Raw genomic sequence first — 88,126 nt, 5'->3', positions numbered from 1 at the left:
CGAATCGTGTTTCTAGTCCGCCGGCTTGAGCTTTCGGTGGGCGAATTGGTGCAGATACTCGACCAAAGCCAGCCCCGCGTTTCCCGACATATCCGCATTCTAGATGAAGCTGGGCTTTTGGAGCGTCGCAAGGAAGGAAGCTGGGTATTTTTAAGGCCTAGCGGGATGCTAACCGACGGCTCGCTCTCATCATTATTGGCAGAGGCAGATATGTCGCAGGCAAAGGCGTTCCAGCGCGATCTGCTTAGGCTTGATGAAGTGCGCAATGCGCGTACTGACATGGCGGCACAGTATTTTGCGGCCCATGCCGATGCCTGGGATTCGCTCAGATCATTGCATATTGCCGATTCGGAAGTGGAGGCCCGCTTGGCGCAGGTCCTGCACAGCGCACCATTAGGCCAAGTCCTTGATGTCGGAACGGGCACAGGACGCATGGTCGAGTTGTTTGCGTCCGATTCCAGCCGATTTGTGGCGATAGATAATAGTCCCGAAATGCTGCGGCTTGCACGTGCGAAAATTGCCAATTTAAGTCCCGAAATCGCGCGTAAAATCGACATAAAGCTCGGTGACTTCAACAGGCTGCCCTTGGGCGAGGGTGAATTCGACACCGTCATATTTCACCAAGTCTTGCATTATGCCCAGCACCCTGAAGCTGTCATTGCCGAAGCGATCCGTGCGCTTGCGCAGGGTGGCCGGCTCGTCATCGTTGATTTTGCCTCACATGATCTGGAAGAATTGCGCACGGTACATGCCCACGCCCGATTGGGCTTTTCCGATGATTTCATGAACAAGGCATTTAATAGTCACGGCCTGCAGATGGTGCACCAAACTGCGCTTGAGGCCGGCGCATTGGTGATCAAGGTCTGGATGGGCGAAAAGCTCTCCGCCCAACAACCGCGTCCCACACATAATCCCAGCCCAAAAAATAATTTAAGGATTGTCGCATGATTCTCCCACTGACACAGATGCAGGAGGCAAGCCGCGCTGTTGCCTCTCCCCTTTTTGCGGGGCTCCCCGGTGATTGCGAGATCAGTTTCGAATTCTTCCCGCCCAAAACGGAAAAGATGGAGGAGCAATTATGGGATTCGGTCGTGGCCCTCTCGCCGCTTGGTCCGCGCTTTGTCTCGGTCACTTATGGAGCGGGTGGCACCACCCGCGAACGCACACACAACACCGTGGCGCGCATTGCCCGCGAGACCGAAATTCCGGCGGCCGCACATTTAACCTGCGTCGAGGCATCCAAGGGCGAGATTGCCGATGTCGCCAACGCCTATTGGGAGGCAGGGGTTCGCCATATCGTCGCGCTGCGCGGGGACGCGCCTAATTCTGACGGCAAATTTGTGCCGCATCCCGACGGCTATGCCAGTGCTGCAGAATTAGTTGAAGGTTTACGCAAGCTGCACCCGTTTGAAATATCGGTCAGCGCTTATCCCGAAACCCATCCAGAGGCCTTGTCGGCCGCGTCAGACATTGATTTTCTGAAGCGCAAGCTGGACTCCGGTGCGAGCCGCGCGATCACGCAATTCTTTTTTGAACCCGAAACCTTCTTCCGTTTCCGCGATGCGGTTGCCGCAGCTGGCATTGATGCGGAGATTGTCCCAGGCATCATGCCAGTGTCGAACTTTGCCGCGATTACCCGCATGTCGCAAATGACCGGCACAGCTATTCCCAGCTGGATGGCGGACCTGTTCAATGGATTGGATGATCATCCATCCGCACGGCAATTGGTGGCCGCTACTGTCTCTGCAGAAATGTGCCGGAAATTATATGCAGGCGGTGTCCGAGAATTTCACTTTTACACCCTCAACCGCGCCGAATTATCCTACGCAATATGCCATTTGCTGGGCAAGCGGCCAGCCGCTGTAGCGCAAAAGGCCGCAGCATGAGCGCGCGCGAAGATTTTGCCGCCCGTGCAGCGCAACAGATATTGGTGTTCGACGGGGGCTATGGCACCGCGATCCAAGGCTATAAATTGTCTGAGGCTGATTATCGCGGCGAACTTGAACTGACGCACGATCAAAAGGGCAATAACGACCTATTGTCCATTACCCGTCCTGATGTCGTTGGCGCGATCCATAGCGCCTATCTCGAGGCGGGCGCCGACATGATCGAGACCAACACCTTCAGCGCGACCAAAATCAGCATGGCCGATTATGGCTGCGAACATTTGGTTCGGGAATTGAACTTGGAATCGGCCAAGCTGGCGCGGGGCTGTTGCGAGGCCGCCGAGGCCAAGGACGGCATAAAGCGGTTCGTTGCTGGGTCGATTGGTCCGACCAACAAAACCTTGTCCTTGTCGCCCGACGTCAACGACCCAGGCTATCGTGAGATAGACTTTGACTATCTGAAAGATGTGTATCGCGAACAATGCGACGCACTGATTGAAGGTGGTGTTGATTTCCTCTTAATCGAAACCATTTTCGACACGCTCAACGCCAAATGCGCTGCGATGGCTGCGCAAGAGGCGGCGGCGGCATGTGGGCGCGATGTGCCGTTGATGATATCAATGACCATCACCGACATGGCTGGCCGCAATCTCTCTGGTCACACGGTGGAAGCATTTTGGGCCGCGATCCGGCATGTTAAACCGCTGACCATCGGGTTGAATTGCTCCTTTGGCGCAGATCTTTTGCGACCGCATCTGGCGGCATTGTCCAAGCAAGCCGACACGCTGGTGATGGCGTACCCTAATGCAGGCTTGCCCAATGACTTGGCCGAATATGATGAACTACCCGAAACAACGGCGCAATTGATTGGCCAATGGCTTGACGATGGTCTGGTGAATATCGTTGGCGGCTGTTGCGGCACCACGCCTGCGCATATCGCCGCAATAGCTAAAGCGGTTGCGGACCGTGCGCCACGTGCCATTCCCAAGGCGGATATAGTGACACGGCTAGCGGGGCTCGAACCCTTCATCATGGCCGCCTGAATTTTATAAAGCAGAACAAAAATGTCCTCCATTATTTCCTCTTCCCGCTTCGTCAATATCGGCGAGCGCACCAATGTCACTGGCAGTGCCAAGTTCAAAAAGCTGATCCTCGCAGGCGATTATGAAGCTGCCGTTGAGGTTGCGCGCGACCAAGTCGAAAATGGCGCGCAGATTATCGACATCAACATGGATGAAGGCCTGCTGGACGCGCATGAAGCGATGACCACTTTCATCAAGCGCATCGCAGCAGAACCCGACATCGCCCGCGTGCCATTAATGATCGACAGTTCCAAATGGAGCGTAATTGAGGCCGGGCTGAAATGCGTTTCGGGTAAGCCAATCGTGAATTCGATTTCGATGAAAGAAGGCGAAGAGGCGTTTTTGCACTACGCGCGCTTGTGCATGGCTTATGGTGCGGCTGTCGTAGTTATGGCGTTCGATGAAACTGGCCAGGCTGACACGCAAGCCCGCAAGGTCGAGATTTGCAAACGGGCATATGACTTGCTGATCGGCATCGGTTTCCCGCCCGAGGACATCATTTTCGATCCCAACATCTTTGCGGTGGCAACGGGGATTGAGGAGCATAATAATTACGGCGTCGACTTTATCGAGGCCATCAAGGAACTGCGCGTCTTGTGTCCGCATGCGCATTATTCGGGCGGGCTTTCCAACCTTTCGTTCAGTTTCCGTGGCAATGAACCGGTGCGCCGCGCGATGCACTCGATCTTTCTCTATCACGCCATCCCTGCAGGGCTTGATATGGCCATCGTCAATGCAGGGCAGCTTGATATCTATGATGATATTGACGCCGAACTGCGTGTCGCCTGCGAAGATGTGATCCTCAACCGCGACCCCGATGCGACTGAGCGCCTGATTGTGCTTGCCGAAAAATATCGCGGGACTGATGTGGCACAGGAAAAGGCCGAGGCCGAATGGCGTGGCTGGCCGGTGACCAAAAGGTTGGAGCATGCCTTAGTCAAAGGCATTGATGCGCATATCGTCGATGACACCGAAGAAGCGCGGCTTGCAATCAAGGAAGCAGGCGGTCGCCCGATCGAAGTAATCGAAGGACCGTTGATGGACGGTATGAACGTCGTGGGCGACCTGTTCGGGTCGGGCCGCATGTTCCTGCCGCAAGTGGTGAAGTCTGCGCGCGTCATGAAAAAAGCAGTCGCGCATCTCTTCCCATATATTGAGGCGGAAAAAGAGGCGGGCGCCAAAGGCAAGGGCAAGATCATCATGGCGACCGTGAAGGGCGACGTGCATGATATTGGCAAGAACATTGTCGGCGTTGTCCTGCAATGTAATGGCTTTGAGATTGTTGATCTGGGCGTCATGGTCCCGTGGCCGACAATTTTGCAAGCGGCGGTCGAACATGATGCCAATATGATCGGGCTGTCGGGCCTTATCACCCCTTCGCTTGACGAAATGGTGACCGTTGCCGAGGAAATGGAAAAAGCAGGCATGTCGATGCCGTTGATGATTGGCGGCGCAACGACGTCAAAAACGCACACGGCCTTGCGTATTGAGCCTGTCTATTCCGGTCCCGTCATCCATGTGCTCGACGCGTCGCGCGCTGTCGGTGTTGCGGGCACATTGGTTAGCGATACGATGGCGGACAAGTTTGTTGCCGACACCCGCGCCGAATACAGCGATATTCGTGACGCCCGCGCTGGCAAGACGGCAAAGCCGCTCGCCACGCTGGAAGAAGCACGCGCCAATGCCTTTGAAATCGACGAAAGCATGAAGCCAGCCGCGCCGCAAAAGCCTGGTGTCCATGTCTATGATGACTGGGACTTGGCCGACCTGCGCAACTATATCGACTGGACCCCATTTTTCCGTGCGTGGGAATTGCATGGCAATTTTCCGGCGATTTTGACCGATGAAATTGTGGGCGAAAGCGCCACCAGCCTGTTTGCCGATGCCAATGCGATGCTCGACAAGATCATCAACGAAAAATGGCTGCGCGCAAAGGGCGTTGCGGGCCTTTGGCCCTGTCGGCGCGATGGCGATGATGTGCTTGTCTATTGCGAACAGACTGAGGCGCATGTGCGCCTGCCATTCTTGCGCCAACAAATCGCCAAGCGCGCAGGCAAAGCGAACATGTGCCTTGCCGATTTCATCAGCCGCGATGGCGACTGGATTGGTGGCTTTGCAGTCACGACTGGTCATGGAATCGAGACGCATTTGGCCCAGTTCAAAGCCAATATCGACGATTATTCGGACATCATGCTCAAGGCGTTAGCCGACCGGTTGGCGGAGGCCTTTGCCGAGCGGATGCACGAACATGTTCGCAAGGATCTGTGGGGCTATGCCCCTGAAGAGCAATTCACGCCCGAGGCTCTGAACCGCGAGGAATATCGCGGCATTCGGCCAGCCCCTGGCTATCCCGCCTGTCCAGACCACAGCCTGAAGCCGACATTGTTTGACCTGCTGGATGCGACGCATGCAACTGGCATCACGTTGACTGAAAGCTTTGCCATGTTACCGACCGCCGCGGTGAGCGGGCTGTATTTTGGCCACCCGCAATCTGAATATTTTGGCGTCGCGCGCATTGGTGATGATCAGGTGTCGGACTATGCGGCGCGCCGTGGGTTGGATATGGATCGTGCACGGCAATATCTAAGGCCCAACCTTAACGAATAAGGATAGTCTTGGTTTTAGAAACCCCGCTTTACACTGGTCGCTTTCCGCCAATGCGCCGTGCAGACATCGGGTATTATTGCCTTTCGCGCTGCCATTTCTGGGCAGGGCGCGCGAATCCAACTGGAGGCCTCTCGACAATCTCGACACTGCAAAAGCGGGGCGGGCCTTACCGACCTTGCGCGCGCCACCTTTTGACCACGCGTTGCAGCATCTCAGCTTCTCCGCCTGCTTCCTGCCACAACTGGCTAAACAGGGGATCGTCGGAAGCAGGGCGCTTTTCTTCTTCGAGAGTATCGAGCGCAACGCGGATGGGAATGCTGACACCTTCGCCGCAGATAATGCATTCGCGGTTACGCAGCGCGGGGATAGAGTCCAGGAAGCCGCGCGCGCCTTCGGGCATTGCGGCACGCACAAAGGCTTGGTCGCGCTCGTTATTCAAACGCATCGAAATGATTGTCCCGCATTGCGACAGCACGCCTTCGGCCAAATCTGAGGGCCGCTGCGTAATCAGGCCCAGAGATACCCCATATTTACGGCCTTCCTTGGCAATTCTCTCAAGGATGGAGCGCACGGCGCTGTCTTTCGACAGATGTTCCGACGGGATATATCTGTGCGCCTCTTCACACACGAGCAATATGGGCCGCTGGGGTTCGTTGCGTGACCAGAGGGCATAGTCAAATACGAGGCGCGAGAGCACGGCAACCACTGTCGAGGTGATGTCCGACGGCACGCCAGAAACGTCGATGATGGAAATGGGTTTGCCATATGAAGGCAGCCGGAAAATCTTGCCCACAAACTCGGCCATCGTATCGCCAACAAGCATGCCTGAGAACATGAAATTGTACCGTGGGTCCGCCTTTAATTCGTCAATTTTGCTCTTCAACCGCATGAAGGGAGCAGACGATGTCGCCTTGTCGAGCCGCCCCATTTCATTTTGAATGATGTTCGTCAAATCGGACAGGAGATAGGGAATGGGGGCGTCAACCGTCAGCTTGCCAATCGTTTCGGCAATCCGGTTTTTTGACCGCGCTTGGAGAAGGCATTTGGCGAGAATATCGGAATCTGTTTGTCTGTCGTCGCCATTGGAAGTGACGAAAATTTCGCAATGTTCGGCGAAATTCATCATCCAATAGGGCATGGCTAGGTTGTTGACGTCGAACAGCGCGCCATTATTTTTAAACGCGGCGCTATATTCCCCATGCGGGTCAATCATTACGATATGCCCTTCGGGCGCGATGTCGCAGATCTTGTGCAAAATCAGCGCCGCGCCGGTCGACTTACCCGTACCTGTTGAACCCAGCAGCGCAAAATGCTTACCAAGCATGGCATCAACATAGAGCGCGCCGCGAATATCCTTCGTCGGAAATACCGTGCCGATTTCGACATTTGCCCGCGCGTCGGTGGTATAGACTTGTTTGAGGTCGGTGCTGGAAACCGCATATACTTCGCTGCCAGGGACTGGGTAGCGCGTTACCCCGCGCCGGAAATTGTAAATCTTGCCTGTAAGCTTATCCTCATCGCCTTCGCCGAGGAAGTCGACTTGCGCCGTGATGATTTTATGGTCGCGCTCGTACATTTTTTGCGTGCGAATGTTGGCAAGAAGCCAGATATCACCGACGCGGATTTTAATCTGACTGCCGACTTGCCCTGACATCGCGATACTTGTGTCACTGTGTGCGTTGAGGCTTGTCAACAAGGCGGCATCGAGCGTCACTTGTGACTGCGAACCCGAAATCTCCATGACGAAGCCAATAGGGTGGAGCGTCGCGTCAACGACTGGGGCGTCCATCGGTGCGGCTATGGGCAAAGGCGCCGATTGATCTGGGTGGCCTATCCGATCGGTCTGCCGATGTACCGAAATGTCCATAAAGTTTCCGCCTCTTTCATAAAGAAGCGTCGGGCAATAGGCCAAGAAGGTAAAAATATATTTACCAGCGCAACAGGAGAAAGGTCGGGCAACTAAAAGGCGTTAGATCGTTTTCAAAATCAGAGCCGGTTGAAGACAAAGCCGGCAAACCAACCAAGTAGCAACGAGACAAGCACCGCCATTGCGCCGTAAAAAAGGGCATAGTCTTGCGCCAATATGGTGACCAATTGTTCGAACCCTGTTTTGCGGATGCGGACTTCAACATTATCATCGGCCACAATGACCCGGCCATCGCGAATGAGCAAAGTTTCCGCAGTATAGACACCGACCGGAACACTGGACGGAATGTTGAGGCGCGCACGATACAGCACCTGATCGGTTATTTCGACCGTGCCCGCATCTTGGCGGAAAAGGCCGTTGCGGCGATTTAAGTCCACCAGCCCATCGACAAAGCGGCGCTGTTCGGTGGCGTTGACTTCGCCGCTGGGCGACAATTGCAGGCGGTCAAGGCCAAGCTCGTAAATCGCGGCTGTTTTGCTGCTGATGATTTGATCGAGCGGGCGTGATGACGCGATTGCGTAATATGCGGGGACGGACCGGAAATCGGTGCTGTCGGCGTTGATCCAGATACCGGCAATTTTCTGCTTTTCACGTAACGTTACCGACCGGGTTGGCCCGCGCAGAACAACCGCAACATCTACTTGCTCGTCTGGCGCGACGCCGCGTGGGTAGATGATGGCTCCGAATAATAGCATTTCGGCGCCCGTGAATCCGGACTGGATGTTGATTTGCCGTTGTGAAACGTCGGGCACCAATTTGGGCACATTTTGCGCGCTCGCCGTCATCGGCAGCAAAAACAATATCAGGGCGAATAAACGGATCATAACGCCTGCAACGTGTAGATTTCGTCCGGACGCCAGCCCAGACCAAGCGCCATACGGATTGCGACAAGCAGAACGATCGCGGCGAGAAAGAGACGAAGATATTCTGGCCGCATGCGCTGCGCCAAACGCGCGCCGATTTGCGCCCCTGTCACACTACCAATGAGCAAGAAAACGGCCAGAACAATATCGACCGCTTTGGTGGTCAGGCTGTGCATCATCGTTGACGCCATCGTCACAAACAAAATCTGGAATAAGGATGTCCCCACCACTACCTGCGCGCCCATGCCCAATAGATAGAGCATAGCGGGCACCATGATGAAGCCCCCGCCCACGCCAAGCAACATTGTCATAATGCCCGTGATAAAACCCAATATCAACGGCGCGATAGGCGAAATATAAAGACCGGAACGATAGAAACGCCAGCGCATCGGCAAATTGGCCACCAACGGATGATGCCGCCGTTTGGCTGCAGCGACTGGCTTTCCCGCGCGCACAGCCAGAACGCTGGTTAAGCTTTCTTTGGCCATCAAGCCACCGATGCTGCCCAACATCAGCACATAAAGGATGTTGATGACGGTATCGATCTGGCCAAGCGCCTCCAATATTTCAAAGATCGCTGCGCCCGCGCCTGTGCCGAATATACCGCCGACCACGAGCACGCCGCCCATCTGAAAATCCACCCCGCCGCGTTTCATATGTGCAAATACGCCCGAGACGCTGGCCCCTGTCACCTGCGTGGATGCGGACGCCGCGGCAACCGCTGGCGGGATACCGTAGAATATGAGCAAAGGCGTAGTTAGGAATCCGCCACCGACGCCAAACATACCCGACAGCACGCCGACGCCGCCACCCAGAAGGATGATCACCAGCGCGTTGACCGACAGATTGGCTATGGGAAGATAAATATCCATGATCGACTATGACACCCTAACGGCATTTGACGGCAGGATAAAGGCGGGGTTTTAGAAACTGGTGGACAAGGTGATCGTGGGACCACCGCTATGCCGAGCGACGCCACCTTTACCTAGGATTATAAACTAAGATAAGATGCGACAACAACGCAATCGCTCTATTTTTCCCCTTTGCTTGCCATCTTTTGGCCGCTTCGCCATAAGGGATGGCGATGATTGAAACTATAAAACAACCCGCCAAAAACTCTGCTTTGCGGGCATTTTTGTCGAGTGAAGCCGCGGGCGGTATTTTGTTAATGGCGGCCGCCGCATTGGCCATGATTATTGCCAATTCGGCTATTGCTGAAAACTATAATGATTTCCTACATTTGGTAATCGGACCGGAGCTAACACCAAAGCTTGGCCCAATGACCGTCCATCTTTGGATAAATGACGGTCTGATGGCGATTTTCTTTTTGCTCGTCGGGCTGGAGATTAAGCGCGAATTTGTCGATGGGCATTTGTCGACTTGGGCCGACCGCACGCTTCCAATGCTTGCCGCTGCGGCAGGCATGGCTGTTCCCGCGTTTGTGTATCTTGCGGTCGCGGGCGGCGATCCTGCATTACAGCGTGGCTGGGCTATACCGGCTGCTACCGACATTGCATTTGCCATTGGCGTGCTTGCGCTTTTGGGCAGTCGGGCGCCTGCTTCGCTGAAACTGTTCCTGACGACCGTTGCTATTGTTGACGACATGGGTGCGGTGGCGATCATAGCTTTATTCTACACAGCCGAGTTGAACATCGTCGCGCTGGCTGCGGCAGGTGGCATTTGGGTTGCAATGATGCTGCTGAACCGTTTTCGGGTAAATGCTCTTTGGCCCTATCTCATCCTTGCGGCCTTATTATGGTATGCGACATTGTTATCCGGCGTGCATGCAACCATTGCGGGCGTGATGGCGGCATTTGCCATTCCCTTCCGCCGAACGCTCGCGGCACCTGACGCGGAAGATTCGGCACTCCACCGGCTTGAACACGCGCTTGTGAAGCCAGTTGCCTTCCTTATCGTACCGATCTTTGGGTTCGCAAATGCGGGTGTTTCCTTGGCGGGTATCAGCTTTGCTGCATTAGCTGCGCCGCTGCCTCTTGGCATCGCGATGGGCCTGTTTTTGGGCAAGCAACTTGGAATTTTTACCAGCGTCTGGATCGCGGTCAAACTTGGCATTGCCGCGCGGCCGTCAAAGGCAAGCTGGACGCAAGTCTATGGTGTAGCCTTGCTGTGCGGTATCGGCTTTACGATGAGCTTGTTTATCGGCGGCCTTGCCTTCACTGGTCCCGAGCAGGTGGATGATGTCAAAATTGGGGTTTTGATGGGGTCTATCCTCTCTGCCATTCTAGGCTATCTCGTTTTGCGCTTTGCCGCACCGCAATACACTCATTCTGGAGGCAGGATATGAACTTGCGATTTTCCCTCATCATTCCGGTGATACTGCTTGCGTCGGGTTGCGCCAATATTACCCCAGTGGCCCCAGCCCCTTCAAATGTGGCCGCGCCAGCGAAATCGATCGCTGATATTTCCGATGCGTATATCCGGTTGACGCTTGAGGCAGGTACCCATGAAGCGGAATATGTCGACGCTTATTATGGCCCGCCCGCGCTGCAAGAAGCAGCTAAAGCAAATCCGCGATCTTTGGCACAGTTAATTGCTGAAGCCCGCGCGCTGAGGGCGTCTATTGATACGGCCTTGCCATCATTACGCACCGAATCGGACCGGCGCCGCGCGGTTGCGTTGCGCGGCATGCTCGTGGCTGCTGACACACGGCTGCAGATGCTTGAGGGGCGGAAATTTTCGTTCAATGATGAAGCGCAGGGTCAGTTTGCAACGGTGCCGGACTTGAAACCTCTGGCGCATTATGACGCCATATTGGCTAATCTTGAAACGCTGATACCTGGTGATGGCCCGCTCGCCGCACGCGTCGATACCTTTAATGAGCGTTATGTCATTCCCAAGAACCGCTTGCAGATGGTGTTTGATGTCGCCATTGCCGAATGTAAGCGCCGCACGGCGCAATATATCCAATTACCAGCGGGCGAGACGTTCGTGATGGAGTTTGTCACGGGCAAGCCGTGGTCAGGCTATAATTATTATAAGGGCAATTTTAAAAGCCTGATCCAGATCAATACCGACCTGCCGATCCGTATCAGCCGTGCGGTCGATCTGGGCTGTCACGAAGGCTATCCGGGCCACCATGTGCTGAACCTGATGGTTGAAGAACGGCTCGCACGCAAAAATGGGTGGAAGGAATATGAAGTTAATCCACTCTACAGCCCGACCAGCGTTTTGTCTGAAGGCAGCGCCAATTACGGCATTGATCTCGCCTTTCCAGCCGCGGAACGCTTGGCATTTGAACGCGATATTCTGTACCCGATGGCTGGCCTTAATCCCAATTCTGCACAAGCCTTTTGGGAAATGCAGCAAATGACCGAAGCGCTCTCGGGCGCGCGCCTGACCATTGCGAAAATGTATCTCGATGGGGAAATATCCCGTGCGCAGGCACTTGAACTGACCCAGAAATATCTGCTCTTGTCGCCCGCGCGCGCCGAACAATCGGTGGCGTTTACGGACCATTATCGCAGCTATGTTATCAACTATGGCTGGGGAAAAGACCTCGTGCGTGGTTATGTCGAGCGCGGTAATCCCGACCAAGCCGAGCGCTGGCGCCGGATGGAAAAGATACTCAGCGAGCCAACGCAGCCTGCCGATTTGCTACCCTAGGCAAGGTGATCGCGGAACCAGGCGGTTAGTTCTTCTTCGGACAATTCACCCGCGGCGAGTGCCAAAACAATGCGCGTCGCGTCCTGTGGGTCGAATGTCAGTGCATGCCCGTTGAGCGCCAAAAACAAACGCGCAAGTACCCATGCTGTGCGTTTGTTGCCATCGGCAAAAGGATGGTTCCGAGCAACATCATAAGCATAAGCCGCAGCCAGTGCAGCGGGATCGTCCGTGCCATAATTCCACTGGCTCACTGGTCGTCCTAATGCCGAGTCCAGCAAGTCGGAACCGCGCACACCGCTAATCCTGCCATGCTCGGCAATCTGCCGGTCGTGGATGGCAAGCGCATCGCGTGCGTCGAGCCAATGGGGCTCAATTCGAATGGCCGGTGGCAATTGCGGCCCTTACTGCGCCAACACGCGCAATATGTCGCGGTCCTCACGCATGATCGTTTCAGCCAACGCCATCTTTGTCTCAAAGCCGGGGTCGCTTGGGGTCAGGTGAAAGCCGTTAGCGGTTTCCGTCAGATACAGGTTGTCGCCAAGCGACACCCGCAGCTTGGCGAGTATCTCTTTGGGAAGAATCATACCGGCGCTGTTGCCGACTTTTATAACTTTAATTGGCTTGTTCATACGTATGTTATAACACAAACATTGCTACAACTGCAAGTCTGGCATATTGACGTGCACCGATTGCGAAATCATGTTGGCCGTGCCGAAGATCGCCATAAAGCTGAGGTCGGTTGCATCGGTCATTTACCAGAATCGCGCAAGCTCTCGCAAAGTGCATTTCGACGGGCTATGCGGTGGCATAGTGTAAACTGGAATATCCCGAACGATGCGCCTGTTTTTTGATCCCCGCCAGCTTGACCATGCGCCGGTTCAAGAGCTCCATAATGGTGCGTTCGTCCCTTATGCCGAAACGCCCGCACGCGCACAGGCGCTATGTGCAGGCGTGCCCGCTACGGCTCGGCCCACCGACCATGGAGAGGCACCGATATTGGCGGTGCATGATGCTGATTACATCGCATATCTCAAGACTGCGCATGACCGTTGGGTTGCCGCCGGACGGTCAGGTGATGTGATGGGCTATATATGGCCAGTGATGCGTCGGCGCGCGTTGGACTTAAAGCGTATTGACGCCTTGGCCGGTCGCTACAGCATGGACAGCTCTACGCCATTGACCGCCGATAGCTGGACGTCGGCCTATTGGAGCACGCAGTCGGCCTTGTCGGCGCTTGATGCGGTGCTGGCTGGCGACCGCGTTGCCACCGCTTTGTGCCGTCCGCCCGGGCATCATGCAGGGGCAGACTATCTTGGCGGATATTGCTTCATTAATCAGGCAGCGGTTGCGGCGCAAGCGGCGCGCGACGCAGGTATCGCGCGCGTGGCCATTATCGACATTGACTATCATCATGGCAACGGCACGCAGGACATTTTCTGGGAGCGGGGCGATGTTTTTTATGCCTCTGTCCACGCAGATCCGGCGACCGATTTCCCGTTTTACTGGGGCCATGCCGATGAAGTCGGCGAAGGCGCGGGGGCAGGCGCAACGCTGAATCTGCCATTGCTGCAAGGGACAACGCTCGATGCCTTTCGCGCCGCACAAGCGACAGCGCTGGACGCCATTGCCCGGTTTGACCCCGGCTTACTGATTGTCAGCTTCGGCGCGGATACGTTTGAAGGCGACCCCATCGCCAATTTCGCACTGAAGACATCGGATTATGCCACGCTGGCAAGGGACATTGCCGCGACCGGATTGCCGACAGTTGTCCTGACCGAAGGCGGCTATGCGGTCGATAATTTGGGCGAAAATCTCGGTAGCTTTTTAAGCGGGTTTTGAAGCTGCATTTCTGTTGCTCAAAAGAAAAGGGCGGCCATCTCTGACCGCCCCCTTAAAGCTCAAATTTGAACCTGCTTACAGCTTGCCCACCATTTCAGGCACGACCGTGAACAGGTCACCAACAAGGCCTATATCTGCCACTTGGAATATCGGCGCGTCTTCATCCTTGTTGATCGCGATGATGACCTTGGAGTCCTTCATGCCGGCCAGATGCTGGATCGCGCCGGAGATGCCAACCGCGACATATACTTCTGGCGCGACGATCTTACCCGTTTGGCCAACCTGATAGTCATTGGGCACAAAGCCTGCGTCCACAGCCGCGCGGCTTGCGCCAACGCCTGCGCCAAGCTTATCCGCCAAAGGCAAGATGGTTGCGGCAAAAGTGTCCGCATCCTTCAACGCACGACCGCCCGATACGATGATCTTGGCAGAGGTCAGTTCAGGGCGTTCTTGCTTGGCAATCTCTGCCGAAATGAACGACGAGGTGCCAGCATCGCCTGTGCTTGCAACCGCTGCAATCGTCGCCGAACCGCCGCTTTCTTGTGCCTTGGCAAAGGCTGTGCCGCGCACAGTGATAACCTTCTTGGCATCTGACGACTGCACCGTGGCAATTGCGTTACCGGCATAGATGGGACGCGTGAACGTGTCCGCGCTTTCAACGCTGAGGATGTCCGAGATTTGCATGACATCCAACAAAGCCGCCACGCGTGGTGCGATGTTCTTGCCGTTCGATGTGGCAGGCGCCAGAAACGCGTCATGGCTTGCCATCAATGACGCAACCAAGGGCGCGACATTTTCGGCCAATTGCTGCGCATAAGCCGCGTCATCGGCAACATGCACCGTGCTCACGCCCGCAATCTTGGCAGCCGCATCCGCAACCGCGCCGCAGCCAGAGCCTGCAACGAGGATATGCACTTCGCCAATCTGCGATGCCGCGGTGACGACGGCCAATGTTGCATCCTTCAACGATGCATTGTCATGTTCGGCATAAACGAGGGTCTTCATGCGGCCACTCCCATTTCCTTAAGCTTTGCAACCAACGCATCGACGTCGGCAACCTTGATACCTGCGCTGCGCACGGGCGGCTCGATTACCTTCAACGTCTTAAGGCGCGGGCTAACATCGACGCCATAATCGGCAGGGGTTTTCTGCGCGAGAGGCTTGGACTTTGCCTTCATGATGTTTGGCAAAGACGCATAACGTGGCTCGTTCAAGCGCAAATCCGTCGTGATGATCGCTGGCATCTTCAACGCCACGGTCTGCAAACCGCCATCGACTTCGCGTGCGACATGCACTGCATCGCCCGATACATTTACCGTATTGGCAAATGTGCCCTGCGGACGACCGGTCAACGCAGCGAGCATTTGGCCTGTCTGGTTGCTATCATCGTCAATCGCTTGCTTGCCCAAAATGACAAGGCCAGGCTGTTCTTCGTCCATGATCTTTGCAAGGATCTTGGCAACGCCCAAAGGCTCAACATCTTCAGCAACGACCAAGATCGCGCGATCCGCGCCCATGGCCAAAGCCGTGCGCAGCGTTTCTTGCGCCTTGTCCGGCCCAATCGACACCGCGATAACCTCAGTCGCAACGCCCTTTTCACGCAAACGTAGCGCTTCTTCGACCGCAATCTCGTCAAACGGGTTCATGCTCATTTTGACATTCGCCAAATCCACACCCGAACCATCAGGCTTAACCCGCGGCTTTACGTTATAATCGATGACCCGCTTCACGGGGACGATGATCTTCATGTGCTCATCCTTCCATACCGACTCAATAAGGCAATTGAATGCCCGCTTAAACTGTTGCGCCTATGCTTAACGTTTACGTGAACGTCAAGTGCCTGATCTACACATCCTGCCAAGCGTTTAACATGCTGACGATTCTTGCACCTTGCAGGAACCGCCAGAGGACAATTTTACGCCGCCTTGCGTACTTCCGCGACTATTTTCTCCGCCGCATCGCCCAAGTCATTGGCCGATACGATGGGCAAGCCGCTATTGGCCAAAATGTCTTTGCCCTGCTGCACATTGGTGCCTTCAAGGCGCACCACGAGCGGCACTGACAGGTTCACTTCCTTGGCCGCAGCAACAATACCATCGGCGATGATGTCGCATTTCATGATGCCACCGAAAATGTTGACGAGAATGCCCTTTACGGCGGGGTCCTTCAGAATGATCTTGAAAGCGGCCGTGACCTTTTCCTTCGATGCGCCGCCGCCCACGTCCAAGAAGTTGGCAGGGAATTCACCGTTCAGCTTGATGATGTCCATCGTTGCCATGGCAAGGCCCGCACCATTGACCATGCAGCCAATGTTGCCGTCCAGTTTAATGTACGCAAGGTCATATTCCGAAGCTTCAACCTCGGCAGGGTCCTCTTCGGTCAAATCGCGCAGTTCGGCGAGATCCTTGTGCCGGAACATCGCATTGCCATCAAAGCTGACCTTGGCATCAAGCACTAGAAGCTCGTCGCCATTCTTGCCTTCGCAAACCGCAAGCGGGTTGATTTCGATCTGTTCGGCATCGGTGCCGATGAACGCGCTGTAGAGGCCAGCAAGAACAGTCTGCGCTTGCTTGGCCAGATCGCCAGTCAAGCCAAGCGCCTTGGCAACGCTGCGGCCATGATGGGGTTGAAGGCCAGCGGCAGGATCGATGACGATGGTGTGGATCTTCTCTGGGCTGTCATGCGCCACGTCTTCAATATTCATGCCGCCTTCGGTCGACGCTACAACCGCGATGCGGCTGGTCGCACGGTCGACGAGCAAAGCAAGGTAGAATTCCTGCTTAATGTCGGCGCCATCGGTGATGTATAGGCGGTTGACCTGCTTGCCTTCGGGGCCAGTCTGGATCGTCACCAGCGTGTTGCCAAGCATGTCTTTTGCATGGGCCTCAACCTCATCCAGATTAAAGGCCAGACGAACGCCGCCCTTTGCATCGGGGCCAAGTTCCTTGAACTTGCCCTTGCCGCGTCCACCAGCATGGATCTGCGATTTTACCACGTAAAGCGGGCCAGGAAGTTGCTTCGCGGCGGCAACCGCCTCTTCTACGCTCAACGCCGCGATACCGGCGGGCACAGCGACACCGAATTTTGCGAGCAGTTCTTTGGCCTGATATTCATGGATATTCATGGGAGATTGCATCCTTACAAATGGAAAGTATCGCCGGTCGCTTAAGCACAGACGGGCACTGAATGGAAGGGCTTGCGCGGATGTTTTTTGGGTCACGCAAAGGCGCAAGCGGCATGGGGAATATGGCCCCATCTCTGCGTTCTGCGCCCCTGCGTGACCCAAAAAATTAAAGCAATAAATCTAAGGCAATCAATTCACGACGAAGTGAATCGGCATCTGTAAAATGATGCGCAACAAAACCATTTTCGCGCGCGCTAATGACATTGTCATGATTATCATCGATAAAAATCGCTTCGCCCGACTTTAGTCCGAAACGCTGTAGCGCCAGCATGTAAATGGCAGGGTCAGGCTTCACCAATTTTTCGACACCCGAGACGATTATGTCCTGAAAACGGTCGAATATTGGCTGGGTGGGGCGAAACATATCCCAAAATTCAGCGCCGAAATTGGTTATCGCAAATAACGGCACATCGCGTTCGGCGAGTTCCTGCACGATCTCCAGTGATCCGTTGACGGGCCCTGGAATGGTCTCATTGAAACGGTTGGAATATGCCGCAATCCACGCGGCATATTCTGGAAATTCAGCGACCCGCTCGGCAACCATATCGTCCAAAGCGCGACCCGCATCATGTTGAAAATGCCATTCGGGCGTCACAATGGCTGTGACGAAATATTCCAGCTCGTCCTTGTCCGTGATCAGCTTTGCAAAAAGATGCCTCAGGTCCCATTCAAACAGCACTTTGCCGACATCAAAGACCGCAGTGGTTATTTTGGTCATGCATACCACCTCTTCGCAGGAGGGATTTTGTCGAGGTAAAGGCGCAAAAAAACCGCCCACGAATCAGATTCGGAGCGGCATTCTGCCTGAACCAACTGCCCGCATCGCGCAGGCAGGGCCAAATTAACCCTGGCGCGCCTTGAAGCGTGGTTGGGTCTTGTTGATGACATAGGTGCGGCCACGGCGACGAATCACGCGGTTATCGCGATGGCGGCCCTTGAGCGACTTAAGAGAATTAACGACTTTCATCGGATTTACCCGTCTAATAAATGCAAGAAGCTTGAATTGAAGGCGCGCTCCTATGGGTCGGGCACTGGAAAGTCAAGCGGGATTGGCCCTTTTTGCGGATTCAGCCCCCATACATGGCTTGATATGCAATATGACAAGCCTAAGGATGGGGGCATGATGAAAATTGCCCGAATTTTGCCACTTATCACACTTTCTGTGTTGACCGCTTGCGTCGTGCCAACGGGACCAGTCGAGGTTACCCGCTTCAACCGCGCTGCCGAAGGGATGTCCTATGGCAAGGGAAGTTTCATGGTCACGCTCACGGGCGAATCGGCTTCGGACCGGTCACTTGCCGGCTCGCCCTATCTCGCCGCTGTGGCGCGCGAGATGCAACGCATTGGCTATGGCGATACTATAAACAACGCAGACGTCATTGCCGAAGTGCGTTTTGGCACAAATGTGATCCGTCCCGACCGCCCTGCGCCCGCGCCCGTGTCGGTTGGCGTCGGCGGGTCGACAGGTAGCTATGGATCGGGGGTGGGTGTTAGCCTTGGTTTCAATCTAGCTGGCGGTTCAGCGGCGCAGTTACAATCCAGCTTGGCCGTCCGCATATTGCGGCGCAGCGACCAAGTGGTGATTTGGGAAGGTACGGCGGTGCAATCTGCCAAGGCCGGCTCACCCGCCGCGCAACCTGGCATCGCTGCATCAAAATTGGCCGAAGCCTTGTTTAAGGACTTCCCCGGCGTGTCGGGTGAGACTATCCGCGTGCCATAAACTTCATTGCGAGAGCGAAACCAAAATGCCAATTACGGACATCAATGCCGCCTTCGATAGCGGTAATATCATCGTTCATGCCATTGATGGCAATGTTGCGACGCTAGGCATCCGCAAGGACAAGGATTCGGAATTCGCCCAATGGTTTCACTTCCGCGTGGCGTGCACCGCAGGCGAAGAACTGGAATTGCGGATTACCGAACTGGAAAGCAGCGCCTATCCCGGTGGCTGGCCCGATTACCGCGCTTGCGTCTCTGAAGACCGCGATTATTGGGGCCGCGCCGATACGACCTATGACAAGGCGAAGGACGGCGGCACGTTGACCATCCGTTACACCCCCGCAAGCGATCTTGCATCCTTTGCTTATTTCGCCCCTTATAGCATGGAACGGCACCATGACTTGATTGCCGAGACGGCATCGTTGGAAGGCGTGACCTATCGCTGCCTTGGCCATAGCATCGAAGGTCAGCCGATTGATTGCCTCGAAATGGGCCGTGGCGATACGCAGGTCTGGCTCTATGCGCGGCAGCATCCTGGCGAGACTCAGGCCGAATATTGGATGGAAGGCGCCATCGACATGCTGACGGACCTAAGCGACCCGCATACGCGGCGACTGCTGGAAAAATGCCGCTTCCATCTTGTGCCCAATTGCAATCCCGATGGAAGCTGTCGCGGACATTTGCGGACCAATTATCTGGGCGTTAACCTGAACCGTGAATGGGCCGAACCGTCGGCGCAGCGTAGCCCCGAAGTGTTGGCTATCCGCAACGCCATGGACGCAACCGGCGTGCATTGGGCCATAGATGTGCATGGCGATGAAGCCATTCCAGCCGCGTTTATGGCGGGGTTTGAAGGTATTCCTTCATGGACCGATGATCAGGGTGATCGCTATAATGCTTTCATCAACCGCCTTTCGGCGCGCACCCCCGATTTCCAGACCGCGCTGGGCTACACCAAAGCTGGTCCTGGCAAAGCCAATCTTTCCATGTCCACCAACCAACTGGCCGAACGCTATGGCCCGTCGCATCAATGCGTGTCCATGACTTTGGAAATGCCCTATAAGGACACCGTCCACGGCAACGACCCCGACCAAGGCTGGTCCCCCGAACGCTGCCGCTTGCTCGCCCGCGAATGCCTCGCGACCTTGGCGGAGATGGTTTGACTGTCGACACCTTATTTCTATTTAAGTTGCTACATCTGACCCGAAAAACATACTGATCTCTGTTAACGTATTGGAGATATAAGAATCTGATAATAATTAATATTGTCTAAATCTTAGAGAGATTCTTAGCATTGGGGTACACTGATCATCATAGACGATGGAGTGTTCAAAGTGATTGAACGCGGTCAAATTGCGAATGGAAGAAAATTGGCATGGGGCTGGGTCCGTATTGAGGAAATCGAAGGTCGAAATCGTGCGCCGGCTTCGTGTTATCTATTTATGGAAAATTGGGACAAAAAGTAATTTTGACATTGCACAAAAATCTGTGCAATGATGCCGGTATGGAAATTGTAACTTATTCGGAAACCCGCGCCAATTTAAAGGCGATCATGGACCGCGCTGTGAACGATCATACGCCGATCGCTATCACGCGTCAGCGGGGAAAGCCTGTCGTAATGGTCGACTTGGGCGACTGGAATTCCTTGCATGAAATGCTGTATCTGCTCTCGTCTCCTGCCAATGCAAAGCGGTTGACGGAGTCGATTGCGAACGCAGATGCGGGCAATTTGATCGAGGTCGATCCTGAGACGATGAAACCGCTGAATTTATGATGTCGCTGTGAAGCTTGCCTTCACACCACAAGGGTGGGAAGAATATTGCGCTTTGCGGGGGGTCGACAGCAAAGCGCACAAGAAACTCGAAGCCTTGATTTCCGAATGCTTGCGGCATCCATTTTCAGGGACTGGTAAGCCAGAACCCTTGAAAGAAAATCTCAAAGGCTGGTGGTCACGGCGGATTTCAAGAGAGCATAGACTTGTGTACCGGATTTCAGGCAGCGCCGAGGCGCAGATGCTTGAAGTTGTCCAATGTATGTACCATTATTGAAACCATATATGCGCATTATTCAAGATGATCTGACGGGCGTTGAAATTCGGGCTTTGCCAGAAACGCATTTTGCCGGAATGCTGGCCAACTCCCCACCCGGGAGCTGTCATTTCCTTGATTTCGAAGGATTAAACGCCCCTCATGTCACTTTTTGGTCGATATGGGACGACAACGCGCTTGCGGGATGCGGTGCATTGAAAGCGCTATCATCGGCGCAGGGCGAAATTAAATCGATGCGGACGCATGCGGACCATCTCCGCAAAGGCGCAGGCGCGGCCATGCTGAAGGATATTATCGCAGAAGCGCGGCAACGCGGTTATGTCCGGCTTAGCCTTGAAACGGGATCGTCCGCACCATTTTTGCCCGCGCGCGCTTTGTATGAAGCATTTGGCTTTGAATATTGCCCGCCATTTGGTGATTATACCGATGACCCATTCAGCCGTTTCATGACCTTGGCGATTTAACCAACTTGCGTTAGGGCGCGCAGGACTTAATTCAGGAGCCTCTCATGCCAAAACTTATCCTCATCCGTCACGGCCAATCGCAATGGAACCTTGAAAACCGCTTCACTGGCTGGTGGGATGTGGATGTCACGGAGAAAGGCGCAGCGGAAGCATGGGCGGCGGGCGAGCTGATGCAGGCGAAAGGCATCGCGCCCGACACTGCCTTTACCAGCGTGCAGACAAGGGCAATCAAGACGCTTAATCTGGCGCTTGAGGCGATGGGGCGTTTGTGGGTTCCTGTGACCAAGAACTGGCAATTGAACGAACGGCATTATGGCGGGCTAACGGGTCTTGATAAAGCAGAGACAGCGGCCAAGCATGGCGAAGATCAGGTCAAAATTTGGCGCCGCAGTTTCGACATTCCGCCGCCGCCGCTTGCGGCAGGATCGCCATATGATCTTTCGTCTGACCCGCGTTATGCCGGTATCAATATTCCGGCGTCCGAAAGCCTCAAAGACACCATCAATCGCGTACTGCCTTATTGGGACAGCGCGATAGTGCCGGAGTTACAGGCCGGGAAAACCGTTTTGATTTCGGCGCATGGCAATAGCCTGCGCGCGCTCGTCAAGCATTTGTCGGGTATTTCCGATGCGGACATTAACGGCTTGGAAATCCCGACGGGGCAGCCAATCGTGTATGAATTGGACGACCATCTGAACGGTGAATATTACTATCTGTCCGAGCATTGAGTTCACTTTAACCATTTGGGCGGTTAACGCCTCGTTGCTGGATTGCGCCTTTTGCACCACGCGGCTAAGGCCATTGCCATCGAACTTGTCAGGGGAGTGACACATGACCGACGCAGCGCCGATCATTGGCATCATCATGGGAAGCCGTTCCGATTGGGAAACGATGCGAGAGGCTTCTGCGACGCTTACCGCGCTGCATATTCCCCATGAATGCAAAGTGGTGTCTGCGCATCGCACGCCTGAACGCCTTTATGATTATGCCAAAACTGCCGCTGGCCGTGGTCTGAAATGCATTATTGCGGGCGCAGGGGGCGCGGCGCATCTGCCGGGCATGGCCGCGTCGATGACGCGCCTGCCGGTGTTGGGCGTGCCCGTGCAGTCTAAGGCGCTGGATGGCATGGATAGCCTTTTGTCCATCGTGCAAATGCCCGCTGGCATTCCGGTTGGTACATTGGCCATCGGCAAAGCGGGCGCAACAAACGCCGCGCTTTTGGCGGCGGCAATGCTGGCGAATGAAGATGCCGCACTGGCCGAACGGTTGGACGCTTGGCGCGCGGCACAGACGGCTTCGGTCGCCGAAACGCCTGAATAAGGTTCATTTATGGCGGCGTTACCCCCGGGATCGACGATTGGCATATTGGGCGGTGGCCAGCTTGGCCGCATGCTGGCGACTGCGGCTGCGCAATTGGGCTATCGTTGCCATATTTACGCGCCGCCTGGGGACAATGTCGCCTGCGATGTCGCTGCTGCTTATACGGTCGCAGAATATGATGATCTGGTCGCGCTAAAGGCATTTGCAATGGCCTGCGACGTGGTGACTTTCGAATTTGAAAATGTCCCTGTGACGCCGCTGGAATCGATCACAGGCCTTGTTCCGGTCTACCCACCGCTTAAGGCGCTTGAAGTGTCGCAGGACCGCGCCGTCGAAAAGCAGTTTGTCCGCGGCCTTGGCGGAAAAACGGCGGAGTTTGCGGTTGCGCAGGACGAAAGCGGCGTGGCGACTGCGATTGGAGCGGTTGGCATCCCGTGCATCCTCAAAACCATACGCATGGGCTATGACGGCAAAGGCCAGTCGCGGATCACCCATGATGGTGACATAACTGCAGCGTGGGAACGCACAGGCGGACAGCCGCTCATCGCCGAAGCCATGGTGTCGTTCGATGCGGAATTCTCGGTGATATTGGTCCGCGGTCAAGACGGTGAAATCCGTTTTTGGGACAGTTCGCAAAATTTGCATATCGGCGGTATCCTCGCAAAATCGACACTGCCGTCCGGACCACTGGTCGAAAGCCAACAACAAGCGGCGCGGGATATGGCCGCCGCGGTTGCATCGGCGCTGGATTATGTCGGCGTCTTTACCGCTGAATTCTTCGCCAGCGGACAAGGCCCGTTGTTCAACGAAATCGCGCCCCGCGTGCACAATAGCGGACATTGGACCATTGAGGGCGCAGTCACGAGCCAGTTTGAAAACCATATTCGCGCCATTTGCGGACTGCCGCTTGGAGCCACCGAAACAGTGGCGGAACGCGTGGAAATGGAAAATCTTATTGGCACCGATGGCGATCGCTTTGAACAAATTTTGGCTGACCCTGCGGCGCATCTGCATCTATATGGTAAGGCCGAAGCGCGACAGGGCAGAAAAATAGGCCATGTCACCCGCTTGTATAGGTAAGAAAAAGTCGGCAAGACGGGCGCATGAATCATCCCGAAATCGTTCTTGTCCTCGCCCGCGCCGCCAATGGAACAATCGGGAAGGATGGCGGCATGCCATGGCATATTCCCGCCGACCTGCGCCATTTCAAGCAAGTGACCAAGGGACGCCCCATGATTATGGGACGCAAGACCTTTGACAGCCTGCCGGGCTTATTGGATGGCCGCCGCCATATCGTGCTGACGCGCGACCAAGATTGGGAAGAAGAGGGCGCCGAAGTTGTGCATTCGGTCGCAGAAGCATTGAAGCGCGCCAATGGGCCGCATGTCTGCGTCATCGGTGGAGCCGAAATCTACAGCCTATTTCTGCCGCTGGCGGACCGCGTGGAGCTCACCGAAATCGCGGCCAGCCCCGATGGTGATGCGACCGTCCCCGCGTTTGACATGGCGGTCTGGCAGGAAATCGCGCGCGAAAGCCATGCAGCGCAAGGTGGCGCTCCTGCTTATGACTTTGTAACATTATTGCGACGGGTCGCGACCTAAACATCAGGGTCCTAGGGGGAACATGCGTAAAAAAATCTGGATACCGGCGACGTTGATTGCTGCGGCTGCTTTGGGCTTTTTCGGCTTTGCACCTGGCTATGTTGAAGGGTCAATGAACCAAATCGACGGCAAGCCACTGATCGCGGTCAGCGCCGAAGCCAAGGCTTTGCACAAGACGCTTAACATCGTTGACCTGCATAGCGACACGTTGATGTGGAACCGCGACCTAAACGACAGTGTGTCCCGCGGCCATATGGATTTGCCGCGTTTGCAAGACGGCAATGTTGCACTGCAATTATTCTCGTCGGTGACAAAGACGCCAAAGAACCAAAATTACAACGGGAATGGGGCCGATACCGACAACATCACTTTGTTGACCATTGCGCAGTTGCAACCAGTGAAGACCTGGAGCTCTTTGGCCGAGCGGTCCTTATATCATGCCCAAAAGCGTGATGACGCCGTTGTTGCTTCCGCCGGCGCAATCAAGGCGGTCGATACTGCAGGCCAGTTGGATGCGTTACTATCCGCGCGGCAGAAAGATAAGCGCCCCGTCGGCGCCATGCTGACCATTGAAGGCCTTCAAAATCTGGAAGGCAAGGCGGCCAATTTGGACCGTTTGTATGACGCCGGTTTTCGCATGGCTGGCCTGACCCATTTCTTTGACAATGAACTGGCCGGTTCCATGCATGGCCTGAAAAAAGGCGGATTGACCACCTTTGGCCGCGACATTGTCAAGCGGATGGAGGCAAAGGGCATGATCATCGATATCGCCCATTTGTCGCACACGGGCGTCGCCGAAGTACTGGCGATGGCCACGCGGCCGGTCGTCTCTAGCCATGGCGGCGTGCAGGCGACCTGTAAGGTCAACCGCAACCTGACCGATGACGAAGTGCGCGGTGTAGCCAAAACGGGCGGCGTCATTGGCATTGGCTATTGGGATGGCGCCTTGTGCGACACCAGCCCGCGCGCGGCAGCAAAAGCAATGAAGCATGTCCGCGATCTGGTGGGCATAGAGCATGTTGCCTTAGGTTCAGATTATGATGGCGCGACCACCGTGCGGTTCGACACCTCGCAGCTGGTTCAAGTCACGCAAGCATTGATGGACGAAGGCTTTACGGCGCAAGAAATCCGGGCCGTCATGGGCGAAAATGCTCTGCGCGTTATCCGCGCCGGCTTGGTGCCAAGAGTGAGTGCTCGATGATTATTCCCCGCCTTTCCGCAAAGGATCGAATGCCTGACGCGCTGCGCGGCGCTGTCGTTGCTTTGGGCAATTTCGATGGCTTTCATCTGGGGCATCAGGCCGTCGCAGGTGAAGCCATCGCGCAGGCGAAGGCAGCAGGCCGTCCCGCCATCATCGCGACCTTTGACCCGCACCCTGTGCGTTTTTTCGCGCCGCAATCGCCTTGGTTCCGATTGACGACATTGGACCAGCGGCAGTTTTTGTTCGAAAATGCGGGCGCGGACGCCATGTTGGTGTTTGATTTTGATGCTGAACTGGCGGCGACCAGCGCCGAAGATTTCATTGTCAAATTGCTCGTTGAACGGCTGGGGATTTCGGCTGTTGTTACAGGCGAAGACTTCACCTTTGGCAAAGCGCGCGGCGGCAATATCGATGTGCTGCGCGATATGGGTGGCGCGCACGGGCTTTACGCGACGGCGATGGGCCCTGTGGTCGATGACGCAGGCATCATCTCGTCAAGCCGCGTCCGCACGGCATTGCAAGATGGCAACTGCGCAACCGCGACCGCCTTGCTCACGCGGCCCTTTACTGTGCAAGGCATTGTTCAGCATGGTGACAAAAACGGGCGTCTTCTGGGTTTTCCTACCGCCAATATCGACATGGGCCATTATCTGCGCCCGCGTTACGGCATTTATGCGGTGAAGGGCCGCTTGCCCGATGGCCGCGTTTTGAACGGCGCGGCAAATCTGGGCATCCGTCCAACCTTTGACCCGCCCAAGGAATTGCTTGAGCCGCATTTCTTCGACTTTGCCGAAGATTTATATGGCCAGAATATCGAGATCGAATTCCACGCCTTCATTCGTGGGGAGGCGAAGTTTGACAGCCTCGATGCGTTGACACAGCAAATGGCGAAGGATTGTGATCAGGCGCGCCAGATATTGGGCGCGCAATAAGCGGACGGATAAACCATCGCCGTCACTCTGATAAACCATCGTCGTCACCCTGAACTTGTTTCAGGGTCTTAATTCCGGACGGCGTGACGAAGTAAGATGCTGAAACAAGTTCAGCATGGCGTTGTTAAATGGCTCTGCGTTCTGTGCGCCTCTGCTTGAAACATTTGTACTTTGGTAATGCCTAAGCAAGTTCAGGGTGACGAAATGCAATTTCTTGCGCTAAGGGCGCTTCTAATATGACTGATCCTGCTGACTCACCGAAACAAGATTATCGCGACAGCGTATTCTTGCCCAAAACCGACTTTCCGATGAAGGCTGGCCTTCCGCAGAAGGAGCCGGGCATTCTGGCGCGCTGGCAAGAGCAGGATTTCTATGCGAACCTGCGCAACCGCCGCCGTAGGCGCGAGAAGTTCATCCTGCATGATGGCCCGCCTTATGCCAATGGTGACATGCATATCGGCCATGCGCTGAACCATATCTTGAAAGACATGGTTGTCCGCACACAGACTTTGCTTGGCAAAGATGCGCCTTATGTCCCCGGTTGGGATTGCCATGGCCTGCCCATTGAATGGAAGGTTGAGGAGCAATATCGCAAGAAAAAGCTCAACAAGGACGAAGTTCCCGCTGTCGAGTTCCGCGCCGAATGCCGCGCTTATGCGCAAAATTGGGTCGATACGCAGCGCGAGCAATTGAAGCGGCTGGGCATCAATGCCGATTGGGATAATCCCTATCTGACGATGGATTTTCAGGCCGAGGCGACGATTGTTGCCGAGCTGTTGAAGTTCGCCGAGAGCGGCCAGCTTTATCGCGGGGCGAAGCCAGTCATGTGGTCGCCGGTTGAAAAGACCGCGTTGGCCGAGGCTGAGATTGAATATGAGGACATCACATCCACGCAGATCGATGTGGCGTTTGAGATTGTTGAGAGCCCGATTGCGGAGTTGGTTGGCGCACATGCGGTGATCTGGACAACGACGCCGTGGACGATTCCGGTCAATCAGGCGATCGCTTTTGGGCCGGATGTTGAGTATGGGCTCGTCACGGTAAATGGTTCCAAAAAATGTCTGGTTGCAGAAGCCTTGGCCGATGCCTTTGCCAAACGTCTCGGTGATGGCGTGAGCCTGATCGACGTCACTTGGCGCGGAAAAGGCTCCGACCTAGCCGGAACGATGGTTCGTCACCCAATGCACAAGCTCGGCGGTTTCTTCGCGAAACCCCGGCCAATGCTCGCGGGCGATTTTGTCACCACCGACAGCGGCACGGGCCTCGTCCATATGGCGCCCGACCATGGCGAGGATGATTTCGACCTGTGCAAGGCCAATGGCATTGAACCGGTGTTCGCGGTTGAGGGCGACGGTAAATATCGCGCCGATTGGCTCTGGCTGGGGGGTGAAGGCAGCGTCATCAACCCCAAATTTAACGCGCCTGACGGCCCCATCTGCACGGCACTGCACGATGCTGATCGATTGCTCGCGGCGTCGGCGGATTACAAGCACAGCTATCCGCACAGCTGGCGGTCGAAGGCGAAGGTCATTTACCGTTGCACCCCGCAATGGTTTGTGCCGATGGATAAAGCCACCGTCGATGGCACGCTGCGTGAAAAAGCGATGACCGCCATCGCCGAAACCCGCTGGGTGCCCGAAAAGGGCCAGAACCGCATCACTGCGATGGTCGAAGGCCGCCCCGATTGGGTGCTGTCGCGCCAACGTGCATGGGGCGTGCCGATCACGCTTTTTGTGGATCGCAAGTCCGGCCAATATCTCTGCGACGCCGCCGTGAACGCACGCATCATTGAGGGCATTCGCGAAAATGGCGTTGATGGCTGGAGCGATGAACGTGCGCAGGCGTATCTCGGCAGCGATTATGCTTTGGCCGATTATGAGCGCGTCACCGACATTTTGGATGTGTGGTTTGATTCGGGCTGCACGCATGCATTTGTGCTTGAAAGCGGACGCTGGCCTGATCTGCAATGGCCTGCGGACCTCTATCTGGAAGGCAGCGACCAACATCGCGGTTGGTTCCAATCGTCCTTGCTGCAAAGCTGCGGCACGCGCGGCCGTGCGCCCTATAATGCCGTGCTGACGCATGGGTTTACCATGGACCAAAAGGGCATGAAAATGTCCAAATCCTTGGGCAATACGATTAACCCGTTGGACCTGATGCGCGATAATGGCGCAGATATCTTGCGGCTATGGGCGTTGACCGTGGACTTCACCGAGGATCATCGCATCGGCAAGGAAATCCTTGCTGGCGTGTCCGACCAATATCGCAAATTGCGTAACACCTTCCGCTATTTGCTCGGCGCTCTCGACGGGTTTTCCGATGCGGAAAAGGTTGCGCTGGCCGATATGCCGGAGCTGGAGCGGTATATGCTCCATCTGCTCGCCGACATGGACGCTAAGTTGAAGGTGGCGGTCAATGACTTTGACTTTAACACGTATGTCCGCTTGCTGACCGAGTTTTGCAACGAAGACCTGTCGGCCTTCTTCTTCGATATCCGTAAAGATTGCCTCTATTGCGATGCCGTGACCGATCCAAAGCGGATGGCGTACCGCACGGTGCTGGACACGCTGTTCCATGCGCTGGTGAGATATGCCGCGCCGGTGTTGGTGTTTACCAGCGAAGAAGTGTGGCAGACGCGCTTCCCCGATGCGGATAGCGTGCATTTTTCCGATTGGCCGGACCTGCCCGAAGTAGATTGGTCCGACGAACTCTCCACTAAATGGTCTGACGTTCGACATTTCAGACATGCCGTCAATGAGGCGATAGAACCTCTTCGGCGAGACAAAGTGGTAGGTTCAAGTCTTCAAGCAGCCGTTAAGGTCGAACTGCGGAATACCGATGTCCGCTCCGATTTGTCCAATGTAGATATGGCTGAGGTGGCCATCGTTTCTGATTTCGCTTGGGCAATTCCCGAGGACTTTAATGGGAACGTCCAAGTGGAAAAAACCACCAACCACAAATGCGGTCGCTGCTGGCGGCATTTGCCGGAAGTGATTGACGACGGTGCGCTCTGCGGTCGCTGTGCGGATGTTGTTGGTGGGTAATAACCGCACTCCCTTGGTCGTCATCCTGAACTTGTTTCAGGATAACGCACGGCGGCAGTTTGTCATGCTGAAACAAGTTCAGCATGACGCGAAATTGAGTTAGGACGGACACATGAACCCAAACCCTAAATTCCGCCTTCAGGGGCTCATGCTCGCAAGCCTCGTGTTCATTCTCGACCAGATCGTAAAATATGCGATGCTTGGGCCGCTGCAGTTGAAAGAACGTGGCGTCATTCACATCATGTCGTTTTTCGACCTGCGCTATGCGGAAAATCGCGGGGTTTCGATGAGTTTCCTAACTGCGGACAGCGATGGCGAACGCTGGGCTTTGGTTGCGCTCACATCGGTGATTGCGGCTGGAGTAGGGGTATGGATGTGGCGTGAGAAACTGCGCGGCGACGTGCTGGCTTTGTCATTGGTCTTGGGCGGTGCGCTTGGGAACATCGTTGATCGGACGCGTTATGGCTATGTTGTGGATTATGCCGATCTGCATTTTGGTGCGTTCCGACCCTTTTACATATTCAACCTAGCCGACGCCTGTATCAGTATTGGCGTATTGATATTGCTTGCCCGCGCGTTCCTGATAGGTGACAAGGAAACCGGTGGCGGCCCTGACGTTCAGGAACCTGCAAGCAATGCCGACATAGTGGAGAAGTCATGAAGCGGATATCTATCTTAGCAGCGGCATCAGTTGCTATTCTTGCGCTTTCGGGCTGCGGCACGACCAGCATCTATGACCGCGATCGCCCCGATGAATTTGCCGTTAGCCGGTCAAAGCCAATTGAGGTCCCTAAGACCTTCACCCTGCCAACGCCCACCCCTAACGCCCCGCGTCCGCAGGATGGCGGTACGAAGGATCAGGTTTTGGACGCCATGTTTGGCGGCGCTGCGCCTGCAACAGCCCCCCGCCCATAACTCGGCCTGAAAATGGATATATATATGAACACAAAACCTGTCCTTATTGCCGTTGCCCTAATGACGGTCCCTTTGCTGTCGGGATGTGGGTCGATGGGTAGCATATTAGGCGGTAAGGAGTCGGCTGCGCCGTTGGCTGGTCGCGCTGCGCCCTTGGTGGTTCCGCCTGATTTTGCGCTTGCACCAACGGTGACTTCGGCCATTCGCCCTGCCGAGGCTGGACAAGAGCAGATGCTTGAGACCTTGTTTGGCGGCACCGCGACGCGCTCCGCCGCTGAACGTGCGATTTCGACTACGTCGGGTACTGCCGAATTGGGCATTCGTTCATCGGTCGGTGATCCGCAGACCACGACAGTTAATAAAGGCAGCATCACACGTGATATCATCGCCGCACCGGAAGGCGATGGCCAAACCGCGCAGGCGATTATACCGGGTTAATGGGGTGACAGCGGCGCGCCCTTAAGCGCGCACGCACGCTTCCTCAACGCCTGCGCTATTGTGGCGGAGGGCCTTCAGCACAGTTTCGACGATCTGCGGTGCATTGAGGCCGGCTTCGTCATATTGTTTCTGGGGGCTATCATGCTCTTGGAAGATATCTGGCAGGCGCATGGTTCGGATTTTTAGGCCTGTGTCCATTAGGCCAGCGTCGCTGGCCAAGGTCAATACATGCGCACCAAGCCCGCCCACTGCCGCTTCTTCGACCGTCACCACAACTTCATGTGTGGCGATGAGGTGGCGGATCAATTTTTCGTCAAGCGGCTTGGCAAAGCGCAAGTCTGCAACGGTGGTGCTAAGACCCTTGGCATCCAGCGTGTCCGCTGCTTTCATCGCTTCGGCCAGGCGCGTACCAAGCGACAGGATCGCGACCTTCTTGCCTTCACGGACAATGCGGCCCTTACCGATTTCGAGCTGCTGCGGAACTTCGGGCAAGGCAACGCCGGTGCCATTGCCGCGCGGATAGCGGAAGGCGATTGGGCCGCTGTCGTGTAAGACGGCGGTATAGGTCATATGGACCAATTCCGCCTCATCGGCTGGCGACATGACGACCATATTTGGTAGCGTCGCCAAATAGGTAATGTCGAACGATCCGGCATGTGTACTGCCATCGGCACCGACTAAACCGGCGCGGTCGATAGCAAAACGTACGGGCAGATTCTGAATCGCGACATCATGGACGACTTGATCATAAGCGCGTTGCAGGAAGGTTGAGTAAATCGCACAGAATGGGCGCATCCCTTGCGCAGCAAGGCCAGCAGCAAAGGTCACGGCATGCTGTTCCGCGATGCCCACATCAAAGGAGCGTTCGGGGTGCGCCGCGGAGAATTTGTCAACGCCCGTCCCGCCGGGCATGGCGGCGGTGATCGCACAGATTTTGGGGTCGGTTTCCGCAAGCTTGGCAAGCGTTTCACCAAACACATTTTGATACGAAGGTGGCCCGCCACCGGGGCCTTTCTCCTGCTTACCGGTGATGACGTCGAATTTCACGACGCCATGATATTTGTCGGCGGCTGCTTCAGCAGGGGCATAGCCCTTGCCCTTTTGCGTGACGACATGGATCAGGACTGGGCCGTCGGCATTATCGCGGACATTTTCGAGGACGGGGATCAGCTGGTCGAGATTGTGGCCGTCAATGGGGCCGACATAATAAAAGCCAAGCTCTTCAAACAAGGTGCCGCCCATGGCCATACCACGAGCGAATTCTTCGGCCTTTGATGCGGCGGTATAGATGCGGCGCGACAGGCGCTTGGCTACTTTACTCGCTAGGCTACGCAGCCCCAAATACTCGCTCGAGGACACAAGCCGCGACAAATACGCCGACAAGCCGCCGACGGGCGGTGCAATCGACATGTCATTGTCGTTGAGGATCACGACCAAGCGGTTACCCGCAGCTTGGGCGTTGTTCATTGCCTCATAGGCCATGCCAGCCGACATCGACCCGTCGCCGATGACGGCGATGGCTTTGCCGGGTTTGCCAGCGATCTTGTTGGCCACGGCAAAGCCCAAGGCTGCGGAAATGGACGTTGAGCTATGTGCTGCGCCGAACGGATCATATTCGCTTTCGCTGCGTTTGGTGAAGCCCGAGAGCCCTCCGCCAGTGCGTAAGGTGCGGATGCGGTCGCGGCGTCCGGTAAGAATTTTGTGCGGATAGCATTGATGCCCCACGTCCCAAACCAACCGGTCATCGGGTGTGTTGAAGACATAATGGATGGCGGTGGTCAACTCGACAACGCCAAGCCCTGCGCCCAAATGGCCACCCGTGACGGATACGGCGGAAATAGTTTCGGCGCGCAATTCGTCGGCAAGCTGGCGAAGCTGCGATGCGGCAAGATTACGAAGGTCCGAGGGCACTTTAACCGTATCAAGTAACGGCGTGTCAGGCGAATGAGTCATGTTTTAAGCTTAGCGGCGTTTTATCTGGCTGTCGAACGGGTAATTGCAAATATTTCAATCGCAATCGGCGCATTTGCCGCGCACTTCGATGACGGGGCGTACTTGCGCAAAGCCAGCATGTTCGGCTGCTGCACGCACGCTCATGGTTAGTGCATCATCGTCAATATGCGTTGCGGTGCCGCAGCTATCGCAAATCAGGAAAATGCAATCATGCAAACATCCTGGGTGCGAATTGGCGATATATGCGTTCGCGCTCTCCACGCGGCGCGCGAGGTTCGTTGTCACAAATAGGTCCAAGATGCGATAGACGCTGTTGGGGGCAACACGTTTGCCGCGCTTTTGCGATACAAGGTCGGCAATATCATAAGCCGATGCCGGCTTTTCAAATGTTGCGAGCACCGCGAAAATATCTGACCGCATATCGGTCCATTGTTCGCCAGCCTCGACAAGCGCGGCTTCTGCGGCTTGCGCAAGCGATGCGCCTGCATGCTCATGATGGTGATGTGATGCCATATTGGCGATGTAGGCGCTGGCATGCGGCGGGTCAATCACCGCGCGATTAAGGTTCAGCCTCTGGCCCGATGATTAAGCAAATGGCTAAGTCCCAAAAGGACAACGCCTATGACTGTCCAAGCGATTTCCATAGCGCCATGCGGCAGCGTCAGTGCACCGCCCATCATGCCGATACCAAGTGCGCCGACAAAGGCGGGCAGGAACAAGCCATGCGCGCGGAAGCCTTGGCCCAATGCCACAACGCCCAAGAGGATGGCGAGGCCCAGCCCAACTTCATGAATCATAGGGTTCAATAAAGCGCCGCCCGCTGACGCCAATATGGTGAGCAAAATCGTCGTTATCAAGCAATGGAACAGGCACAATCCGGCAATGCTCAGGCCAAGCCCGTCCCACCGCCATTTTTGCCATACCTGTGCCATGACGTGGTCCCTACACCGATTCGACGTACGTTACAACATTACATCGCTAAATTGCAGCTTGGTTAGCAAATTTTGCAACCTGCTTTGCTTGCGACAATCCGCATTAAGCGGCATATTGGCGCGTATGGATACTGCGCTCAACTCACCTCCCGCGTCCGAAACCTCATCAGCACGACCTGCTGCGTTGATTAACTGGCTGATGGGCGTTGCTGCCTTGGTCTTCGCAATGGTCGTCGTCGGCGGGATTACACGTCTGACTGAATCGGGATTATCAATCACCGAATGGAAACCCATCACCGGAACGCTTCCTCCGCTCAGCGAGGCTGCTTGGATGTCGGAATTTGAGAAATATAAGCAGATTCCCGAATATACTCAGATTAACGGCCCGGCCGGCATGACAATGGCCGAATTCAAATTTATCTATTTCTGGGAATGGGTGCACCGCTTGCTTGGGCGGGTGATTGGCTTGGCCTTTGCACTTCCGCTGGCATGGTTCTGGGTGAAGCAAGCCATTCCCGCAGGGTATAAGCCGCGCTTGCTTGCTTTGCTAGCCTTGGGCGGACTTCAGGGTACCATTGGCTGGTGGATGGTGTCTTCGGGCCTGTCGGCGCGCACCGATGTTAGCCATTACCGTCTTGCGGTCCATTTGCTCACGGCCTTTATTATTCTTGGTGGACTGGTTTGGACGGCGCTTGACCTAAAGGCTTTGGTCAAAAACCCAGCGGCGAAGCCAGCGAGAATCACCGTCTTTACAGCATTGGTTTTTGCAATCCTGTTTATCCAGATGCTATTTGGCGCATGGGTTGCAGGCTTAAACGCGGGCTATGTGTCCAACACTTGGCCTTTGATGAACGAACGGCTGTATCCGGACGGCGTAGACACCGCCAAAGGCGTTTTCTACGCGTTGGTGAACGACCCTTATCTGACGCATTTTGTCCATCGCTGGTGGGCGTGGGTCGCCGTGCTTGCCTTGATTCTGCTATCGCGTCGCGTCAAGCAGGCAGGTGCGCGCCTTGCATCCATTGCCATCCACATCACTTTTGGTGTTCAGATCATCTTAGGCATTGCTACCGTCATGACCGGCGTAAACATCGTGTTGGCTGTATTGCATCAGGCCGTCGGCGCCTTGCTGGTCGCATCCACCGTTTGGGGCGCGCATATATTGGGGAACAAAACCGCATAATTTCCTAAACGGTATTATTATACCCGTCGTGAGACCCTTGCTTTTGCTTGACTAATGGGGCTTTCATCGCCATTGGCTCCGCTTCGCATGTGGGTCAGTGATGATTCTACATATCTACAAAATTTCGAAAGGTGCGATTAGCGATGAAAACGCTATCCAGAGTTACGAAATCGATCCGTCCACAGGACGTCGAGAAATCGTGGATCCTCATTGACGCAGAAGGTTTGGTTGTTGGCCGTGTGGCCAGCCTCATCGCCAACATCCTGCGTGGTAAGACCAAGCCAAGCTACACCCCGCATGTGGATTGCGGCGACCATGTGGTTGTCATCAATGCGGACAAGGTGAAGTTCACAGGCAAGAAATTGACCGACAAGGTTTATTATCGTCACACGGGTTACATCGGCGGTATCAAGGGTATCACTGCTGGCAAGGTGCTGGACAGCAAATTCCCTGAACGCGTCCTTGAAAAGGCCGTTGAGCGCATGGTTCCACGTGGTCCTTTGGGTCGTGCGCAAATGCGCGCGCTGCATTTGTACAATGGCACCGAGCATCCCCATGCCGGTCAACAGCCAACGACGCTCGACGTCGCTTCCATGAACCGCAAGAATAAGGTGGGTGCATAATGTCTGATACTGCAACTTCGCTCGCTGATCTCGAAACCTTGGGCGCCGACGTTCAAGCACCTGCGCAGATCGCTGCTGTCATTCGTGAACAGGAAATCGATGCGCAAGGCCGCGCTTATGCAACTGGCCGCCGCAAGGACGCGGTCGCCCGCGTATGGTTGAAGCCTGGCACTGGCAAGATTGTCGTCAATGGCCGCGATCAGGAAATCTATTTCGCACGCCCTTCGCTGCGTCTCGTGATCAACCAACCGTTCGGCGTTACCGAGCGCACCGGTCAATATGACGTCATCGCAACCGTCAAGGGCGGCGGTCTTTCGGGCCAGGCCGGCGCTGTAAAGCACGGCATCGCGCAAGCGCTGTCGAAATATGAGCCACTGCTGCGTAGCGCCGTGAAGTCGGAAGGCTTCCTGACCCGCGACAGCCGCGTGGTTGAGCGTAAGAAATACGGCAAGGCCAAAGCGCGTAAGAGCTTCCAATTCTCGAAGCGTTAAACCGAAAAGTAGGTTTTCCGAACAAAATCAAGGGGTTGCGAGAAATTGCAGCCCTTTTTGTTGTCTGTCGAACACTCGATCAAAGGTCCAGCACCCGTTAAAAAGCAGGGTTTACTGGGCATTTCGAGATAGCGTTTCTCGCTGAATGTTCCTTTATCGAACCGCAACCCTATGAATTTGAGCTTGGTTCAATCACAGAAATGTTGGCAAAGCGTCCTTATATCAAGCTTTCAGGCTATCCTTCTGTTGTTTTCGGTTAAGGGGATTTCGCGTTATAATGCGCAGGTTTATGACATTTCCCGTATCATGCGCCCGAAACTAAGGCATATTTTTAGAACGTGTAATGCGGTCCAGAGCACATTTTAACGCATTGACGATCTTCGCTACCAACGGACGTTTCATCTGTTGCGCAATAGTGATTTCGAATTCTGTCATTGGGGCAGGGTACATCGCTGATTTGATCGCCTGAACAATCTCATCTGCATCTAATGCTAATTCTCGGCAGATTGATCGGGTGAAGCCAAGAACATGCGATCGTCCGGGGAGTTTGCTGAACTCGCCGGCCTCGATATATTCAATAAAACGTTTTGAAATGGCGGTTTTTGTAGACAATTTAGCAACCGTCATTCTGCTTTTTTTTCGCGCAGCCTGTATGCGTTTACCAATCGCCACCAAGGCAATGGTTGCCGCTTTGCCCTCCATATCTGACACTAGCTATGCCCCCACATCACCGAGTCGTGGCGGGTAAATATGAAGCAGCGAAGTTTACAACAACACCGTTTGCCCAATTTGGGCATCGGCATGCAGTTGCTCCCGTTTCACCGATGGCGCAATTAACTTGGTATTTTTTCTATATATGTCCTGAGATTGCGGATTTTTGCCACCAAAAAATCTCTCAACTCTTGGGTATAATCAGCCGCGTCCGTTTGCGCTGGCAGCACATAGCCGCCCTTAATTTTATTTAGAAAACCTCTATTTGCGAGATCCTCGAGTTTTCGTCGCGTCGTTTCTCGCCGCATGCCCAACCGACGACAGACAAATTGAACGCTGACCGGAAATCGGAACTCATCTGGGATTGCCTGGACCTCTGTTCCATAGGTTTTGAGCAAATATCCGTCATGACGGATTTCCCGCGTGCTTTCCGTTGTAACCACGCAAATAATGCTAATTTCTTCAGTTGAAAACCCGTATTTTTCAACACAAAAGTGCATGAAATCACTTATGAACTCTACTGCAAATGACGCTATATATCTGGTTGGTAATTCGTTCACAAAACCTCCATCCCCCGTATCAGGATTTTGTAAAATCTGAATTTATCTTCCAGCAAATACGCTAGAAATCTGGCGACCTTTATGATCGTAAACGTAAATCTGACTGCCCCTGCGCACGCTGACCGTGCTGGATGTATATCCCTTCAGCCCGTCATTCGGTCCAGTTCCGGCGAACACCGAGCACAACTGGCGCTGTCCAGCGCCATAAACATAAACTTGACTGCCCCTTTGGACTGCGGTGACGATCTCGGACACATTCTACCCCTATAAATCTGTTCTTGAATGAGATGCTCTTAAATTCACGTCGGGGCAAGCGACCTTGTCGATCTAAGACCGCTCTTGATCCTTGCTCTGGAGCCGCCTTTTTTCATTGTGGCCTGGCGTTTTGATGGGCACATATCTCGGATGATCAAATATATCCTTATCGCGCTCATCCTCGCCTTGATTGGATCCGGCTTATGGTTCTGGAGCAAGACCGATCCGCAGAAGCTCGACTTTGCAGACCGGATGGCACCTGGTCCTGCGGAATATAACCAAGCCCCGCTGACGCGCATCGGATATGGCGATGACGCGCGGCAGAAGCTTGATATCTACCTGCCCAAACAAAACGCTGCTGGCACATCTGCGGTGCTGATCTTTTTCCATGGCGGCGCGTGGCGTGATGGCGAGCGGGAGGGCTATGGCTTTTTGGGCCGCGCTTTTGCATCGCGCGGCTTTGTCACGGTCATCGCCGATTATCGCAAAGCACCGCGCGTGCGCTTTCCTGCATTTGTCGAGGATACAGCAGCGGCCATTGCTTGGGTACATGCCAATATTGCCACGCATGACGGCGATGTAAACCGCATCTTCATTATGGGCCATAGTGCTGGTGCCCATATCGCCATGATGACGGCGCTTGACCCGCAATGGCTGGCCGCGAAAAATCTCACGCCAGATGTGATCAAAGGGGTCATTGGCCTTGCCGGACCCTATGATTTCCTGCCGCTGACGACCGAATCGTCACAAATTGCCTTGGGGCAGTGGCCCGACCTGACGGAGACCCAGCCGATCACTTTTGCGCGCGCGGATGCGCCGCCTTTGTTATTGCTTACCGGCGACAAGGATACCGTCGTGAAGCCCCGCAACAGCAAAATCCTATCCGAGAAGATACAAAAGCTCGGCGGGCAGCAGCAGTTGCAGATTTACCCCGACGTTGACCATGCCGATATCATCATGGCCGTCGCGCGTCCGTTCCGTCAAAAGGCACCCGTTGTCGCCGATGTCGTGAACTTCATAAACGCGCACTAACCGCTATAGGCAGTGACTTATGCTTGGCGCGTAGCCAACACGTCATAATGCTTCCCGCGACCCACGGTCTCGAAATGGGTGAAGCCGCCGCTTTCCAAAATTGCGCGCAAGCCGTCGGCGTCGCTCCATTTGGCATCGACTTCATAAAACACCGACTGGATGCGCGATAGAAACCGCGACTTGACCAACTCTGCCATGACCGCGGCTTCATGCCCCTCGACATCGACCTTGATGACCAACATTTCAGGTTCGCCAATCAAGTCATCAAACGTTTCCATATTGATGGTACTGATGTCCAAACCGTCGGCACCATCATTACGGAGCGACGCAAGCCCGCTGTGGGCGGCATCAAACACGATTTTCGCGGTGCCCGCTTGGTTTGACAGGGCGGCTTGCACCGCTTGGACTTTACCTTGAAGGTTGTTGGCATTGATATTCTGGCGCAACCGCTCAAACGTGTCCGGCACTGGCTCAAGCGCAATCGCGCCCGTGCAATGCGGGTTCTGGCCGGCAATCAGACTATAGAGGCCTTGGTTTGCGCCAATGTCTAAAAAGACGAACGGCTCTGTGAGGCCTTTCAGAAAATCGGATAGGCCGTGCCCATACACAGCAAAACGGCAATAAATGAATGTACGGTCGCGCCAGTTTGTTTTCATCAGCACGCCATAGCTGGAGCGGCTAAAACCATTGCCTTCGCCGCCAAGCTTTGTCCGCAATTTGGCATATGGCAGAAACACGGCCTTTTTCAGCTGTTTTATGAGAAAATCCGTGCTTGTCATTTCTATTCCCCCGACCCGAATATGGGCGCGTAATCACATCCCGTTGCGTGGCGCAAGGCGGGATTGGTTATAACTCCAAATCAACAGGCTCGCGAGGACAATGCTTTGCAATATGCCATGCACGCCAGCACCGTTCAGGCCGAACCACCAAATCATGAGCGGTAGCATAGGTAACATGCCCACATTACTGGCCAAATTGGCGCGAGCACTGACCCAGGGCCGTCCTTGCGCGGTGAGTGCCGCCGATAAAGTCGGCATGCCTGCAATCATCGCTCGACCAAGCAGGACCAAGATAAGCAACGACGCGCCGCCTGCAAAGCTTGCGCCGCCAAGCAGCACCAGAACTTCTCCCGCAAACAGACACATGATGGCTGCGGCGAGCAATGCCATGCCTGTTGCGAAGATGGCCGAACGCCGGACAGCTTTTCCGGCGGCTTTGCTATCGCCGCTAATCAACAGGCGGGTTACGACCGGATAAGCGGCCTCCCCAAGCATTTGCGCGGGTTGAATCAGAATGGCACTTGCCCTTTGCACGAGGGCATACAGGCCCGCAGCGGCCGGCCCTAGCATCCAGCCAATGATTAAGGGCGTCGCCTTAGGCGCAATGTCGCGCAAGGTGAGGTCGAGATTGGTTGTCGCAATGAAGCGCACGATACCCGGATTGTCGCGCCGCGTGCCCTTTAACGTCGGCCGCCCATCTGCGCCTATTGTCAGATGGCGCGTACCAATCCAGCATAAGAGCCACATGGAAAGACCCTCGGCAATCGCAGCGGCGAGCCACACCCACAAAAATGCAGTCAGCCCACCGCCCGTAAACAAAATGACAAGTGCCCCTATTAGGCGGATCAGCGGCATGATGACGGGGTGCAGACCGATCAGGTCAAAGCGTTCGGCCAGCTGAAGCAAGCCTTGTGGCGTGGCCCGAACCGTGGCGAGAATGGCCAAGCAATATAGCCCGCCAAATTGGATCGCTTGTGGGCTCCACCCCAAGGATGCGCCTACCCATGGAACCAGCAGCATCGCCACGCCGATGGCCACAGCGGCCATGCCGAGTTCAATAACTGCAAGCAACACTATGAGGTTGCGGAACTGTGTAGCTGCGCCACGGTTGAGCGCTTCTGCGCCATAACGAACCATGCCGTGGAAACCAGAAAAGGCGATGGTCCCACCCATCAGCGTCGCAAAGCCGTGCACCAGATTGAGTACACCATATTGTTCGACCCCAAGGATACGGGCCGCGATGGCAATCGAACCAAGGCTGATGATGCCGGCTGCCGCCTTGCCCGAAAGCAATCGACCCATATTTGCAGCGATTCGGTGCAGCGGTGAATGGGCCGATACGGGCAATTGGGGTGCCCCTTCAACCAATAGCTTGATCCAGATAATCGATGATGGCTGCCGTCGCACGCACCGATGCAGCTACGTCGGTGACAGAAAAACTGTCTTCCAATGCGGCACGCTGCGCATCGCTAAACGAAGCCTGCGACGCAAAAGCCGCATCGACAGCACCGATAATGTCGCTGGCGTCGGTCTCCACAGGTCCAGTTGCCCAGTGGCGGTAATTAGGGTTCCCTTGCCATGGCGTGTCATGGGCATCCAAAAACAGGCACGGGCACGGGCGCGGGCGATTAAGAAACTCATAGACCTGACTGCTCACATCGCCCAGATACAGGTCCGCCGCGTTGGTATAGGTCATGTCTGTGCAGGCTGGGCTGCCCAAATCCATCAACATATGCGGTGCATCATTATATCGGCGAGGCGGCTTTTTGGCGGGCGCGATCGACAGCCTATCAATTGTGATTGTCCATGGTCGCGCAAACAGCATCACATGCGGCGCAAAAATAAGATTGTAGCGGCCGCTTTGGTAGAACTGCTCCAACACCTCTGCACCGAATTTGAACCAGCTAGAAAGATGCGGCGAAGGGTGAGGGTTGTATAGAATGGTCCGGCGATCGGATTCTGGAAATAGCGGCTTTTGTTCGGGCACTATGATATCGAATTTGGCATATCCCGTGATGCGGATCTTTTCGGGCGGAACCCCTGCATCACAGATCAGGCGGTCGCGGATTTTTTCGCCCGACACCAAAATGAGGTCGAATTGGGCGCTTTCCGCATTGAACCCTATCGCACGATCGCCAGCACCATGCCGTGTGTGGATGAACTTTATGTCCTCCAAGCCATAGCGCGTTTTCAGGATGAGGCTCGATTTTTCCGACACCACTAGCGCGTCAAACTGCCTAAAAAAATCGAGATTGTCGCGGTAGACGAGGAGCTTGCGCGCTGGCACTAGGCTGTCCAATGCACGGACGAGCATTTGCGACACCGTCGATTTAGTCTGCAGCTGGACAATTTTCAGGCCATTTAGCGCCGCGCCGCTTAATCTGCGGATTTCCGCTTCAGCCATCGTGCTAGTGACAGCCAGCGTCACATCAGCAACGCCGCTTTTGGCCATCTGCAACGCAATTGGCAGACTATGCGCAATCTGGTGCGTTTGATCATGGTTGAACAGGAAACAGATTTTTTTCACGCGATTCAACGCCCCTTATCGCTCGAAAAGTCGCGTATTTGCCAATTTTTTTGCGCCGCCAGCCGGCGTAGCTTTTCAGATGGGTTGACCATATATGCCGCATCTGCCCAATCCATCAACGGTGCGTCGCTGGCGTGGTCGGAATATACTGAAATATGGCAGTCTTCGCGTTTCAGTCCCTGCGCGTCGAACCATGTTCTGACCATTTTCAACTTTTCCGGGCCATAGCAATTTTCGCCATCGATGAGGTGACGGGTCTTGCCGTCGGGTCGCAATTTGTGCCGCGTTGCCACAACAGCATCAAAACCCATAAGTTCACCTATTTCATGGGCGTAAAATGCTGGTGCAGCCGAAGCAATCACCATTTTTTTATTTTGGCTTCGGTCATTTTCAATAGATTTAGCCGCGCCGGGTTGAATATCGGTTAAAACGGCTTCGGCTACAAAATCTGCGACGATTTTAGTAAGGATATCAGCATCCAAATTACGTCCCATGAACATGCTTATACCAAATTGCTTCAATGGCTTGCGGCCATATAAACCAACGCGGTATCCAATCAAGGCCATGATCCATATGGGTAGCCCAGCGAGCCGAAACGGCGCTGCCCGCTGTGCGTGATAGAGCAGAAAACGGGTGAAGGTCGGACGGCGCGTGATGGTTTTGTCGAGATCATATATTGCAATATTCATATTTGATGGCCAAGCCTCGCCTTAAGGTGCCGTCAGACAAATCGACGAACCCTTCTGATTTTTTCGCGTTTAGGAGAAGCGACTTGCAAGCGCAATGGACCTGCATCGTTCTTGCCGGACAGCGGCCCGGCCCCGATATGCTCGCCCAGCATTTCGCCCTTGAACGCAAGGCCTTAGTCCCGGTTCGCGGCGAACCGATGATTTGCCATGTCGTCCGCACGCTGCATATGTCACCGCATATCGGCACAATCATCATATTGTCGCAGGACGCAGAGCATCTGCGTTCTGCCGTTGACGCAGCGGGGGGCGCCATTTTGGTGGAAAGCCAGAACAGCATTTCCTTGAGCATTAAGGCGCAGGCCGAGACCCTCGGTTTTTCATCGCCCTTATTGGTGACCACGGCGGACCATCCCTTGTTGACTGTGGAGATGATTGACGAATTTGTCCGCCATGCGGATGGCGATGTTGCGGTCGCGATGGTTGAACGCCAAACTATGCTAAAGCAATTTCCGGATGCGCAGCGGACCTGGCTGCGCTTTTCCGACGGCGCTTGGTCTGGGGCCAATCTGTTCGCGCTGATGACCCAGAAGTCATCATTTGCGCTCGAATTATGGGCCGATGCTGAGCAAGACCGCAAAAAGGCGTGGCGGCTATTTCTGCATTTTGGTCTGTTTTTGGCGATACGTGCTCTTACCCGCACCATTGGCTTGCATCAGGCGATGGAGAGGGCTGGGAAGCGGCTTGGTCTAGACGCACAGTTGGTTCCCATGTCCGACCCCGTTGCCGCCATAGATGTCGACAAGCTGAGCGATCATGTGCTTGCAGAAAAAATACTGACCGAACGCGCGGCGCAGAGCGGCAATATTGATGTGGCCTGATTAGCGGCCCATTTTCTTTTGCCGACGACGCTGCACCGACGAACCAATACCCATGGCCTCACGATATTTGGCGACCGTCCGGCGGGCAATGTCAAAGCCCTTTGCCGTTAGCAGTTCGACTAACATATCGTCCGACAGGATTTTATCGCCCTCGGCGTCAATCAGCGATTTGATATGGCTTTTGACCGCTTCGGCAGATGCGCCTTCGCCATCGGCGGACTGAACGCCGGATGAAAAGAAATATTTGAGGTCAAACAGCCCCCGTCCGCAATGCAGATATTTGTTACTGGTTACCCGGCTGACGGTAGATTCATGCATCTCAATAGCATCTGCGACCTGGCGCAGCGTCAAGGGTCGCAACTGCGCAACACCGCGCCGGAAAAACCCTTCTTGCTGCTTCACGATTTCGGTCGCGACTTTGACGATCGTACGTTGACGTTGGTCCATGGCCTTGATCAGCCAATTGGCATCGGCCATGCAATCGCTCAGCCAAGCCTTAGTGGCCTTATCCTGTCCAAGTTCAGCCACATAGCTTCTGTTGATAAGCAACCGCGGCAGGTTAGCGCTGTTCAATTCGATCGACCAACCATCGCCGCGAGGTGTCACATAGATATCCGGTGTCACCGCCATGCTGTCTTCGCTCTCAAAACGGCACCCTGGCTTTGGATCATAGCCGCGCAGTTCCATCAACATATCGCGCAAATCTTCGTCGTCGACACGGCACATGCGTTTCAATTGGTCAAAAGCGCCCTTTGCGACCAAATCGAGATTGGCAATCAGCCTTGCCATGCATGGGTCATAGCGGTCCGCATCCTTGGCCTGAAGCGCAAGGCACTCGGCAAGATTGCGTGCACCAACGCCTGTGGGGTCAAAGCGCTGCAACTCGGTCAGCGCAGCTTCTGCTTCGGCCAAGGGCACATTAAGCCTTTGCGCCATTGCCAGCAAATCCTCACCCACATAACCCGTGGGTTCAATATTTTCGATAATCTGTTGAACCAGAAAAAGCTGGCGACCCGAAAGGCCTGCACCCGCCTGCGCCATTAAATGTTCGCGTAAATTAACGTCACGCGCGGCAAAGCTATCAAAATCTGGGCCGTCGCCGTCAAAACTGCCGCTGGACAGCGCGCTGCCCGACAGGCCAAGCATCCCGTCTGCGCCGCCCACGCTGTCGGATGGCGCATCATGATGAAAGGTCTCTGCGCCGAAATCGACGTCAAGCGCGTCGGAGGCGGCGTGGCTGTCATTGCCTAAAATTTCGTCACTGTCGCGTTCGTTGCTCTCCGCAACTTTGGCTTGCGTTAATTCATGAACGGGCGTGTCGGCTATGGAATCGCTGCCGCCCGCATCAAGCACTGGGTTGCGTTCCACTTCTTCTGCTATGAAGGCTTCGATTTCGAGCGATGAAAGCGCCAATAGCTTGATCGCTTGCTGCAGCTGCGGCGTCATGACCAGCGACTGGCTTTGGCGGAGGTCGAGGCGCGGAGTTAATGCCATGACGTTAGTTTTCCGTCATTTCCTCCACATCACATTGCAAAGCTCTCGCCCAGATATAGGCGGCGGACATTGGGATCGGCGACCAGCGCCTCTGGTGATCCGGCAAACAGGACCTGCCCGCCGTAAATGATGCAGGCACGGTCAACGATATCCAAGGTTTCACGGACATTATGATCCGTGATGAGCACGCCAATTCCGCGTGTTTTGAGTTCCTTCACAAGATCGCGAATGTCCGAGATCGAAATCGGGTCAATGCCGGCAAAGGGTTCGTCAAGCAACATGATCGAAGGGTTCGCGGCCAGTGCGCGGGCGATCTCGCACCGCCGCCGCTCTCCGCCGGACAAGGCCATGGCAGGCGCGCTACGCAAACGGGTAAGGCCAAATTCGTCCAGAAGTTTTTCCAGCCGCTCGCCGCGCGATTCTGCATCGGGTTCCGACATTTCGAGCACTGCGCTGATATTCTGCTCAACCGTCATCCCGCGAAAAATGGAGGTTTCCTGCGGCAGATAGCCAAGCCCCAAAATGGCGCGGCGATACATTGGCAGCTTGGTTATATCCGCGCCATCGAGTGTGATGCGGCCGCTATCGGGCTTTACCAGTCCCATGATCGAGTAAAAACAGGTCGTCTTGCCCGCGCCATTGGGTCCAAGCAGGCCAACCACTTCGCCCTTTGCCACGGACAGCGAAACATCCGTCAAAACCGCGCGCTTGTCATAGCTTTTGGCGATAGACACAACGCCCAGCCCTGATTGCATAGCTGCATCGGTGGTTGCATCAGCAGCAGGTGGGTTGGCCTTCATGCTTTCCATATTCAATATTCGCCCGCAATGATGCTTTTATTTTCTGGATGATAGCTAGTGAATAGCGAAGCATTTTGCAATTGGCATGGTTTATGATGCGTCGTTTTGGATGCCTAGTCCGTTCACACCTAGATCCTGGCCCTAATCTTTGCGTTTTGGTACGCTGAAGGTTCCAGTGACACGGCCACCGCCATTCGTTGTGCCTGTTGCAGCGCCGCCGTTGATGGTTGAACGGCCTGAGTTCAGGTCGATGACCAATCGGCCACCGGTGAGACGATTACTGCCTTGCACGAGGTTCACATTGCCGATCAGCGTGATTAGGCTCGAATCGAGATCGTAAATGGCGGAGTTGCTCGTGGCGCGAAGGTCGTCCTTGGTGATGGTCACGCCGCCAGTCGCATCGAGACGGTTTACGTCTACGCCGCCGGCATTCGTGTAAGCCGCGGTAAGGCGATTTGCCTTCAGCGAAAGGCCTGCCTGCGTCACGGTCACGCCGCCAGATAAAACAACGCGGTCCGCGCGGTCTTGCAACTCCGAAGCTGCCGCTGAAAAATCGATAGGGGCGTTGCTATCATGATTACGAATGCTTTGCGCCGTCGAAGCCGTGGATAGCATGCTCATGCCAGCAATCGCTGCACACAGGCCGAAGGAGAGAGAGCGGATAGTCATTGCGCGCTCACTTAATCGCATTCTGGTCGATACGCAAACGAACGCCGCCATCCAGACGCACAATACGCGTTTCGAGGTCCGCGCGCAGGCGCCCTGCGTGGAAGGTGCCAACTTTCGTCCGACCGCTAACAGGACCAAAGCTTTGCATCGAACGATCTTTCAACGATAGCTCTACATTGCTGGCGACCATGTCATAGCCCGTCGATTGAACAGCCAAGGGGCCGTTCACACGCATCGTTTCTTTATTCAGGTCATAAACCCCGCGCTGCGCGACGATGGACGCTGGCCCGTCATTTAACATGATCTGGCCCGACAAGGATGTCATGTCCAAGACAGGGTCAGCGGATGTTTTCTGCACTGCGCTGCCCGCGCGTAAGGAAAAAGGCCGGCCTTTGCTGTCATCACCGCGGTATAATGCCTCAACGACTCGCAACCGCTCGCGCGAAAAATCTACTTCATCTTTGTTCAGCACGAAGCTCAATTCCTGCTTGCCGGTAAAGGGGCTGAATGCCAGCAGCGCCACCAACAGGCCAATGATGACGGGCAACACAACGCGCAGCGCGCGGATCAGGCGATCATGCCGTCCGCCCGGCATTGCCCAGCGCTGTCTTTGTGTGCGTTCAAGATCGGCTTGTGCTGACATGATAGATGCCTAACGAGATCGAAGCTTAACTGTGCCCGAATATGTCGATTTCTGGCCAACCTGCAAGATCAAGGTCTGCACGGTGCGGCAGAAAGTCAAAACATGCCTGCGCCAAAGCGGTGCGGTCTTCACGTTCAAGGCGGATCACAAATTCGGCATGCAGGCGGTGGAGATAGCGTACATCGCTTGCGGCATAATCCTTTTGCGCTTCGGACAATATGGGGCCACCCCAATCGCTTGATTGCTGTTGCTTCGAAATATCGGTTGCCAGCATTTCTTTGACCAATTCTTTCAAACCATGGCGGTCCGTATATGTCCGCGTCAGGCGTGAGGCGATTTTCGTGCAGAATAATGGTGTCGCGACGACATTCAAATAATGCGAAATCGCGGCCAAATCGAATCGGGCATAATGAAACAGCTTCAGGCGCGCAGGATCGGCAAGAACGGCACGTAAATTTGGCGCCTTATAATCGCTATCGCCGCCAAAACGGACCAAATGCTCGTCCCCGCGGCCATCCGAAATCTGCAATAGGCAAAGCCGGTCGCGTGGGGTTATCAACCCCATGGTTTCAGTATCAACGGCGACCGGACCTTCGGCCAAGACGCCAGCGGGAAGGTCTTCTTCGTGTAAATATACGCTCATGAACATCCCTTGCCCGACCATGCTGCCCAAGGCAAATGAAACTAAGGCGGTTGCGTAGCGAATTGCCGCAGCAATATTTGCTATCGCGTCACATTTTATTACGATATAGCTTGCCATCGCGCAGTCACCAACGGCCGCGCTTGTGACGTGCAGTACAGTCGCCCTCGACTGCATAACATAGTGGTTTAGGGCGATGAGAAGGCAAGCAAGAAGTTATGGGTTTTGATCGCAAGCGTGCTGGCAAGGGCCGGGACAAGAGAGACGGTTTCGGTGATGAAAGCTATGATGGTTATCGCGCGCCATCCCCCTATCAAAGTGATTTTGGTGGCGGCCGTTCAGGCGGCGGTGGATATGGCGGCGGCGGTAACAGCGGCGGCAGCGGCGGTGGTTTTGGTGCCCCGCGCCGTGGCCCCGGCGGCCCCCCAATGCCCGCTCAAGTCATCGGTTCTGGCAAGGGAATCGTCAAATTTTTCAATGGCCAAAAAGGTTTTGGCTTCATTCAGGTAGATGGGCGTCCCGACGACGTCTTCGTGCACATTAGCGCTGTCGAGCAAGCTGGCTTGGCTGGCCTTGCCGAAGGCCAACCGCTTGAGTTCCAACTGGTGGAACGTGGCGGCAAGGTGTCGGCAACCGATCTTGTGATCGACGGTGAACCAATGGCCGTCAGCGAACGCGCACCGCGTCCTGACCGTCCCGCTTTTGATCGTGACCGTGCACCGCGCGGTGATGATCGTGGTGGCTTCCGTGGTGGCGACCGCGATTCGGCCCCACGCGGTCCGCAGCGCGAATCGACTGGCGAACGGGCCAATGGCACCGTGAAATTCTTCAACGACATGAAGGGTTTTGGTTTTGTGCAGCGCGATGATGGCGGCGAAGATGTGTTTGTGCACATCTCAGCGCTTGAGCGTTCGGGCATGGGTCAAGTGACTCAGGGCGACCGTTTGGCCTTCGACATCGAAATCGATCGTCGCGGCAAATATTCGGCAACAAATCTGAGCACGCTTTCCGAATAAGCTTTGCTCTGACATTCAAAAAGGCGGGTGCAGCAATAAGCTTTGCCCGCCTTTTTTGTGTCTGGACCCTAGGCCTTGCCGATGGTCGCGGCCAAGAACCAAGCGCGTTGCTCGGCTTGGTCGGTCCAATCGTCAAGCAACCCATCGGTGGCATTATCGCCCGCTTCGTCGGCTAGGCCTTTGGCGTCCTTTAACGCTGTGATCAGCGTCTCATTATCTGCGTGTAGCTCTTTGAGCATCTGGGCGGCATCGGTTGCCGTCGAATCATGATCCATAATTCGCTGCTTTGCCGCGATAGAACCGATTGAGGTCAGCGTATCCTGACCCAATTTGCGCACGCGTTCGGCCACAAGGTCAGTCGTGGCGATCAGCTCTGTCGCTTGTTCGTCAAACAGCAGATGATATTCGCGGAAATGCGGACCCGTGACATGCCAGTGGAAATTCTTGGTTTTCAAATATAACGCGTAATAATCGGCCAGTAGGCCATTTAACGCGTCTGCCAATGCCTTTTTGCTATTGTCGCCAGCTGCCATTGCAGTTCTCCTATATCGGGGGGGAACCTTGATATGGGAACGAAGGGACCGATTTCCAACCTACGGGGCGCGTGGGCAGCGCCTTATGCAGCAATGTTGCAGCAATCGCGCGCGCACACGACGTTTTGGTGCAAATTTGGCCGGTCTGCTACTCCTATGCCCGCTTATTGGCTTGACTTTAGCCCCGCGAATCCGCATTGGCCCCCATCTGTGAACAGCGCGGCTTTTTTCTGCGTAGTTTTTTGCGAAATTTTTGAACAAAAGGAATGGGCCATGGCGAAGCCAGCCACGATCAAGATCAAGTTGCTCAGCACCGCTGACACGGGCTTTTTCTACGTGACCAAGAAAAATCCGCGCAACATCACCGAAAAGATGACGTTCCGCAAATATGATCCCGTCGTGCGCAAGCATGTCGAGTTCAAGGAAGCCAAAATCAAGTAAGCCAACGCGCTGCTTGAGTGAGGTATCGATCAGGGCGCTTCGGGCGCCCTTTTTGATTCGGTTTCAGCTACCTCTGTAATGAATTTACCTAATAGATATGCCGGTCGTGCTTTAGCCCGTTAACGGTAAGCATGATTGATCGGAGATCAGTCTCAAAAAGCTGTGCCGCTTTTGCTGTGACCCCAAACTTCTGATACAATTCGTCTCGACTGGTCAATCAAGCATCCTCTCGCTTAACCCACAATGCCCCGCACTGCCTCCAGAAACTTCATCACGGACACAGGCTTCGACAGATAGCCCTTTGCGCCCGCCGCCATGATGCGTTCTTCGTCGCCTTTGCCGGCATAAGCGGTGACGGCCAGCACGGGGACGGCCGACAGAGCGGCGTCTTTTTGCATGGCTTCGATCAAGTCGATGCCGCTGACATGCGGCAATTGAATGTCCATGATGACAAGATCGGGTGCAAAGCCTAGCGCGCGTTCCAGCGCCAGCCGCCCATCGCGCACGCCTTCCACCGTAAACTGATGCGCGCGCAAAAGGTCGGTGAATAGCTTGAGGTTGAGTTCATTATCCTCAACGATCATCACCTTTTTACTCATACCGACCTTTTCCCGCTTTGCGTTCGTGGATGCCTTGGCTTAAGCGAAAGCCATGCATGAAACAAACGACAAGTTAGACGCATCAGCTATGGCGTTTCAGGCCTTGGCTTGGGCGTTGATGGAAGAATCACGGGCGGAGCGCTTATTGTCGCTCACGGGCCTCACGCCAGAGGGCTTGCGCAGCAGCGTTATGGAACGCAGCACGCAGGCCGCGATATTATCGTTTTTGGAGGCTTATGAGCCAGATCTTGTCGCATGTGCGGCGGTCATCGGGGTGTCACCTGCCTTATTGGTGCAAGCGCGGCAGGAGTTAGAAGCATGAGTATTAGAGATCCCCGGCCACTTTTGATTTCAGATTGCGACGAAGTGTTGCTTCATATGATTGTCCCTTTTCGCGATTGGCTCGATGAGGCGCACCATATCCATTTCGACTTCGTCCATGGCGATTGGGGAGAGGCGCTGCGCCACAAGCATGACGGCACGGTCGTTGAACGCGGGCAGGTCTGGGATTTGCTCAATGGCTTTTTCGATACCGAAATGCACCGGCAACAGGCGATAGATGGAGCGGTAGACAGCCTCAACCGCTTGCGTGAACATGCCGATGTCGTCATCCTGACTAACCTGCTCGATCATCGGGCGGGGCCACGCACAGAGCAACTGCGGGCCGTTGGCATCGATGCGCCAGTCTATTGCAATCAAGGCGGCAAGGGCGAGGCACTTGGACGAATTCTCGAAGAATATCGGCCTAGCGTAGCTGTTTTTGTCGACGATCTGGGGCATCAGCACGATTCGGTTGGCGAACAACATCCCGATGTGTGGCGGCTACATTTTGTCGGTGAGCCGTTGCTGTGGGATCGCGTGAAACCCTCGACATCAGCACATGCGCGGCTGGATCGTTGGGCGGACGCGGAAATATGGATTAAGGAAAAGCTGGTTTTGAATGCGCCAGCGCCTGCATTGGAAAAGGTAGTATGATGATCGAAGCAAAATTGGCCGAATTGGGCATTACTCTTCCGGCACCTGCTGCGCCGGTCGCATCCTATGTGCCTGCTGTCGAAGCGAACGGGATGCTGTTCATTTCGGGGCAGTTGCCCTTTGTCGATGGCAAGGTTATCACCGGCAAGGTCGGTGACACGCGCAGTCTTGAAGAAGGCAAGGCCGCAGCCAAGGCGTGCGGCATCATGCTGATCGCGCAGATGAAGGCGGCCCTCGGTGGCGACCTCGACCGCGTCGAACGGGTCGTAAAGCTTGGCGTATTTGTTGCCTCCACCCCTGATTTCACGGATCAACCCGAAGCCGCCAATGGCGCATCGGATTTAATGGAAGCGGTGTTCGGCGACGCCGGAAAGCACGCACGGGCAGCGGTGTCGGTCCCAGTCTTGCCGCGCAATGCAACGGTGGAGATTGACTGCGTTGTGAAGGTCCGCGCAGTTTAATGAGCGACGGCGTCACCGCCGAACTTTTAAGCAAGGTCAGCGATATTCCTGCCGACCAGTGGGATGCGCTGAACCCTCGGGGCAACCCATTTGTGGGCCACGCGTTTTTGTCCGCGTTGGAAGAGTCTGGAAGCGTTGGTCCGGGCACGGGCTGGTCGCCTGCGCCGGTCATCATGCGCGATGCGGATGGTATTCCAGTGGCAGCACTTCCTGCCTATCTTAAGACCCATAGCCAAGGCGAATATGTGTTCGACCATCATTGGGCGGACGCGTTTCACCGGGCGGGCGGGCAATATTATCCCAAGCTACAAATCGCCGCGCCATTCTCGCCCGTGCCCGGGCCGCGATTGTTAGTACGCGATCCATCAATGGCACTGCCAATCTTGCGTGCGGCGGAAGCAATTGTGGACCAGAATGGCCTATCGTCCGTGCATGCGACTTTTTTGGAGGAAACTGAGCTGGCGCAATTTCGCGCGGCGGGATGGCTGACGCGGGTCGGCACACAATTTCATTGGCAGAATCGCGATTATGCGAATTTTGAAGACTTTCTGGGTGCGCTGTCTTCACGCAAGCGTAAGGCAATCCGCAAGGAACGTGCAGGCGCGCAAGATGCGGTGCGGATAGAGCAAATTTCAGGTGCGGACATTACGCCGGAACATTGGGATGCGTTCTGGATATTCTATCAGGATACCGGCGCGCGCAAATGGGGCACGCCATATTTGACCCGCGCGTTTTTCGACATCATCGGGACAAAAATGCGCGACAGTATCGTCTTGTTTTTGGCTTTTGACGGGGAGCGTCCGATTGCCGGCGCACTCAATTTTGTCGGTCCTGATTGCCTCTATGGCCGTTATTGGGGGCGCACCCGCGAGGTGCCGTTTTTGCATTTCGAATTATGTTATTATCAGGCGATTGATTACGCCATCGCGCATCGCTTGGCCCGCGTAGAGGCCGGCGCACAGGGCGCGCATAAATTGGCGCGCGGTTATGAAGCGGTGCCGACCTATTCCGCGCATTACATCGCCAATGAAGGGTTCCGTGCGGCAGTTGCCGATTTTCTGGAACGCGAAACAGAGGCCATGGAACGCGAGATTGAATTTTTGGGCGAGATGGCGCCCTTTAAGAAGGGCTAAGGCCAACCAAACGGCTCTTGCAATCCGCTATTTAATCGCGCAATTAAATGCAGAGAGAGGAATCAGCCCATGAGCACACCAAGCCTGCAGGAACTTGACCGTTTTGAAAAGCAATGCGACGCGTGGTTTGCCGAAAATACGGTGCGCGACCCCGGTTTCATGCTGCCTTTGACCTTTATGGAAGTGTCGACGGATCAGCAGTTTGATTTTCTGCGCGATTGGCAACGCAAGGTTTATGAGGCGGGCTATTTCGGCATGTCTTGGCCCACCGAATATGGCGGCTATGGCATGCATCCCGAATATCAGCGCATCGCCACGCGGATCATGAAAAGCCATGATGCGCCCATCATGCTCAACGCGATTGCCAATGGCTGGACGGGGCCCTTGTTGCTGGACATTGGCCGTGAGGAAGACAAGCGCCGTTTCATCAAGCCTATGCTTTCAGCCGAAGAAATCTGGTGTCAGGGCTTTTCGGAGCCCGAGCATGGTTCCGACCTTGGCAGTGCGCAGACCAAGGCTGTGCGGGATGGCGACGAATATGTCATCAACGGCTCCAAGATCTGGACGTCCTTGGGCGATCGCGCTGATTATATGATCTTGCTCGCGCGCACATCGAATGACGGACCAAGCAAATATGCTGGGCTCTCGTTCTTCCTCGCGCCCATGAAAATTCCCGGCGTTGAAACGCGGCGGCTGAAGAAACTCACTGGCGAATATGGTTTTACCCAATGCTTTTTCACCGATGCACGCATACCGGCATCGGGCCTTGTCGGCGAAGAAGGGCAAGGCTGGATGGTCGCGATGAAAACGTTGGAATATGAACGCGGCGCGAAGGTTAATCCGGTCGGCGGCTATTTCGTCAAGGAAATGGACGTGATGGGCGTTGTCGATATGGCGCGTTCGGCAAAGCGCGGCGGTAAACCTGTGTTGGATGACCCCGTTATGCGCGACAGGCTGGTGGATTATATGATCGAGATTCAGGCGCTGAACCTCAACAACCAACGCCGCCGCATGGCACCGTTGACCAGTGACCGCCCGATGGGGTTGGCTTTGATGAACAAGCTGGCGCGCACCGAATTAGTGCGCGAATTGACCGAATTCTCGCTCCAGTTTCAGGGCACGCGCGCGGGCTATTATGTTGGTGACGAAAATGCGGTCGATGATGGCTATTGGCACCGGTCTTACCTCAATAGTTTTTCCGCCACTATTGGTGGCGGCACGAGCCAGATTCAGAAGAATATCATTGGCGAACATGTGCTTGGTTTGCCGAAGGGGCGGTAGGTACGTCCAAAGCACCATATCCGTTGCTGAAGTGAGAGGAATGCAATGTCTGAAGTCCTAACCCAAGCTCAGGACGGTGTCCTGATCATCACCATCAACCGGCCCGAGGCGAAAAACGCGGTTAACCAAGCGGTAGCGCAAGGCATTGCTGCGGCCATGGAGCAGCTCGACAGCGACAAGAGCCTGAACGCAGGCATCATCACGGGCGCTGGCGGGACTTTCTGCTCTGGCATGGACCTGAAGGCGTTTCTGCGCGGTGAGCTGCCCAGCATCAAGGGCAAGGGTTTTGCAGGCTTTATTGAATCGCCACCGGCCAAGCCGCTCATTGGAGCCGTGGAGGGCTATGCGCTCGCAGGCGGCATGGAAATTGCGGTTGCTTGCGACCTGCTCGTGGCGAATGACAAGGCGCAGTTCGGTATTCCTGAGGTGAAGCGCAGCCTTGTCGCGGCCGCGGGTGGTTTGCTGACCTTACCATCGATTATCGGTAAACGTATGGCGATGGAGCTTGCGCTGACGGGTGATTTTATTTCGGCGCAGCGGGCGTATGAAATAGGCTTTGTGAACCGCGTGACAGACGGCGCTGCCATTGATGCCGCGCTTGAGCTTGCGGCCAAGGTTGCAGCGAACGGTCCGCTGGCACTGATTGCAACGAAACGCGTCATTAACGAACGACCCGACTGGAATTCGACGGAGATGTGGCAGAAGCAGAGCGAAATTTGTGCGCCTGTTTTTGCATCGAAGGACTCACGCGAAGGCGCGCTGGCCTTTGCCGAAAAGCGTAAGCCAATCTGGCAGGGGGAGTAACATGGGACATCCAACCGTCCACGCCGCCGTAAATCCAGATAAGCCCGCCGTCATCATGGCGGGGTCGGGCGAGACCATATCATATAAGCAACTTGATGAACGTTCCAATCAGTGCGCCCATTTGTTTCGGTCGCTTGGGCTTGAGCATGGCGATACGGTGGCGATTTGCTTAGAGAACCGGGCCGAGTTTTTTGATCTTGTCTGGGGCGCGCAACGGGCGGGCCTCATCTATGTGGCGATCAGTTGCCGTCTTACCGCGTCCGAAATCGATTATATCCTGAAAGACAGCGGGTCGAAGGCGCTTTTTGCCTCGCCTTATCTTGGCGCGGTGCTGGACCAGATTGAAAGCCCTGTGAAGCGTTTCATCCTTGGCGGCGCACATGCCGGATGGGAAAATTACGCTGATGCGGTTGCCAACATGCCGATCACGCCGGTGACCGATGAGCGCGCTGGCACCGACATGTTGTATAGTTCCGGCACAACGGGGCAACCAAAGGGTATTCGTTTTCCGTTGCCCGAAGACGCCGATATTGCCGCACCTAATGTGCTTGCTGGCCTTGCCATGATGGCGTTCAAATTTTCGGGCGACAGCATCTATTTGTCGCCAGCGCCGCTGTATCATGCCGCGCCGTTACGCTGGTGTGCGGCGGTGCACCGCCTGGGCGGCACGGTCGTAGTGATGGAGAAGTTCGATCCTGAAACCGCGCTCGCTGCTATCGAGAGATACAAGATTACCGCCAGCCAATGGGTGCCAACGCATTTTGCGCGCATGCTGAAGCTGCCCGAAGATGTGCGCGCCAAATATGACGTGTCCAGCTTGCAAAGCGCCGTTCACGCCGCCGCGCCATGTCCCGTCCCTATCAAGGAAGCGATGATTGAATGGTGGGGCCCGGTCCTGCGCGAATATTATGCCGGGACCGAGGGGCAGGGGATAACCTTCATCTCCAGCGAGGAATGGCTGACGCACAAGGGTTCGGTTGGCCGCGCGTTGAACGCAACGATGCATATCTGCGACGACAATGGCGATGATGTGCCGGTTGGCCAAGAAGGCACCGTGTTCTTCGAAAGCGCCGCGTCATTCAGTTACCATAATGATCCCGAAAAAACCAAGGGCGCGACCAATAAACACGGCTGGACCACATTGGGCGATGTTGGGCGGCTGGATGAAGAGGGCTATCTCTATCTCACCGACCGTAAAAGCTTCATGATCATTTCGGGCGGGGTTAATATCTATCCGCAAGAGATCGAAAACCATCTGGTCACACATCCCCGGGTGCGCGATGTCGCCGTCATCGGTGGCCCGCATGATGAGATGGGGGAAGAGGTTATCGCCGTGGTGCAGCCGCTTGATATGGCGGACGCTGGCGAAGCCTTGCGCGATGCATTGACCGTTTACGCGCGGGAGAAATTGTCAGGCGTTAAAATCCCGCGCCGCATTGATTTCCGCGAAGAGCTTCCGCGCCATGATACCGGAAAATTATATAAGCGCCTGCTGCGCGATGAATATTGGGCAAAGCAGGACAAGCCGACAACCTGAGGCTATAACGCCGCAGGCTCATCAGGAGATAGACAATGACCACCCAATATAAAAATCTGATCAATGGCGAACTGGTGGATAACGGCAAATGGATTGATGTCGTCAATCCTGCGACAGAACAGGTCATTGGCCAAGTACCCGATTGCGGTCAGGCCGATCTCGATACGGCGGTTGCCGCTGCGCGCGCTGCGTTCCAGACATGGAAGAAAACGAGCGTCGAAGAACGCCGCGCTCTGTTCGCGAAAATGGCAGACGTGATCAAGACGAACAGCGACGAGTTGATGCGTCTGCTCACCGCCGAACAGGGCAAGCCGCATATGCAGGCAGGCAGTGAAATCGCCGGTTGTGTAGGCATGACGCGCGCTTTGCCCATGCTGAATTTGGAAGAGAAAATCACTGAGGACAGCGACAGGCGTCTCAGCCGTACCCGCCGCGTTCCTGTTGGTGTGGTTGGCGGCATCGTGCCTTGGAACTTCCCTGTGCTGATGGCGATTCAGAAGATTGTGCCTGCTTTATTGTCGGGCTGCACGATGGTACTCAAGCCATCGCCGTTCACGCCGCTGGCGACCTTGCGCTTGGCCGAACTGGTGGCGGGTATATTTCCGCCGGGCGTGCTCAACATCATCACGGGCGGCGATGCGCTTGGACCATTGCTGACGTCGCACCCCGACATCGACAAGATCACCTTCACCGGATCGACCGCCACTGGCAAGCGCGTCATGGAATCGGCATCGAAGGACTTAAAGCGCATCACGCTTGAATTGGGCGGTAATGATGCCGCAATCGTTTTGCCCGATGCCGATGTGGGCAAGGTGGCGGAAAAGCTTTTTTGGGCAAGCTTTTACAATGCAGGTCAAGTCTGCATCGCTGCCAAGCGCATCTATATTCATGAAGATATTTATGACGAACTGTCCGCTGCGATTGCGGCTTATGCCAAGGCGGTGAAAGTCGGCGATGGCGCTGAGCAGGGTACCGCAATTGGCCCGATTCAGAACAAGCAACAGTATAAGCGCGTGTTGGAGCTTATTCAGGACGCTAAGGACAAGGGTTATAAATTCCTCACCGGCGGCGACCATGACCCATCAATTCCCGGCTATTTCGTGCCCGTCACCGTGCTTGATAACCCGCCCGAGGACGCGCGTATTGTGGCCGAGGAGCAATTTGGTCCAGTCATGCCGTTGATGAAGTTTTCGACGATCAATGAAGTCATCAGCCGCGCCAACGCTTCGGATTATGGACTGGCCGGATCCATCTGGACGAGCAATCCAGAGGCTGCGGTCGAAGTCGCCGAGCAGTTGGAAACAGGAACTGTCTGGATTAACGAGTCCATGCATCTTGCCCCCAACGCGCCTTTTGCAGGACATAAGCAGTCCGGCTTTGGGGCGGAACTGGGTGAGGAAGGCTTGCTTGAATTCACCTATCCGCAGGTAATCACGATAGCGCGCGAGGCAGCTTAAACATTAACGCGCTAAGATAAGCTGTTTCACCCCCGAATTGATCGGGGGGCCATGGTCCGCAATGTCGATTTAAACCTTCGGGTCGGACCATGGGTTCCCGCTTTCGCGGGAATGACAATGGTGAGTGATAATCTCGCCACTGCTTCTCGCTTGACTCTCCCCTTTCAAAGTTTAGTCGTCTGATTAAATTTCGAACAACAGGAGAATGAATATGGCACATGCCTATATTGTGGATGCGGTTCGTACCGCTGGTGGCCGTCGCGGTGGCAAGCTTGCGGGTGTGCATGCGGTTGATTTGGGTGCTGCTGTAATGGACGCGATTGCCGACCGTAATGATTTCGATCCTGCCGCGATCGAGGATGTCATCATGGGTTGCGTGTCGCAAGGTGGCGAACAAGCTGGCGACGTTGGCCGTAACATTGTGCTGGCCTCGCGCTTGCCTAATTCTATCCCTTCGGTGAGCATTGACCGCCAGTGCGGATCGTCACAGCAATCCATGCAATTCGCCGCGCAGGGCGTCATGTCGGGTACACAGGACATTGTGCTGGCTGCTGGTATCGAAAGCATGACGCGGGTGCCTATGGGTGCGACATCCATGTTGTTTAAAAAAGAAGGCATGGGCACATATAAAAGCCCGCGTTTGGAAGAAGCCTATCCGGGTATCATGTTCAGCCAATTCATGGGCGCTGAAATGCTCGTGAAAAAATATGGCTTTACCCGCGAGGATCTTGACCAGTTCGCGCTGGAATCGCACCACAAGGCGATTGCGGCCACGCAAAACGGTGCATTCGCCAATGAAATCATTGGCATGGAAGTCGAGACGCCAGAAGGCATGATCGTCCACAATAGCGACGAAGGCATCCGCTATGACGCGACTTTGGAAAGCCTGTCTGGCGTCAAATTGCTTCAGGAAGGCGGGAGCATTACCGCTGCCAACGCCAGCCAGATTTGCGACGGCGCATCGGCGGTTTTGATCGTTTCGGAAAAGGCGTTGAAAGAACATGGCCTGACCCCGCGCGCACGGATCGTTAACCTGACGGTGACGGCGGGTGACCCAGTAATTATGTTGGAAGAACCATTGTTCGCAACCGACCGCGCGTTTCAGCGTGCCGGCATGAAAATGTCTGACATCGATTTATATGAAGTGAATGAAGCATTTGCGCCTGTGCCATTGGCATGGCTGAAGCACACAGGCGGTGACCGTTCAAAGATCAATGTCAACGGCGGCGCGATTGCGCTTGGGCATCCATTGGGTGCGTCGGGTACAAAGTTGATGGCAACGTTGCTCAATGCGCTGGAAGCGCGTGGCGGGCGTTACGGCTTGCAAACGATGTGCGAAGGCGGCGGTCAGGCGAACGTCACGATTATTGAGCGGGTTTGACCTGATACAAAAGTAAAACGCATCGTAGTCCTGAGCTTCGTCGAAGGGCGCTTATCGGGTAAAACTGCTTTGACAGGCTCAGCTGCGGTATTTGAAAAGGGAATATAAATGAAACTGGACTCAACAGTCGCAGCCGTCGTTACAGGCGGTGCATCAGGCCTTGGCGAAGCAACCGCACGGGCGCTCGCTGCAAAGGGTGTGAAGGTAGCGATTTTCGACTTGCAAGCCGACAAGGGCGAAGCATTGGCCGCTGAAATTGGCGGCGTATTTTGCAATGTCAATGTGACCAGCGACGAAAGCGTTGATGCTGGTTTTGCCAAGGCACGCGCCGCGCATGGTCAGGAACGTATCTTGGTGAACTGCGCTGGAACGGGCAATGCTGCCAAGACTGCCAGCCGTTCGAAGGAAGACGGCTCGATTAAGCATTTCCCGCTCGATGCCTTTGACCGCATCATTCAGATCAACCTCGTTGGAACCTTTCGCTGCATCGCAAAGTCGGCAGCGGGCATGTTGACGCTCGAGCCAATGGAAGATGGTGAACGCGGCGCGATGGTTAACACCGCATCGGTCGCAGCTGAAGACGGCCAGATGGGGCAAGCGGCTTATTCCGCATCCAAGGGCGGTGTTGTCGGCATGACCTTGCCCATCGCGCGCGATTTGATGAGCGAAGGCATCCGCATCAACACGATCTTGCCGGGCATTTTCAACACGCCATTGATGAATGGCGCACCGCAAGCCGTCAAAGATGCGCTTGCGGCATCCGTGCCATTCCCGAAGCGCCTGGGCTATCCGCACGAATTTGCGCAAGTTGCGATGACGATGATCGAATGTGGGTATTTCAACGGCGAAGACGTGCGCGTCGATGGCGCAATCCGCATGGCGCCGAGGTGAAAACACCCTATCCATGAACAACAACCGAAGCTCTGAGCTGTTAACACTTCGCCCTTCAGCGACCGCAGCCGCTATGCGACTGCGGCTCGGGGTTTCGGTTTCATTGTGCAGGCAATTGCCATGACCGAATTCACCCAAATCCAATATGCGGTCGCTGACGGCGTTGCGACACTAACCATGCATCGTCCCGAAAAGATGAATGCATTCACCAATGTGATGATGCGCGAGATGTGCGCGGCATTTGATCTGGTGGACGCTGATGATGCTGTGCGTGCGGTCATTGTAACGGGGGCAGGTGATCGTGCCTTTTGTGCGGGCGCAGACCTTACGCCGGAGGCCGGTGGCGACGTGTTCGCCAGCCGATCGGAGGTTGAATCGCTTTCGGACGAACGCGTGCGCGATTCCGGAGGGCGGCTGACGCTGCGGATTTTTCAATGCAAAAAACCGGTCATCGGCGCCATCAACGGTGCGGCGGTGGGCATTGGCGCAACGATGCAATTGCCGATGGATTTCCGTTTGGCGAGTGACACTGCGCGCTTTGGCTTTGTGTTTGCGCGGCGAGGGATTGTGCCAGAGGCGGCCTCCAGCTGGTTCTTGCCGCGCTTGGTGGGCATGCAACAAGCGCTGGAATGGTGCATGACGGGCCGGGTGTTCGATGCCGCCGAGGCGTTGAATGGTGGCCTTGTCCGCTCTGTTCACGCGCCGACCGAATTGATGGAGGCGGCGCAGGCGCTGGCGCGTGAGATTGCCGACAATACGGCGCCGGTATCCATTGCCCTGACGCGCGCCATGTTGTGGCGGCTCTCTGCAACCGCCCACCCGATGGCCGCGCACGCGATCGACAGCCGCGCTATTTATCGCCGTTCGCGGTCCGGTGATGCGAAAGAGGGCATCGCTAGCTTTCTGGAGAAGCGCAGTCCGGTCTACCCCGATAAAGTATCCACAGACTTGCCAGACTTCTTCCCATGGTGGGACGAACCTGTTTATAAGTAACCTTAGGCAAAGCGGGGCGCACCAATGGCAACAACAGGACCAAAAGTGGCAAGCGATTCAGCCGATGGGAGCAATGCGCGCGATCAATTGATCGAGTCTGCGAGCCAGATCATGCGCGAAGGCGATACGATTGACCTGTCATTGTCAGAATTGTCGCTGCGTGCCGGCCTGAACAGCGCTTTGGTCAAATATTATTTCGGCAATAAGAACGGCCTGATGCTGGCGTTGCTTGATCGCGACATGGGCAATATCGTGCAAAGTCTTGGCGCTTTAATGGCCAAAGACATGGAGCCTGCCGAAAAATTGCGTATCCATATTGGCGCTGCAATCGACACCTATCACGCCTTTCCTTATCTCAATAGTCTGTTGATGCGCATGGTCCGCGACAGTGCCCCTGCCGAAGCGGCACGTATTGCGGAACTGTACTTGAAACCGATTTCCAATGTCTACGAAGTGCTGATTGCGCAGGGCATAAAGGCGGGCAAGTTCCGGCAAACTGACCCGCAATTTTTCTACTTCACGGTAACTGGCGCAGCCGACCGTTTTTATTCATCGCGGTTGGTGCTGCGCCATTGTTACAATCAGGACGATTTCGACGAGAATATGCGCGATGCCTATCGGGAGCATAGCATTGACCTGATCATGCGCGGGTTGCTCGTTTAGGTTGGGAAACCGATGCACGCACCTACAATAATATCGTCATTCCGACCAACCGTCCCTTCGTCATCCTGAACTTGTTTCAGGATAACGAAATATCTTTGCCTGTTATCCTGAAACGAGTTCAGGACGACGAGGCGGTGTAGTTCAGGGTGACGAGGCGGTGTGGGTTCAGGACGACGAAGCGGTGTCGTTCTGGGTGACCGCAGGGCGCTTAGCGGCTCTCTTCCTCAACCCATCCCCAACGCAGCTTTAATCTCATCCCCATCGGCATCCAGCATCGGCGGGTGCGCATAGTTTGTCACAGGCGTCCCGGCATAATGCACGGGATGCTTCATCGATCGATATTTGCCTATGTCTGGCGACTCCAACTCTTCAAAAAACCCGACATCGGCCAAATGCGGATCGCCCAGCACGTCGGCCATGCGGTTATATTTCATCGCCGGAATGTCATGCTGCGCCAACAGATCAAGCCATTCGGCGGTAGTTCGCGTCGCGCTGACTTCTTCGATCAACGTATACAGTTCGCCCGTGTGCTTGGTGCGTTCCTGATAGGTCGAAAAGCGCGGATCATCGAAGACATTGGGCCGTCCACCTAGCTCAAAAAATTTGGCCCATTGCCGGTCATTATAAGGGACAATGGCGATGAAACTATCCTTTGTGGGATAAGGCCGCCGACGCGGGTTAACGGAGCGCGTATAGCCCATACGGCCATTGCCGGGGACGAAGGTTTCGCCCCACAGATTTTCGACCATGTTGAACCAGGTGAAGCATTCAAACATCGGCACTTGAACAAATTGCCCGCCCTGGCCCCCTGCGCGGCCAAGCAGCGCTGCCATTGTGGCGTTTGCGGCGAACAGACCGCTGACCTTATCGGCGACAAGGCTCGGGGAATAAGTTGGCCGTCCGCCATCGCGCTGTTCACTTAACGCGGCAAAACCGGACGCTGCCTGGATAAGGTCGTCATATGCCTGCCGCTCGCCATAAGCACCGCCCGCGCCAAAGCCGGCGCAGTGGACATAGACGATATTGGGATTGATCGCCTTCACCGCCTCATAGCCAAAACCGAGCCGTTCGACGCCAGCCATGCGGACATTGTGGATGAAGACATCGGCCTCTTCCAACAAAGCTTCGAGCACCGCTTTGTCCTCAGGCTTTTTGATGTTCAGGTTGATCGCTTTTTTGTTGCGGTTGAGCGCGATGAAAATCGGCCCATGCTGTTTGGTGGGCGAATCGCCGCCGTGACGCATCAGATCGCCGGGCGTATTACCTTCGCTATTCTCAATCTTGATAACTTCCGCGCCCAAGTCTGCAAATTGCAAAGTGGCATAAGGCCCAAGCACCACCGTAGCCATATCAATGACCTTAATGCCTTTCAGCGGTCCGGTTGGTTCCGTGTCCCAAGTCAATTTCGGCCATTTTGCCATTTTCGCTCTCCCAAAAGCCTTGCATCGATAGCTAGCATATTTAAGCGTGCAGTTAAGAGATAATCGGGAGTGTAATATGGGCAATTTTGACGCGACCGCGCCAGTCATCATTGGTGTAGGCGAGGCAAGCCGTAAGACCATTGCCGGTGAATGGCCCGCCCCGCGTGATCTGGCGGGGGCCGCAATCAAGATTGCGCTTGCCGACACCGGGCAAGCTCAGGCCGTTTCCGCCGCAATCGACACCATCGCCGCCATCCGCACGTTCGAGGATAGCGGGGTGAGTCTAGGCACAGGGTCGCCCGATAACGCGCCGGAGGCATTTGGCGCGGCAGGCGGGGTCACGGCTAAACGCTTAATCTATGCCGATGTCGGCGGACAAAGCCCGCAGGCGACGTTGAACGAACTGGCCGGTGATATAAGGCGCGGTACTTGCGAAATGGCGGTGTTGGTCGCGGCTGAAGCCACGGGTACTGCCAAGCGCGCACGCAAGGCAGGCGTTACTCTCGACTGGAGCTTACCTTCGGACACGCCGTTCGACAACCGGCTGTCCAGCTTCCCGATCTTAAGCCGCACCGAAATTCGTCATGGCGTCATTTCCATGCCGTTGGCGTATAGCATGATCGAAAATGCGCGGCGGATGGCGTTGGGATTGAATGCGGATGCATATGCACGCGAGATGGCGGCCTTATGGTCTGCCTTTTCGGCGAAAGCCGAAACACGTGCGCATGCACAATTCCCGGGTTTTCGGTCGCCCGAAGCGTTGCAAAGCGATGACAATGCCAATTATCCGCTGACCGACATCTACCGCCGCTGGCATGTCGCGCAGGATGCGGTCGACCTGGGCGGCGCAGTCATCCTAACCAGCGCGGGCAAGGCGCGGGAATTGGGTGTACCGCAGGATAAATGGGTGTGGCTGGCGGGCGCTGCTGAAGCGGCAGAGCCACCCTTGTCCGAACGTGCGATCATTCACCGTTCCGCAGCGCTCGATTTTGCTATCCCTGCGGCGCTGGATCAAGCGGGCCTCTCGGCGACGGAACTTGGCCCAGTTGATATTTACAGCTGCTTTCCCTGCGCGGTGTTTGCAGCTGTGGACAGCATGCAGGATGCAGGCCGAGCGCTTGGTGACTATACCCTCACCGGCGGCCTCAGCTTCTTTGGCGGTCCGGGCAATGGATACGCGGTCTACAATATCGCCGCGATGGTGGATGCTTTGCGCCGCGATGGGTCAAAGCCAGCCTTGGTCACAGCCAATGGCGGGGTGATGTCGAAGCAGGCGGTCGGTATTTATACGGCTGCACAGCCTGCCATCGCCTGGTCGGGCGACGTTGCAAAGGGCTATGCGCCCACGCCGCGCGCGCTCGACGATGCGCCGCAGGGCAAGGCGCGGGTGCGCAGCTTTGTGCGGTCAGCGGGCAAGGATGGTTTTGGTCCGGCAACATTGCTGCTGGAAACCGAAGGTGGGGCACGCGCGATGGCGGTGATCGATTGTCCGGTGGATGTCGACCTTGGCAACGTGGTCGTTGCCGTCACCCCTGGCGAAAAACGCCATATTGCGACACTAATTGGATAATCTGCGGTTCATCATTCGATAGTTATGCTACGCACCCGTTGGAACCGGAGAAAATCGATGCATATTCTCAAATTGGCCCTCTTTGCCTTTCCTTTCACACTATTGGCTGCATGCGGACAAGTGGACAGCACGCCAAAGCCGCTGACCGAGAAACAAAGCGCAGTCTTGATGAAAGAACTAAACGGCAAGGTCGCGGGCACGCCTGTAAACTGCATCAGCGATTTTAACGCCACCAACACCATCCGCGTCAGCGACAATATCCTGCTCTACCGCGTATCAGGGCGCTTGGTGTACCAAAACAACCTGCGCTCGGCGTGCAGCGGATTGGCGCGTGACGATGATATCATTGTGTCCGAACAATTTGGCAGCCAAAAATGTAAAGGCGACATTATCCGTTTGGTGGACCGGACCAGTGGTATGACCGGCGGCGTTTGCAGCCTTGGCGACTTCGTGCCTTATCGTAGCGAGAAGCCGACGGATTAGTTGATCTTCGTGTGATGGGCAGTTCTTGTTCGGGTACAATGGCTGCGCACTTGCGACTTCGCCTCTGGGCTGGCAAAGGGGCGCTTCTAACCGCAGTTGAAAGCAAGATACTCCATGTCCGAGATGATCCGTGTCACCCTTCCCGATGGCTCTGCCCGTGAAGTCGCGCGTGGCACTACCCCTGCGGATATTGCCGCCGCTATTGGCCCGGGTTTAGCCAAGGCGGCGATTGCAGCGCGCGTCGATGGCGAATTGCGCGATATCATGCGTCCGATTGAGGCTGATGCTGAACTGGCGTTGGTGACCAGCCGTGATGAGGCGGATGCGCTTGAACTCGCCCGCCACGATTTTGCGCATATATTGGCAGAGGCGGTGCAGGCGCTGTTTCCCGGTACGCAAATCACCTTTGGCCCGTCGACCGATGACGGTTTTTATTATGACGTGATGGCACCTGCCAAACGCGGGCCGTTCACGATGGATGATCTGCCTGCGATTGAAGAACAAATGCGCGCGATCATCCGCGCCGACAAGCCGCTACGCCGCGAAGTCATGGCGCGTGATGCCTTGATTGCGACTTGGCAAAATGCGGGCGAAAGCTTCAAGGCGGAATGGGCGGCGGAATTGCCTGCGGGTGAGGAACTCTCGGTCTATTGGTCGGGCAATGACTGGATGGACATGTGCCGTGGTCCGCATCTGGCCTCGACCGGAAAGTTGGATCCTGCGGCATTCAAGCTGACACGGGTTGCCGGCGCTTACTGGCGCGGCGACCAGAATAATCCGCAATTAAGCCGCATTTACGGCACGGGCTGGCTGAATAAAAAGCAACTGGACGCGCATCTGCTCCGGCTCGAGGAGGCCGCCAAGCGCGACCACCGCCGTTTGGGCCAAGACATGGACCTGTTCCATTTGCAGCAAGAGGCGCATGGTTCGGTGTTCTGGCATCCCAATGGCTATCTGATCTGGCGCGAACTTGAGGCCTATATGCGCCGCGCGATTGACGGGGCTGGTTATAAAGAAGTCAAAACGCCGCAAGTCATGGATGCACGGCAATGGGAGCAATCGGGGCATTGGGGCAAATATCGCGCCAATATGTTCGTGATCCCTGACGAAGTACCCAATGTCGACGATGAAGGCCCCGTGATTTCGGGCGATGCCGACTGGATGGCGTTGAAACCGATGAACTGCCCTGCGCATGTTCTGATTTTCCGCCAGGGTATTAAATCCTATCGCGACCTGCCATTGCGCATTTACGAAAATGGTTGCTGTCACCGTAATGAACCGCATGGCGCGTTGCATGGCCTGATGCGCGTGCGTCAGTTTACGCAGGATGATGCGCATATATTCTGCCGCGAAGACCAGATTGTCGAAGAGGTGCAGGCCTTCTGCGCGCTGGCCGACAGAGTCTACAAGGAATTTGGTTTTACCTATTCGATCAAGCTCGCGTTGCGCCCCGACCAGCGTTTTGGTTCGGATGCGGATTGGGATAAGGCCGAAAACGAGCTGCGCGATGCCGTGGTCCGGGCTGGCCTTGCGACGGCTGAATTTGGCTGGGAAGAACTGCCCGGCGAAGGTGCTTTCTATGCGCCAAAGCTCGAATGGCATTTGACCGACGCGATTGGCCGGACATGGCAGGTCGGCACCATTCAGTCGGATCGTGTATTGCCCGAGCGTCTCGACGCAAGCTATGTTGGAGAGGATGGCGCCCGCCACCGTCCCGTCATGCTGCACCGTGCGATCTTTGGCAGCTATGAACGCTTCATCGGGATATTGATCGAACATTATGCGGGCCGATTCCCCGTCTGGCTCGCGCCCGTGCAAGCCGTGGTTGCGACGATCACGTCGGAGGCTGACGGCTATGCGCATGATGTGACCGCAAAGTTGAAGGCGGCTGGCATTCGGGTTGAGGCCGATACCCGCAACGAAAAAATCAATTACAAGGTGCGCGAGCATAGCGTCGCCAAGGTGCCGCATTTGCTTGTCGTCGGTATGCGTGAGGCCGAAGAAGGTAAAGTTGCGATCCGCAGCCTTGGTTCGGATGGTCAGCGTATCATGACGCTGGATGAAGCGATTGCTATGCTGTCGCATGAAGCCACACCGCCGGATTTACGTTAAGACGATCTTTAAGGAGATAGCGATGAAAACACTTCCATTGACGTTTGCTGCCGTGTTTTTCTTGGCCGCGTGCCAGCAACCTGCGGCGGACGAAAACGCCGAAACTCCAGCGGCAACAGCAGATGCGACCGCCAACTACAATGCCGCGCAAAAAGCTTATGCCGCCGCCAATGACAAGATGCATGCCGGAATGGGCAATATCAACGCCGACGCAGATGTTGCGTTCATGCAAGGCATGATCCCGCACCATGTGGGTGCAGTTGAAATGGCAAAGGTTGTGCTGGATCATGGCAAGGACCCTGAAGTACGCGCGCTGGCGCAAAAGGTCATCACCGCACAAGAAGCCGAGATAAAGGACATGCAGGCGTGGCTCGACAAAAAAGGCGTAGCTGCGGAAAAGCCGCTGACCGCCGCTGACCATGCGGCCATGGGGCACTGAACATTCAAGATCTGATTGGAATTAACTCAGCGCAATTGTCGCTGTTGGCGGCCATGACCTTTGGCGCGGCCTATATTCGCGGGCTGACCGGTTTTGGTATGGCCATCATTCTTGTGCCTTTGTTCGGGTTGATCGTGAAGCCGGGTGAGGCGGTGGTTATTGGCATATTGCTTCAGGTGCTGATTGGGCCTGTTGGCTTGAAAGTCATTTACGCGGACGCCCACCGCCAGAGCGCATTGATGATTGCGGCTTTTGCCATGTTGGCAACGCCGCTGGGGATATGGCTGTTGATGCATACCAGCCCAGATGTTGCACGGTTGATGATCGCCGGAATCGCCATTGGGGCGTTTGTACTCGTGCTGCTGCCGCAACGCGGGGAGCTGCGTCCCGGGCCGAAGGAAACCGCACTTACCGGCATTGCCTCGGGCATATTGACGGGTTTTGCGGCGATGCCGGGCCCACCCGTCGTGCCCTTTTATCTGCGCCAGCCTATCCCACCCAAAGAAGCGCGCGCGTCGATGATGCTAGTGTTTTTCGCCACCGCGATTGCGGGCACGATATCGGCATTTGTCCTTGGACTGGCGAACGCGCATTTATTGTGGCTGTCGCTTGCGCTGTTCCCGTCGGTGCTTGTCGGCAACTGGCTTGGTGCGAAATCCTTTGGCAGAGTGCCGCCGACTTTGTGGCGCAGCTTTGTCGCGGGCGTACTCGGCCTTGCCGGGCTTTCGGCCGTTCTGCGGTTGCTAAATTAGGCGTTCACGGCCTAACCCTTATTTCCCGAATTTGCGTTGCGTCTTGCCATAGCGCATTTTGCGTGTGCCGGGCTGCCCTTCGGTCGCGCGGCCCTTGGGTGCAGCGACATGCTGTGGATGCGGCAGACCAAGCTCGGTTGCTTCCAAAGACCGGATTTCGTCACGTAGGCGGCCAGCCTCTTCGAACTCAAGATCGGCGGCAGCGGCGCGCATCTTCTTTTCCAGGTCATCGATATAGGCGCGCAAATTATGTCCAACGAGGTTGTTGGCACCTTCGGCGTCAATCTCGACCAGTACAGAATCGCGGCTGGCTGTGTCGGCGACAATATCATGAATATCGCGCTTGATTGTGGCAGGGGTAATCCCATGTTCGATATTGTAAGCATGCTGCTTTTCACGGCGGCGGTCGGTTTCGCGGATGGCCCGTTCCATGCTGCCAGTCATGTGGTCGGCATAGAGGATCACGCGGCCGTCGACGTTGCGCGCAGCGCGGCCGATAGTCTGGATTAAGGACGTTTCACTGCGCAGGAAACCTTCCTTGTCGGCATCCAATATCGCGACTAGCGCGCATTCGGGAATATCGAGACCTTCCCGCAGCAAGTTTATACCTACCAGAACGTCATACACGCCGCGTCGCAAATCGCGGATCAGCTCAATACGCTCCAAAGTCTCAACGTCGCTGTGCATGTAGCGCACGCGCAGGCCCGCTTCATGCATGAACTCGGTCAGATCCTCCGCCATCCGCTTGGTCAGGGTGGTGACCAACGTGCGGAAGCCTGCTTGCGCCGTTTTGCGGCATTCGTTGATGCAGTCCTGCACTTGATCTTCGACGGGCTTGATCTCAACCGGCGGGTCGATCAGGCCGGTTGGACGAATGACCTGTTCGGCAAAGACGCCGCCCGATTGCTCCATTTCCCACCCGCCCGGCGTTGCCGATACGCACACCGTTTGCGGGCGCATAATATCCCATTCGTTGAAACGCAGTGGCCGGTTGTCGATGCAGGAAGGCAGACGGAACCCATATTCGGCCAATGTCAGCTTACGCCGATGGTCGCCCTTGGCCATCGCGCCGATTTGCGGCACCGTCTGATGGCTTTCGTCAACGAACAATAATGCATTGTCGGGCAGATATTCGAACAAGGTCGGCGGTGGCTCACCCGGCAGGCGGCCCGTTAGAAAGCGCGAGTAATTTTCGATGCCAGCGCAAGACCCGGTCGCGGCAATCATCTCAAGATCGAAATTCGTCCGCTCCTCCAACCGCTGCGCCTCCAGCAATTTGCCTTCGGCTACCAACTCCTTCAACCGTTCAGTCAGTTCAAAGCGGATCGCTTCGCTGGCTTGCTTCATCGTTGGACCGGGGGTCACATAATGGCTGTTGGCGTAAACGCGCACACTGTTCAACTTCGCCCCGGTATTACCCGTCAGCGGGTCGAATTCCGCAATCTCCTCAATCTCGTCGCCAAAGAAGCTGACGCGCCATGCGGTATCTTCATAATGTGATGGGAATATTTCCAGATTGTCGCCGCGTACGCGGAAGTTGCCACGGCCAAAGGCCATGTCATTGCGCTTATACTGAAGTGCAACGAGCTTGCGGATCAACTCGCGCTGATCCACGCTCTCTCCCTTTTTTAGGTCGAAAATCATCGCTGAGTATGTTTCGACGGAACCGATACCGTAGATGCACGAAACGGATGCCACGATGATGACATCATCGCGTTCCAGCAAAGACCGAGTCGCCGAGTGGCGCATCCGGTCGATCGCTTCGTTTACGCTCGATTCTTTTTCGATGTAGGTGTCGCTGCGCGGGACATAGGCCTCGGGCTGGTAATAGTCGTAATAAGACACGAAATATTCGACTGCATTGTCGGGAAAAAAGCTTTTGAATTCGCCGTAAAGTTGCGCCGCCAAAATCTTGTTTGGCGCAAGGATAAGTGCTGGGCGCTGCAATGCTTCAATGACCTTGGCAACGGTGAAGGTCTTACCCGACCCTGTGACACCCAACAGAACCTGATTCTTTTCCCCCGCCAGTGCCGTGTCGACAAGTTCGCGAATAGCTGTCGGCTGGTCACCTGCCGGCGCATAATCCGACACGATCTTAAATGGCCTGCCACCTTCCAACTTGGACGGGCGTTCCGGTCGGTGCGGGGTGAAGGTGCCAACCGTGTCCGGTTCTTCCAGCCCACGGCGGATGATGAGCTCTGCCATGTTCGCTATATGTGCTTTGCACGCAGTAAGGGCAAGAGGCGTGCGTCGGAATGCCGTCCGATGCTCCAAATTTACGTTTCTGCACGGCAGATATTGGCTCCACCCCCATCGGTGGAAGACAATAGACGTGCGCCTGTGATCCGTGCGCAAGGATTAGGCGCGAATAGAAGGCTGTCATGTGATTATGAGCCGTAAAAGCCAGCATTTTAGGTGAAACCTTAGTGTGAATTTTCAAAGGCATTTTTTATCACTGTTGCCTTTTAGGATGGGCGGCGACACTAGTATGGCGGAGAGAAACGGGAGGTGTATCAATGCGTAAATTTTTCCTGTTGAGCGCAGCCGCGCTGGCATTATGCGCATGTTCGAATAAGGGTACGGACAGCAGCGTGGATAAGGATGGCAACGGTGTAATCGATAGCCAAGAAAGCGCAGCGGCAATGGACTATGATGCATTCATTCCGATGAAGGCTGGTCTTTGGGAAACCAATTTCGTCTTTGCGGACATCAATGTTCCGACCTTGGGTAAAGCTGAAAAGCAGCAGATCATGAATGAAGTGGCGAAAAGCACCTCCAGCCAAAGCTGCTTGACCGATGCCGAGACAAAAAAGCCAGCGGCGGATTTCTTTGGGGGCAATGGCGCCGAAAAATGCGTGTATCAGGCGTTCGATGTTTCCGGACAAAATGTGCGTATGAAATTATCTTGCGGCATGGATAGCATGGGCATCGTGGACATGGAGCTTGCCGGTGTCATGGGCGAAACCGAATTCAACTATGATAGCAAAATAGATGTCCGCCTGCCGATCGTCGGCAAGGTCGCCATGCAGGGCAAGGCGATGGGCAAATATCTGGGCGCGTGTCCAGCGTGATGATATATTTGCGTCACTTAAAACTGGTCTGCGCAACGCTTGTGGCGGTGACCGTCTCCGGATGCGCAACCGATGCTCCCGCTGAAACGCTGTCTCGTGAAGCCAGCATCCGGCCCGCAGTGATCAAAGTCGATTTTGCATCGGACAGCATCAACCCTGCAATGGTCGAGGGGGACGCTGGCGTTGCTGGGCGAGCCGTGACGATCGATGATCCGGCGCGGGTTGCTTCTATTTCGAAATTGGTCGTGGCCATCGGCGCCATGCGCCTATCGGAGCAAGGCAAGCTTGATCTCGACCGTGACGTGAATGACTATCTGGGTTGGCAGGTCCGCAATCCGGCATTTCCGGATGCGCCGATTACCTTGCGCGCCTTGTTATCGCATCAAAGCGGTTTGCGTGACACTGTGGATTATATTGTGCCGCTTGATGGCAGTCTTGAGGCCGTTTTGGTTAACCCAAAGGCATGGGATGCGAACCATGCGCCGGGCACTTATTTCGCTTATGCCAATATCAATTCGCCGTTGATCGCAGCGGTGATGGAGGGTGCAACGGGCGAACGCTTTGATCGGCTGATGGCGCGGCTGGTGTTGACGCCGCTTGGGTTGGATGCCTGCTATAATTGGGGTGCAGGGTGCAGCGACGGGCGGCGCGCGCAGGCGGTCACTTTGCTGCGACCCAATAAAGACCTTGCGCGCGATGCGCCGATGAACGGGCCTGATCCATGCGCGGTTTACCCAGCCAGCGACGGAAGCTGTGACGTTGATAAGCTTTATGTGCTTGGACGCAACGGGTCGGCCTTCAGCCCGCAAGGCGGCCTGCGTATTTCGGCGCGCGATCTAACAAAAATCGGCCAATTGCTGTTGCGCGATGGCGCGCCATTGTTGTCGCGCAAAAGCTTTGCGCAGATGCTTGGCCCCGTCTGGACCTTTGACGGTAAAAATGGTGATGATGATAAAGGTTATTATACCGGCTATGGCCTTGGCGTGCATTGGTTGACCGACAAGCAGGGCAATCGCTGGTTTGGCCATGTGGGGGAGGCGTATTCGCTGCGCGCGGGCTTTTGGATAAACCCTGCCGAACGTAGGGGCTTTTATCGCTACGTGACGATGGTCGATGAATTTTCCGCCGTTGGGCATTGCTTTGACCGGTGCCCATGATAGCGTCGGCGACAGATAACGGAAAACTCGAATAACAGGGGGAATTAAGATGATTAAGAGATCTATTTTGGGCGCATTTTTGGCCAGCGCGTTGGTCGTAACGCCAGCAGCCGCGCAGCCAGATTACGCAGACTCGATTAAGGCGGACTATGACAAGTCGCTGGCGAGCCTGTGGGACCATTTCCATCGCAATCCCGAATTATCGTTTCGTGAATTTAAGACCGCCGAGCGTATGGCGCAGGAACTGCGCGCCGTGCCCGGCATGGTCGTGACCGAGAAAGTCGGCGGTACCGGTGTCGTCGGCATGTTGAAAAACGGTGATGGCCCCGTCGTCCTTATGCGCGCGGATATGGATGGTCTGCCTGTGCAAGAGCGCTCCGGTCTTGCCAATGCGTCCACGGTGAAACAGGTCGGGATCGATGGCCTTGAAATGCCTGTGATGCACGCGTGCGGCCATGATGTGCACATCACCGCATTGGTAGGCACAGCACGTCAGTTGGCGCGGATGAAGGATCGCTGGAAGGGAACTGTGTTGTTCATCGTTCAGCCTGCCGAAGAACGCGTCGGTGGCGCTAAGGCGATGATCGCAGACGGCCTCTACACGCGCTTTCCAAAGCCCGATTATGCATTAGCCTTCCATGTTGCAGCAGAACTTGAGACTGGTAAAATCTCAGCCTCAGAAGGCATTCAATATTCGTCGGCGGACAGCGTTGACATTCGCGTTCCCGGAATCGCCACCCACGGCGCAGCACCGCATTTGGGCCGGGATCCAGTCTATATTGCCTCGCAAATCGTTGTCGGTCTGCAATCGATCATCAGCCGTGAAAAGGGACCATTGGACCCCGGCGTAATTACCGTTGGCGCTTTCCATGCCGGAACAAAGCATAACATCATTTCTGAATATGCCGACTTACAGGTGACGGTGCGCTCCAACAGTCAGGCCGTGCGCGATCAACTCATTGCGTCCATTGAACGGGTCGCCAAGGGCATTGGCGCGGCACATGGCTTGCCGCAAGACAAGTTGCCGATTGTCACAGTGACGGAGAGCACGCCAGTCACGGTCAATGATGGCGCACTTGCCCGCCGCTTGAACGGGGCTATCGCAAATGCTTTGGGTAAGGATGTGGTGACACCGTTCCGCCAGACGGCAATGGGGGCGGAAGACTTCGCCTTCTTCGTAGATCAAAAACATGGCATTCCGGGCTATTATTTCGCCGTTGGCGGGACGAAGCCTGAATGGATCGCTGCCGCAAAAAATGGCGGACCGCCAGTGGCTGGACATCATTCGCCTTTGTTCAAAATTGATCCAGAATCATCCGTACGCGTTGGGATTGAGGCAACGACCGCTGCGGTGCTCGATTTGCTTGGACCAAGCAAAAACTGATTGCTGGCCAAGCAGAGTATAGGAAAAGCCATTATGGCGCGCAAAATTCGCGATCATTACGAAGCGGACGAAGTGTTAGCAGAGCCAGAATTAAGCTGCTGGCTCTGCGCGCGCCCAATGGGCAATGTGACCGAATGGCATCATCCCGTGCCGAAAAGCCGGGGTGGGAAAGAGCGGCAACCGGTGCACCCGATTTGCCACCGAACCATCCACGCCAATTTCACCAACAGCAATCTTGAAAAGCGCTTCGCTACTGCCGAAGCTTTATTGGCGCATGACGAAATAGGGCGGTTTGTCGACTGGATAGCCAACAAACCGCCCGACTTTAACGCACCAACCAAAGACCGGCGTTAGCCCGTTTCATCAAAATCTGATCCGATTGCCGCGGCTCTTAATGGGAGAGCAAAGTGGGGATTTGAACATTTTTGAGGATGTCGGCTGTGGCGCTACCCAATATAAAGCTGCGTAATCGCGAATGCCCAAAGGCGCCCATGATGAGCATGTGGGACCCAGCAGCGACTGCTTCTTCTTGGAGCGCTGACCCAATAGTGCGTCCGAACAGCGCCACGTTCAGATGGTCCGCCTTGACGCCGCGCCGGCCAGTAACCTGGACAAGAGCGTGGTTATCGAGGTCTGTTGGCAGCGGCTTTTCGCCCACGACAGTGATGAAATGTACCTGTTCGGGACCCAGCAGCGTTATGGCATCGCCTAGCGCGCGTGCAGCGGCTGGGGTGTTATCCCAAGCCATGCCCAACGCCCCGTTTTGGTAGGGCCGATCATGTGTCTCAGGAACAACAATGACTGGTCGTCCGCTTTCGAACATAAGATATTCGGCAACCATCCGCTCGCTTAAAAGCCCTGAACTTTGGCTGCCAATTACACTTATATCGTGCAATCGCGCGTGTTCAGCCACGACTTCGTGAACGCCCAGGGCATGCGAGTGTTCCGTTATCAGCGTACATTCAACGCCCGCAGCATGCGCCGCAGAGCCTATGTTCCCTGCCACCGATAGTGCATCTGTATGACGCCCCGGGGTGGTGACATCAATGGCAACGGTGAAAACCGTTAGCTGTGCGCCGCACGCTTTAGCAAGGCTGATCGCAAAACCGACTGGCCCTTTGCCAGCCGCAGCTGTTTCGGCAGGCGCAAAGACAAATATTGATTTCATAGCCATCTGTTTTCTCCTTAATGGGATGCGTGCGATTGGCTGTCATCCTTGGTCTTCCACAGGGAAAACAGGATGCCGCCAAGGATAAGCGCGAAGGTCACGCCAAGGCTCAACACCGGCGGAAACTTTTCGCCGGCCATGAGGAAGTCCGACACGAAGATCTTCGAACCGATGAAGACCAAAACCAGGGCCAGCGCGTATTTCAGATAATGGAAACGATGAACCATCGCCGCTAAAGCGAAATACAAAGCGCGCAGGCCCAAAATCGCCATGATGTTCGACGTATAGACAATGAAGGTGTCGGTGGTGATTGCAAAGATCGCTGGCACAGAGTCTACTGCAAACACAAGGTCGGCCAAGTTGATGACGACCAGCGCCAAGAATAAGGGCGTGGCTGCACGCACCATCTTGCCCGTCTTCTCGTCCGGCACCCTGACGAAAAACTTCTCGTCATGAAGCTCTTTGGTTACGCGCATATGTTTCGAGATAAATTTGACGACCGGGTTTTTGGCGACGTCCATTTCCTGATCGCTACCGAACAACATCTTGATGCCGGTTCCGATGAGGAAAGCAGCGAAGATGTAAAGCGTCCAATAATATTCCTGCACAATAGCCGCGCCCGCCGCGATCATTAAACCACGCAATACAATGACGGCGATAATGCCCCACAAAAGCGCCCGATACTGATATTTGCGTGGTATCGCGAAGAAGGTAAAAATCAGGCTGATGACAAAGACATTGTCGATCGACAGCGCCTTTTCGATGAAAAAGCCTGTATAATATTTCATGCCCATGTCGGCGCCTTTTTGGAACCAAACCCAAAGGCCAAACAGCATGGCAATACTGATATAAAAAGCGGACAGCTTCAGGCTTTCGGCGATGCCCATTTCCTTGTCTTCCTTATGCAGGATGCCAAGGTCAAAGGCCGTAAGCGTGACAACAATGCTTAGAAAAGCGAGCCAAAACCAGACCGGTGTCCCCAACCAGTCCATTGTCAAAAATTCCATGAAATATTCCCTGTTTTACCTAATGTCATGCACCACGCGGACGAAAACCCGCGTGGCCGCGAAGTTGCAAATATTATATTTTGTTAAGACGCAATGGCCGACGCATCGGCGCTTTTGCAATACTCTCAAGACGATCCTTGATTGCCAGTTTAAGCCGCTTCAGTTTTTGAACGCGAAAAACATCTGGCCAACGCCGGTTGATTTCCACGCGCAATTCGCGGTCAATCTTCTGGTGATATTGCATCAATCGAAACGACGATAATGTCATAGTTCATCCTCTTTGAACATTATTTAAGTTCAATCGGATGTTCCGGGCATGGCTAAGCGTATTTCGGGGGGTTTTGAAGACCGCCTGACCACTGCACCGGAAACATCCGATGCGGCCGACATCACGTTCCTTCCGAAGAAGCGAGCGTCAGAGGGGCCCGGTCCGCCTGATATGGGTGGAGCAATTCCGCCCGAATTGCAAGATGATTGCGACAGAAGAAACTCGGCTCGTCGAGTTAATCCCTCAACAGGTCGTTGATGGCTGTCTTTGCACGGGTCTGGGCATCGACGCGCTTGACGATTACGGCACAGGACAAATTGGGGCCGGGGCTGCCATCAGGCAAGGCCTTTCCGGGGATCGAGCCTGGCACCACGACCGAGTAAGCGGGCACGCGGCCAACGAATATCTCGCCTGTTGTGCGATCGATAATCTTGCTGGTTGAACTGATGAACACGCCCATGGACAGCACGGCGCCTTCTTCGACAATTACGCCTTCGACAACCTCCGAACGTGCTCCGATGAAGCAATTGTCTTCGATAATCACTGGCCCAGCCTGAAGGGGTTCCAAAACACCCCCAATGCCAACGCCACCGGACAAATGCACATTCTTGCCAATTTGGGCGCAACTGCCGACGGTAGCCCATGTATCGACCATCGTCCCATCATCCACGCGCGCGCCAATGTTGACAAAGCTTGGCATCAGGATGACGTTTTTGCCGACAAAGCTGCCATGTCGGGCAACGGCCCCGGGCACGACGCGGAAACCTGCATTGCGGAAACGGTCGGCATCCCAACCGCTGAATTTCGACGGAACCTTATCATAAGCAGGCGCACCGGACGCCCCACCATCGACCACAATATTGTCATTCAGGCGGAACGACAAAAGCACAGCTTTTTTCAAATACTGGTGGACCTGCCAACTGCCGGCGATCTTCTCCGCCACACGGAGCGACCCGTCATCTAGGCCAGCCAAGGCCGTCTGCACCGCGTCGCGCACTTCGCCTTGGGTAAAGCTGGAAATGCCGTCGCGTGCGTCCCATGCGGCATCAATGATCTTGGCTAGTTGGTCAGTCATATCGTTCTTTCCATGGCGTGGAGCGCAGAAAGCCACCCGTTCACGTCGGCAATCTCATGATCAATAAATGTTTCTGCACCGCTGCTATCAGCTTCGACGTCGTGATTCACCCAAATAGTTGTCATGCCCAAGGCCTTTGCTGGAGCAAGATTATGCGCCGAATCCTCGACAAAAAGTGCGCGGGTCGGATCGATATTCAGCTCAGTGCATAGCCTGTCATAACTCGCAGATGCAGGCTTTGGCAGATGCTGCATCCGGTGAATGTCGAATATATCCTCAAACACGCCATCAAGGCCGCGCGCGGTCAGAACCCGTTGGGCGTAAGGCGCATCTGCGTTCGTGAAAATCAATTTGCGCCCCGGTAAAGCTTCGATCTGTCGCCGTAAATCAGCGGCGGGCTGCAACAGGGTCATGTCCACATCATGGACGAAATCAAGATACCCATGCGGGTCGACCGCATGTTCGGTCATCAATCCGCCCAGCGTGGTGCCATATTTCTTCCAATAAGTGTGCCGAATATGGTGTGCAGCATCAGAATCGATGTTGAAAAACCGTTCAACATATAACGCAATTCGGTCCCGAACTTGCGCCATAATATTCGCCTCTGGCCCATAAAGGGTAAGGTCTAGATCAAAAATCCAACTGTCGATGTTGTTGAAAGATAAATGCATCCGGCCACCTAGCCAGAAACCCATCTATACTCAACGGTAACCTTAGGTTAAGTTAGTGCGAATAGTGCTTAAATATCAATTTAATCGCTGAAAGTCGTATCTTTATGCCTGAACCACGCATTAGTCGTAAAATTGCGATCGGTAGCTCCCTCATTTTTGCACTCGGGCTGTCTGCTTGCGGCGGTGATGGGGTAGGTTCGACACCTTTGCCGCCTTCCCCCACAGCGGACGTGCCACCTACGCCGCCAGCGACACCCCCTGCGCCACCTCCCCCGCCCCCGCCCCCGCCTCCGCCTCCGCCTGTGCCAACAATAAGTTTTGTAACCTCGGAATATCTCCGCTCGGATGGACCAGATTTTCATCGGGCGATCACGGCCTATCAAGCGGGCGCTAGTGGGCGCGGGGTTACTGTTGGCATCATTGATTCAGGGATTGAGCCAAATAGCCACGAATTTGAGGGCCGAATCCATGCCCAGTCGGGGGATGTAACAGGCGCGGGTCGGCCGCTTGGCGACGATGATGGTCACGGCACAAGCGTTTCGCGCGTTTTGGCTGCCGCTAAGGATGATCGCGATGTCCACGGCATGGCTTTTAACGCAACAATATTGGCGTTGCGCGCCGATCAAGCGGGAAGCTGCGCCCCAACGGCTCAGGGTGTGGATGAAGCGGGGTGTTCTTTCTTCGATTCTTCCATTGCCGCAGGCGTTGATCGCGCCGTGGAAAATAAAGCGCGCGTCATTAATATTTCGCTCGGTGGGGCGAGCGGCGCGAGTAGCATGCTGCGCACCGCGATAGATCGTGCGACATCTGCTGGCGTGATAGTAGTCGTGTCAGCAGGAAATGAGGGGAATGAGTTCGATCCCGCATTTGACCCGAATAGCCCAAGCCCCTTTGCCCAATCCTTATTGGCCAATGGCAACGGGCTCGTCATTATTGCCACCGCCGTGGATGACAATGGTATCATAACAAAATTCAGCAACAAGGCGGGGGTTGTACAGAATTCGGTGTTGTCCGCTTTAGGCCAAAGCATTTGCTGCGAATATCGCAACGACACGATTTACCGCTTAGTTACGAATGATGGGACCTCTGTGCGGGTGTTCAATGGCACGTCCTATGCAGCGCCACAGATCGCTGGTGCCGCAGCTTTGCTCGCCCAAGCCTTTCCGAACTTAACCGGCGCACAGATTGTGAACCTGCTGCTGACGTCCGCGCGTGACGCCGGGATCCCTGACACTGATGCGATTTACGGACGCGGCATATTGGACATTGGTCGCGCCTTTGCCCCCGCCGGAACAACGTCGCTGGCAGGCACGAACATGGCGGTTGCGCTGGGCGGCAATGGCGGGACAACATCAGTAGCCATGGGGGACGCTGTGTTGTCTCCTATGTCCGTAAATGCGGTGGTGCTGGACAGCTATAGCCGTGCATATGACATCAACATTGCCGAAGGCCTAAGCCCAAGCGCGCCACGTCTTCGGCTGGCGCCTGCTCTGGTGGATCAGGGACGATCCGTCAGCATGTCGCGCGGAACAATGGCACTTGCCTTTTCTATTAGCGCCAGCAACGCCGGAAGCTTGGGCCTTTCGCCATTGCTACTGTCCAACGGGCAGCAGAGCCATGCGCGTATTTTGGCGGGCCGCGTGAGTGCCGCTATTGCACGCGACACCCGGTTTAGCCTTGGCATCCGCCAAGCGGCCGCAGGCCAAGTCGCGGCGTTGCAGGGCAACTCGGCGGCTGCGTTTCTCACCGCGACCGATGCGCAGATGGACGGCGGGTTCGAGCGCACACCGCGGCAGGCATTTGCGTTGCGCCATCAACTTGGGCGCTTCGGTCTGACAGGAAGCGTTGAGACAGGCCAAGCACATGTGTTCGAACGCGGTGGCGCGGCGTTTTTGCGTAATACAAACAACCCGTATCCTTATTCCTCCGTCGGCGTATCGCTAGATCGGCAGATTGGCCCTGCCAAAGTCGCTGTTGGTGCAAATTGGATGCGCGAAGACCAAACCATTTTGGGTGCTCGCTTCGCTAACTTCATTGGCCAAAATGGTGCGCGCAGCCTGTTTGTTGATGGCCGGGCTGATATCACATTGATTGGCGCCTGGTCGCTTGGCGCAAGCTGGCGGCAGGGATGGACCAACGCCAATGCCGGCGCGTCGCTAACGGCGCGAACTTCGCTGCAAAGCAACGCCTTTTCGCTGGACCTGTCGGGCGCTCATGTGTTGACGCGCGGTGACCATATTGCGTTCCGGATTGCGCAGCCCTTGCGCGTCACACGCGGCGGGCTCGCCCTCAATCTGCCTGTGGCGTATGATTATGCAACGCTTGCGGCGACATTTTCTGTCCGCCAGATTGTGCTGGCACCAAAGGGGCAGGAGATTGCCAGCGAGCTTATATGGGGCGTGCCGATATATGGCGGCCATTTCTCGTCAAATCTGTTCTGGCGTCAGGAACCGGGGCATTTTGAAAACGCGCCCGATGATGTCGGCTTTGCCTTGCGGCTGCAATTTGATTTTTAGACGGTAAAGCTTTCGCCGCAGCCGCAACTTCCCGTTGCATTGGGATTGGTAAATACAAAGCCAGCGGCAAATTCATCCTCGACCCAATCCATGATTGAACCCACGAGATACAGAACAGAGCCGCCGTCGATATACAATACGCCGCCCGATGTTTCGATCTTCTCGTCGAACGGGACGGCCTCAGTCACATAATCTACCGAGTAAGCAAGGCCGGAACAGCCACGGCGCGGGGTAGACAGCTTCACGCCGATCGCGCCGTCAGGGGCCTTGGACATCAGTTCGGCAATGCGCGCTTCGGATGCCGCGGTAAGCATAACTGCCGCAGGGCGAGCGCGTGTTTTCAGTTCGGTCATAACATTCCAAGCTCCAAACGGGCTTCATCAGTCATATTGGCCGGGCTCCATGCTGGCTCCCACACCAAATTCACTTCGGCATCGCCAATGCCAGGAACTGCACCCACGCGCAGTTCAACTTCGCCAGGCATCGATTCTGCAACTGGGCAATTGGGCGTCGTCAGCGTCATCGAAACGACAGCATGGCCATCGTTGATCTCGACATTGTAAATCAAGCCAAGGTCATAAATGTTCACCGGAATTTCGGGGTCATATATGTCCTTGAGCGCAGCAATGACCGCCTCATACAAATCACCATCGGGTTCGCTTGGCGCGGGCGCGGCGGGCTTTTGCGCGAGGAAGCCTTCCAGATAATCCTTCTTGCGTTCGGACGCATCGGTTGCGCTTTCGACGGCATTTTCTACGCGCGCGCGGGGCGGTTTTTCGATGCTATCAACTTCTTCTATCCGAATATTCTCGTTCATAAAAACTCCTCGTCATCCTGAACCTGTTTCAGGATAACACGTGACTGCGGTTTGTTGTGCTGAAACAAGTTCAGCATGACGAAAGCGGGGGAAATCATCCGAAAATCCTCTTCACCCGTTCGAGGCCGCGCACCAACGCTGCGACATCATCTTCATCATTATAAATTCCAAAGCTCGCCCGCGCGGTGGCAGGTACGCCCAAACGGTTCATCAACGGCTGCGCACAATGATGGCCAGCGCGAATGGCGACATTTTCTTCGTCCAATATTGTCCCAATATCGTGCGGATGTACGCCGTCCATTGAAAAAGAGACAATCCCCGCTGATTGTTCAGGGCCGTATAAAGTGATCGAATTGATCGCCCGCAAGGCATCGCGCGTCTGTGCAGCCAACGCACTTTCATGTGCAAATATTGCGTCGGGGCCAAAGCTGTCGATGAAGTCGATAGCGGCATGCAGGCCGATCACTTCGATGATCATCGGTGTTCCTGCCTCAAACCGCGAAGGCGCAGGGGCGTAAGTCGTCTTTTCAAACGTCACGCGATCAATCATCGCGCCGCCCCCCTGATAAGGCGGCATCGCGTTCAGCGTTTCGGCCTTTGCCCACAATACGCCAACGCCGGTCGGGCCATATAATTTATGTCCCGACATCACATAGAAATCGCAATCCAAGGCGACCATATCCAAATGCATTCGTGGTGCCGCCTGACAGCCGTCGAGCAGTAGCTTTGCACCAACCGCATGGGTCGCGTTGGCAACACGCTTGGCGTCGAGCACGGAACCAAGCACGTTGGACACATGCGCGAGTGCGACCATCTTGTGCGCTGGTGTCAAATGCGCTTCAAGCCAATCAACGTCGATTTGGCCGCCCTCGGTCAGCGGGCAGACATCGATATGCGCGCCAACCTTCTCGGCAACCATCTGCCATGGCACGATGTTGCTGTGATGCTCCAATTGGCTGAGCATGATGCGATCGCCGGCCTTCAGGTTCGCTGTGCCCCAGCTATGCGCAACAAGGTTAATACCTTCGGTCGCACCGCGCACAAAGACGATTTCGTCGGAGGAGGTCGCACCCATGAAGCGCGCAACGCGGGCACGTGCTGCCTCAAACGCCACAGTCATATTCGCCGACCGCGCGTAAACGCCGCGATGGACAGTGGCGTAATCAACACCGCCTGCACGCATCATCGCGTCGAGGACGACTTGCGGCTTTTGCGCTGTCGCGGCGGTGTCGAGATAATGCCAGTTGTTGGCAAGGCCAGGAAACTGATCGCGAATGGGTGAAGTGGATTTCAGCATAACAAAACACCGTCATGCTGAACTTGTTTCAGCATCCATAGTGCAACCGAGACCGAAGGTATGAGAGGCAAAATAGACCCTGGAGCGTAAGTCAGCACAGGTGAAACAAGTTCAGGGTGACGACGATTTAGAGGGAGCAGTGCACTCACACCAATTCTCCCAATTTCTTAAGCGCCGCTTCGGTTAGCATCTCTTCATCCGCTGCGCCTTCAAACACGCCAGCGACAAAGGCCTGCAACATCAATTTTTTGGCTTCTGCTGGCGATATTCCGCGCGCCTGCAAATAGAATAGCCCCATCGGGTCCAATTCACCGATCGCACAGCCATGCGCGCATTTGACGTCGTCGGCGTAGATTTCGAGTTCGGGTTTGGCATTGGCGGTCGCGCTGCGGTCAAGCAGCATGGCCTTCACAGACTGCACGCTGTCGGTCAGCTGCGCATCGCGCGCGACGGCAACCTTGCCCAGATAGGTTCCGGTCGCGGTTCCAGCGAGGACCGAGCGGACAATCTGTGACGATGTTGCTTTGGGTTCGGCATGGGTGACGGTGGTAATGATTTCGAGATTTTGGTTGCCGCCGCCAATTTGGACTGCGCCAAGCTTGAAATCCGTGCCTTCATGCAAAGTGACGTTCAATTCAACGCGGCCATAATCACCGCCCATATTCAGGACATGGACTGCCGCGGTTGCACCTTTGCCAATGGCAATGTCCAGTTGATGAATTGCGCCACTATCCTGAACAATCGTCCGCGCAAATGCGCCGCCTGCTGGCACGATGATGCTTTCTGGCGCAGGCAATGGCCAAGCCCGCGCGAGCGCATCAATGTCGCTGTAGCGCCATGCTTCATCGTGGCGGGTAGGGAGCAAGGCAGTCACTCCCACACTCCGTCACCCTGCACTATTTTCACCTGTGGTGACTTACGTTCCAGAGTCCATTTCGCTTCTATACTCTTTGGCTTGATCGGCACGATAGATGCTGAAACAAGTTCATCATGACGGTGTTGGATAAAGGCAATGGATATACTCACGCCGCCAATTCCTTATACCCGTCGCGCTCCAGTTCCAGCGCGAGTTCAGGTCCGCCGCTCCGCGTGATGCGGCCATCGGCAAGGACGTGAACAAAGTCGGGCTTCACATAATCGAGCAGCCGTTGATAATGCGTAATTAGCAACACGGCCTTGTCGGACTTGCGCATGATGCGGTTGATACCGTCGCCGACGATACGCAATGCATCGATGTCGAGGCCGCTGTCGGTTTCATCAAGGATCGCGAGCGCGGGGTCGATGATGCCCATCTGCACCATTTCGTTGCGCTTCTTTTCACCACCGGAAAAGCCGACATTGACCGGACGCTTGAGCATATCCATGTCCATGCCAAGCGCGCCCGCTTGCTCGCGCGCAACTTTCAGGAATTCTGCGCCGGATAAAGGGGCCTCACCACGGTTCTTGCGCTGCGCATTCAATGCTTCACGTAGAAACTGGACATTCGATACGCCGGGAATTTCGACGGGATATTGGAAGCCCAAAAACAATCCAGCCGCCGCGCGTTCATGCGGTTCAAGGCCGAGGAGGTCTTGTCCGTTAAAGGTTATCTCACCCTCAGTCACTTCATAGCCAGGTCGGCCGGAGAGCACATAACCGAGCGTTGATTTGCCCGCACCATTCGGCCCCATGATTGCGTGGATTTCACCTGCGTTCAGTGACAGTGTGAGGCCCTTAAGAATAGGCTTGTCGCCAACATTGGCGTGGAGGTTAGTTATTTGGAGCATGTTACTTCTTTTTTCCATCAAAGCTTTATTCGATCATTGCGTGCTGGTTGGTTCATCCAACCGAGCCCTCTAAACTAATCCCCAGCAATTTCTGCGCCTCTACCGCAAATTCCATCGGCAGTTGCTGCAGCACTTCCTTGGCAAAGCCGTTGACAATCAACGTTACGGCTTCTTCGGCGTTCAGGCCGCGGGCCATTGCGTAGAACATCTGGTCGTCCGAAATCTTACTCGTCGTTGCCTCATGCTCGATCTGCGCGCTTGGGTTACGCACTTCGATATAGGGCACGGTGTGCGCGCCGCTCAAAGATCCAAGGAGCAAGGAATCGCATTGCGTGAAGTTGCGCACGCCTTCGGCATTGGGTGCGACGCGGACGAGGCCGCGATAGGTGTTGTTGCTGTGGCCGGCGCTGATGCCCTTACTGACAATGGTCGAGCGGCTTCCCTTGCCATTGTGGATCATCTTGGTGCCAGTATCGGCTTGCTGATAATTGTTGGTTACCGCAACCGAGTAAAATTCGCCCACGCTATTCTCGCCGTTCAAAACACAGCTTGGATATTTCCACGTCACGGCGCTGCCGGTTTCAACCTGCGTCCAGCTCACCTTGCTATTCTTACCCTGACACAAAGCGCGCTTGGTGACGAAATTATAGATGCCGCCCTTGCCCTCGGCATCGCCGGGATACCAGTTTTGCACGGTCGAATATTTGATTTCGGCGTCGTCCAACGCGACGAGTTCAACGACGGCGGCATGCAACTGGTTTTCGTCGCGCATCGGCGCGGTGCAGCCTTCGAGATAGGACACGTAACTGCCCTTGTCGGCGATAATCAACGTGCGTTCGAACTGCCCTGTGTTTTCTGCGTTAATACGGAAATAGGTGCTAAGCTCCATCGGGCACCGCACGCCTTCGGGAATGTACACGAAAGTCCCGTCGGAAAAGACCGCGCAATTCAATGTCGCGAAATAATTGTCATGCATCGGCACAATCTTACCGAGCCATTTTTTCACCAGCTCCGGATATTCCTTAATTGCCTCCGATATGCTGCGGAAGATGACGCCTGCGCGCTCCAATTCGGCGCGAAAAGTCGTAGCGACCGATACGCTGTCAAAAACGGCGTCTACCGCGACGCGGCGCGCGCCTTCGACGCCGGCCAACACTTCTTGCTCGGCAATCGGAATACCAAGCTTTTCATAAATGCGCAGGATTTCAGGATCGACCTCGTCCAGCGAACCAAGCTTCGGCTTGGCCTTTGGTTCGGCGTAATAATAAGCATCCTGATAATCGATGGGCGGCACGTTGAGCTTGGCCCAATCGGGCGGCGTCATGGTTTTCCAGCTTGCGAACGCCTTTAGACGCCATTCGAGCATCCATTCGGGTTCATTCTTTTTGGCAGAGATAAAGCGGACAGTATCCTCGGTCAGCCCCTTGGGCGCGAAGTCGGTTTCGATGTCCGACGACCAGCCATGCTCATAATCCGCGACGCGTTCTGCGGCATCCCAAGCGGCCTTATCTTTGATGTCCATGTCATCGCTCATCGCGTTAATCCTGCCAAATTGATTTGTGCCAATGCACCGCGCACCGCATTATTGACGACTGGCCAATGTGCCTGGACGTTGCAGCTACCTTCCTTCACGCAATGCTGTCCCTTCGCTTGCTTGTGCGAATCGCAACATGTGGTCAGCGCAATCGGACCTTCGACAGCTTCAATGATGTCGGCAATGGTGATCGCGGCTGCGGGACGGGCAAGTGTAATGCCGCCGCCCGTGCCACGGGCCGAGCGCAACAGGCCCGCTTTTGTCAATATACTCACCAGTTTTTGCGTCGTCGGCAGGGCCAAGCCGGTTTCGGCGGCGAGATCAGTGGCCGACACGCGCGCAAAACCGCAATGGCGCGAAGCTGCGCTCATGATCACCACTGCATAATCGGCCATATTCGACAAACGCATCTTGCGTCCCCCTAATCAGATAAATTTACTCCGATTAGGCGCAGATGGTCCCTTTGACTGTGGAAATCAAGCCAGAAAGGACTCTGTAGCGGGGAAATGGCCTAAGTCGCTTTGAGTAGGGATTGGTCCCTAGTGGCGTCGACGGCTAACAACATAATCCTCTAACGTCTGGGCCTCTGCGGTATTGAAACGCAAACCCAGCTTACTGCGCCGCCATAATATATCCTCGGCGGATTGCGCCCATTCGTGATCGACGAGATAATCCGCCTCAACCGCATATAGGCCATGTCCAAAATCCGTGCCTAAATCTGCAAGTGCGCTGGCGTTTGATAGGAAGGAACGTGCTCTTGTTCCGTAGCTCCGCACCCAACGGTGAATAAGTGATGCAGGCAAATAGGCATGCTCCTGCTGAATATCCAAAGCGAGGCGATCAGCGCCATCAATTGGAAAATCCCCGCCCGGCAATGGCTGACGCAATGTCCAGCTTTCGCCTTTAAGTATCGTCAAGTGCTGCGCAAGCCGCTCGACCGCACTCTCGGCCAGATGCCGATAGGTGGTTATCTTGCCGCCAAAGACCGAGAGGATAGGCGCCCGTTCGTCCGCATCAACATCCAGTTCGAAATGATATCCGCGCGATGCTGTTTCAGGTTTGCCTGAGCCGTCATCGACCAAGGGCCGGACGCCTGCAAAGCTGTACAACACGTCCGCAGCCGTGATGGCTTGCTTAAAATAAGCTCCAGCAGACGCGCAGATATAATCAATCTCTTCAGCCGTCGCGTGAATGTCGTCGAGCGAACCCTTATGATCGGCATCAGTCGTCCCTATAAGGGTAAAGTCATCCTCATACGGAATAGCGAAAAATATCCGGCCGTCGGGGTTTTGACAGAAATAGGCTTGCGGCGTGTCGAACATCTTTCGCACCACGATGTGCGACCCTCTTACTAAGCGGATTGTGCCACCGGATGGCCGGTCATGCCCTATCGTTCGTGCCAGCAAGTCCAGTACCGCTGGCCCCGCGGCATTGGCAACCGCGCGCGCCAGAACGGTTTCTTGTCCTGCAACTTCTATATGCCATAATCCATCGCGACGCTCGAGATGCGTCACTTCGCAGCGGGTGCGAATATCTGCCTTATGTTCAGCGGCATCCATCGCGTTCAAAACGACCAACCGGGCGTCATCGACCCAGCAGTCCGAATATTCAAACGCCTTCACAAATTCGGGCCGAAGCGGCTTTCCTGCTGGCGCTGTTTTCAGATCGACCGTGCGCGTGGCGGGCAGCAGTTTCCGGCCACCAATATGGTCGTAAAGAAACAAGCCAAGCCGCACGAGCCACGCGGGACGAATCCCTTTTTGATGCGGCAATATAAAGCGCAGCGGCCAGATAATATGCGGCGCGATCGCCCAAAGCCGCTCGCGTTCAATTAAGGATTCGCGGACCAAGGCAAATTCATAATGTTCCAGATAGCGCAGCCCGCCATGGATCAGCTTTG

Annotated in this window: 92 protein-coding genes; 51 read left to right on the top strand and 41 right to left on the bottom strand. The window is 55.4% G+C overall.

Translation table 11 applies throughout. The annotated features are described in order from the left end of the window. The 4 genes from ACILP3_RS04245 to metH all read left to right on the top strand — a co-directional run. Window positions 1–948 (top strand): ArsR/SmtB family transcription factor (locus tag ACILP3_RS04245; RefSeq protein ID WP_395615424.1); only part of this gene is annotated, 948 nt, incomplete at its 5' end. Beyond that, window positions 945–1,886: a methylenetetrahydrofolate reductase [NAD(P)H] gene (metF, locus tag ACILP3_RS04240; RefSeq protein ID WP_395615423.1), complete on the top strand. Its 942-nt coding sequence runs from the start codon at window positions 945–947 to the stop codon at window positions 1,884–1,886. The genes ACILP3_RS04245 and metF, both read left to right, overlap by 4 nt. After that, window positions 1,883–2,929, top strand: a complete 1,047-nt coding sequence (locus ACILP3_RS04235; protein WP_395615422.1) for a homocysteine S-methyltransferase family protein — start codon at window positions 1,883–1,885, stop codon at window positions 2,927–2,929. The genes metF and ACILP3_RS04235 overlap by 4 nt, the downstream gene beginning before the upstream one ends. Before the next feature lie 21 nt (window positions 2,930–2,950). Beyond that, entirely contained in the window at window positions 2,951–5,575 is a 2,625-nt protein-coding gene (gene metH, locus ACILP3_RS04230) for a methionine synthase (protein WP_395615421.1), read from the top strand. A 166-nt stretch (window positions 5,576–5,741) separates the two neighbouring features. Here metH and ACILP3_RS04225 read toward each other — a convergent pair whose 3' ends face one another. The 3 genes from ACILP3_RS04225 to ACILP3_RS04215 all read right to left on the bottom strand — a co-directional run bounded on the left by ACILP3_RS04225 (window position 5,742) and on the right by ACILP3_RS04215 (window position 9,237). Beyond that, window positions 5,742–7,364 carry an ATP-binding protein gene (locus ACILP3_RS04225; protein ID WP_395615429.1) on the bottom strand — a complete coding sequence of 541 codons (1,623 nt, stop codon included), beginning with the start codon at window positions 7,362–7,364 and terminating at the stop codon, window positions 5,742–5,744. A 197-nt stretch (window positions 7,365–7,561) separates the two neighbouring features. Continuing rightward, on the bottom strand, window positions 7,562–8,326 hold the full coding sequence (locus ACILP3_RS04220) for a TIGR02186 family protein (protein ID WP_395615420.1): 765 nt from the start codon (window positions 8,324–8,326) through the stop codon (window positions 7,562–7,564). Beyond that, window positions 8,323–9,237 carry a sulfite exporter TauE/SafE family protein gene (locus ACILP3_RS04215; protein ID WP_395615419.1) on the bottom strand — a complete coding sequence of 305 codons (915 nt, stop codon included), beginning with the start codon at window positions 9,235–9,237 and terminating at the stop codon, window positions 8,323–8,325. Before ACILP3_RS04215 ends, ACILP3_RS04220 begins: the two co-directional genes overlap by 4 nt. A gap of 212 nt (window positions 9,238–9,449) precedes the next feature. Here ACILP3_RS04215 and nhaA point away from each other — a divergent pair, with 212 nt between their 5' ends. Both nhaA and ACILP3_RS04205 read left to right on the top strand, forming a co-directional pair. Beyond that, entirely contained in the window at window positions 9,450–10,670 is a 1,221-nt protein-coding gene (gene nhaA / locus ACILP3_RS04210) for a Na+/H+ antiporter NhaA (RefSeq protein WP_395615418.1), read from the top strand. Then, entirely contained in the window at window positions 10,667–11,989 is a 1,323-nt protein-coding gene (locus ACILP3_RS04205; protein WP_395615417.1) for a hypothetical protein, read from the top strand. Before nhaA ends, ACILP3_RS04205 begins: the two co-directional genes overlap by 4 nt. Here the strand turns inward: ACILP3_RS04205 and ACILP3_RS04200 are convergent. Both ACILP3_RS04200 and ACILP3_RS04195 read right to left on the bottom strand, forming a co-directional pair. After that, on the bottom strand, window positions 11,986–12,381 hold the full coding sequence (locus tag ACILP3_RS04200) for a type II toxin-antitoxin system death-on-curing family toxin (RefSeq protein ID WP_395615416.1): 396 nt from the start codon (window positions 12,379–12,381) through the stop codon (window positions 11,986–11,988). The genes ACILP3_RS04205 and ACILP3_RS04200 overlap by 4 nt on opposite strands. A 9-nt stretch (window positions 12,382–12,390) precedes the next feature. Further along, window positions 12,391–12,618, bottom strand: coding sequence for an AbrB/MazE/SpoVT family DNA-binding domain-containing protein (locus ACILP3_RS04195; protein ID WP_395615415.1), 228 nt, complete (start codon window positions 12,616–12,618; stop codon window positions 12,391–12,393). A gap of 205 nt (window positions 12,619–12,823) precedes the next feature. Here ACILP3_RS04195 and ACILP3_RS04190 point away from each other — a divergent pair, with 205 nt between their 5' ends. Continuing rightward, window positions 12,824–13,828: a histone deacetylase family protein gene (locus ACILP3_RS04190; protein WP_395615414.1), complete on the top strand. Its 1,005-nt coding sequence runs from the start codon at window positions 12,824–12,826 to the stop codon at window positions 13,826–13,828. 75 nt (window positions 13,829–13,903) lie between these two features. Here the strand turns inward: ACILP3_RS04190 and ACILP3_RS04185 are convergent, their stop codons facing one another. From ACILP3_RS04185 to ykgO, 5 genes are all read right to left on the bottom strand, one after another. Then, window positions 13,904–14,833 carry an electron transfer flavoprotein subunit alpha/FixB family protein gene (locus tag ACILP3_RS04185; RefSeq protein WP_395615413.1) on the bottom strand — a complete coding sequence of 310 codons (930 nt, stop codon included), beginning with the start codon at window positions 14,831–14,833 and terminating at the stop codon, window positions 13,904–13,906. Beyond that, entirely contained in the window at window positions 14,830–15,576 is a 747-nt protein-coding gene (locus tag ACILP3_RS04180) for an electron transfer flavoprotein subunit beta/FixA family protein (protein ID WP_395615412.1), read from the bottom strand. Before ACILP3_RS04180 ends, ACILP3_RS04185 begins: the two co-directional genes overlap by 4 nt. A 167-nt stretch (window positions 15,577–15,743) precedes the next feature. After that, window positions 15,744–16,952 carry an ADP-forming succinate--CoA ligase subunit beta gene (gene sucC, locus ACILP3_RS04175; protein ID WP_395615411.1) on the bottom strand — a complete coding sequence of 403 codons (1,209 nt, stop codon included), beginning with the start codon at window positions 16,950–16,952 and terminating at the stop codon, window positions 15,744–15,746. A 166-nt stretch (window positions 16,953–17,118) separates the two neighbouring features. Next, window positions 17,119–17,730 (bottom strand): HAD family hydrolase, encoded by a 612-nt coding sequence (locus tag ACILP3_RS04170; RefSeq protein ID WP_395615410.1) that lies wholly within the window; start codon window positions 17,728–17,730, stop codon window positions 17,119–17,121. Window positions 17,731–17,853: 123 nt separating this feature from the next. Then, window positions 17,854–17,979 (bottom strand): type B 50S ribosomal protein L36, encoded by a 126-nt coding sequence (ykgO, locus tag ACILP3_RS04165; RefSeq protein ID WP_125229386.1) that lies wholly within the window; start codon window positions 17,977–17,979, stop codon window positions 17,854–17,856. A 153-nt stretch (window positions 17,980–18,132) separates the two neighbouring features. Between ykgO and ACILP3_RS04160 the strand changes: the two genes are divergently transcribed. The 15 genes from ACILP3_RS04160 to ACILP3_RS04090 all read left to right on the top strand — a co-directional run bounded on the left by ACILP3_RS04160 (window position 18,133) and on the right by ACILP3_RS04090 (window position 30,694). Beyond that, window positions 18,133–18,732 carry a DUF4136 domain-containing protein gene (locus ACILP3_RS04160; protein WP_395615409.1) on the top strand — a complete coding sequence of 200 codons (600 nt, stop codon included), beginning with the start codon at window positions 18,133–18,135 and terminating at the stop codon, window positions 18,730–18,732. Window positions 18,733–18,757: 25 nt separating this feature from the next. Next, on the top strand, window positions 18,758–19,894 hold the full coding sequence (locus ACILP3_RS04155) for a M14-type cytosolic carboxypeptidase (protein ID WP_395615408.1): 1,137 nt from the start codon (window positions 18,758–18,760) through the stop codon (window positions 19,892–19,894). Between the two features lie 305 nt (window positions 19,895–20,199). Then, window positions 20,200–20,505: a type II toxin-antitoxin system Phd/YefM family antitoxin gene (locus ACILP3_RS04150; protein ID WP_395615407.1), complete on the top strand. Its 306-nt coding sequence runs from the start codon at window positions 20,200–20,202 to the stop codon at window positions 20,503–20,505. Window positions 20,506–20,512: 7 nt separating this feature from the next. Continuing rightward, window positions 20,513–20,779 (top strand): Txe/YoeB family addiction module toxin, encoded by a 267-nt coding sequence (locus ACILP3_RS04145; protein WP_395615406.1) that lies wholly within the window; start codon window positions 20,513–20,515, stop codon window positions 20,777–20,779. A gap of 8 nt (window positions 20,780–20,787) precedes the next feature. Continuing rightward, entirely contained in the window at window positions 20,788–21,243 is a 456-nt protein-coding gene (locus ACILP3_RS04140; protein WP_395615405.1) for a GNAT family N-acetyltransferase, read from the top strand. A 44-nt stretch (window positions 21,244–21,287) separates the two neighbouring features. Then, window positions 21,288–21,971 carry a 2,3-diphosphoglycerate-dependent phosphoglycerate mutase gene (gpmA, locus tag ACILP3_RS04135; protein WP_395615404.1) on the top strand — a complete coding sequence of 228 codons (684 nt, stop codon included), beginning with the start codon at window positions 21,288–21,290 and terminating at the stop codon, window positions 21,969–21,971. Window positions 21,972–22,074: 103 nt separating this feature from the next. Then, the gene (gene purE / locus ACILP3_RS04130) at window positions 22,075–22,563 is read left to right on the top strand and encodes a 5-(carboxyamino)imidazole ribonucleotide mutase (protein WP_395615403.1); all 489 of its coding nucleotides are present in this window, start codon (window positions 22,075–22,077) and stop codon (window positions 22,561–22,563) included. Between the two features lie 9 nt (window positions 22,564–22,572). Continuing rightward, a complete protein-coding gene (locus ACILP3_RS04125; RefSeq protein WP_395615402.1) occupies window positions 22,573–23,643 on the top strand; it encodes a 5-(carboxyamino)imidazole ribonucleotide synthase in 1,071 nt (356 codons plus the stop codon). Window positions 23,644–23,666: 23 nt separating this feature from the next. After that, the gene (locus ACILP3_RS04120; protein WP_395615401.1) at window positions 23,667–24,164 is read left to right on the top strand and encodes a dihydrofolate reductase; all 498 of its coding nucleotides are present in this window, start codon (window positions 23,667–23,669) and stop codon (window positions 24,162–24,164) included. 22 nt (window positions 24,165–24,186) lie between these two features. Beyond that, window positions 24,187–25,365, top strand: coding sequence for a dipeptidase (locus ACILP3_RS04115; protein WP_395615400.1), 1,179 nt, complete (start codon window positions 24,187–24,189; stop codon window positions 25,363–25,365). 2 nt (window positions 25,366–25,367) lie between these two features. Then, a complete protein-coding gene (locus tag ACILP3_RS04110; protein ID WP_395615428.1) occupies window positions 25,368–26,297 on the top strand; it encodes a bifunctional riboflavin kinase/FAD synthetase in 930 nt (309 codons plus the stop codon). 236 nt (window positions 26,298–26,533) lie between these two features. Further along, entirely contained in the window at window positions 26,534–29,341 is a 2,808-nt protein-coding gene (gene ileS / locus ACILP3_RS04105; protein WP_395615399.1) for an isoleucine--tRNA ligase, read from the top strand. A 112-nt stretch (window positions 29,342–29,453) separates the two neighbouring features. Beyond that, window positions 29,454–30,002, top strand: a complete 549-nt coding sequence (gene lspA, locus ACILP3_RS04100) for a signal peptidase II (protein ID WP_395615398.1) — start codon at window positions 29,454–29,456, stop codon at window positions 30,000–30,002. Continuing rightward, complete coding sequence (locus tag ACILP3_RS04095; RefSeq protein ID WP_395615397.1) at window positions 29,999–30,256, top strand: DUF3035 domain-containing protein; 258 nt, start codon at window positions 29,999–30,001, stop codon at window positions 30,254–30,256. Before lspA ends, ACILP3_RS04095 begins: the two co-directional genes overlap by 4 nt. 24 nt (window positions 30,257–30,280) lie before the next feature. Then, entirely contained in the window at window positions 30,281–30,694 is a 414-nt protein-coding gene (locus ACILP3_RS04090) for a DUF3035 domain-containing protein (protein WP_395615396.1), read from the top strand. Window positions 30,695–30,715: 21 nt separating this feature from the next. Here the strand turns inward: ACILP3_RS04090 and dxs are convergent, their stop codons facing one another. From dxs to ACILP3_RS04075, 3 genes are read right to left on the bottom strand one after another with little or no spacing between them, the layout of a single operon-like run. Further along, the gene (gene dxs, locus ACILP3_RS04085) at window positions 30,716–32,647 is read right to left on the bottom strand and encodes a 1-deoxy-D-xylulose-5-phosphate synthase (RefSeq protein WP_395615395.1); all 1,932 of its coding nucleotides are present in this window, start codon (window positions 32,645–32,647) and stop codon (window positions 30,716–30,718) included. Between the two features lie 54 nt (window positions 32,648–32,701). Beyond that, the gene (locus ACILP3_RS04080) at window positions 32,702–33,160 is read right to left on the bottom strand and encodes a Fur family transcriptional regulator (protein ID WP_395615394.1); all 459 of its coding nucleotides are present in this window, start codon (window positions 33,158–33,160) and stop codon (window positions 32,702–32,704) included. A gap of 53 nt (window positions 33,161–33,213) precedes the next feature. Beyond that, window positions 33,214–33,579, bottom strand: coding sequence for a MerC domain-containing protein (locus ACILP3_RS04075; protein WP_395615393.1), 366 nt, complete (start codon window positions 33,577–33,579; stop codon window positions 33,214–33,216). 124 nt (window positions 33,580–33,703) lie between these two features. On the opposite strand from ACILP3_RS04075, the gene ACILP3_RS04070 reads away from it, so the two are divergent. From ACILP3_RS04070 to rpsI, 3 genes are all read left to right on the top strand, one after another. Then, the gene (locus ACILP3_RS04070; protein WP_395615427.1) at window positions 33,704–34,762 is read left to right on the top strand and encodes a COX15/CtaA family protein; all 1,059 of its coding nucleotides are present in this window, start codon (window positions 33,704–33,706) and stop codon (window positions 34,760–34,762) included. Between the two features lie 143 nt (window positions 34,763–34,905). Beyond that, window positions 34,906–35,385: a 50S ribosomal protein L13 gene (gene rplM, locus ACILP3_RS04065; protein WP_183938967.1), complete on the top strand. Its 480-nt coding sequence runs from the start codon at window positions 34,906–34,908 to the stop codon at window positions 35,383–35,385. Continuing rightward, window positions 35,385–35,876, top strand: coding sequence for a 30S ribosomal protein S9 (gene rpsI / locus ACILP3_RS04060; protein ID WP_295443277.1), 492 nt, complete (start codon window positions 35,385–35,387; stop codon window positions 35,874–35,876). The genes rplM and rpsI overlap by 1 nt, the downstream gene beginning before the upstream one ends. Before the next feature lie 318 nt (window positions 35,877–36,194). On the opposite strand, the gene ACILP3_RS04055 is transcribed toward rpsI, so the two are convergent. Both ACILP3_RS04055 and ACILP3_RS04050 read right to left on the bottom strand, forming a co-directional pair. Then, window positions 36,195–36,578, bottom strand: coding sequence for a helix-turn-helix domain-containing protein (locus ACILP3_RS04055; protein WP_395615392.1), 384 nt, complete (start codon window positions 36,576–36,578; stop codon window positions 36,195–36,197). Window positions 36,579–36,709: 131 nt separating this feature from the next. Further along, window positions 36,710–37,147, bottom strand: a complete 438-nt coding sequence (locus ACILP3_RS04050; protein ID WP_395615391.1) for a hypothetical protein — start codon at window positions 37,145–37,147, stop codon at window positions 36,710–36,712. Window positions 37,148–37,552: 405 nt separating this feature from the next. Between ACILP3_RS04050 and ACILP3_RS04045 the strand changes: the two genes are divergently transcribed. Next, the gene (locus ACILP3_RS04045) at window positions 37,553–38,434 is read left to right on the top strand and encodes an alpha/beta hydrolase (protein ID WP_395615390.1); all 882 of its coding nucleotides are present in this window, start codon (window positions 37,553–37,555) and stop codon (window positions 38,432–38,434) included. A 17-nt stretch (window positions 38,435–38,451) separates the two neighbouring features. Here ACILP3_RS04045 and ACILP3_RS04040 read toward each other — a convergent pair whose 3' ends face one another. From ACILP3_RS04040 to ACILP3_RS04025, 4 genes are read right to left on the bottom strand one after another with little or no spacing between them, the layout of a single operon-like run. Continuing rightward, window positions 38,452–39,213, bottom strand: coding sequence for an FkbM family methyltransferase (locus ACILP3_RS04040; RefSeq protein ID WP_395615389.1), 762 nt, complete (start codon window positions 39,211–39,213; stop codon window positions 38,452–38,454). A 33-nt stretch (window positions 39,214–39,246) separates the two neighbouring features. Next, on the bottom strand, window positions 39,247–40,620 hold the full coding sequence (locus tag ACILP3_RS04035) for a lipopolysaccharide biosynthesis protein (protein WP_395615388.1): 1,374 nt from the start codon (window positions 40,618–40,620) through the stop codon (window positions 39,247–39,249). After that, window positions 40,574–41,740, bottom strand: a complete 1,167-nt coding sequence (locus tag ACILP3_RS04030; RefSeq protein WP_395615387.1) for a hypothetical protein — start codon at window positions 41,738–41,740, stop codon at window positions 40,574–40,576. Before ACILP3_RS04030 ends, ACILP3_RS04035 begins: the two co-directional genes overlap by 47 nt. A gap of 5 nt (window positions 41,741–41,745) precedes the next feature. Next, window positions 41,746–42,429, bottom strand: coding sequence for an HAD family hydrolase (locus ACILP3_RS04025; protein WP_395615386.1), 684 nt, complete (start codon window positions 42,427–42,429; stop codon window positions 41,746–41,748). An 83-nt stretch (window positions 42,430–42,512) separates the two neighbouring features. Here ACILP3_RS04025 and ACILP3_RS04020 point away from each other — a divergent pair, with 83 nt between their 5' ends. Beyond that, window positions 42,513–43,307 carry a nucleotidyltransferase family protein gene (locus ACILP3_RS04020; RefSeq protein ID WP_395615385.1) on the top strand — a complete coding sequence of 265 codons (795 nt, stop codon included), beginning with the start codon at window positions 42,513–42,515 and terminating at the stop codon, window positions 43,305–43,307. Here the strand turns inward: ACILP3_RS04020 and rpoN are convergent, their stop codons facing one another. The 5 genes from rpoN to ACILP3_RS03995 form a co-directional block, all read right to left on the bottom strand. Next, window positions 43,308–44,801, bottom strand: coding sequence for an RNA polymerase factor sigma-54 (gene rpoN / locus ACILP3_RS04015; protein WP_395615384.1), 1,494 nt, complete (start codon window positions 44,799–44,801; stop codon window positions 43,308–43,310). Window positions 44,802–44,830: 29 nt separating this feature from the next. Continuing rightward, the gene (gene lptB, locus ACILP3_RS04010) at window positions 44,831–45,601 is read right to left on the bottom strand and encodes an LPS export ABC transporter ATP-binding protein (protein ID WP_395615383.1); all 771 of its coding nucleotides are present in this window, start codon (window positions 45,599–45,601) and stop codon (window positions 44,831–44,833) included. Between the two features lie 141 nt (window positions 45,602–45,742). After that, window positions 45,743–46,270, bottom strand: coding sequence for an LptA/OstA family protein (locus ACILP3_RS04005; protein WP_395615382.1), 528 nt, complete (start codon window positions 46,268–46,270; stop codon window positions 45,743–45,745). Window positions 46,271–46,277: 7 nt separating this feature from the next. After that, window positions 46,278–46,913, bottom strand: coding sequence for an LPS export ABC transporter periplasmic protein LptC (gene lptC, locus ACILP3_RS04000; protein WP_395615381.1), 636 nt, complete (start codon window positions 46,911–46,913; stop codon window positions 46,278–46,280). A gap of 25 nt (window positions 46,914–46,938) precedes the next feature. Continuing rightward, window positions 46,939–47,556 carry a ribonuclease D gene (locus tag ACILP3_RS03995; RefSeq protein WP_395615380.1) on the bottom strand — a complete coding sequence of 206 codons (618 nt, stop codon included), beginning with the start codon at window positions 47,554–47,556 and terminating at the stop codon, window positions 46,939–46,941. A gap of 215 nt (window positions 47,557–47,771) precedes the next feature. On the opposite strand from ACILP3_RS03995, the gene ACILP3_RS03990 reads away from it, so the two are divergent. Then, window positions 47,772–48,569 (top strand): cold-shock protein, encoded by a 798-nt coding sequence (locus ACILP3_RS03990; RefSeq protein ID WP_395615379.1) that lies wholly within the window; start codon window positions 47,772–47,774, stop codon window positions 48,567–48,569. 68 nt (window positions 48,570–48,637) lie between these two features. On the opposite strand, the gene ACILP3_RS03985 is transcribed toward ACILP3_RS03990, so the two are convergent. Then, window positions 48,638–49,102 carry a Dps family protein gene (locus ACILP3_RS03985; RefSeq protein WP_395615378.1) on the bottom strand — a complete coding sequence of 155 codons (465 nt, stop codon included), beginning with the start codon at window positions 49,100–49,102 and terminating at the stop codon, window positions 48,638–48,640. 273 nt (window positions 49,103–49,375) lie between these two features. Between ACILP3_RS03985 and rpmG the strand changes: the two genes are divergently transcribed. Then, the gene (gene rpmG, locus ACILP3_RS03980) at window positions 49,376–49,543 is read left to right on the top strand and encodes a 50S ribosomal protein L33 (protein ID WP_125229418.1); all 168 of its coding nucleotides are present in this window, start codon (window positions 49,376–49,378) and stop codon (window positions 49,541–49,543) included. Between the two features lie 233 nt (window positions 49,544–49,776). Here the strand turns inward: rpmG and ACILP3_RS03975 are convergent, their stop codons facing one another. Further along, a complete protein-coding gene (locus ACILP3_RS03975) occupies window positions 49,777–50,142 on the bottom strand; it encodes a response regulator (protein WP_395615377.1) in 366 nt (121 codons plus the stop codon). Between the two features lie 52 nt (window positions 50,143–50,194). Between ACILP3_RS03975 and ACILP3_RS03970 the strand changes: the two genes are divergently transcribed. From ACILP3_RS03970 to ACILP3_RS03915, 12 genes are all read left to right on the top strand, one after another. Continuing rightward, window positions 50,195–50,464, top strand: a complete 270-nt coding sequence (locus ACILP3_RS03970; protein ID WP_395615376.1) for a DUF3572 family protein — start codon at window positions 50,195–50,197, stop codon at window positions 50,462–50,464. Further along, window positions 50,461–51,117: an HAD family hydrolase gene (locus ACILP3_RS03965; RefSeq protein WP_395615375.1), complete on the top strand. Its 657-nt coding sequence runs from the start codon at window positions 50,461–50,463 to the stop codon at window positions 51,115–51,117. Before ACILP3_RS03970 ends, ACILP3_RS03965 begins: the two co-directional genes overlap by 4 nt. Continuing rightward, window positions 51,114–51,578, top strand: coding sequence for a RidA family protein (locus tag ACILP3_RS03960; RefSeq protein WP_395615374.1), 465 nt, complete (start codon window positions 51,114–51,116; stop codon window positions 51,576–51,578). The genes ACILP3_RS03965 and ACILP3_RS03960 overlap by 4 nt, the downstream gene beginning before the upstream one ends. Then, window positions 51,578–52,711, top strand: coding sequence for a GNAT family N-acetyltransferase (locus ACILP3_RS03955; protein ID WP_395615373.1), 1,134 nt, complete (start codon window positions 51,578–51,580; stop codon window positions 52,709–52,711). Before ACILP3_RS03960 ends, ACILP3_RS03955 begins: the two co-directional genes overlap by 1 nt. 69 nt (window positions 52,712–52,780) lie before the next feature. Continuing rightward, window positions 52,781–53,992 (top strand): acyl-CoA dehydrogenase family protein, encoded by a 1,212-nt coding sequence (locus ACILP3_RS03950; RefSeq protein ID WP_395615372.1) that lies wholly within the window; start codon window positions 52,781–52,783, stop codon window positions 53,990–53,992. Between the two features lie 45 nt (window positions 53,993–54,037). Continuing rightward, window positions 54,038–54,796, top strand: a complete 759-nt coding sequence (locus ACILP3_RS03945; protein ID WP_395615371.1) for a crotonase/enoyl-CoA hydratase family protein — start codon at window positions 54,038–54,040, stop codon at window positions 54,794–54,796. A 1-nt stretch (window position 54,797) separates the two neighbouring features. Then, window positions 54,798–56,333: an acyl-CoA synthetase gene (locus ACILP3_RS03940; RefSeq protein WP_395615370.1), complete on the top strand. Its 1,536-nt coding sequence runs from the start codon at window positions 54,798–54,800 to the stop codon at window positions 56,331–56,333. 35 nt (window positions 56,334–56,368) lie between these two features. Next, window positions 56,369–57,790 carry an aldehyde dehydrogenase family protein gene (locus tag ACILP3_RS03935; protein WP_395615369.1) on the top strand — a complete coding sequence of 474 codons (1,422 nt, stop codon included), beginning with the start codon at window positions 56,369–56,371 and terminating at the stop codon, window positions 57,788–57,790. A gap of 211 nt (window positions 57,791–58,001) precedes the next feature. Beyond that, a complete protein-coding gene (locus ACILP3_RS03930; protein ID WP_395615368.1) occupies window positions 58,002–59,171 on the top strand; it encodes an acetyl-CoA C-acetyltransferase in 1,170 nt (389 codons plus the stop codon). 108 nt (window positions 59,172–59,279) lie between these two features. Further along, the gene (locus ACILP3_RS03925) at window positions 59,280–60,062 is read left to right on the top strand and encodes an SDR family NAD(P)-dependent oxidoreductase (protein ID WP_395615367.1); all 783 of its coding nucleotides are present in this window, start codon (window positions 59,280–59,282) and stop codon (window positions 60,060–60,062) included. A gap of 120 nt (window positions 60,063–60,182) precedes the next feature. Continuing rightward, window positions 60,183–61,055: a crotonase/enoyl-CoA hydratase family protein gene (locus tag ACILP3_RS03920; RefSeq protein ID WP_395615366.1), complete on the top strand. Its 873-nt coding sequence runs from the start codon at window positions 60,183–60,185 to the stop codon at window positions 61,053–61,055. Window positions 61,056–61,100: 45 nt separating this feature from the next. Further along, window positions 61,101–61,718 carry a TetR family transcriptional regulator gene (locus tag ACILP3_RS03915; protein WP_395615365.1) on the top strand — a complete coding sequence of 206 codons (618 nt, stop codon included), beginning with the start codon at window positions 61,101–61,103 and terminating at the stop codon, window positions 61,716–61,718. 224 nt (window positions 61,719–61,942) lie between these two features. On the opposite strand, the gene ACILP3_RS03910 is transcribed toward ACILP3_RS03915, so the two are convergent. Next, window positions 61,943–63,139, bottom strand: coding sequence for a CaiB/BaiF CoA transferase family protein (locus ACILP3_RS03910; protein ID WP_395615364.1), 1,197 nt, complete (start codon window positions 63,137–63,139; stop codon window positions 61,943–61,945). Window positions 63,140–63,215: 76 nt separating this feature from the next. Here ACILP3_RS03910 and ACILP3_RS03905 point away from each other — a divergent pair, with 76 nt between their 5' ends. The 5 genes from ACILP3_RS03905 to ACILP3_RS03885 all read left to right on the top strand — a co-directional run bounded on the left by ACILP3_RS03905 (window position 63,216) and on the right by ACILP3_RS03885 (window position 68,495). Beyond that, window positions 63,216–64,709, top strand: coding sequence for a hypothetical protein (locus ACILP3_RS03905; protein WP_395615363.1), 1,494 nt, complete (start codon window positions 63,216–63,218; stop codon window positions 64,707–64,709). A 57-nt stretch (window positions 64,710–64,766) separates the two neighbouring features. Then, entirely contained in the window at window positions 64,767–65,192 is a 426-nt protein-coding gene (locus ACILP3_RS03900; RefSeq protein ID WP_395615362.1) for a hypothetical protein, read from the top strand. Between the two features lie 114 nt (window positions 65,193–65,306). Next, a complete protein-coding gene (gene thrS / locus ACILP3_RS03895) occupies window positions 65,307–67,304 on the top strand; it encodes a threonine--tRNA ligase (protein WP_395615361.1) in 1,998 nt (665 codons plus the stop codon). 22 nt (window positions 67,305–67,326) lie between these two features. Continuing rightward, window positions 67,327–67,743: a DUF305 domain-containing protein gene (locus ACILP3_RS03890; RefSeq protein WP_395615360.1), complete on the top strand. Its 417-nt coding sequence runs from the start codon at window positions 67,327–67,329 to the stop codon at window positions 67,741–67,743. Window positions 67,744–67,778: 35 nt separating this feature from the next. Beyond that, on the top strand, window positions 67,779–68,495 hold the full coding sequence (locus ACILP3_RS03885) for a sulfite exporter TauE/SafE family protein (RefSeq protein ID WP_395615359.1): 717 nt from the start codon (window positions 67,779–67,781) through the stop codon (window positions 68,493–68,495). 18 nt (window positions 68,496–68,513) lie between these two features. Here the strand turns inward: ACILP3_RS03885 and uvrB are convergent, their stop codons facing one another. Then, window positions 68,514–70,700, bottom strand: a complete 2,187-nt coding sequence (uvrB, locus tag ACILP3_RS03880; RefSeq protein WP_395615358.1) for an excinuclease ABC subunit UvrB — start codon at window positions 70,698–70,700, stop codon at window positions 68,514–68,516. 311 nt (window positions 70,701–71,011) lie between these two features. Between uvrB and ACILP3_RS03875 the strand changes: the two genes are divergently transcribed. From ACILP3_RS03875 to ACILP3_RS03860, 4 genes are read left to right on the top strand one after another with little or no spacing between them, the layout of a single operon-like run. After that, complete coding sequence (locus ACILP3_RS03875; RefSeq protein WP_395615357.1) at window positions 71,012–71,566, top strand: DUF3617 domain-containing protein; 555 nt, start codon at window positions 71,012–71,014, stop codon at window positions 71,564–71,566. Next, entirely contained in the window at window positions 71,566–72,723 is a 1,158-nt protein-coding gene (locus tag ACILP3_RS03870; RefSeq protein WP_395615426.1) for a serine hydrolase domain-containing protein, read from the top strand. The genes ACILP3_RS03875 and ACILP3_RS03870 overlap by 1 nt, the downstream gene beginning before the upstream one ends. Window positions 72,724–72,772: 49 nt before the next feature. Then, a complete protein-coding gene (locus ACILP3_RS03865; protein WP_395615356.1) occupies window positions 72,773–74,107 on the top strand; it encodes an amidohydrolase in 1,335 nt (444 codons plus the stop codon). A gap of 33 nt (window positions 74,108–74,140) precedes the next feature. Further along, the gene (locus ACILP3_RS03860) at window positions 74,141–74,461 is read left to right on the top strand and encodes an HNH endonuclease (protein WP_395615355.1); all 321 of its coding nucleotides are present in this window, start codon (window positions 74,141–74,143) and stop codon (window positions 74,459–74,461) included. A 37-nt stretch (window positions 74,462–74,498) separates the two neighbouring features. Here ACILP3_RS03860 and ACILP3_RS03855 read toward each other — a convergent pair whose 3' ends face one another. The 5 genes from ACILP3_RS03855 to ACILP3_RS03835 all read right to left on the bottom strand — a co-directional run bounded on the left by ACILP3_RS03855 (window position 74,499) and on the right by ACILP3_RS03835 (window position 78,296). Continuing rightward, the gene (locus ACILP3_RS03855; RefSeq protein WP_395615354.1) at window positions 74,499–75,281 is read right to left on the bottom strand and encodes a universal stress protein; all 783 of its coding nucleotides are present in this window, start codon (window positions 75,279–75,281) and stop codon (window positions 74,499–74,501) included. 11 nt (window positions 75,282–75,292) lie between these two features. Further along, the gene (locus ACILP3_RS03850; protein WP_395615353.1) at window positions 75,293–76,282 is read right to left on the bottom strand and encodes a TerC family protein; all 990 of its coding nucleotides are present in this window, start codon (window positions 76,280–76,282) and stop codon (window positions 75,293–75,295) included. A gap of 73 nt (window positions 76,283–76,355) precedes the next feature. Further along, window positions 76,356–76,550 (bottom strand): DUF465 domain-containing protein, encoded by a 195-nt coding sequence (locus ACILP3_RS03845; protein ID WP_395615352.1) that lies wholly within the window; start codon window positions 76,548–76,550, stop codon window positions 76,356–76,358. Window positions 76,551–76,785: 235 nt separating this feature from the next. Next, a complete protein-coding gene (gene dapD / locus ACILP3_RS03840) occupies window positions 76,786–77,625 on the bottom strand; it encodes a 2,3,4,5-tetrahydropyridine-2,6-dicarboxylate N-succinyltransferase (RefSeq protein WP_395615351.1) in 840 nt (279 codons plus the stop codon). Then, entirely contained in the window at window positions 77,622–78,296 is a 675-nt protein-coding gene (locus tag ACILP3_RS03835) for a pyrimidine 5'-nucleotidase (protein ID WP_395615350.1), read from the bottom strand. The genes dapD and ACILP3_RS03835 overlap by 4 nt, the downstream gene beginning before the upstream one ends. Window positions 78,297–78,598: 302 nt before the next feature. On the opposite strand from ACILP3_RS03835, the gene ACILP3_RS03830 reads away from it, so the two are divergent. Beyond that, window positions 78,599–80,812: a S8 family peptidase gene (locus tag ACILP3_RS03830; RefSeq protein ID WP_395615349.1), complete on the top strand. Its 2,214-nt coding sequence runs from the start codon at window positions 78,599–78,601 to the stop codon at window positions 80,810–80,812. Here the strand turns inward: ACILP3_RS03830 and ACILP3_RS03825 are convergent. From ACILP3_RS03825 to glpD, 8 genes are all read right to left on the bottom strand, one after another. Then, the gene (locus ACILP3_RS03825; protein ID WP_395615348.1) at window positions 80,809–81,165 is read right to left on the bottom strand and encodes a HesB/IscA family protein; all 357 of its coding nucleotides are present in this window, start codon (window positions 81,163–81,165) and stop codon (window positions 80,809–80,811) included. The two genes, ACILP3_RS03830 and ACILP3_RS03825, sit on opposite strands and share 4 nt — an antisense overlap. Continuing rightward, window positions 81,162–81,629 (bottom strand): SUF system Fe-S cluster assembly protein, encoded by a 468-nt coding sequence (locus ACILP3_RS03820; protein WP_395615347.1) that lies wholly within the window; start codon window positions 81,627–81,629, stop codon window positions 81,162–81,164. The genes ACILP3_RS03825 and ACILP3_RS03820 overlap by 4 nt, the downstream gene beginning before the upstream one ends. 94 nt (window positions 81,630–81,723) lie before the next feature. Next, on the bottom strand, window positions 81,724–82,926 hold the full coding sequence (locus ACILP3_RS03815) for an aminotransferase class V-fold PLP-dependent enzyme (protein WP_395615346.1): 1,203 nt from the start codon (window positions 82,924–82,926) through the stop codon (window positions 81,724–81,726). Window positions 82,927–83,071: 145 nt separating this feature from the next. Further along, window positions 83,072–83,800, bottom strand: a complete 729-nt coding sequence (locus ACILP3_RS03810) for a SufD family Fe-S cluster assembly protein (RefSeq protein WP_395615345.1) — start codon at window positions 83,798–83,800, stop codon at window positions 83,072–83,074. A 148-nt stretch (window positions 83,801–83,948) separates the two neighbouring features. After that, window positions 83,949–84,692, bottom strand: a complete 744-nt coding sequence (gene sufC / locus ACILP3_RS03805; RefSeq protein ID WP_395615344.1) for a Fe-S cluster assembly ATPase SufC — start codon at window positions 84,690–84,692, stop codon at window positions 83,949–83,951. A 52-nt stretch (window positions 84,693–84,744) separates the two neighbouring features. Then, window positions 84,745–86,214, bottom strand: a complete 1,470-nt coding sequence (sufB, locus tag ACILP3_RS03800) for a Fe-S cluster assembly protein SufB (RefSeq protein WP_395615425.1) — start codon at window positions 86,212–86,214, stop codon at window positions 84,745–84,747. A gap of 8 nt (window positions 86,215–86,222) precedes the next feature. Further along, window positions 86,223–86,636, bottom strand: coding sequence for an SUF system Fe-S cluster assembly regulator (locus ACILP3_RS03795; RefSeq protein ID WP_395615343.1), 414 nt, complete (start codon window positions 86,634–86,636; stop codon window positions 86,223–86,225). Window positions 86,637–86,765: 129 nt separating this feature from the next. Continuing rightward, window positions 86,766–88,126 (bottom strand): glycerol-3-phosphate dehydrogenase (glpD, locus tag ACILP3_RS03790; RefSeq protein WP_395615342.1); only part of this gene is annotated, 1,361 nt, incomplete at its 5' end.

The sequence above is a fragment of the Sphingorhabdus sp. genome, assembly GCF_044239665.1.
In the GTDB taxonomy this organism is placed as follows: Bacteria; Pseudomonadota; Alphaproteobacteria; order Sphingomonadales; family Sphingomonadaceae; genus Sphingorhabdus_B.
This window is presented reverse-complemented; position numbering and strand designations above follow the sequence as displayed.

What these genes read in the sequence shown, in the direction of transcription:
- metF (WP_395615423.1), top strand. Translation starts at nt 945, where the DNA reads ATGATTCTCCCACTGACACAGATGCAGGAGGCAAGCCGCGCTGTTGCC.
- ACILP3_RS04235 (WP_395615422.1), top strand. Translation starts at nt 1,883, where the DNA reads ATGAGCGCGCGCGAAGATTTTGCCGCCCGTGCAGCGCAACAGATATTG.
- metH (WP_395615421.1), top strand. Translation starts at nt 2,951, where the DNA reads ATGTCCTCCATTATTTCCTCTTCCCGCTTCGTCAATATCGGCGAGCGC.
- ACILP3_RS04225 (WP_395615429.1), bottom strand. Translation starts at nt 7,364, where the DNA reads ATGGACGCCCCAGTCGTTGACGCGACGCTCCACCCTATTGGCTTCGTC.
- ACILP3_RS04220 (WP_395615420.1), bottom strand. Translation starts at nt 8,326, where the DNA reads ATGATCCGTTTATTCGCCCTGATATTGTTTTTGCTGCCGATGACGGCG.
- ACILP3_RS04215 (WP_395615419.1), bottom strand. Translation starts at nt 9,237, where the DNA reads ATGGATATTTATCTTCCCATAGCCAATCTGTCGGTCAACGCGCTGGTG.
- nhaA (WP_395615418.1), top strand. Translation starts at nt 9,450, where the DNA reads ATGATTGAAACTATAAAACAACCCGCCAAAAACTCTGCTTTGCGGGCA.
- ACILP3_RS04205 (WP_395615417.1), top strand. Translation starts at nt 10,667, where the DNA reads ATGAACTTGCGATTTTCCCTCATCATTCCGGTGATACTGCTTGCGTCG.
- ACILP3_RS04195 (WP_395615415.1), bottom strand. Translation starts at nt 12,618, where the DNA reads ATGAACAAGCCAATTAAAGTTATAAAAGTCGGCAACAGCGCCGGTATG.
- ACILP3_RS04190 (WP_395615414.1), top strand. Translation starts at nt 12,824, where the DNA reads ATGCGCCTGTTTTTTGATCCCCGCCAGCTTGACCATGCGCCGGTTCAA.
- ACILP3_RS04185 (WP_395615413.1), bottom strand. Translation starts at nt 14,833, where the DNA reads ATGAAGACCCTCGTTTATGCCGAACATGACAATGCATCGTTGAAGGAT.
- ACILP3_RS04180 (WP_395615412.1), bottom strand. Translation starts at nt 15,576, where the DNA reads ATGAAGATCATCGTCCCCGTGAAGCGGGTCATCGATTATAACGTAAAG.
- sucC (WP_395615411.1), bottom strand. Translation starts at nt 16,952, where the DNA reads ATGAATATCCATGAATATCAGGCCAAAGAACTGCTCGCAAAATTCGGT.
- ACILP3_RS04170 (WP_395615410.1), bottom strand. Translation starts at nt 17,730, where the DNA reads ATGACCAAAATAACCACTGCGGTCTTTGATGTCGGCAAAGTGCTGTTT.
- ykgO (WP_125229386.1), bottom strand. Translation starts at nt 17,979, where the DNA reads ATGAAAGTCGTTAATTCTCTTAAGTCGCTCAAGGGCCGCCATCGCGAT.
- ACILP3_RS04160 (WP_395615409.1), top strand. Translation starts at nt 18,133, where the DNA reads ATGATGAAAATTGCCCGAATTTTGCCACTTATCACACTTTCTGTGTTG.
- ACILP3_RS04155 (WP_395615408.1), top strand. Translation starts at nt 18,758, where the DNA reads ATGCCAATTACGGACATCAATGCCGCCTTCGATAGCGGTAATATCATC.
- ACILP3_RS04140 (WP_395615405.1), top strand. Translation starts at nt 20,788, where the DNA reads ATGCGCATTATTCAAGATGATCTGACGGGCGTTGAAATTCGGGCTTTG.
- gpmA (WP_395615404.1), top strand. Translation starts at nt 21,288, where the DNA reads ATGCCAAAACTTATCCTCATCCGTCACGGCCAATCGCAATGGAACCTT.
- purE (WP_395615403.1), top strand. Translation starts at nt 22,075, where the DNA reads ATGACCGACGCAGCGCCGATCATTGGCATCATCATGGGAAGCCGTTCC.
- ACILP3_RS04125 (WP_395615402.1), top strand. Translation starts at nt 22,573, where the DNA reads ATGGCGGCGTTACCCCCGGGATCGACGATTGGCATATTGGGCGGTGGC.
- ACILP3_RS04120 (WP_395615401.1), top strand. Translation starts at nt 23,667, where the DNA reads ATGAATCATCCCGAAATCGTTCTTGTCCTCGCCCGCGCCGCCAATGGA.
- ACILP3_RS04115 (WP_395615400.1), top strand. Translation starts at nt 24,187, where the DNA reads ATGCGTAAAAAAATCTGGATACCGGCGACGTTGATTGCTGCGGCTGCT.
- ileS (WP_395615399.1), top strand. Translation starts at nt 26,534, where the DNA reads ATGACTGATCCTGCTGACTCACCGAAACAAGATTATCGCGACAGCGTA.
- lspA (WP_395615398.1), top strand. Translation starts at nt 29,454, where the DNA reads ATGAACCCAAACCCTAAATTCCGCCTTCAGGGGCTCATGCTCGCAAGC.
- ACILP3_RS04095 (WP_395615397.1), top strand. Translation starts at nt 29,999, where the DNA reads ATGAAGCGGATATCTATCTTAGCAGCGGCATCAGTTGCTATTCTTGCG.
- ACILP3_RS04090 (WP_395615396.1), top strand. Translation starts at nt 30,281, where the DNA reads ATGAACACAAAACCTGTCCTTATTGCCGTTGCCCTAATGACGGTCCCT.
- dxs (WP_395615395.1), bottom strand. Translation starts at nt 32,647, where the DNA reads ATGACTCATTCGCCTGACACGCCGTTACTTGATACGGTTAAAGTGCCC.
- ACILP3_RS04080 (WP_395615394.1), bottom strand. Translation starts at nt 33,160, where the DNA reads ATGGCATCACATCACCATCATGAGCATGCAGGCGCATCGCTTGCGCAA.
- ACILP3_RS04075 (WP_395615393.1), bottom strand. Translation starts at nt 33,579, where the DNA reads ATGGCACAGGTATGGCAAAAATGGCGGTGGGACGGGCTTGGCCTGAGC.
- ACILP3_RS04070 (WP_395615427.1), top strand. Translation starts at nt 33,704, where the DNA reads ATGGATACTGCGCTCAACTCACCTCCCGCGTCCGAAACCTCATCAGCA.
- rplM (WP_183938967.1), top strand. Translation starts at nt 34,906, where the DNA reads ATGAAAACGCTATCCAGAGTTACGAAATCGATCCGTCCACAGGACGTC.
- rpsI (WP_295443277.1), top strand. Translation starts at nt 35,385, where the DNA reads ATGTCTGATACTGCAACTTCGCTCGCTGATCTCGAAACCTTGGGCGCC.
- ACILP3_RS04055 (WP_395615392.1), bottom strand. Translation starts at nt 36,578, where the DNA reads ATGGAGGGCAAAGCGGCAACCATTGCCTTGGTGGCGATTGGTAAACGC.
- ACILP3_RS04045 (WP_395615390.1), top strand. Translation starts at nt 37,553, where the DNA reads ATGATCAAATATATCCTTATCGCGCTCATCCTCGCCTTGATTGGATCC.
- ACILP3_RS04040 (WP_395615389.1), bottom strand. Translation starts at nt 39,213, where the DNA reads ATGACAAGCACGGATTTTCTCATAAAACAGCTGAAAAAGGCCGTGTTT.
- ACILP3_RS04025 (WP_395615386.1), bottom strand. Translation starts at nt 42,429, where the DNA reads ATGAATATTGCAATATATGATCTCGACAAAACCATCACGCGCCGTCCG.
- rpoN (WP_395615384.1), bottom strand. Translation starts at nt 44,801, where the DNA reads ATGGCATTAACTCCGCGCCTCGACCTCCGCCAAAGCCAGTCGCTGGTC.
- lptB (WP_395615383.1), bottom strand. Translation starts at nt 45,601, where the DNA reads ATGAAGGCCAACCCACCTGCTGCTGATGCAACCACCGATGCAGCTATG.
- ACILP3_RS04005 (WP_395615382.1), bottom strand. Translation starts at nt 46,270, where the DNA reads ATGACTATCCGCTCTCTCTCCTTCGGCCTGTGTGCAGCGATTGCTGGC.
- lptC (WP_395615381.1), bottom strand. Translation starts at nt 46,913, where the DNA reads ATGTCAGCACAAGCCGATCTTGAACGCACACAAAGACAGCGCTGGGCA.
- ACILP3_RS03995 (WP_395615380.1), bottom strand. Translation starts at nt 47,556, where the DNA reads ATGAGCGTATATTTACACGAAGAAGACCTTCCCGCTGGCGTCTTGGCC.
- ACILP3_RS03990 (WP_395615379.1), top strand. Translation starts at nt 47,772, where the DNA reads ATGGGTTTTGATCGCAAGCGTGCTGGCAAGGGCCGGGACAAGAGAGAC.
- ACILP3_RS03985 (WP_395615378.1), bottom strand. Translation starts at nt 49,102, where the DNA reads ATGGCAGCTGGCGACAATAGCAAAAAGGCATTGGCAGACGCGTTAAAT.
- rpmG (WP_125229418.1), top strand. Translation starts at nt 49,376, where the DNA reads ATGGCGAAGCCAGCCACGATCAAGATCAAGTTGCTCAGCACCGCTGAC.
- ACILP3_RS03975 (WP_395615377.1), bottom strand. Translation starts at nt 50,142, where the DNA reads ATGAGTAAAAAGGTGATGATCGTTGAGGATAATGAACTCAACCTCAAG.
- ACILP3_RS03970 (WP_395615376.1), top strand. Translation starts at nt 50,195, where the DNA reads ATGCATGAAACAAACGACAAGTTAGACGCATCAGCTATGGCGTTTCAG.
- ACILP3_RS03965 (WP_395615375.1), top strand. Translation starts at nt 50,461, where the DNA reads ATGAGTATTAGAGATCCCCGGCCACTTTTGATTTCAGATTGCGACGAA.
- ACILP3_RS03960 (WP_395615374.1), top strand. Translation starts at nt 51,114, where the DNA reads ATGATGATCGAAGCAAAATTGGCCGAATTGGGCATTACTCTTCCGGCA.
- ACILP3_RS03955 (WP_395615373.1), top strand. Translation starts at nt 51,578, where the DNA reads ATGAGCGACGGCGTCACCGCCGAACTTTTAAGCAAGGTCAGCGATATT.
- ACILP3_RS03950 (WP_395615372.1), top strand. Translation starts at nt 52,781, where the DNA reads ATGAGCACACCAAGCCTGCAGGAACTTGACCGTTTTGAAAAGCAATGC.
- ACILP3_RS03945 (WP_395615371.1), top strand. Translation starts at nt 54,038, where the DNA reads ATGTCTGAAGTCCTAACCCAAGCTCAGGACGGTGTCCTGATCATCACC.
- ACILP3_RS03940 (WP_395615370.1), top strand. Translation starts at nt 54,798, where the DNA reads ATGGGACATCCAACCGTCCACGCCGCCGTAAATCCAGATAAGCCCGCC.
- ACILP3_RS03935 (WP_395615369.1), top strand. Translation starts at nt 56,369, where the DNA reads ATGACCACCCAATATAAAAATCTGATCAATGGCGAACTGGTGGATAAC.
- ACILP3_RS03930 (WP_395615368.1), top strand. Translation starts at nt 58,002, where the DNA reads ATGGCACATGCCTATATTGTGGATGCGGTTCGTACCGCTGGTGGCCGT.
- ACILP3_RS03925 (WP_395615367.1), top strand. Translation starts at nt 59,280, where the DNA reads ATGAAACTGGACTCAACAGTCGCAGCCGTCGTTACAGGCGGTGCATCA.
- ACILP3_RS03920 (WP_395615366.1), top strand. Translation starts at nt 60,183, where the DNA reads ATGACCGAATTCACCCAAATCCAATATGCGGTCGCTGACGGCGTTGCG.
- ACILP3_RS03910 (WP_395615364.1), bottom strand. Translation starts at nt 63,139, where the DNA reads ATGGCAAAATGGCCGAAATTGACTTGGGACACGGAACCAACCGGACCG.
- ACILP3_RS03905 (WP_395615363.1), top strand. Translation starts at nt 63,216, where the DNA reads ATGGGCAATTTTGACGCGACCGCGCCAGTCATCATTGGTGTAGGCGAG.
- ACILP3_RS03900 (WP_395615362.1), top strand. Translation starts at nt 64,767, where the DNA reads ATGCATATTCTCAAATTGGCCCTCTTTGCCTTTCCTTTCACACTATTG.
- thrS (WP_395615361.1), top strand. Translation starts at nt 65,307, where the DNA reads ATGTCCGAGATGATCCGTGTCACCCTTCCCGATGGCTCTGCCCGTGAA.
- ACILP3_RS03890 (WP_395615360.1), top strand. Translation starts at nt 67,327, where the DNA reads ATGAAAACACTTCCATTGACGTTTGCTGCCGTGTTTTTCTTGGCCGCG.
- uvrB (WP_395615358.1), bottom strand. Translation starts at nt 70,700, where the DNA reads ATGGCAGAGCTCATCATCCGCCGTGGGCTGGAAGAACCGGACACGGTT.
- ACILP3_RS03875 (WP_395615357.1), top strand. Translation starts at nt 71,012, where the DNA reads ATGCGTAAATTTTTCCTGTTGAGCGCAGCCGCGCTGGCATTATGCGCA.
- ACILP3_RS03870 (WP_395615426.1), top strand. Translation starts at nt 71,566, where the DNA reads ATGATATATTTGCGTCACTTAAAACTGGTCTGCGCAACGCTTGTGGCG.
- ACILP3_RS03865 (WP_395615356.1), top strand. Translation starts at nt 72,773, where the DNA reads ATGATTAAGAGATCTATTTTGGGCGCATTTTTGGCCAGCGCGTTGGTC.
- ACILP3_RS03860 (WP_395615355.1), top strand. Translation starts at nt 74,141, where the DNA reads ATGGCGCGCAAAATTCGCGATCATTACGAAGCGGACGAAGTGTTAGCA.
- ACILP3_RS03855 (WP_395615354.1), bottom strand. Translation starts at nt 75,281, where the DNA reads ATGGCTATGAAATCAATATTTGTCTTTGCGCCTGCCGAAACAGCTGCG.
- ACILP3_RS03850 (WP_395615353.1), bottom strand. Translation starts at nt 76,282, where the DNA reads ATGGAATTTTTGACAATGGACTGGTTGGGGACACCGGTCTGGTTTTGG.
- ACILP3_RS03845 (WP_395615352.1), bottom strand. Translation starts at nt 76,550, where the DNA reads ATGACATTATCGTCGTTTCGATTGATGCAATATCACCAGAAGATTGAC.
- dapD (WP_395615351.1), bottom strand. Translation starts at nt 77,625, where the DNA reads ATGACTGACCAACTAGCCAAGATCATTGATGCCGCATGGGACGCACGC.
- ACILP3_RS03835 (WP_395615350.1), bottom strand. Translation starts at nt 78,296, where the DNA reads ATGCATTTATCTTTCAACAACATCGACAGTTGGATTTTTGATCTAGAC.
- ACILP3_RS03825 (WP_395615348.1), bottom strand. Translation starts at nt 81,165, where the DNA reads ATGACCGAACTGAAAACACGCGCTCGCCCTGCGGCAGTTATGCTTACC.
- ACILP3_RS03820 (WP_395615347.1), bottom strand. Translation starts at nt 81,629, where the DNA reads ATGAACGAGAATATTCGGATAGAAGAAGTTGATAGCATCGAAAAACCG.
- ACILP3_RS03815 (WP_395615346.1), bottom strand. Translation starts at nt 82,926, where the DNA reads ATGCTGAAATCCACTTCACCCATTCGCGATCAGTTTCCTGGCCTTGCC.
- sufC (WP_395615344.1), bottom strand. Translation starts at nt 84,692, where the DNA reads ATGCTCCAAATAACTAACCTCCACGCCAATGTTGGCGACAAGCCTATT.
- sufB (WP_395615425.1), bottom strand. Translation starts at nt 86,214, where the DNA reads ATGGACATCAAAGATAAGGCCGCTTGGGATGCCGCAGAACGCGTCGCG.
- ACILP3_RS03795 (WP_395615343.1), bottom strand. Translation starts at nt 86,636, where the DNA reads ATGCGTTTGTCGAATATGGCCGATTATGCAGTGGTGATCATGAGCGCA.